The organism is Cohnella caldifontis (genome assembly GCF_029360585.1).
GTDB lineage: Bacteria > Bacillota > Bacilli > Paenibacillales > Paenibacillaceae > Cohnella > Cohnella caldifontis.
The window spans coordinates 170511-282549 of the sequence record NZ_JAQZSJ010000001.1; the positions used below are offsets into that span (position 1 = coordinate 170511).

Genomic DNA, 112039 nt, shown 5'->3' on the forward strand with positions numbered 1-112039 from the left:
GTCCGCCCGGTGCGGCCTGTCGTGGCCGATCCCGAAAGACGACGCGAGGGACGACAGCTGATAGGACGGCAGGGAAGGATACGCGATTCGCGCGAGCTTCGCGGTGTCCAGCAAGCGTCCGGTGTAGGGCAAATAGCCGCAACGGTCCAGAGCGGCCTGCAGGAACCCGGCGTCGAAGCCGACGTTGTGGCCGACCAGCACCGCGTCTTGAAGCAGCGGCACCATTCGGGCGAGCACGTCCTCGAGTTCCGGGGCTTCGCGCACGTCCTCGTCCGTAATGCCGGTCAGGGCGGAAATCTCTTCCGGGATCGGTTTTTCCGGACGCACGAAGCTGGCGAACGTGGAACAGACGGCACCCGCTTCGTCGATGACCGCGAGTCCCGCCTGAATGATTTCGTCTTTCGTCTCGGACAATCCCGTCGTCTCGAAATCGAGCACGGCGAATTTCATGAAAACGGACTTCCTTTCTACGCGGAGGCTTTCTTATACCGTGGCATGCAGCTCCGCGCTTCCGAACTGCAATTCCAGATCCCCGCCGCCGCTGCGGCAGCGGTCCAGGTTGCGCCGGGCTTCGCCGAACGTCGGGTCGGCTTCGATCGCTTGCCGGAACAGCTGCCGCGCTTGGTCGAGCTGCGCGAACACGGCCTGGATGCAGCCGAGCGCATTCAAGGCGATCGCCTTCAGCTTCGGCTCGTCGGCCAATGCGGCGATCAGTCGAAAATGCCGCTGGGCTTCGTTCCACTCCTTCAGATGCATGCGTGACATCGCCAAATACAGCCTGGCGGAAAGCAGGTCGGGGTAAGTCCGCACGGTTTCCTCCAAATGCCGCGCCGCCTGGTCGAACATGTGAAGCTTGAAATAGCCCTGCCCTTTTTGAAACGTGCCGAGCAGCAGTTCCGCCGGCGGCGGGGCGGCGCCTTCTTCCTGCAGCTCCCGGAACAGGGATAGTTTATCCTCCAGCTGCAGCCATTGCTCCACCAGATCGTCGCTCATCGCTTTGAGCGCGGTCCACTGTTCCAACATGCGGCCGCGTTCCGCCTCGTCGGCCCCGGGATAACGGAGAATCAGTTCGTCGAGCGATTCGTGAAGAGCGGAGAACCATTGCCGGATGACAGACATGCGCGTACCCCCTTCTCGCAGGCTGTACTGCTCATTCTGCGTCGCGGGGGATGCTTTCATACGCCTTGCCAAACGGTCGAATGCGGTTCTTGCGCCATCAATTCGACAGGCCGGTTTTTGTCGTCCATGAAGGCGACTTTCGGCTGATGCCGCCGGCATTCTTCCTCGGACATCAAGGCATAGCTGATGATGATGACCTTATCTCCCGGGTGGACCAATCGGGCCGCCGCCCCGTTGAGGCAGATCACGCCGGAGCCGCGCGGACCCGGAATGGCGTACGTTTCGAAACGGGCGCCGTTATTGTTGTCGACGATTTGGACCTTCTCGTTGGGCAGGATGTCCACCAGATCCATCAGGTCCTCGTCGATCGTGACGCTGCCCATGTATTCCAGGTTGGCTTCGGTTACGGTCGCGCGATGGATTTTGGACTTCATCATTTGCCGGAACATGTTCATTTCACCTCCGAAGGGAATAGGAGCACGTTGTCGATGAGCCGCGTTTTCCCGAAACGGACGGCCAATGCGACGAGCAGCGGTTCCCGCGATTCTCTGAGCGGACGATCCGCGGGCGGGTGGCCCAACTCCGGATACGTCGCGACTTCCACGTACTCGATGTCCGCCAGCGGCTGGGAACGGATCCGTCCGCGTATGCGGACCGTCAGCTCGGCTTCGGACATCCCGTCTTCGATCCAGCCCGCCACCTGCGACAAAGTCTGGGACAAAATCAAGGCTTGCCGGCGTTCCTCCGGGTTGAGATAGACATTGCGCGAGCTCAGGGCGAGCCCGTCTTGTTCCCGCACGATCGGGCAAGGGACGATATCGACCGGAAAGTTGAGATCCTCGGTCATGCGGGCGATCACGGACACCTGCTGGGCGTCTTTCAAACCGAAGTAAGCCCGGTCCGGCTGCACGATATGGAACAGTTTGGAAACGACCGTCGCGACGCCGTCGAAATGTCCCGGCCGGCTCGCGCCGCATAGGCGTTCGGTCACGCCGGACACGCTCACGGTCGTGCGGGGCTTATCCGGATACATTTCGGTCACCGACGGCAGGAACACCAGGTTCGCCCCGGCCTCCGCCGCGACCTTCAAATCCCGCTCTTCGTCGCGCGGATAGCGGTCGAAATCCTCGTTGGGGCCGAATTGGATCGGATTCACGAATATGCTGAGCACCGTCAAGCCGTTCTCTTCCGCCGAACGGCGGATCAGGCTGGCGTGCCCTTCGTGCAGGTAACCCATCGTCGGAACGAGCCCGACTTGGGCGCTTGCCGCGTGCGCGCGGCGGTAAGCCGCGATTTCTTCCCTCAGTTCGGCGATTTGCCGAACGACTTTGGGGGTCATGTCGGATCTCCTCCGTATAGCCGGGAAGACAGGGCCCAATCCTTGGCGGAGGCGTCATCCAGCGGAAACCCGTGCTTCTCTTCCGGAAATTGGCGCGATTTCACGTCGCCGACGTAATTCCCGATCGCTTGCCTTATCGTTTCGCCGACATCGGCGTAAGTTTTCACGAATCGTTTGTCCCTTATCCCGGAGCCGTACCGGATGATGTCGTGGAAGACGAGCACCTGCCCGTCGCAGCCCCGCCCGGCCCCGATGCCGACGGTCGGCACCTGCAGGGATTTCGATACGGCGGCGGCGAGCGGTTCGGTCACGAGTTCCAGCACGATGCCGAACACGCCGGCTCGCTCAAGCGCATGGGCGTCATCCAGCAGCTTTTCCGCTTCCTGCCGGTCTTTGCCTTGCACCTTGTAACCGCCGATCGTATGGACGGATTGCGGCGTCAAACCGAGATGGCCGATCACCGGGATTCCGGCTGCGGTCAGCCGGCGAATCTCGTCCGCCAGATCGGCTCCGCCTTCCATCTTCACGGCATGGGCTCCGCCCTCCCGCATGAGACGGGCGGCGTTCCGGAGCGTTTCCTCCGGTCCCAAGCGGTACGTGGCGAACGGCATGTCGGAGATGATCATCGTCCCGGGCGCTCCCCGGACGACGGCCCGGGTATGGTAAATCATGTCCTCCAGCGTGACGGGAACGGTCGTGTCGTAGCCGAGCACGACGTTGCCCAGCGAATCGCCGACCAGGATCGCGTCGACGCCGGCTTCTTCCGCCAAGCGGGCGGACGGATAATCGTAGGCCGTCAGCACCGCGATCGGTTGGCCGGAAGCTTTCATGGCTTTGAATTTCGGTACGGTCAATGCTTGCTTCATGGGATGGTCCTCCTTGGATTCGGATGGTCCTCCTTAATTTCTCCCCCAAAAGTGACGGGAAGCTCTGCCGCTTATTCCGATAGTTGGGGTCCCCACAAAGTAATCGGAATGCGCTTCGAAGGCTATCTTCACTTTTTGGGGAAAGACGGGGGTGGGCCCAACTTCGTCCTACACGGCAAAAAAACCCATCTGCCCGAGGCAAAAGGGTTTCCAACACATCGAACGTCAGTCACGTCCTTCTGTCTCGGTCCCTTCGGCTCTGAGCAGAATCCGCCGTGCTTCTTGGACGGTATTCCATTGTAGATCGGTCTAGCGCAAGCTTCGGCAAGTGCGGTTCGCACGGGGCGATACCACCTTGCGCAAAACCAGTATAACACGGCTCCCCGCGGCCGTCCAATAGGCCGCTCCCGAAAGAGCCGCGTCTCAGGAGTTCGGGGTTTCCGCCGAATAAACCGTGCGCAAGCTTCCGTCCTTCAGACGGACTTTCAGCCCTCCAGAATCGTCCAACGCTTCCGGCACGCCCTCCACGACGCCCTGCGGAGTGAGCAGGGCCGCGGGCCGATGGAGCGTGACCGAATGCGCCTCCCACAGCATGCGGATCGGAGCGAACCCTTCCTGCTGGTACAAGGCGTATAGGTTCTCGAACTCCTCCATCGCCGCCGCGATGAGCGAAGCCCGGTCGACGGGACGGCCGGACGCCGTTTTGAGGGAAACCGCCTTCGTCCGAAGCTCTTCCGGATAGTCTTCCTCGTCCAGGTTCGCCGAAATCCCGATGCCGACCGCTACGTATTTCAGCCTTTCGTCTTCTGCCGCGGACTCGAGCAGAATGCCGCTGATTTTCCTCCCGTTCACCAGCAGGTCGTTCGGCCATTTGATTCCGATGTCCAGCGGAACGACCCGGACAATGGCCCGGCTGAGCGCCACGGCGGCCAGCAGCGTAAGCTGAGGGGTAAACACCAGCGGAACCTGCGGCCTTAAGAGCAGGCTCATCCAGACCCCTTTGCCGGGCGGAGACAGCCAGGAACGGCCCATCCGGCCGCGGCCTTGCGTCTGGCTTTCGGCGATGACCAGCGTTCCTTCGGGCGCGCCTTCCGCCGCCAGCTTCCGCAATTCGTCCTGCGTGGACCCGACTTCTTCATACAGCTTCAAGTTGCGTCCGAAGGAGCGGGTCGTCAGTTTCGGCAGCAGGTCGTGCAGGGAAAGGCGGGAAGGGCGGCCGGACAGCCGGTACCCCAGCCTCGGAACGGCGTCGATGACGTATCCTTCCGCTTCCAGCTTGCGGATTTGCTTCCAGACCGCGGTCCGGCTCACGTTCAGCTTGCGGCTGATGTCCTCCCCCGAAACGTAAGCGCCCGAAGCCTCCTCCAGCAGCGCCAGCAGGGTTGTCGAATGGCTCAACTTATGACTCATCTCCTGTATCCGCGTTTGCGGGTTTCGGCGTCGGACCGTCCGCCTGCCGAGCAGCGGCTTCCAGCAGCGTCTCTTTCTCGTTCGCCAACCGCCCGAAAGCGACGTCATGCAAAAGTCGCCGCAGCGCGGCCGCGATCCACGGCCCCGGTTGCCGGTTCAGCCTCCGCGCCAACTCGTCGCCTCGAACGGCCAACTGGCCCGCGGAATGAATCGGAAGCTCGTCCAGCCAGCCGCGGTACAGGCCCGCCTGCTCCCTCGTCTCCGTCCAATCCGAGGCAACGGAGTGTCCGAGGTCCAACACGGCTTCGATAAAGGCTTGCCGATTTCCGAATCCGTTCGCCATCCGTTCTTCGAATCGCAGCATGGCGGCGATTCTCGTCACCCGCTTCGCGCTGTACCGCAGCGTCCGGCAAAGCGTCTCGGCTTCGTACGCCGCCGCGCCGGCCCGGATCAGCCACGACGCCCAGCGGATTTCCGGATCCCGGATGGCGGACAATTCGCGCATCCCCGAGCGGATAGGCATCGCGGTCATGGCCGTGACGCATGCGGGCAGCGGTTCCTTGACCGCCTTCAGCAGGCCGGAGCGCAGCAGCAGCCGGCAAGCGCGCTCCGGATCGGCTCCCGCCATCATTTTCTCCCATTCCGAGCCGATCCGCTCCATCGCGACGAGGCGCAGCCTCGGCGCTTGCAAACGAATCCCCCGCCAGACGGAGAGCGGCAGTCCGAAGCCGAAGGCGGCCGCGAAGCGGATCGCGCGGAGCATCCGAAGCGCATCCTCCCCGAACCGTTCCGCGGCGTCCCCGACGCAGCGGATCATCCGGCGCCCGAGATCTTCCCGGCCGCCGAACGGATCCACGACGCTGCCGTCCAGCCCTACGGCCATCGCATTGATCGTAAAATCCCTCCGCGCCAAATCCCGGCGGAGCTCGCGGACGAATTCGACCCGATCCGGCCTTCTCGCGTCCGCGTAGCCGAACTCCGTCCGGAACGTCGTCACTTCGAACGTTCGTCCCTTATGAAGCACCGTCACGGTGCCATGCCGCAGGCCGGTCGGAATCGTGCGGTCGAACGCCGCGGAAACTTCCTCCGGCCAGGCCGACGTGGCGATGTCGACATCGTGCAACGGCCGCCCGAGCAGGCGGTCCCGAACGCACCCGCCGACCAGGTAAGCCTCATGCCCGCAGGCGGCCAGCTTCCGGACTACGTCCAGCCCCGCGCCCCAGAGGGCTTCGTCTTCCTGCCGTCCTACGCTTGGCATGCCGTCATCGGGACTTCCGCCGGCAACCCCAGCACGCGATAATAGATTCGCTCGTATTGGGCGCTGATTTTTTCGTCGCAAAATTCCTCATGGGCCCGCTTCAAGCAAGCTTCCCGGAAATCCGCGTACTTTTTCCGGTCCTCCAGCAATTCCAGCGCATACGCCGCCATGGCGTCGGTATCCCCGATCGGGGCCAAATACCCCGTCACGCCGTGCTGAACCAGCTCCGGAATGCCGCCGGCCATGGAGCCGATCGTCGGCACGCCGCAGGCCATCGCTTCCAAAGCGACCAGCCCGAAGCTTTCCTTCTCGGAAGGCAGCAGCATCAAATCCGCGATCGACACGACCTGCGCGACGTCGTCCTGCTTGCCGAGCAGGATTACCCGTTCCCGCAGGCCCATGCACTCGATTTTATGCTGCAGTCTCGGCAGCTCGGGACCTTCCCCGACGAGAATGAGCTTGGCCGGCATCCGCTGGCTGACTTTGGCGAAAATGTCCACGACGTCGGACGTCCGCTTCACCGGGCGGAAATTGGAAATGTGCATGAGCACCTTCTCCCCCGGCTCCGCGTATTCGCGCCGAAGGTCGCTGCATTCCCGGGGGTAGTAGATACGCTTATCCACGAAATTATAGGTGAGATCGATCGGTTCGGAGATGTCGAGCAGCTCCCGGGTTTCCTTGATCAAGTCCTGGCTGACCGCGGTCACGGCGTCGCTCTTGCGGATGCCGAGGCGAATGATGTCCTTGAGCGTCTCGTCCTGCGCCAACACGGTGATGTCCGTGCCGTGCAGCGTCGTGACCACTTTCAGCCCGTCCCCGGACATTTCCTTGGCCAAATAGGCGCAGATCGCATGAGGGACGGCGTAATGCACGTGCAAAATGTCGAGACCGACGCGCTGCGCGACCTGGTTCATTTTGCTGGCCAGCGACAAGTCGTAAGGAGGATAACGGAAGACGTAATAATCCGTTACTTCGACTTCGTGATAGTAAATGTTGCGCTGGAACTTCCCGAGTCGGAACGGCATGCTGTGCGCGATAAAATGGATTTCGTGGCCTTTTTCGGCCAAAATTTTGCCGAGTTCGGTCGCCACGACGCCGGATCCGCCCAAAGACGGATAACACGTTATGCCGATTTTCAGCCGTTTCATGGAGTTCCTCCTTTAATGGAGTCTCTGATCGATTGTATTCCGCTACGGCTTGCTCTCTTGCCGCACCGGACGATGATTCTGCTCCGGTTAGAACAATCCGACCCTCAGCGGCCCTTTCGCGATGAAACCTTCGGCGTAAAGCAGCCGGTGCGGCTGGCCGAACAGGCGGTCTCTCGCTTCCACGTTGTCGAGATATCCCCGGGTCAGAGGCGTTTCCACCCAGTCCGCCAAATCCCCGGCCGGCTCGAATTGGGATCGGTACGCCCGGAGGGCGGCCATTTTGCGAGGCTGCTCCTCCGTGATATCGACGACGAGTCCCGGCGCATGGACGTCGTTGATGAAGTAAAATAACAGCATGTCCGCCGTCCAAGCCGGTTCTTCCGGCCGATAACGGCGCAATTTGGCGTTAAAGACGGCCTCCTCGGCCATTCGGCCGCAGGCGGCATGGTCCGGATGCCGATCGATCGGATAAGGCGCGAAGACGAACCGGGGGCGATGGCGCCGGATGGCGGATACCATCAGGTCCAGCTGCGCGGCAACCGGGGTGAGCCCCCGGTCCGGCAGCCCGAGATTTTCCCGGACGGACAGCCCCAGCTCGCGGCTGGCCGCGGCCGCTTCTCGCTGCCGAGTCTCGACGTCTCCGTTGGAGGACAACTCGGCATAGGTAAGATCGATGATGCCGACTTTGCGGCCGGCCGCCGTATGCTTCACGATCGTTCCGCCCATGCCGATCTCCGCGTCGTCGGGATGCGCGGCGAAGATCAGCAGATCGAGCCGGCGATCGTCCGCTCCGCTCATTCGTCGATCCCCGGCTTGTATTTATGTACCAGCTCCCGCCAGGCGAAATCACCGCGGTCCAGCGCCCGAACCAGCAATTCCGCCGTGGCGATGTTCGTCGCGACCGGAATGCCCTGCACGTCGCATAATCGCAGGAGGGCCGATATATCCGGCTCGTGAGGCTGCGCCATCAGCGGATCCCGCAGGAAAATGATGAAGTCCATGACGTTCTCCGCCACCAAGGCTCCGATCTGCTGGTCCCCGCCAAGCGGTCCCGACGCGAAGCGATGGACGGACAGCGACGTGGCGTCCATGATCCGCTGTCCCGTCGTTCCGGTGGCGTAAAGCTTGTGAGGTTTGAAGACATGCTCATAAGCGGTGACGAAATTGACCATTTCGTCCTTCTTGCGGTCGTGCGCGATCAGCGCGATTTCCAGCATGACCCGGTTTCCCCTCTCTTCAGTCCATCAAATGCTCGAATCCGTAAATCATGCCGGTGACCGACATGATTTTCTTCACCGCGACGCTCACGCCCGGCATGTAGCCGGCCCGTTCGTACGAATCGTGCCGGATTTTGAGCGTCTGCCCGAACGCGCCGAACACGACCTCCTGCTGCGCGAACACGCCGGGTAGCCGCACGCTGTGAATGCGGAACCCGTTATAGTATCCGCCGCGCGCGCCTTCGATCAGTTCCTCTTCGTGCGGGTTGCCCTGACGAAGCTCCCGGCGCGTCTCCGAAATCCATTCGGCCGTGCGGATCGACGTGCCCGATGGCGCGTCCAGTTTCTGATCCCCGTGGTATTCGATGATTTCCACATGGGGAAAATATTTGGCAGCCATCGCCGAAAATTTCATCATCAGAATGGCGCCGATCGAGAAAGAGGGCGCGATCAAGCCGCCGATTCCGCGATCGCGGCACTGCTTGTCCAACTCGGAAATTTGCTCCGGCGTGAATCCGGTCGTTCCGATGACCGGTCGAACGCCGTGGGCAATGGCCGTCTCCGTGTTCGGCATGGCGGATTTGGGGTTCGTGAAATCGACGAGCACGTCGGGTTTGGCCCTTTCCAACGCGGACGCCAAATCGTTCGCGACGAGCACGCCGGTATCCGGCTTGCCCGCCAGGCTGCCGGCATCGACCGGCCCCGAAGTGCGGGCGACGGCCGCTACGAGCGTAAGCTCGGGGTCCTCCAGGATCATCCGGACCGTCTCGCGGCCCATCCGGCCGGTCGCGCCGGCCACGGCTACGGTAATGGGTTTCGACATGCGGCTCACCTTTTTCTGTAGGGTTTGGGAGAGGATAATTGCGATTGGACGAGACGCCGCCTTTCTTTCCGCCACTCGCGGAGCAGACGGCCCGCCTCTTCATGCTGCGGCTCCAGGTTCAGCGCTTCGCGCAAGTTGGCGATGGCCGAACGCAGGTCTCCTTGCATATGGTTGGCCATCCCCAGCAGCAGCTTCGCTTCCGCCGACAGCGGATCGAGCGACTCCGCTTCCCGGAGCAGCCTTGCCGCCAGGTCCGGTTCCGGGACCGGAAGCTCCAGCAGACCGCGGGCTTCGGAAACGAGCCTTTTGGCTTCCAAAGCGTCCACGTTCATGGCGTATACCGGGTCTTCCGGATCGAGTTCCGCCGCTTTCCGGGCGTATCGTTCCGCGGCAGCCGTTTTCCCGCTTCTCGCAAGCGTAATGGAAGCTTTATAATAATAAGACGCATTGTCCGGTTCCAGCCCGATCGCCCGGTCGAACCAAGCCGCCGCGGATTCGAAATCTCCGTGGAAAATGGCGTCGTAGGCTTGCCGGAGACAGGTTTCCCCGTCCATGCCGTCCTTGTTTTCCAGGTTCGACCGGTCCTTGTCCGTCATGCCGTCCATCCTCCTTTTCCGTAAATTCGGGGATGGTACAGCATATGAAGGCTACGGGGACTCGGTGTGCTTTCTCGTCCAACGGCCCGCGTCGCGGGTGTTGAATTTATGCATCACGCGGTCGTGGGCTTCGGTCAAGTCGATGCCGAGGGAATTGGCGAAGCAGAGCACGATGAAGAATACGTCGCCAAGCTCCATTTCGACGGAATTTTCGGCCTCGTCCTTGCGCTTGGGCTTCTCGCCGAACCGGTGATTCACTTCCCGGGCCAGCTCCCCGACCTCCTCGGCCATGCGGGCCAGCAAGGCAAGCGGGGAAAAATAGCCTTCCTTGAACTGGGTGATGTAAGCGTCCACCTCGCGCTGGATATCCGCCAGCGTCTTCTCGGCGAGAACGCGTCCGGCGATCCCGGAGTCTCCCATGTCATCGGTTCCTTTCCCATCAGGTTTTATCCCTATGTTAGCGTAAGACGTTTCTGAAAACAAATCCATTTTTCGTTCCGTCTTTAGTCCGGAGGAGGTTACCGAACATGAAGTCCCGTTTCTGGTCCCACCTGCGCATATGGAGCCAACTTTCGCTCGGCACCGCTTTATACGCGTTCGGCCTGCAATATTTCATTTTGCCGAACCGATTAATGGAAGGCGGCGTCACCGGGATCGGCGTCATCCTCAATTACGCCGCCTCGGTGCCGGTATCGCTTTCCACCTTGGTCATCAACCTGCCGCTGTTTCTTCTCGGCTGGCGGCAGCTGGGGCGGGGCGCGATGGGCCTCACGGTCGGCGGTACGGTGCTCCTCTCCTTTTTCCTCTGGGTGATGGAACGGGCGGTTCATATCGGTTGGATCGTTCCGTTTACGACGGACCGCGATTTTATCCTGGTCGTCCTGTACGCGGGGCTGACGCTCGGAACGGGTCTCGGGCTCGTGTTCCGCGCCGGTGGCACGACCGGCGGGGTGGACATCGTGGCCCGGATACTGCAGAAGCACACGGGCTGGAGCATCGGGCAGCTGATCCTCACCTTCGACGTGCTGATTTTGGGCACTTCCTTGATATACGTCCCGAAGGAGAAAATTTTATACACGCTGGTATCCGTCTTTATCTCCTCCAAAGTCATCGACTTCATCCAGGAAGGAGCCTATGCCGCCAAAGCGTTCACGATCATCAGCGACGAACCGGAACGGCTGGCCGAGTCGATCACGAGGGAGCTGGACCGAGGCGTCACCCTGATGCCCGCGGTCGGCGCGTATTCCAAAGACGCCAAAACGGTCGTGTACTGCGTCGTCAGCCGATTCGAAATCCGCAAATTAAAAAGCCTCGTTCGTCACCATGACAAACGGGCTTTTATCGTGATCAGCGACGTTCACGACGTTCTGGGGGAAGGTTTCCGCGAGGAGTGACGGGCGTTGCGTGCTTATAGCGCTGCCAGCCGGCCCAAGACAGGATCGACACGATGAACGTTCCCATGAACGCCGGCCAGCCCCAGGACGGACCCGCCGCGGGGGCGATGAACGCGGTATCCGCGGCCTGCTGGCTCGGGAACAACCCTTCCAGCGCCTCGCGCATGGCGGGAATGAGGGTTTTCCTGAGCCTCGAATCGGTGGTTTTCGCTTTCAGCACCCTTTCGGCATAACGGAGTACCGAATCGGCTCTCTCGATCGCATAAGGTTCGGCATGAAGCATCGCTGCCGTACGGATCAAGGCGTAGTGACCCTGAATGCGTTTCAGAAGCCCCGGTTCTTCGGATCGCCTGCCGGGAACCGCCATCGCCTCCTCCAACCCGCGTAGATCGTCGGACAGGACGGTGCGGTACCGGTGCCACATCGGCTTGTCCGGGTGGACCAAGGCGTCGGCCGCCAGCCGGATTTCCGCGGAGGCGTTCCGCCATCCTTCGATGTCCGCTTTCGCCGACGCGACGGACCGCTTCAATTTCGCCACGCTGCCGGCGAGCGCCTCTACCCCTTCCGCCGAAGCGACCTGCTGCATCGGCAATCCGCGCAGCAACACGTCCGCGTCCTCGGTATATCTGCGAACGGCGGCCGCATCCCCGTCCAAAGCCGCAGCGTACAAAGCCTCCGCGGTGCGGAGAAACGTTTGCGGAGCCGACGGTTCCCCTTGCGCTGCCGCGCCCGCCGAATGAATCGACAGCATCCATACTCCCGCGGCGATGGCCGCCGCCATAAGCGACCTCCAAAACACGGACATCCCCTCCTTCCCTTAACGGTATGAGGGGATGTCCATATTTAGAACGAGCCTTCCGTTTCGGATCCATTACGAAGGGATCGGCGTTTTCGCGTCCGCCGGCAAGAAACGCGCGGCCCACGCCGCGAGGACGCTGAGCGCCGTAAGCGCCACGGTGAAAACGCAAACGGCCGTCAGATGGGGATCAAGCTCCTCCGGCAAATAAGGATAGACGCCGAACGTATAGTCCACCGCATCGTTCAGGAACGTCCAAACAGCCGCCCCAGCGAGCGCCGCAAGCCCGAAGCGGAAAAATCGGGCGTACAACAGCGCGCAAATCGCCATCGCCGTATGGCCGATCATCAGCATCCAGGAAGCCCAGTCCAGCGGCGTTCCTTGGGAATAACCGGCGAGAATGATCGCCGTCGCCCAAATGCCGTATTTGACCGAGGTGACGACGCCCAGCGCTTCGATCACGCCCCGCAGTCCTCGAATCCAGCGGTTGGCGCCTTGGCGGTAAGGACTCACCCAAAGCCAGAGCACGCCTAAAGCGAACCAGAGGGAGGCGGTCGGACTGTCCGGCACGAAAACGATTTGCCAATGCGGATGTTCGTTCCAGGTTTTGACCAATTGGTCTTGATACCAATAATACCCGTAAACCGTGCCCGGCAAATAAATGATCATCATCGGCCAGAGAATGGCCGGATGCATGAGAAAAGCCCTGGACCAATACCAGCGAAGCTCCAACCTTCATCTCTCCTTGCGGGTTCCGGCGAATGCCCGGCCGCGGACTTGGCATCGACTTCGCGTAAACGATTCCCCGCTTTCGATTGCCGCAACAACGAAATAGCGGCACCGAAGTGCCGCTATAGGTTCAAGCCTATCGATTACTGCGCGGCTTCGGCTTTTTGCTTCTCCAGCCAAGTCGCGATTTGGTCGATCTGATCGGAAGACAGCTGATCCTTGAACGCCGGCATCGCGCCGTTGTTCCGACCGTTGGTGATCGTTTCCACGAGCTGTTCCTTGTTCAAGCGGTCTCCGACGCCGCGGAGCGCAGGGGCGTTGCCGCCTTCCAGTTCGCCGCCGTGGCAGGCGATGCACTGTGCTTCCTGCATCGTCTTGAACGCCGGATCGTCGGCCGCGACCATCGCCGGGATGTTCTCTCTGCCCGGAACCGGACGGGGCAGGCCTTTCTCCACCGCTTCGCGCGCTTTCTCTTCCCGCTCGATATGCTCGGGAATGACGCCGTTGATTTTCAGCTCTTCCTGATAGTGGTTCCAGGAGAACCAAGTCAGGTAGACGATGGCGACCAGCGTCAGCCCCATCAAGGACGAAGCGATCGGCCGGCGGTAGAAGCGGCGCTCCTTGCCGGTGTCCAGGAACGGAGCCAGCAGCAAGGCAACGAACGGCAGGCCGGACATGCAGACGACGCCGAATCCCACGTAGCTGCCGGAAGTGTACGGATATTTCAGCAGCTGATACAGGAACAGGAAGTACCAGTCCGGCATCGGGATAAAGGAGCCGTTGAGCGGATCCGCCGGATAACCGAGCGGAGCCGGTTCGGCCATGACGAGAACCAGGAACCCGACGAGTACGACGACGCCGACCATCCATTCCTTGAGCAGGAAGTTCGGGATGAAGGCTTCGGATTTGCCGGGGAAAGCCGTATAATCCGGCGGAGCGACATTCGAGCGGTCCCGCTTGCGGATCCGCGAATCGCCCACGTAGACGATTTTTTCATTCGGATCGTGATGATGTGCCATCGGTTCTTTTGCCACTCCTCTCTCTTACAGCGGCCCCGAAATGCCCTGTTTGCGAATCATGAAGAAGTGAGCGGCAAGCAGCGTCAGCAGCGCGCCGGGCAGGAAGAATACGTGGATCGCGAAGAACCGCGTCAGCGTCTGCGCGCCTACGATCGTTCCGCCGTTCATCAGTATCTTGATGTATTCGCCGATCCAAGGCACGGAGCCGGCAATTTCAAGACCGACCTTCGTGGCAAAGTAGGCTTTGTTGTCCCAAGGAAGCAGGTAACCCGTGAAGCCGAGACCCAGCATCACGAAGAAAATCAGCATTCCGACAACCCAGTTCATTTCGCGCGGCGCCTTGTAGGAGCCGGTGAAGAAGACGCGAAGGGTATGTAGGAACATCATGACGATCACGAGGCTCGCGCCCCAGTGGTGCATGCCGCGCACGATCGCGCCGAACGCGACCTGATGCTGCAAGTAGTCGACGCTGTAATAAGCGTTGACGATGTCCGGAACGTAGTACATCGTCAGGAACATCCCCGACAAAATCTGGATGACCGTGATAAAGAACGTCAAACCGCCGAAGCAGTAAACGAATGCGGAGAAATGGTGCGCCGGGTTGACGTGCTCCGGCACTTCATGGTCGGCAATGTCTCTCCACATCGGCGTGATGTCCAGACGTTCGTCGATCCAGTTATACATGCCTTTCAACATGAGACGAAACGCCCTCCTTCTACTTCACGTGCTGGTTCGGTTCCAACGGTCCCAGGTACACCCAGCCGTTATCCACTTTCACCTGATACTCGTCCAGCGGCTTCGGCGCGACCTTGAGGTTCTTGCCGAGCTTGTCGTACTCGGCGCCGTGGCAAGGACATAGATAGTGATTCGGGATTTCCTTGCCGAATTTGCCGATCGTGCAGCCGAGATGCTTGCAGATCGGAGACAAGGCAAAAACTTTCCCGCTGTCGTCCTTCGCAATCCATGCTTGCATCTTCGGATCGCTCTCGTACCAGCCGTCTACCTGGTGGACTTTGAATTCCACCTGCTGCGGCTCGCCCGTTACTTTGCTTTCCTCGATGACTTTCACGAAATTACCCTTTTGTTGCGGTTGCAAAAGGGGATCGACGGCAAAGCGGATCATCGGCAGGACGGCTCCGCCGGCCATGAATGCTCCGGCTCCCCCAAGGGTGTACGACAGGAATTGTCGACGAGTCATCTCTTTCCGCTTGACCGGCTTGTGCACGGTTTCTTGCTGCTCCTTGTGGTCCATTTTCCAACCCCCTTCGCCCAAACAAACTCGCGTCCCGCGCGGACTTTTCCCTTTTGTTGACAAGGACATAACTATAATAGCCCACGCCATATGGAGCGTCAAGAACGGTTGGGTTCCGTTTCCGCCTTTGCCGCGAAAGGTCCGGCTAAAATGTTCTCAAATTGTCACAATTCACCGCATCCGCACTGCCTTTGGTTTACCCCAAACAGGCCAAACTATGCGCCGCCCGGCCTTCCGGTTATGGGGCGTCTCCCGCGCTTGCGGCCGGGCGTTTCCACAGCTCCGACACCGCTTTGAACAACGCGTCGGGATCGGGTTCTTCTCCTTCGCGTGACGGCTGCACGACGAGATCGGCCCCCGCGTCGTCCCCGACGAACCCGGGTTTGCCGCAGACGAGGATCACGTAGCGGAATCCGGCGGTTCGGCAGCGGCCGCACAGCTCTTTCAGCTTGTCCGATGCGGCGTCGTAGTGGAGGGCGGGCAGCGTCACCGTCCGTCCTTTGAAGGCTTTCTCCAGAGGAAGCAGCCAGTCCCCGGTATCCGCTGCCCGCTCCGCCATCTCCCACGGGGCTTCGAACCCCGCCAGCCCGGTGACCGGAAGCAGGCACGTGTCCATGTAGGGCTGCAGATCGGGCCAGGAAGCTTCGGTGAGTTCGCTGAATTTCATTTCGGCTGTCATCCTTTGCATGCAGGTTGGCATCTACCAATACCATCCTACTTCAAATGGCCGCCGATGGAAAGACAACCGGGGGGGCTTGGCACGGCCGGCGTCCGAAAAAACCGCCCGGATCCCATCCGGACGGTCCCCTCCTTGCGTCTTCGGTTGGATGGATTCCCCGTACGCTTACGAGCCGATCGCCTTCAGCTCGTCGGTCAGCTGCCTGAACCGCTCGGAATCCCCCTGGGCAAGCGCTACGTCAATCTCTTTGTAGATCGTTTCCGTCCGGTATTTGCGCAGCGCTTCGTCCAGGATCATCTCAGCCGCCAACCCCAACATGGTCTCATAGGCGACTTTCATGTTATCCATTGGTTGCACCTCCGAAATCCGGCTACTAAAGCATATTCACCGGGAGAATTGCCGCCCCGTACGATGGCCCTGCTGACAATCATTGTATCCCCGCCCATTTCCTGCTCGGCTCGGCGATCGGGCGGTTCAGACATGGGGAAAAACCCCGTCATCCCACCGCTGCGATTCCCGATCGGGGACATTGACGCCCGTGACGACCGCCTTGCCCTGAGGGGTCATGCGGACCACCGTTTCGCCGGTCTCCGTCTCCCCCCAGCGCAGCAGCCCCAAATGCATCATCATCCGCAAAACGCGCAGCTCCAGTACTTCCTTTTCTTGATCATAGTAATAGGGACGGACGATCGGCTGCAGCACCTCGTAAAGAGACGACACCGTCGTCCACGACCCGGCCAGCCGGGCCACCCATTGCACGAGCGCCGCCAAGTTGGCGACGGGCTTTTTGTACAGCCGCATCCAAAACCGGTACAACCGCGCCGGATCGAACGGTTCCGGGCTTTCCGCCGCCGCCAATCCCGCTTCGGTCACCGTCAGCCGGTCCGGGTTTTCGCGGATCATGCCCTCGTGAAAAGCGTAATCGTAGAGCAGCGAGAAACGGTCGGGATAATCGCGGAACCTTCTGCCATAGCCGAAACGCCATCCGGCCTTTCCCGGCACTCCTTCCCCGACCGACATCAGTTCCAGCGCCTGGCCCAATTGCCGCTTGTACATGTAGCCTTCCGAGGTCAGCGGGACGTCATGGTCCCGGACGTAACGGAGAAACGCAACCAGATCGTCCGCGAGCAGCCCCCGTTCGTCCCGGTAGGCCGGAGGCTCCTGCCGGACGTCCAGACGCTGCGAGTATCGGTTCTCCAACGCCTCGCACAATCTCCGCTTGACGTCGTCCGGCACTTGATAGAGGTACCGGGTTTGCTGGGAGAAGCCGTTGAACAGCCACCCGTACCGTTTGAACCGGCTGATCGTCTGCCTTGCGGCATCCTCGGCCGTTTCGGGCTGTTCCGCTTTCGCGGCGGCGTTTTTTTTGCGGGATCGCGATCCTTTCGCGGGTTGGGCGGGCGGAGCCGGCGGCACGTTCGGCTCCGCCGCCGCCTTCAGGACAAGCGTGCCGTCCGCCGCCATCCCCCCTGCCCGGGCTTTGAGCTCTTCCAAGCTGTATGACGCCCGGGTATCGAATAGGAGGGAGTTCAGAAAACGGAGATCGTCCGCGTTCATTTCCTCCACCCGGCTCTCGAGCGCGTCCCGGCGTTGGATGACGGTGAGGATCGACTGGATCAGCTCGTTTTTGGAGTGGCTGCCGCACCCGCAGTCGTACGTCCGGGCGATTCGGGTCAACTGATCGATATCGGCGTAGCACAGCATGTCCGCCAGGTTCATCGGCAACCCCCGCTTCCGGATGATTTACTTGCCAGTATCGGTTCATCCGGGCCGGTTTAAACGTGCTTCCCGCTGCGGTGCCGCAACGCGGGGACTAGACAAACGGCGAGCGAGAACGTGGATATAGAAAAACCTCCAATGCCGCGAATGACGCGGAACCGGAGGTCGTTTGCGAATTCCATTACCCGGCGGCGCCTTCAGCCAGGTGGGAGGTGCAATTGTGCAGCAAGGGGATCCAGCCGCCTTCGCCGGACCGTTCGAGCACGGTGAGCGAAGCGTTCTGGAGATGGTCGTCATGCAGTCCGGGGCACATCAGATGCAGCATCCGCGCCAGGAAGCTGCCGTGCGTCACGACGAGCCAAGCTTCGCCCGAATGGCGGGCCGCGAAATCCGAGAGAAAATCCGTTCCCCGTCGCAGTACGGCTTCGTCCGTTTCCTGATCCGGAACGAGGCTTCTCCAATCGTCGCCCCAACGAGACAGCCTCTCCTCCAGCGTCGTTCCTTCCGCCGAACCGAAAGCGCGTTCCCTCAACCGCGCGTCCGTACGAAGCGGGATGCCCAGATGTTCCGCGACGATCCGCGCCGTGTGGGAGGCCCGGCTCAAATCGCTGGACACGATGCCGTTCCAGCTCCCTCCGTCCCGAACCAGCCGCCGGGCAAGCAATTCCGCCTGCCGGATCCCGTCCAGGCTTAAAGGAATATCGGTCGTTCCCTGGATTTTGCCAAGATAGTTCCACTCCGTGACGCCGTGCCGAATCCATCCGATGCGGGTTTTCCGTTCACTCATGAGCGAACCCGCGAAAACCAGTTCAGAATCAGCAGCATCATGATCATGCCGAGGAGCGACAGCGCGACCCAATACTCCGGCATGACCGGGGAGACGTGCAGCGCATAAACGTCGCTGAGGCTGGCGACGGGAACGTCCACCGTCTGGAAGCCGGAAGACAGCGACCCGGTGGCATCCAGTACTTCCGGCGTATCGTTGCCGGCGGTCATGTGTTTCCACGCGGTATAAAGGAACGAACCGCAAAATACCGCCAGCAAGGCGGCCAGCACCGCGGCCACCTTCTTCCGGAACCCGCTGGAGAAGGCATAGGTCCGGCGCGCCGCCGGCATATACCACGCCTGTTCGGAATAAATCCGGTCCATGACCTGGCGGTTCAGGCTGTCGGAGACCCAGGTCCTCTCCAGCTCGTCATCATCGAGCGGCAAACCGCGGATCAGCTCCGCGCTCTCCTCCCACAGCCGGAATTGCTCCGCGCAATCCGCGCAGCCCGCCACGTGCAGATCGACGGCGAGGCGCTCGGGCGAATCTTCCGGCAAATCCCGGTATATGCCGAGCCATTCCGTGACCTGTTCACAGTTCATCGCAGTTTCATCTCCTCGTACTCCTTCATCATGACCGGCTCGTTGAAGTACGATTCCAATTGCGATTTCACGCTCGCTCTGGCCCGAAACAACAACGATTTGACGGAACTCACCGTCTGATCCAGGATGTTGGCGATTTCCTGATAATCCAAACCTTCGTACTCCCTAAGAATAAGAGCGGAACGCTGTTTTTCCGGGAGGCTGTTGATCGCTTCCCGGACTTTCAGCGTTTTCTCGCTGCGCAGCAAGCTTTGTTCCGGGCCCGATTCCGCAGGCGCGGCCGGTATGTAGGCGGTATCGTCCAGGGACACGTGCGCGGTCTTCTGTTTGCGGAGCTCGCTGAGCACCGTATTCCGCGCGATCGTATACAGCCAAGTCGAGAACGAAGCGTCGAGCTCGCGGAAAGAGTGCAAGCTTCTGTAGGCTTTATAGAAAGCTTCGGAGCAGAGGTCCTCGGCCATGGCCTCCAGCTTGGCGCTTCTGAGCATATGGTAAACGAACGCCAATATCTTCTTTTGATATCGGCTCATCAACATGGAATATAATTCCACGTTGCCGTCTTTGATTTCCCGAATGAGCTGGGAATCGGTCATCATGATCCGCGACCCTCCCCCTTTCAGGGTGACGTTCGCAGCCGGTTCCAACCATTATACCGGCCAAAAACGAAAAAGTTGCGCCTTCGTCAGCGAAGTCGCTGGAGCTACCCATATTTTTACAAAAGATATCTTCATTCTAACACATAAAAGCGCCGCATGAATTTAAATATTTCTCAAAATCCTCATCATTACAGGAGATATTGCCTTATTTTACAGGGAAAACCGAGAGAAACCTAGCGGAAAATTTTCCAACGGCTCGTTGTCCCGAAACCTGAAAACGGGGCATCCTCGTGTTATGTCCGCGAATGAGCGTTAGGCTGCCTGTTGTCGTGAATGCGCCACCGGTCATCGGCAAGTTGCTCCTAGGGAGCTTGATTTAGGACGTTCCCAGTGGCTTGACAGAACTCCTCGGCACGGGACAGTAGGCGTTAAGACGTTCTCGGCGACTTAACGGGACTTCCCGGCACGGGACAGCGGGCGTTAAGTCGTTCTCGGCGACTGAACGGAACTTCCCGGCACGGGACAGTAGGCGTTAAGACGTTCTCGGCGACTTAACGGGACTTCCCGGCACGGGACAGCGGGCGTTAAGTCGTTCTCGGCGACTGAACGGAACTTCCCGGCACGGGACAGTAGGCGTTAAGCCGTTCTCGTCGACTTAACGGGACTACCCGGCACGGGACAGCAGGCGTTGAGCCGTTCTCGGCGACTTAACGGAACTTCCCGGCATGGGACAGTAGGCGTTAAGTCGTTCTCGGCGACTTAACGGAACTTCCCGGCACGGGACAGTAGGCGTTAAGTCGTTCTCGGCGACTTAACGGAACTTCCCGGCACGGGACAGTAGGCGTTAAGTCGTTCTCGGCGACTTAACGGAACTTCCCGGCACGGGACAGTAGGCGTTAAGTCGTTCTCGGCGACTTAACGGAACTTCCCGGCACGGGACAGTAGGCGTTAAGTCGTTCTCGGCGACTTAACGGAACTTCCCGGCACGGGACAGTAGGCGTTAAGTCGTTCTCGGCGACTTAACGGAACTTCTCGGCGCGGGACAGCGGGCGTTAAGTCGGTCTCGGCGACTTAACGGACCTTACCGGCATGGGACAGCAGGCGTTAAGTCGTTCTCGGCGACTTAACGGAACTTCTCGGCGCGGGACAGCGGGCGTTAAGTCGGTCTCGGCGACTTAACGGACCTTACCGGCATGGGACAGCAGGCGTTAAGTCGTTCTCGGCGACTTAACGGAACTTCCCGGCACGGGACAGTAGGCGTTAAGTCGTTCTCGGCGACTTAACGGAACTTCTCGGCGCGGGACAGCGGGCGTTAAGTCGTTCTCGGCGACTTAACGGAACTTACCGGCATGGGACAGCAGGCGTTAAGTCGTTCTCGGCGACTTAACGGAACTTCCCGTCATGGGACAGTAGGCGTTAAGTCGTTCTCGGCGACTAAACGGAACTTCCCGGCACGGGACAGTAGGCGTTACGTCGTTCTCGGCGACTTAACAGTCGTTTCCCCCGGAGCGAGACAGAATCAGCCGGCCCTAAGACCTAAGCGACCGTTCGGCGGGATCGATTTGCGGTTCCACCGGACAAGCCGCGCCGGGACAAAAAAAATCCACCCTCTGGAGGGTGGCTGCACAGAGTGCCAGTATTGGATAGGAGTGGAGAGAAACCATACTGTACTTTTATTATATGTATCCGTTTTCATTTTGTCAATAAGCGTTTTCATAAAGGAATATCCGTGCCGATTTCGTCACTTTTCTCGACTTTGCCATTAGCGTCACTCTCCTCCAATAGCCTCCGCATGTAGCACCACACACTCGATTTTGCAGTTCTTGCCATTCAAATGTTAAAATAACGTACCTCATACGCTATTTCGCCGACCCTGCCGGTTCAACCGCTGAATTAACGTACCTCATACGCTATTTCGCCGACCCTGCCGGTTCAACCGCTGAATTAACGTACCTCATACGCTATTTCGCCAACCCTGCCGTTCAACCGCTGAATTAACGTACCTCATACGCTATTTCGCCGACTCTGCCGTTCAACCGCTGAATTCACGTATCTCATACGCTATTTCGCCGACCCTGCCGTTCAACCGCTGAATTAACGTACCTCATACGCTATTTCGCCGACCCTGCCGGTTCAACCGCTGAATTAACGTACCTCATACGCTCTTTCGCCGACCCTGCCGTTCAACCGCTGAATTCACGTACCTCATACGCTATTTCGCCAACCCTGCCGTTCAACCGCTGAATTCACGTACCTCATACGCTATTTCGCCGACCCTGCCGCCTAGTCGCCGAAACGATGCACCAAGCGCGAAATTGCAGGTCTTCCCCCATCCTCCGCAGTCGTCAATTTCTTGTTGCGATCCGTCCGAACGACTTCGATTTAGAAATAGGCTGCACTGAGATGACCTAATTATTGGTTTTGATGAAGGCTGAAACCAAAAAATAGCTTGCGGACAGCGCATTCGCCATTCGTCCGCAAGCTTTTTCTTCTCAATAATGCACGGAGTACTGAAGGGACTTCAGCAGTTCCACGGCGCGCTGCAGGTCCCCTTCCTCGCGGAACGACAGCCGCAGCACCCCGGGTACGTCCTCCCGGCTTTCGATGATGTGCAGGTTGCTCAAGTTGATGCGGGCTTGTCCGAGCTCCGTCGCGATTTTGCCGATGATGCCCGGGTGGTCCGGCACGTCCACGTAACATTCGTAAAGGGAAGTGATCACGCCTTTGCGCCGTTCGGGCAGACGGCCGCGAAACTCGCCGGCCCGGCGGAACGCTTCCGCCACCCCGTCCCCGTCTGCGTTCTCGAGCATGGCGCGGAAACCGTCCATTTCGTCCCGCCAGTCGTCGAGCAGCTTGAGCAGCACTTTCCGGTTGCGGATCAGGATGTCCCGCCACAGCAGCGGATCGCCGCTGGCGATCCGGGTGATGTCGCGGAAGCCGCCCGCCGCCAAGCTGGCATACAGATCGTTCGAATCGTTGTACCCGGCGACCTGGTTGACCAAGCCGACCGCGATGATATGCGGCAAATGGCTGATCGCGGCGACGACGTCGTCGTGAAGTTCCGCGTCCATCTTCACGATGTGCGCTTTCGTCCAGCGGAGCAGCGCTTCCAGGCGCGACAGCGCTTCGCCCGGCGTGTCCTCCGTCGGCGTCAGCACGTAAAACGCGTTCTCGAACAAATACGAGCTGGCGGCTTCCACGCCCGTCCGCTCGGAGCCGGCCATCGGATGGCCGCCGATGAACGCGGCTCCGCTCTCCCGAAGCTTCTCCCCGTGCCGGACGACCGACGCTTTCGTACTGCCGACGTCGGTCACGACGCAGCCGGGCTTCAAGGGCAGGCGGGCCAACTCGTCCACGTAATCCTCCAGCCGCCCCACCGGGACGCAGAGGAAGAGGAAATCGGCGTCCTTCGCCGCTTCCTCGACGGAAACGGTCGCTTCGTCGACCACGCCCCGCTCCACGTATTTCCGCACCGAGGAGGGATTCACCGAATGGCCGACGACCGTGACTCCCGGCTTGTCTTTGAAGCACAGCGCCAGCGATCCGCCGATCAAGCCGACGCCGAAAATCGCGATCCGGATCGGATCGCCCTGCCGAAAACCGCCCTCACTCATGCGCGCGGCACCTGGTCTTCCCGCAGGACCGCCTCCAAGGCCGCGATCAGCTTGCCGTTCTGGTCCGGACTGCCTACCGTGATGCGGATATGGTTCGGGTAGCCTTTATGGCCGGGGCGAACGATCACGCCTTTGCGCAAGAGGGCGTCGAACACTTCGGTCGAGGGCCGGCGAACGTCCACCAATACGAAATTGCCGTGCGCGGGGAATGAATCCAGCCCCAGCCGATCGAACGCCTGCTTCAGAACTTGCCGTCCCTCATGGTTCTTCCGGCGGCATTCCCCCACGAACGCCTGGTCCTCCAGCGCCGCCAGCGCGGCAGCTTGAGCGAAACGCGTGGTGTTGAACGGCAGCCGCACGGGATTGATCGAGCGGATGACCGAAGCTTCTCCGATCCCGTACCCCACGCGAAGGGAAGCGAGCCCGTAAATTTTGGAGAAAGTCCGCAGCACGACCAAATTCGGGAACCGCTTGAGCAGCTCCAAGCCGTTCGGGTACGCGGGATCGGTCACGTATTCGGCATAAGCTTCGTCCAGCACGACCATGACGGAAGACGGAACGCCGGTCAGGAACGATTCCAGCTCGTCCCGGGTCACGATCGTGCCCGTCGGGTTGTTCGGATTGCAAATCCAGACGATTCTCGTGCGCTCCGTCACTTGGGCGAGCATGGCGGGCAGGTCGTGTTTGCCGTCCTTCATCGGCACTTCGATCGTTACGGCGTTCTCGATCTCCGCGTGGTGCCGGTATTGCGAGAACGTCGAAGCGGCCATGACCGTCTCGTCCCCGGGCCTCAGATAAGCGCGGGCGATCATCATGATGACCTCGTCCGCACCCGCTCCGAAAATGACTTGATCGGGATTGACGCCGTAATGCCGGGCGACCGCCTCGGTCAGCTTGATCGACGCTCCATCCGGATAAACCGATATATTCGCGGCTTCGCGGGCGATCGCTTCCTTCGCCTTCGGCGAGGAGCCGTACGGATTTTCGTTGGACGCCAGCTTGATGACTTCGGCGAGTCCGAGCTCGCGCTGGACGTCTTCGACGGGTTTGCCCGGCTGGTATGCCGGCAGATGGACGATGTTCGGTTTCGGTTGCATGGCGGTGGCCTCCTGTTCCCTTTCATGAAAAACGGAGCGTTGAACGCTCCGCATGGACATTCGATGATTTTATTGTGACACATGAGCTGATCCCTGTACAGACGAAAAATGCGGCACGGGTGCGGGACGCTGCGGCTATACCGTACGTTGCGGCTTCAGCCCGGCGATGAAATTCCGGACGGCCGCGATGCCCGCTTCCTTCTCGGAAGCCTCCGCGGACTCCAGCTGCGGCAGCGTTTCTTCGACCTTGCGCACGATGGCGCTGCCGACGATGACGCCGTCGCAGACGCCGGAAAACCGTTCCGCCTGCTCGCGGGACGAGATCCCGAAGCCGACGCAGATCGGCACGCGGGAAGCTTTGCGGACCGCGGCCAGGAACGAATCGATTCCTTCATGGAAGGTGGTCCGGACCCCGGTGACGCCAAGAGACGACACGCAGTACACGAAGCCGGTCGCCCGGGAGGCGATCCGCTCCACCCTCGCTTCCGACGTCGGGGCGACGAGCGGGATCAGGTGGATGCCTGCCCGTTCGGCCAGCCTCCTCGGCTCTTCGTCTTCTTCCATCGGCAGGTCGGGGATGATGGCGCCGCTGAAGCCGTTCTCCTTGAGCAAGCCGAAAAAGCGCTCCAGTCCGAGCTGCAAAGCAGGATTATAATACGTGAAAATGATGAAAGGCATCTTGACGCCCCGGCTGCGGGCTTTGGAAGCCACTTCGATGCAATCGGTCAAGGAGATACGGCTGCGCAGAGCCCGCTCGGACGCCCGCTGGATGACCGGACCGTCCGCGAGCGGGTCGGAGTAGGGAACGCCGAGCTCGATCATGTGCGCTCCGGCTTCCTCGGCCGCCTGCACGAGCGCGACGGACGTTTCCAGATCGGGATCTCCCATCGTCAGGAAGGGGATGAGCGCCGTCTCACCCGTACGTTTGAGCTTTTCGAACACTTCGTCGATGGCGTTTGGCGTGATGACCGCGCTCATGCGTGAGGCCCTCCTTCCGCTTCGTATTTCATGATGGACTCGACGTCCTTGTCTCCCCGGCCGGACAGGTTGATGATCAGGATTTCGTCCGGTTTCATCGTCCGGCCCGTTTTCAAAGCCTGGGCAACGGCGTGCGCCGATTCCAGCGCCGGGATGATGCCTTCCGTCCGGGACAGCAGCTTCAGCGCTTCGAGCGCCTCCAGGTCGGTGATCGGCACGTATTGGGCGCGTTTGATGTCTTTGAGATACGAATGCTCCGGTCCGATGCCCGGATAGTCCAGCCCCGCGGAAATCGAATGGGCCGGCAGCACTTGGCCTCCTTCGTCCTGAAGAACGTAGCTCATGGAGCCTTGGAAAACGCCGGGGCGCCCCTTCGTCATCGTGGCCGCGTGGAATTCGGTATCGACGCCGCGTCCGGCCGCTTCCACGCCGATCAAGCGGACGCTTTCGTCGCCCACGAACGGATGGAACATGCCGATCGCGTTGCTGCCGCCGCCCACCGCCGCGATGATCGCGTCCGGCAGCCGGCCCTCGGCTTCGAGAATCTGGTCCCGCGTCTCCAGCCCGATCACCCGTTGGAAATCGCGGACCATCATCGGGTACGGATGCGGTCCGGTCGCGGAGCCCAGGATGTAATACGTGTCGTTCACGTTGCTGACCCAGTACCGCAGCGTTTCGTTGCAGGCGTCCTTCAGCGTGCGGGTGCCGGACATCACGGGAACGACTTCGGCTCCGAGCAGCTTCATCCGGAACACGTTGAGCTGCTGGCGGATCGTGTCTTCCTCGCCCATGAACACTTTGCACTCCAGGCCGAGCAGCGCCGCGACGGTCGCGGAGGCGACCCCATGCTGGCCGGCTCCGGTCTCGGCGATCACCTTCGTTTTGCCCATCCGTTTGGCGAGCACGGCTTGACCGATCGCGTTGTTGATTTTATGGGCGCCCGTGTGGTTGAGATCTTCGCGCTTCAGGTAGATTTTCGCGCCGCCGACGTGGCGGGTCAGCCTCTCGGCGTAATAAAGCGGCGTCGGCCGCCCGGAATACTGCTTGAGCAAATAGCGGATCTCCGCGAGAAAATCCGGATCGTCCTTGTACCGGTTGTATGCTTCTTCGAGCTCGATGAGCGCGTTCATCAGCGTCTCCGGCACGTATTTGCCGCCGAACGGGCCGAAACGCCCGTGCAGATCGGGAACGACTTGTTGACTCATGCTAGGTTCACCCTTTCCGCGAATGCGGCGATTTTGCCGCTGTCTTTCGTCCCGTCCGTCTCCACTCCACTCGATACGTCCACGCCGTCCGGCCTATAGGAGGAGATCAACTCGCCGACGTTGTCCGGCGACAGCCCTCCGGCCACGAACAAGCGCAGGCCGTGGCGGCGGGCTTGTGCCGCGTAAGCGGGGATCAGCTCCCAGCGGAACGTCCGCCCCGTGCCTCCTCCGGCCGTATCGATCAACACCGCGGAAACGGCACCTTCGTACTCGGCCAGGCGTTCCGGCCCTGCCGGGACGCCTTCCTCCTCCGCCGCCATCGCGCGCCACACCTCGACGCCGAACCGCCGCCCGATTTCGCGGCAGTATGCCGGCGTCTCCCGGCCGTGCAGCTGGACGACGTCAAGCGGCACGGCCGCCAGCGTGCGCTCCAGCTCTTCCGGCGTCGGATCCGCGAACACGCCGACCGTCCACGGCGGATTGCCGTCCCTCATGGACGTCCGCATCGCGGCGGCGCGCAGCCTGCCCGCCTGCTCCGGCGTCACGCGGCGCTTGCTCGGCGCGAATACGAAGCCGACGTAATCGACGGGAAGCCCGTCCATATCCCGAACCGTCGCTTCCTCCCGCAGCCCGCAGATTTTCACCAGCGGCCGCGCTTTGCTCTCCGTCATCGGGACGCGCCTTCTTCCCTCGGCGCCGCCGGCCCGAGCAGCCGATTCACCGCTTCGCCGGGATCCGGCTGGCGCATGAAGTGTTCGCCGATCAGGACGGCCGACGCGCCGGCTTTGCGAACGAAAGCGATATCGTCCGGCGTGGAAATCGCGCTTTCGCTCACCGCGACGGCGGACGAAGGCATCAGCCCGATCAGCTCTTCCGTCACCCGGAGATCCGTCTCGAACGTATGGAGATTCCGGTTGTTGACTCCGATCAACGTCGCCTCCCCAAACTCCAGAACGGTCTCGAGCTCCTCCCGGTTGTGCACCTCGACCAATACGTCCAAGCCGAGGTCCCGGGCCAGTCGATGGTACGAGGCCAGCTGCTCCGGGGTCAGGATCGCGGCGATGAGCAGCACCGCGTCCGCCCCGATTAGCCGGGCTTCGTAAATTTGCAGCCCGTCGATCGTGAAATCCTTGCGGAGCAGCGGAACCGGGACGGCCTCGCGGACTACATTCAAATATTCGTTGCGTCCTTGGAAATAATCCGTATCCGTAAGTACGGAAATGCAATCCGTCCCCGCGTCCGCATACGAACGGGCTAACGCCGCGGGATCGAAATCCGGCCGGATCAAGCCTTTGGACGGACTTGCCTTCTTTACCTCCGCGATCAGGCCGACCGGACGGCGCCTCCGCCGCAGGGCGTTCTCGAAGCCCCGGCAAGCCGGCAGCGCCGCGACTTCTTTCTCCGCCCGGGCGATCGGCAGCGATTCCCGAAGGACTTCCACTTCGCGCCGTTTCGTGGCGACGATGCGATCAAGAAACATGGCTCAGTTCTCCCGTCACGGCGATCCATTGCCGCAGTTTTTGTTCGGCTTTGCCGGAATCGATCATCTCGGCGGCCAACCGCACGCCATCCCCCAGCGTCGGGGCCAGATCCGACACGTAGATGCAGGCGCCCGCATTGAGCAGTACCACGTCGCGGTACGGGCTTTTCTCCCCGCCCAGCACCCGGCAGATAATCTGCGCGTTCGCCAGCGCGTCGCCGCCTTTCACCGCGCCCAGCGGCACCGTCGACAAGCCGAGTTCCTCCGGCGTGATGTCATACGTCCTCACGGCACCTTCCTTCAGCTCCGATACCTGCGTCGGCGCGGACAGGCTGATTTCGTCCAGCCCGTCGTGGCTGCCGACGACCATCGCCCGCTTAAGGCCCAGCCGGCCTAACACGGAAGCGACGGCTTCCGTGCGCGAACGGTCATACAGACCGATCAGCTGGCGATCGGCGCCCGCCGGATTGGCGAGCGGTCCGAGCATGTTGAAAATCGATCGAACGCCGATTTCCTTCCGCGGAGCCGATGCATGTTTCAGCGCGGGATGATAGAGCTGCGCGAACATGAAGCAGATGTTCTCGCGCGCCAGGCATTCGGCGGCTTGCTCGGGCGTCAGCTCGATGTTGACGCCGAGCGCTTCGAGCACGTCCGCGCTGCCGGCTTTGCCCGACATCGCCCGGTTGCCGTGCTTGGCGACGCGGGCCCCCGCGGCCGCCGCGATGACGGCCGAGGTGGTGGAGATGTTGAATTTATGGATGCCGGATCCCCCGGTTCCGCACGTGTCGAGCAGGTTAACGTTCTCCGTCCGAACGCGGTTGGAGAAGGAGCGCATCGCTTCGGCGAAACCGGTGATTTCGTCCACCGTCTCTCCCTTCATGCGCAGGGCGACCATGATCGCGCCGATTTGGGCCGGCGTCGCTTCGCCCTTCATGATTACCGTCATGATATGGAAAGCTTCGTCCCTCGTCAAGTCGCGGCCCGACGTAATCGCGGCCAGCCCCTGCGGCAGCGTGAAAGCTTCCGCTTTGTTTGCAACCGTTGCGTCCATGTGAATCTCCTCCCGTTCCCCGATTAATCGTAATCCAGGTTCGTCCGGCGGTCTCCGGCCGTTGCCAGCGGCGGGAACGCCGCTTCCGCCGCGCGGATCGCTTTCAACAAAGCTTTCGCCTTATTGACCGTTTCCTCGTATTCCTTCTCCGGCACGGAATCCCATACGATGCCGGCTCCGGCTTGCACGTAAGCTTTCCCGTTCTTGAAAATGATCGTCCGGATCGTAATGCACGTATTGAGGCTGCCCGAAAAGCCCAGATAGCCGATCGCGCCGGCGTAGGCGCCTCTCGCTTCGTTTTCCAGCTCCGCGATGATTTCCATCGCCCGCAGCTTCGGCGCGCCCGATACCGTTCCGGCGGGCAGGCAGGACAGGAAGGCGTCGAAGAAATCTTTGTCCTTCCGCAGCCTCCCGATCACGTTGGACACGATGTGCATGACGTGGGAATACCGTTCGATCTGCATGTAGCTGTCGCATTTCACGCTGCCGAATTCCGACACCCGTCCCAAATCGTTGCGCCCGAGGTCGACCAGCATAACGTGCTCGGCACGCTCTTTCTCGTCGGCCAGGAGCTCCCGCTCGAGCGCTTCGTCCTCCTCCGGCGTGCGGCCACGGGGCCGCGTTCCGGCGATCGGCCGCGTCTCCAGCTTGCCGTCGTCCACCTTGACCAGCGCCTCGGGCGAAGTCCCGACGATCATTTCGTCGTCCAGCTTGAGGCAGTACATGTAGGGCGAAGGGTTCATCGTGCGCAGCACGCGGTACACTTGCAACGGATCGACGTCCGTCTCGATGTGGAAGCGCTGGGAGAGCACGACTTGGAAAATGTCGCCGGCCCGGATGTATGCTTTGGCCTGCTCGACGTTCGCGATGTACTGCTCCTTCGTCAGGTTGGACTCCACTTGACCCAAGTCCGGATCGTTCGGCGGAGCGCCGCGGGACGGTGCTTGCGGAACGGGCTGCCGCAGCCGCCGGATCACGGATTCGATGCCCTTCTCCGTCTCCAGGCAGGCAGCCTCGATCTCCCGGTCGGTCGCCCCGTCCTTGACGTGGACGTTCCCGATCACCTGCACCTGCTGCTTGAAATGGTCGAACACGATGATTTTGTCGCAAAACAGGAAGTGCATGTCGTCCATGTTCAAATCGTCCTTGCGGTGCGCCGGCAGCTTCTTCTCGTAATATTGAAGCAAATCGTAGCCGAAAAAGCCGATCGCGCCGCCGGTGAACGGGGGCAGCTCCGGCAGCGCCGGACTCCGGTACGCTCTCAGCTTTTCCCGGATGAGCTGCAGCGGATCGCCGGTTTCCCGTCTCTCGACCGTTCCGCCCTGCTCCAGCGTGACTTCCCCGCGCTTCAGCCGGATGACGAGGAACGGGTCCGTCCCGATGAACGAATAGCGGGCCCACTTTTCTCCGCCCTCCACGCTTTCCAGCAAGAAAGCCCGTTTGTCCCGCCTGAACTGCTGAAACACCCGGATCGGGGTTTCCGTGTCCGCCATGAGCGTTCTTGCGATCGGAATGACGTTATACGCGCCTGCCAAAGCGATGACTTGCTGCAGCTCCTTCGGATCCATTCCATCCACTCCTTTCTTTTTCCCCCAAAAGTGACGTTAAGCTTTGCAGCCTATTCCGATTACTTTTGGGGGAGCCCCCTGTTTTAAAACAAAAAAGCATCTCTGCGTCGCAGAGATGCCGCGGATTCATGCATGTGCCATGCCGGTTGCCAAGGACAACCCGGAAAAACGCCGCTATCCGGTACGCCGTTGGCGCATTCGGACCGGTGTTTCTGCTCAGCTCGGCTCCACTCCGCTAAACTCTGCTCCGCCTCTCGCGTAAGTGATCGTCCCTCCGGCCGACCGTTCCGCGCAGCGTATTGGTTTCAATATAGCATGACGCTTCTGCCCCGTCAACCGCGGGAATCCGCGTTACGCTCCGGACAAGTCCGGCCGAAGCACGCGCGCTCCGCCCAGGTAGACATGGCGGATCTCCGACTGCGATGCCTCGGTGTTCACCAGCACCATCAGGCGGATGCAGCGCTCCAGGCCCCCCTTGACGGGAATTTCCATGGAGCACATCAGCGGCACGAGCTCCCAACCTTCCATTTGCCGAATGGCCCTGGCCGGAAACGTCGCGTCCAAGTCCTGCGTCACCGTAACCCAGACGCAGGCGATATCCTCCGGCTGGAACCTGTTCGCCGCTACGATCTCGTTCAACAGGACGATGGTGGCGTCCAAAATCGGCAACTCTTCGTTCGCGTCCACCGTAATGGCGCCGCGGATTCCCCTCGTGTACATCGTTCCCTAGTTCCCCTCCCGAAGTTGCTCCACGATCTCCCGCACCCAAACGGCCGGCACGTCATTGCGGATTTCCACCGTTCCGACGGCGGTCGGCACGACGAACACCATGTTGCCCTCGCTGAATTTTTTGTCATGCCTCATCGCTTTCATCACCGCATCCGGGTCGATGCCGGACGGAATCCTCACCGGCAGGCCGACTTTCCGCAGCAGCCGCTCGGTCGCGTCCTCGATCTCCGGCGAATATCCGAAGCGCGCCGCCAACCTTGCGGCGCCGACCATGCCGATGGAGATGGCTTCTCCGTGCAGCAGCTGGCCGTAGCCCGCCACCGCCTCCAGCGCGTGCCCGATCGTATGGCCCAAGTTCAAGATCGCCCGCAGGTCGTTCTCCCTCTCGTCCCGAGACACGACGGCGGCCTTCACCTTGCAGCCTTCGTACAGGGCGTAGCCTAACGCGTCCGGTTCGAGCGCGAGCAGCGCGTCCGCATGCTCTTCGCACCAGCGCGCGAACTCCGCGTTCCAGATCAAGCCGTGTTTGACCACCTCGGCCAGCCCGGACCGGACTTCGCGGGGGGGCAGGCTGCTCAGCGTATCCAGATCATACAGCACGAACTCCGGTTGGTAGAACGCTCCGATGATGTTTTTGGCCAGCGGGTGGTTCACCGCGACTTTGCCGCCGACGCTGCTGTCATGGGCGAGAATCGTCGTCGGCATCTGCACGAACCGGACGCCCCGCATGTAGCTGGCCGCGGCAAAGCCGGCCAAATCCCCGACGACTCCGCCGCCCAGGGCGATGATCGTCGATTTCCGGTCCAGTCCCGCTTCCAGGGCGGCCGTGATCAATTCTTCGAAAACGGCCAGCGATTTCGACGTTTCCCCCGATGGGACGACTTTCCGCGAAACGGCATACCCGGCATCGCGCAAAGACTTTTCGACGGTCGGCGCGTACCGGTCCGCCACGGATGCGTCGGTGACGAGCAGGATGGGGGATTTGAGCGGAAAGCCCCGTTCCGCGAACAGGCTTCCCGTCGTCTCCAATAGTCCGGTTCCGATGATAATGGGATAAGAGCGTTCCCCCAGGTCGACGGTCAGTTCCCTTCGGCCGCCAGTCTTCGCTTCCGCCATCAATATTCCGCCACCTGACGCAGATAGTTGTCCAGGTTCGCCCGGATTTCTTCCATCGAATCGCCGCCGAACTTCTCCAGGAACGCCTTGGCGACTTCCCATGCCACGACGTGCTCGAGCACGACGCTCGCCGCCGGAACCGCGCAGGCGTCGGAACGTTCCACCTGCGCGGTGAACGGTTCCTTCGTGTCGATGTCTACGCTCGGCAACGGCTTGTAGAGCGTCGGGATCGGCTTCATGACGCCGCGGACGACGATCGGCTCCCCGTTCGTCATCCCGCCTTCGAAACCTCCCGCGTTGTTGGACGCGCGATGGTAGCCTTTCTCCTCGCTGTACAGGATCGGGTCGTGCACCTGGGAGCCGGGCCGGCGCGCGGCTTCGAAGCCGATGCCGATCTCCACGCCCTTGAAGGCGTTGATCGACACGACCGCTTGCGCGATGCGCCCGTCCAGCTTACGGTCCCACTGGACGTGACTGCCGAGGCCGACCGGAACGCCGGTTACGATGCACTCGACGACCCCGCCGATCGAATCGCCTTCCTCTTTGGTTTTGTCGATCAGCTCGATCATGCGCTGTTCCGCCGCCTTGTCGGCGACGCGCACCGGCGATTCTTCCGTGACGCGGATCAGCTCGTCGATCGGCAGATTCGGGGCTTCCGCCTCGACGTTTCCGATCGAAACGACGTGCCCGGCCACCTGGATGCCGAATTTCTCGAGCAGCTGGCGGGCCACCGCCCCGACCGCCACGCGGGCGGCCGTCTCGCGGGCGCTGGAACGCTCCAGCACGTTGCGCAGGTCTTTCAGGTTGTATTTCAAGCCGCCGTTCAAGTCGGCATGCCCGGGCCTCGGCCGGTGTACGCGCCGCTTGGCTTCGTCCCCGCCCTCGATCGGCTCCACGTTCATGACGCTCGTCCAGTGCTTCCAGTCTTTGTTTTCGACGACCAGCGCGACTGGCGCCCCCGTCGTGCGCCCGTGCCGCACGCCGCCGACGATCTGGGCCGTATCCGTCTCGATCTGCATGCGCCGGCCGCGGCCGTGGCCTTTCTGCCGCCGCTGCAGCTGGAAGCTCAAAGCCTCGAAATCCAGCTCGAGGTTGCTCGGCAGCCCTTCGATGATGGCCGTCAGCTGCGGGCCGTGCGTTTCCCCGGCGGTCAAATACCGTAAACTCAAATCCGGTTCCTCCCTTGTCGAACCAAGCCGTCTAGGTTCATCTTTCATTGTTGTTTATTATAGTACAGCGTTAAAGCGTTTGACAAGAAAACAGTCCGTCACGAACGGACGGACTGCTTGGGTTTCGCGATTCGTTTGGCCGAGCCGGTTTCCCGCATCAAACCGATCAAATGAACGTTGTCGATCCCCAGGATCTGCGCGCATTCCTGCACGGAGATCAGGCCGCTGCGATAGGCGGCGATGACTTTGCGCTTGTCCATGATTCCCTCCGGATGGATGGCTGTCCATAGTATCGCAAGGGAATGTCCGGCTCATACGCCGGCGTCCGCGCGGCGGTAAAAAAACGTATCGGCGGCTTCCAATCCGTACTGGCCCGGACTGAAAATCTGTTCCGTGCTTCCGACGAACAGGATCCCGCCCGGCTTCAAGGCTTGGGCGAATTTGCGGTAGAGACCGGATTTCGCTTCCTCTGTGAAATAGATCATCACGTTGCGGCAGACGATCAGGTCGTACCGATCCGGAAACGGATCCAGCAACAGGTTTTGGCGCTGGAATCGGACGGCTTGCTTCAGTTTGTCGGTCACGCGGTACATGCCGTTCTCCTGTCGGAAATACCGCAGCAGGTATTCCTGCGGCACATCCCGCATGGAACGGTCGGCGTAGGCGCCTTCCTTCGCTTTGGCAAGCACCGTTTCGTCGATGTCGGTGGCCAGCAGGGTCGTGCGCTCCAGCGCCCCGAGGGAATCGAGCAGCATGGCGAGCGTATACGGCTCCTCCCCCGTCGAACAGGCGGCGCTCCACACCAGCAGCCGTCCCGGCCGTTGCGCCATCGGCTCCAAAAACCGTTCCTTCAACATTTGCCAGCGATTCGGATTCCGCCAAAACTCCGACACGTTGATCGTCATGCGGTCGAGAAACTCGCCAAGCAGCTTGGGGTCGCGGGCTAAAGCCTCATAGTACGCCGAAAACGCGGAAAAACCGTGTTTCAGGCGCAAAGTCGTCAGCCGCCTGCGCATCTGGTTTTCTTTGTACAACGACAAATCGATGGAAGTCAGCTTGCGGATATCCTCGACGAACCGCGCGAAATCCGCGTCGTCTTCCGCAAAGCCAACCTGCGGATTCGTTCCGGCCTCTCCCATGAATCCCGCTCTCCTCGCTTCAGATCCAGTTCTGTATCGCTTTCTCGTACGAGACCAGCTCGTCTTCCCGGAAAAAGATCGAGATTTCCCGTTCGGCGTTCTCGCGGGAATCCGAGCCGTGAATGAGGTTGTACCGCGTATGTATCGCGAAATCGCTTCGAATCGTGCCGGGCGCGGCCTCGAGGGCGTTCGTCTTGCCGATCAGCTGACGGCAGAGCGCGACGGCTTCGTCCCCTTCCCAGACCATCGCGAACACGGGGCCCGACGTGATGAAATCGAGCAGCGGCTGGTAGAAGTCTTTGCCCTTATGCTCGGCGTAATGCTTCTCGGCTGTCTCCAGCGGGACCTGCATCAGCTTGGCCGCGGTCAGCTTAAGCCCTTTCCGTTCGAACCTCGCGACGATTTCGCCGATCAGCCCGCGCTGAACGCCGTCCGGCTTCACCATCAAATAGGTACGTTCCATGCTCTCTCTCTCCTTTGCAAGGACAAATGGGGACGGGATTTCCGACTGACCCGCTTCACGCCATTTTACCATAATCCAACGTTTAGTAGCTGCGCTCCGTCGAGAACTTCGCGATATCCGCCAAGCTTTTTCGGGCCGGGATGTCCGGCAGCTCGTCCAGCGCGGCCAGCGCCTTGGCGATGTACCGGTCGGCCAATCGTTCCGCGGACGCCACGCCGCGGCTGGAACGGACGAGCCGAACCGCTTTCGCGGAATCCGGAATTTCGCTGCGCTGGATCGCGGAGATTTCCGCCAGCAGCTCGCCGCGGACATCGGGATCCTCCAGCGCGAACAAGACAGGAAGCGTGATGTTCCCTTGGCGCAAATCGCTGCCCGGCGGCTTGCCGATCGCTTTCTCCGCCCCGCATACGTCGAGCAGGTCGTCCGCGATCTGGTACGCCATTCCGACGTTATAACCGAACCGGTACAGGGTCGAGCTCACCATGGGCGGCGCTTCGGCCGCGAGCGCGCCCAGCTGGCAGCTGACGGCGATCAGCAGGGCGGTTTTGCGTCGGATGCGAAGCAGGTAACGCCTGATGTTCTGGTCTACGTTGAAGAAATCGCGGATTTGCTCCATTTCTCCGATGCACATTTGGACGATCGCGCCCGACAGAATCCGGTGGATCTTCGGATTGGGCAGCTGCGTGATGACCGTCAGCGCCTTGGCGTAGATGTAATCGCCCGTGTACATCGCGATCCGGTTGTCCCATTTGGACTTGACGGTCAGTTGTCCCCGCCGGGTCGAAGCGTCGTCGATCACGTCGTCGTGCACGAGCGTTGCCATATGGATCAGTTCCAGGGCCGCGGCGACTTTCTTCAGCGTATCGAGCGAATAGGCGCCGAATTGGCCGGACAACAGCACGAACAACGGACGGATGCGCTTGCCGCCCGCCTTGAGCAGGTGCTGCGACGTTTCGCTGAGCAAGGGAAGATCGGAGGCGACCGTTCGGGTCATTTCCTCTTCGATCGCCTGCAGGTCCGATTTCAAAGCCGAATAGATCTGGAGAATGTTCATAGCTTCACCTGCGGTTGGGTTGGGTTGCCGGTCGAGCTGGCGTACGGCCATTCGTTCAAGGAGACATCGCCGTTGATCAGGCCGAGCTCGCGGGCGTACCGGAAATACTGCATCAAGCCGGCCTGCTGGCCGGGACCGAAATCGTGGCGCAGCGTGCGGAAATATCCCCGCCAGTAATCCGGAGTGCCGCCGATTTGGCGGACCCCTTTATGGACAAGGGATTCGACGTCCGAAGCGGTGCGGCGTTTGCTCTCCAGCAACCCTTCATAGACGCTCATCACCTCTTCGGGCCGGGCGTCGGCGGTTTCTTTGCGAACGGCCCAGAGCGCGAACGTCATCCAATGGCCCGTCCATAAATGCCATACGTCGCCGAGATCCAGCACGCGGTACCCGGGGTTGCTCCAGGACGCGCGAATGGCGTGGTCGCCGATCAGGAGCGCCGCGTCGGCGCTCTCGAGCATGCGCTCCAAGGAAGGTTCGGCGTCCTCGTAGACGGGATCGCCGCCGTAAAACTTTTTCATGATGATTTTCAACAGATTGACGGAGGTCGCCGACGTCGTCGTCAGGGCGATCCGCCCGCGGACGACTTTCTCGAGCGGGGATTTCATGAACAGCAGGATCGATTGAACCGGCCCCAGCGCGCTGACCGACAAGTTCGGCAGCAGATAGTACGCATCCGAAGAAACGCCGTAGGCGAACGAAGAGATCGTGGCGAGGTCGATGTCCCCTTCCCTCAGCTTGCGGTTGAGCACGGCGGGCATCGCGGGCACTAGCTCTGCCGGATAACGGAGGCTCGAAGGATCGAAATGGTGGAATACGGGCCACACGTTCGCATAATCGATCCGGCCGATGCGAAGCGGCCGTTTTGGGCCGACGTTCATATTATTCTCCCCATCTGTTGTACAAGTTGTTGTCAATGCCCATGTTGTCCATCACTTTGCCGACCAGGAACGCGACCATGTCTTCGATCGTCCGAGGGCCGTTGTAGAAGGCCGGCATGGCGGGAATGATTCTCGCCCCGAGACGGGCCAGCGCCAGCATGTTCTCCAAATGGACGGCGTGCAGCGGCGTCTCTCTCGGCACGACCACGAGCGGCCGTCCTTCCTTGAGCGTCACGTCCGCCGCCCGCGTCAGCAAATTGGTCGATGCGCCGTGGGCGATAGCCGACAGCGAACCCATCGAACAAGGGATGACGACCATGCCTTCGCAGCGGAACGAGCCGCTGGCGATGGACGCTCCGATGTCGCCGAAGGGATGGTATACGAGCCGTCCTTTCCGAACGTCTTCTCCGTACGCCGCTTCCAGCGCCTCCGCACGTCTCGCCGCGTCCCAGGCGAGCTCTTCTTTCAGCACGCGCCAGCCGGCATCGCTGACGACGAGATGAACCTGTATGCCGGCTTCCAGCAGCCGGCGGCACAGCGTAACGCCGTAAACCGCGCCGCTGGCGCCCGTGATGCCGACGACCCAGCGCCTGGCGGCAGACGGCGTCGCCTGACGTTCCGCGCTCGTCACCAAGTTCTCACCACCACGAGATCGATGAAGGTGAAGACGAACACGACGGTGCTCAGCACCCCGTTCATCGTGAAAAAGGCGGCGTTCAGCTTGCTGAGGTCGTTCGGCTTGACGAGTCGGTGCTCATAGAACAGCAGGACGGCGGCCGCCGCGATGCCGATCAAGTACCACCAGCTCAGGTCCGTCAGCACGAGCAGCAAGACGAAGCCGACCGCGGTCAGCGCGTGGAAGGTACGGGCGATCCTGAGGCCCGCGGCGATGCCGAAGCGGGACGGGATCGAAAACAGCTTGTGCTCGCGGTCGAAATCGACGTCCTGGCAGGCGTAAATGATATCGAAGCCGGCCGACCACAAAGCCACGGTGACGAACAGAATCAAAGCGGGCAGCGTGATTTCGCCGGTCACGGCGATCCAGCCGCCCAGCGGGGCGAGCCCGAGCGTCAGTCCGAGCACGACGTGGCACAGCCAGGTGAACCTCTTCGTGTAAGAATAAATAACGGTCATGAAGACGGCGATCGGCAGCAGCTTCACCGAGAGGGAATTCAGCTGCGAGGCTGCCCAGAACAGCAGCGCGAACGACACGATGATGAACAGCAGCACTTCGCCGGATTTCAGCAGCCCCGCCGGCAATGCTCGGCCGGCGGTCCGGGGATTCCGGGCGTCGATCGCCTTGTCGATCAGCCGATTAAGGCCCATCGCGGCGCTCCGCGCGCCGACCATCGCCAGCAGGATCCAGCCGACTTCGCTCCACTCCGGCAGCCGATGCTGCTCCGTCACCGCGCCCAGAATCGCGCCGACGAACGCGAACGGCAGCGCGAACAGCGTGTGCTCGAACTTGATCATTTCCAGAAAAATGCGGATTTTGCGGATCATGCCCCGTCAGTCCCTTTCGTTCCGATATGCAGCGCGGCCACCCCGCCCGTCAGCGGATAGGCCCGGACGTTGCGCAAGCCCGCCGCCCGGAATCGCTCCGCCAGTTCCTGCAAATCAGGAAACTGGGCGAGCGACTCGGGAAGCCAACGGTATTGGTCGTATCGTTTCACCAGCCACTTTCCGAGCAGAGGCAGCAATTTCTCGAAGTAAAAATAATAAATGCCCTTAAAGGGCTGCCAATCCGGCTTGGAAAGCTCCAGGCAGACGACTTTGCCGCCCGGCTTCGCGACCCGGCGCATCTCCCGCAGCACCTGGTCGATGTCCGGCACGTTGCGAAGACCGAAACCGATCGTCACGTAGTCGAACGCGTTATCCGGAAACGGAAGCGACATGGCGTTGCCTTCGACGAGGCGGATCCGGTCCGACAGCCCGACCTTGTCGACTTTGGCTTGTCCGACGTCCAGCATGCTGCGGCTGAAATCGAGCCCGACCGTCTCCACCCCGCTGGCCCGGGCCAGCGCGATCGTCCAGTCGGCGGTGCCGCAGCACAAGTCAAGCGCCTTCTGCCCGGGTTTGATGTCCATCTTGCGCATCGTGAATTTCCGCCACGCCTTATGCCGGCGGAAGCTGAGGATATCGTTCATCATGTCGTATTTGGGGGCGATGCTCTCAAATACGGCATGGACGTGTTCCTTGGTCTCGAGCTTTCTGTCCAAGCCCCGATTCACCCCAATTCCTTGAGCGCGGCCGCCGGTTTCGGCGCCGCGGCCGCGAAGAACGGCTCGATGAGCGGCTGCAGTTCGCGGATCAGCTTGTCCGAAGGGAGCCGACCCGCCCACTCGCGAAGCTGTACCGCCGATTGGCGCAGCATGGATGACAATTTCTCGACGACGCCGTACTGATCCATCAGGTGACGGATCAATCCGCTGTCGTCCCTCCGTTCGGCGAGCGCACGGCGGTCTTCGTCGGTGCCGACCTGCATGACATGCCAGAAGCCCCACCCGTACGCCGCGGAGGGCTCCGACCGTTCGGCGGCCTTCAGTTCCTGAAGCAGCAGCTCGCAGCGCGAAAACCGCTTGACCATTTCGGGCCAAAGCTTCTCGTACAAACCGTGCATGAATCCCGTAAACGACAGGAACAGGCCGGATTTGATCTCCGCCCCGTATTGGATATAGTCCTCGGCGTTCAGCTTCAACTGCTTCATGCTCGCGTAGACGTTCATTTTGATCCGGTTCAGGTCGCACACGGCCTGGCTCAGCCGATTCACGGCTTCGATTTGCCCGGCCTGCGACAGCAAGTGGTAGAAGCGGCTGCTGAAATAGTCGCCGGCGAGCACCTTGAGCTGCCGGGCCCGCATGACCGGCGTGCCTTCCTTCCCGCCCAGGATCCCGTTCTCGACCATCTCGTGGGTGTCGAGCCCCATCTGGACCAGCGAAGTGACGACGGAGAACAATTCCCGGCTCGCGGAAACCGCCGGCTGCTGGCTCAGGACGGCGTACAGAAGACGGATTCGGCCGTCGGGAAACGCGGGCAGCTCCGTATGGAGCGAGATCATGTCATGTTTCATATATTGATGGGCCAACTGCTCCACCCGATAGCTTGTCATTCTCCATCCTCCGAGCTGCCGCCGTCCGAAACTCCCGTCCGGTGTCGGAACGGCTCTAGATTTAATCTATTATAACATAACCCCGGCGGAGTCGCATAAGACGCATCTCTTGTTCATCATTTTGCAAAATTTCGCAGCCATCTTTCCCCCGCCGGGGTCGCCGCGAGCGAAAGCCGTTCCGCAGCCTCGCCGCCAGCCCAGGATGAGAGGCTGCGAAGCTTCTCCAGCCGGTCGGCCGGCCATTCCGCCTTGCCGGGATCCCCGTAGAACAGAAGCGTGCGGCGGCTTTCCGCCCCGCCGTACACGCGAATCAAAACGCGGCTTACGTTGCCTGCGTCCGCGAAGGAGAACCGGATAATCGCGGCCGCGTCCGCCCAGAGCGCCTCGGGTCCGGCCGCCTTTTCCCGGACCTGCAGGTCCACGGAAAGCATGGCATGGTCCCAGCCCACCCTCGTCAAGCGATGATGCAGCGGGATCCCCCCTAAGGCGTCGGCGAGGTTGTCTTCGGCGAGCGTCCACTGCCGGTAAGCGGCAGTGACGGCGGCGGCATGCCGCGCCCGTACCTGCGGTTCCAGCGCCGAGAGCGCGCCCAGCGCGAAAATCGCGGCGAGTCCGAATATGGCCGAGAAAGCGAAGATTCGGGTATGGGGCATGGCGGGTCCCTCCTTGACGGCTGCGATGTCCATACCCCATTGTACAAAGAAAAAAAGCAGGCTATGCCTGCGCTTGCGGACGCGAGCCTCAGGCGTCCGTCTCGATCGTGCCGAACTTGGTCATTACGACGGCTTTCCCGCGGATTTTAATGGCCGAGGTATGCTCGGTGAACTGCGCGATCAGCACTTCGCCCCGGTCGAGCTTCTCGGTATGGTGGAACTTGGTGTCCAGGCCTCGCGTCAGCCCGATCACCTGGACGCCGCCTTCTTTGGCTTTCACGACGACGTAATCCGACTGATTCCCCTCCATCGGTACCAGGCCTCCTTTTTCTCCCATCATGACCGAACGGCGGGATGCCTGTCAATCCGCGCCGCCCGTTCCGCTCCCGCTCCCCGGATAGAAAGAAGACGATCGCGGCATACGATCGTCTTCGAGGGCGATATGTAATGGTCGAGACGACAGGATTTGAACCTGCAACCTCACCCACCCCAAGGGTGCGCGCTACCAGATTGCGCTACGTCTCGTCGGGTCCGAAAAACGGGCACCGATTGAGTATAGCACAGGCCATTCCTTCGGCGCAACCCCTAAACCACCACAAAATCAAGCCGAAATTCCTTTATTTAATGCCTTCTTTCAGCGCCTTGCCCGGTTTGAACGCGGGAATTTTCCCGGCCGGGATCTCGATTTCTTCGCCCGTCTGCGGATTGCGGCCTTTGCGGGCGGAACGCTCGCGCACTTCGAAATTGCCGAAGCCGACGAGCTGTACTTTATCGCCGTTTTGCAGCGCTTCGGAAATGACGTCGAATACGGCGTCTACCGCCTGCGTCGCATCCTTCTTGGACAGATCGGTCAGCTCGGAAACTTTGGCAATCAGTTCGGTTTTGTTCATGTCCTTCACCTCCCGGAACGGAACGTGGCTTAATATCTGTTTATCCGTTTCCAGAGAAATTATACACGCGCAAAACCCGAAGTTTCAAGCGTGGCGCGAGATTCACGTCTTTTTGCGGCTCATGTGGATGAACGTGACGGCCAGCGCGAGCACCAAGACGGCCCCTTTGATGATGTCGTTCGTGTAATATTGCACGTTCATCATCGTGAGTCCGTTGACCAGCACGCCCATGAGAACCGCCCCGAAAAAGGTGCCGACGATATTCGGACGCCCGGCCGCGAACACGGAATAACCGACGAAAACGGCCGCGACGGAGTCCATCAGGTACGGCGCGCCCGCGTCGATTTGCCCGGAGCCGATCCGCGCCGCGAACAGCATGCCGCCGATGGCGGCCAGCACGCCCGACGCGATGTAGGCGGCCACGCGGACCCGTTTGACGCGAAGGCCCGACAGGCGCGCGGCTTCCTCGTTGCCGCCGGTCATGATCATTTGGCGTCCCCATCGGGTGTATTTGAAAAAGACGTGGGCGCAAACGACCGCGACGATCATCAGAATGACGGGAAAAGGCACGCCCAGCAGTTTGCCTTGGCCGATCCAGAGGAACGATTTGAGCATTTCCCCGGGCGCCGTCGTGCCGTCTTGCAGCGGCATGTGGTTGTAGACGGAATATCCCTTCGTATATGTCTTATGAATGCCATTGACGATATACATGACCGCCAGCGTGGCCAGCAAGTCGGGGATGCGGATTTTCACGATCAGGAAGGCGTTGAGCAAGCCGACGGCGGCCCCGATCAGCAACGGCACGATCAGGACGACGATCAGCGGCATCTGGTACCAGACCATGAGGGCGGCGGTCACGACCGTGGACAGCGACATCGTCGCCCCGACCGACAGGTCGAAGCCGTCCACCATGAGCGAGATCGTCACGCCGATGGCGACGAAGGTCACGATCGAGATGGAGCGCAAGATATCGGTCAAATTGCTGTACGTGAAGAAATGCTCGTTGTACAGCGAGAAAAACAGCACCACGAGGGCGATGAAGGCCAAGGCGCCGAACTGGAACGTGTAATGCAGGATTCGGTTTTTCACGACGGTTCCTCTCTCCCCGCACTGGCATAGTAAAGCAGGTCTTCCTGCGTGGCTTCCCCGCGTTTGAATTGTTTGACGATCCGGCCGTCGCACATGACGAGAATCCGGTCGGCGAGCCCGAGCGCTTCCGCGAACTCGCACGTCAGGTACACGACGGCTTTTCCCTGCTGGGCCAACTGCCCGATGATCCGGAAAATGTCGCTTTTGGCGCCGATGTCGACGCCTTTGGTCGGTTCGTCGAACAGGAACACTTTCGCGTCCGTGGCCGTCCATTTGCCGATCGCGACCTTCTGCTGGTTTCCTCCGCTAAGATAGGCGGTCAGTTGGCCAAGGCCCGCCGTCTTGATGCCCAGGGAGGTTACCGTATCGTTGCCGTGCCTTCGTTCCGCCGCGCCCGACAGAAAGCCCGAGCGGCTGATCGTTCTTAGGATCGGCAAGCTGAGGTTATGCAGCACCGACTCGCGGACCAGGATGCCCTCCTTGCGGCGCTCCTCCGGCACCAAAGCGATGCCCGACGCGATCGCGCCGGCGGGCGAACCCAAGTCGGCTTGCCTCCCGGCGACCGTCACGGTGCCGCGTTCCGCCGGATCGGCCCCGAACATCAGCCGCGACAGCTCCGTCTTGCCCGCGCCGACCAGCCCGACGACGGCCGCGATTTCTCCCGCCCGGACGTCGAAGTCCACGCCCCGGACCTTCGTGCCGGCGGCCAGGCCGCGAACGGACAACAGCGTATCGCCGATCGGGGCTTCCATTTTCGGGTATTCTTCCTCGAAGCTGCGGCCCAGCATGGCGCGCACGACTTCCAGCATGTCCGTCTCCCCGCGGCTCTTCGTCCATACCCGCTGCCCGTCCCGCATGACCGTGATTTCGCCCGAGACGCGGAACACTTCGGGAAGCCGGTGCGAAATGAAGACGACGCCGATACCGTCACGCTTCAGCCCCTCCATGATGCGGAACAGCGTCTCCGCTTCCTCGAGGCTGAGCGGCGCCGTCGGCTCGTCCAGGATGACGAACTTCGCTTTCTCCGCCAGCAGCCGGGCGATCAGCACGAGCTGCTTCTCGGACAAAGTCAAATCGCGGACCCGCCGGCGCGTGGACAGTGGAAGCCCGATCCGCTCCAGCACGCGCGCGGCTTCCTCATGAAGCGCGCCCCAGCGGATCCACCGATCGCCCGAAGGCGAGGCCAGCTTGTCCAGCATGATATTCTCGCCTACGGTCAAATGCGGCACGAGCGACGTGTCCACTTCCTGGTACACGCAGTGGATGCCCGCGCGTTTGGCGTCCGCCGGCGATCGCAGGACGATCGGCTTCCCGTCGATTTCCAGCGTCCCTTCGTCGGTTTCGTACGCGCCCGACAATATTTTCATCAGCGTGCTCTTGCCCGCTCCGTTCGCGCCCAGCAACGCGTGAACCTCGCCGCCGCGCAAGGTGAAATCGACGCCTTTCAGCGCCGGCACGCCCGCGAACGACTTGGCGATTCCGCGCATGCGAAGCACGCTTGCGCTTCCGTCCGGTTTCATCTGAACCTCACTCCCTCCTCATAGAGTAACAGAAAACGGCGCGGTTGTTTACCGCGCCGCGCCGTTTTTTTCGCCGCCGTTATTTGCCAACGGACGCCTCGAGTGCTTTCAGGTAATCCGTGTTGCCGGCGTCGCTCTGACCCCAGCCCGGCACGTATTGCGCCAGGTCGGCCGTCGTGACGGCTTTATCTTTCGGCAGCATGTCGCGTTGCACGAAGATCGGCTCCAGCTCCACCGTCGCTTCCGTTTGGTCGCCGTGCAGCTTTTGGTAGAGGTAGCGGACCTGGACGGTGCCGATCGAGGAAGGATCGACCGCGGCGGAAGCGACCCACGGGCTGGTCGGATCCTGGATCATTTTCAGGTCTTCGTCGCTGAGGTCGATGCCGTAAATCTTGATTTCGTCGCGTCCGGCCTGCTTGATCGCGTTGGCCGCGCCTTTCGCGAACTCGTCCCATGCCGCGAAGACGGCCGAGATGTCGCCTTTGTTCGGATATTGCTTCAGAACGGCTTCCATCCGGTTCTGGGTGTCGAGCTGCGGGTTGCTGGCATCGCCGAACGCCGCGATTTCCTTGAGGTCCGGATATTTCTCCTGGAATTTCTTATAGGAAATCTGACGGCTTTCCATCGGAGGGAACCCGGCCACCCATACTTTGACGATATTGCCTTTGCCCCCGGTGTCTTTCGCCAATTGCTCCAGCGTCATTTCCGCCAGCTTCTGGTCGTTCTGCGCCAGGTTCGTCACGCCTTGGACGCCGTTCAGGGCCGAGTCGAACGCCACGACCGGGATTTTCGCTTCCAGCGCTTTGTTCACGCCGGCCGTCAGCGCGCCGGGATCGCCGTGGTCCAGCAGGATCCCGTCGAAATGCTGGTTGACCGCGGAATCCAGGTTCGCAGCCATTTTCGCCAGGTCGTTATCGGCAGTCATGACGGTCACTTCCCCGCCGTATTTGGCGACTTGCTTTTTCACGCCGTCCACGTACTGGGCGGAGAACGTACCCGTGTTCAAACGCATGATCAGGGCGATCTTTTTGCCTTTCAGCGCATCGACTTCCGGCGTGCCGACCAACGCCTGTATTTCGGCGGGCAGTTCGGACGCCGCCGCGGAAGGGCTCGCGGGCCCTGCGGATGGCGAGCTGACGGTCTTTTCGCTGTTTTTGCCGCACGCCGAAAGCGCCAGCGCGAACGCCAGGATCAGCGAGAGCCATACGGCCGTTTGTTTCGTCTTTTTCATCTTTGTTTCTTCCTCCCCACAAACTTGTCCCTACCAAAACTAGATTTACATTATCACGTTAAATCCGAGTGCGTCAATCGGGTTTATGAAAAAATTTGTCGAATCTTCGGTAGAATGTCCTTTGCTTAATTGGTGCGTAGGTCGGGGCTTGGTGCGTTGTTAGGAGGCGTTGGTTCGTGGCGTTGGTTCGTGGCGTTGGTTCGTGGCGTTGGTTCGTGGCGTCGGTTCGTGGCGTCGGTTCGTGGCGTTGGTTGGTTGGCCGGGTGCGTGGGTTGGGGGCGTCGGTCCGTACGGCTGCTCGCCCCCTCGTTCCCGGGTATGCGTTCCCCATCTTTGGAGGATGAGTCTAACGGACAGGAATGCCCCTATTTCGCGACGAATCGCTCCCTATTAGATCTAACGGACATACAGGACCTTATTTGCCCCAAAATCACCGCCGAAATAACGATTATTGCCAAATAAGTGCATCCGTGTCCGTTAGAAATTCAAAATGACGATTCTCCCATCCATAACGTCCTGTGTGTCCGTTACAACTTTCGCCAAACGATAGAATTCCCGCAGCGGGAACCTGCTTCGCCGGCGAATGGGGAGAGCGACGGCAGTTTCTCTCCCTGAAGGCCCGATCCCCGGTGTCTCCCTTCCTTCCTTCTTTCCGTTCTTCCGTCGTTCCGTCCTCCTGTCAGTCGTCATTCCTTCCTTCAGGCCCTTCCATCCTCCCGTCCGCCGTCAATCCTTCCTTCCGCCCTTCCGTCGTTCCGTCCTCCCGTCTGCCGTCATTCCTTCCTTCCGCCCTTCCGTCCTTCCATCCTCCCGTCTGCCGGTCATCCCTGCTTTCCGTCCTTCCGTCGTTCCGTCCTCCCGCCTGCCGTCATCCCTTCCTTCCGCCCTTCCATCCTTCCGAATGCCGTCATCCGTTCCTTCCGCCCTTCCATCCTCCCGTCTGCCGTCCTCACACCTGCCGTCCTCACACCTCCCGTCCTCCCGTCCTCCCTTTCTCCCTTCCCAAGCGCGCCTCCTAGCGTAAAAACAGCCCAAAGAAAAAACACCCTTCGCGAAAAAGGGTGTCTTCCGGTTTAGAGGATGATCGCGATCAGTCCGCCCGAGCCTTCGTTGATGATGCGGCCCAGCGTTTCCTGCAGTTTGTACCGCGCGTTGTCCGGCATCATCGCGATTTTGCCTTGGATGCCTTCGCGCACGATGGAGTGCAGCGAGCGGCCGAAAATATCCGATTCCCAAATCTTGATCGGATCCTTCTCGAAATCCTGCATCAAATAGCGGACGAGCTCCTCGCTCTGCTTCTCGGTGCCGATGATCGGCGCGAATTCGGATTCCACGTCCACCCGGATCATATGGATCGAAGGAGCGGTCGCCTTGAGGCGGACGCCGAACCGGGAACCTTGACGGATCAGCTCCGGCTCGTCGAGCACCATTTCCTTGAGCGTCGGGGCGGCGATGCCGTAGCCGGTCGTTTTCACCATCTCGAGCGCTTCCGCGAAGCGGTCGTATTCGCGTTTGGCATGGGCGAACTCCTGCATCAGCTGCAGCAGGTGATCCTTGCCGCGGATCTCGGTGCCGACGACCTCCATCAGGATGCGGTCGTAAAGTTCGTCGGGCGCATACAAGTCGATTTCGGCGACGCCCTGGCCCATGTTCATGCCGCTGAGGCCGGCGCGGGCGACGAAATCGTATTCCATGAACTGCGCCACGACGCGGTCGACGTCGCGCAGCCGGCGGATATCCTTCACCGTCTCCCGGACGGAATTTTCGTAGCTCGAGCGCAGCCAGTGGCCTTCGTTCAGCACCATGACCCAGCTCGGGAGATTGACGTTGACTTCGTGCACCGGGAATTCGTAGAGCACTTCCCGCAGCACGCCCATCACTTCGTCTTCGCCCATCGTCGCCGCGGAGAGGGTCATCACCGGAATGTCGTATTTGGCGGCCAGCTCGCCGCGAAGCGATTGCGCTTCTTCGCTGCGGGGCCGGGTGGAGTTGATGATCAGCACGAAAGGCTTGCCGACTTCCTTGAGCTCGTTCACGACGCGCTCTTCGGCTTCGACGTACGCGCTTCGCGGGATTTCCGCGATCGTGCCGTCGGTCGTGACGACCACGCCCAGGGTGGAGTGCTCCTGGATGACTTTGCGGGTCCCGATCTCTGCCGCTTCCTGGAACGGGATCGGCTCCTCGAACCACGGGGTCGAAATCATCCGGGGACCGCTTTCGTCCTCGAAGCCTTTGGCGCCTTCTACGGTATAACCGACGCAGTCCACGAGCCGGACGTTGACTTCGAGTCCTTCGGCCACCCGGATCTGCACCGCGTTGTTCGGCACGAACTTGGGTTCGGTCGTCATGATCGTGCGCCCTGCCGCGCTCTGCGGCAATTCGTCCACGGCCCTGACGCGGTCGGCCTCGTGCGTGATGTTGGGCAGCACGACGGTCTCCATGAAGCGTTTGATGAAGGTCGATTTGCCCGTCCGTACGGCGCCGACGACCCCGAGGTAGATGTCGCCGCCGGTCCGCTCGGCGATATCTTTGAAAATGTCCACTTTTTCCACTTGAGATTCCCCTCCCATCGTAATCGCGAAACCACGCGTGCCGCCAGCGCGACGGAACTCGTACACGAAATTGGACTGGTAACATTGTATGAGCGCGCGGCCCGATTATGACCCCTCCGCCCAAAATGTTTCCCATGCCGACGTACGCCCGCCGGCGCTCCTGTTGGATTTCCTCAAAAATCATATGAGAGGGTACAAGATTCTATGTCAGACCCGCTTCCGAAATCGCGAAGAATAGAAAAAAAACGGACGCCGGTTACGAAACCGGACGTCCGTTCTCCATTTGCAGCGTCTCCTTTTTGCTTTTTTCCGCCGCGAGACCGACCAGATACAAGGCGAGGAACACGATCATGATGCCCCCGGAAATGCGGTACATGCCCGCGTATCCGACCGCGGACGCCACGGCGCCGAGCAGCATCGCCCCGGCCGCGACCCCCAGGTCGATCGTATTGTAGTACAAGCTGTTCGCGGCGGCATGATGTCTCCGGTCCGCCAATTTCAGCATCCATGCCTGCGTGGTAAGTTGGATGGCGCCGAATCCGGCGCCGAAAATCAAGGCGGCGGCCAGCACAGCGCCCAAGGAACGGGCGTAGGACAGCGCGACCATCCCGGCCAGGACCGCGACGGCGCCCGGAATCAGCACGACCTGATGCCCGACGCGGTCGAACAGCCGGCCGGAGATCGGCCGGACCGCCACGACCGTGACGACCGATACGAGAAAGAAGACGCCGATCTGGTCGATGCCGAGCTGCTTGCCGTACAGGCTGAGAAAACCGAGCAATCCTCCGTAAACGACGGACAGCAGCGTATTGAGGGCGGCGGGCAGCAGCGTTTTCGTGTTCATGCGGTCTTTCGCGCCGGGCGCGCGGACGGTTTCCTTGCGCTCCGGCTGCTTCGGAATGCTTCGTCCGGCGAACAGCAACGGCAGAATCGCCGCCGCCAAGACGGCGCCCGTCCAGGCCAGCGCGTGAATCCCGGCAACGTCCAGCAGCTGGAGCCCCGCCGCCGGTCCGACCGCCATGGCTACGCTGGTGGAGTACCCGAAATAGCCGATCCCTTCCCCGATCCTTTTGCCGGGAATGATTTGCGAGACCAACGTGGGAATGACGGTGCTGGCCCAGCCGAAGCCGAACCCGTGGACCGCCCGCATCAGCAGCAGCGCTTCGACGGAAGACGCGTAGGGGTAAACCGCGATTGCCGCCGTGGCGGCCGCAAGTCCGACGATCAGCACGGCGTTGCGGTGCATCCGCTTCATCGCCCAGGCGGCAAGGAACCGCGAAGCGATCGCGAACACCGCGAACGTGCTGGTAAGCAGGCTGATCGTGACGTCATCCGAGCGGTAACGTTGCTGAACGTACGTCGGCAAAGGCGACAACATGAGGTGCAAACTCAAAAACAGCAAAAAATAACCGATCGTCAGCACGATGAACGATCGGGTCCAAAGGCGTTTATCCGATTCCATCCTTTTCACTCCGTTTCTGGCTGTAAAATCCGATCGACGTTGGAGTTGATGGCGTCAAGCCATTTCATCATCGTCCGGTACTGTTCCGCCGTAAAGCCGGCGCACGCTTCCCGGATCGTATCCCGCTCGACGGGAGCCGCAAGCTCCGCGGCGTTCCTTCCCTGCTCCGTGAGACTCACTTCGAAACTCCGGCGGTCCGACGGTCCGATTTTGCGCGTAATGAAACCTTTCGCCTCGAGGCCGTCCAGGATCCGCGTCGTCGTCGGCTTGTCCTTTCCGGCCCGCTCCGCGATCTCTTTCTGGATCTGGCCGTCTTTCTCCGAAATCCGGGCCAGGACGGACCACTGCTCCGGCGTCAAGCCGATCGGCCGAAGGCGCGAGGCGAGGAGCGCGGAGATCTTGCGGTAGCTGACGCCGAGCGCGAAGCCCAGCGAATGGTCCAGTCCCAGCGGGTGTTCGCGGTTATCCAAGCGCGTTCCCCTCTTTCCACCCTGCGCAATTAGTTGTTACAACAATTATTTCATAGACAACCGGTTATGTCAACCCGGATCTCGCCGGCGCAGCCTATCGATCGAACTGCCCGCCGAAATTTCCTTTTTTCCGGGAACGGACGCGCAACCTTTTTCCCCGCGGCGGCGTCATTAGTTGGGAAAAGTTGTTAGCCAAATAAAGGAGAGGATACGTTCGTGAAACATCCGCACCGACTAGGCACTCATCCCAAACGGAAGCTGCTCGTTCTCCCGCTCGCCGCGGCGCTGGCCGCTTCGATGCCGGCGGCGGCTTTCGCGGAATCGGCCGTCCCGTCGTCGTCCGGCCCGGTCAGCATTCCGGCCGACAAGGACGGCGTTGCGAAAGAAGCCCCGGTAAACGCCGCGATCGCGAAATCGAAAGCGGAATCGCTGGCCCGCGGGTACGTCAACGTCCCCGACGACTACAAGCTGCAGAACGTGAACCTGTACACGCAGTTCGATTTGGCGAACAAACGCAACGTATGGAGCTTGTCTTACGCGAAGAGCGCAAACGGCAAAACGAAAGGCAGCATCAACGTCAGCATAAACGCGGACACCGGCGAGCTGCTCTCCTACGACGCATACGTCGACAATCCGAACGCCAAACCGGCATATCCGCTCAAGGTCGACCGGGAAGCGGCGAAAGACGTCGCGACGGCGTTCATCGCCAAAGTTTCGCCGAACCGCAAGGACCAAGTCCGTTACGACGCGGATTTCGGCGCGGACGCGAAACCGCCGCTCAACGGGCAAGTTCGGCACCACCTGCGCTTCAACCGCGTCGTTGGCGACATTCCGTTCATGGAGAACTATATCGACGTGGAAGTCGACAGCGAAGGGCAAATCTGGCGATACTCCGTTCAATGGAACGATTCGATCGAAATCAAAGCGCTCAAACCCGCTCTTACGGAGGAAGAAGCGGCCAAGAAACTGCGCGCGGCGGCCCGTCTCGAACCGGCCTACGTCGTCCCCTATCAAATGAAACCCCCGGCCCGGCCGGTACTCGTCTACAACTTCGATCCGGTAATCCTTGACGCCGTCTCCGGCGAACCGGTCGCCCGGCAGGACGAATGGACGCCTGCCGCTTCCCCGCTCGCGGAGAAGCCGCTCGCCGGCAAACCGGAAACGGGCCGCAGCCTGACCCGGGAACAAGCGATCGAGGCGGTGAAGAAGGCGTTTCCGATCCCGGACGGCGCTTCGTTCTCAAGTGCCAATTACAACGAGTATCAGGGCGACGGCGCCGCGAAAGGAACCGCTTCTTGGGACCTGAGTTGGCAGCTGAAGGACGGCGACAAGGAAATCGGCAGCGTCTACGCGACCGTCGACAGCGATACGGGCGTGATTCGGCGCTACAGCCAATACGTTTACCGGACGGCCGACGATCGGAAGGATTCGGGGCGGATCTCCTATGCAGACGCCAAACGCAAGGCGACGGACTTGATGAAGGAGCGTCTCCCGTGGCTTGCGGACCAGTGGTACCTGACGGAGCCGAGCGCGGATCAAATCGAGGAAATGGAGAAGAACCCCGACGTGTCCCAGTATTCGTTCCGGTTCATCCGCAAAGCCGGCGAGGCCCGGGTCGCGGCCGACAACGCAAGCGTGGACATCGACGCGGTGACGGGAGAAGTCCGCAACTTCTGGTCCGACCTCTCCGCATACGATTATCCGGCGCAAACGCCGGAGCTGATCGGCCGAGACCAAGCGCTCGACGCCTGGATGACCGCTTACCGGACGGAATTGACGTACGTGACGGATATGACGTTCCAATATGACGGCAAGCCGATTCCCGTCGAGAAATTCAAGGTGCTGATCGCCGCTGGAGAAATTTCCGCCGACGAGGTCAAGGCGAACCCAACCGTCAAGCTGGTCTACCGCCTCGTGCCGAAGCCGGCCGACGAGCCGGTCATGCTCGACGCCCAAACCGGCCAATGGAGAAACGGCGAGACCGGCGAAGAGACGTTGCTGGTCAAGCCGAAAGCGACGGACATCGAGGGACATTGGGCGCAGCGCGAGCTCGAGCTGATGGTCGCTTACCGCGCGCTGGACGTCGCGGACGGCAAAGTGCGTCCGAACCAGGGGATCACGCGCGGCGAACTGATCAAAATGCTCGTGCTGGCGATCAACAGCGGACGGCCGCCGATCGTTTATTCTTCGGACGCAACCGCCAAGTTCGCGGACGTCACGGCGGAATCCGGTTATTTCCCGTACGTCCAGAACGCGCTGGAGCAAAATTGGATCGACGTCGGAGACGGCTCGTTCCACCCGGAGGGCCAAGTCGACCGCGAAGAGATGGCGGAGTTGATCGTCCGCGCCCTCGGCTACAATTCCCTCGCCGAGCATGACGGACTGTTCAACGCGACGTTCCGCGACGCCGCCGATACGAAGCAGAGAGGCCAAGCGGCCATCGCCGTCGGCTTGGGCATCATGAGCTTGACGGACGGCAAGTTCCAGCCCGCGCGCATCGTGACCCGCGCCGAAGCGGCTTCCGCGTTCTTCCGGTTCCTGACCGTCCGGGCGGAACTGCAGGAAGCGCCGCTCCGCGCGGAATAACGGGTTTCGGCTCTCCTAGATCGCAAAAAAGAGAACCTCGCGGTTCTCTTTTTTGCTTCCGTTCTCATGAATCCGAAGACGGCGCGACGGCTTGCGGGCCGTCGCCAGCCCAGCGGTAGATCGGCGATTTAACCGGCACGAAGTCCGACAAGGACGCCAGCCGGCCGCGAAGGTCTTCGTCCGCCCCGGGAGGCAGTTCGTCCTTCTTCAACGCTTCCGCGATATCGATCCCGTAATCGGCGTACACGGTTCCCTGCTCGTCCGCCATCAGCTCCAGCGGCCGTTTCGAATACATGCTGAGAAGCTCCGGGCGGTCGATGCCGAGCTTCTTGAAATCCAGGTAACGGAAGCCGGGATACGCTTCCTCTCCGACCGGCAAGCCGCCCCCGTGCCCGTTGCGGTATTCGTCCACTTTCTTCTGCACGTCGGCGATCCCCTGGTAGACGGGCAAATCCAGCAGTTTGACGCGGGGGTTCGTCTCTTCGTCGATGATGAGGAACACGTACTCGCCCCCGTTCTCGAACGCGAGCTTCGGAATGCTTTCGACGTACCCCATCCGCTTCATTTTGCCGAAATCGATCTTATACTTCTCATAGACGGGGACCGAAGCGTCCGCGTTCTGGATCGGCAGCAGCCCCGTCGCCTCCTGGTACCGCTTAACCGCGTCCTGCGCCGTCTGGACGCTCGCGTGCGCCGAGAAGTTGTTGCCGGGCGTGTTGTCCTTCGGGTACAAGCAGCCGGACAGCAGCACGAGCATCATCACCCCCGCCGCGGGCAGCCACCTGTGAACCTTCCTCTTCACCACAGTTCGTCTCTCTCCCTTTGCTGTTCTTCCAGCTTTTTGCGGATCGCCGCTTTGAGCGGGTCCTCCGGAATCTCGACGGTCACGTCCGCCTTCACCCGCGCCTGGCAGGATAAGCGGATGCCGTCTTGCAGCAGGGGCCCGATCATCCGGCTCTCGGCGGGACCGGGATCCTGCAGCGACGAGGCTTGTCCGGGCGGGACGACGACCTTGCACATGAGGCAAGAGGCCATTCCTCCGCATCGGGTGCGGATATGGACGCGGGCCCTTCGGGAGGCTTCGAGCAGCGTGATGCCCGGACGGACGTCTACGGTTCGTCCATCCGGCAGGAACGTCACTTTCGGCAACGCACTCCCCTCCCATCGTCCGTGTCTATTCCGACTCGCCTGCATACCGGAAGACCGAATCCGCGTCCTCCTTCGACAGCTCGCTCAGCGCAAGGAGCCGGCGCAGCGCCGGCAAATGCCGGTCCGGTTCCAGCCGGATCAAGGCTCCTGCCGCTCGGCAGCGGTCCGGCCGTCCCCTGAGCACGTTGAAGATGAGCTCGTGCCCAAGCGGCGCGAGGCGGACCGGGCGTCCGCCCGCCGTCCGCGTTTCGCCCAGCGGATGAAGCGCCTCGCGGACTTCGGTCGAGTAGCGGGAGCTGCCCGTGTCGATCCGGAAATGCCCGACGAGTTCGACCGCGGCGTCCCCGATCCGGTAATGCGAGAGAATCGAGCGATAGATGCCGGTCACGCTTTCTTCCGGCTCGTCTACCGCGTAATCGGCCAAATCGGCATGGATCCGGGCGGCGTCTTCCTCGTCCGCGTACAGATCCACATCGCGGGGCGGACGTCCGAGATCCGCTCCCCGCATGGCAAGTCCCGTGCTGCCCCCAACCACCCACAAGGCGCCGCATCCGTCCAACGTGCGGGACAGCAGCGCGAGCGCTTTATCGGGAAACGTCCGTTCCGGGATGGGGATCACCCCCCGCAGAATTGAAATGCGATTTCGCGTTAAAAATAAGTCCGGTTCACCGCCGAAATGTCGCCCGGCTTCTTCACGACCGCCTGGCACCCCAGCCGATAGCCTTCGTCCAGCTCGTCCGGTCCGAGACGGTCCCACTCGGCGTCCGTCGGTTCCTCTAACAGATCGGCGCCCTCTTGCACGAAGCAGCGGCACCTGGCGCACGTTCCTCGGGAGCAGTTGAACGACCAATCGACTCCCGCCGCCAGCGCCTGCTCCAGAAGCGTGGAGCCCAGCCTCTCCTCCACCGAGCGGGCGACGGTTCTTCCTTTCAAATTCAGCAAACCGGCAAACCTCCTACACGATGGCCGCTAAGCCGCAAATCATGCCCGCGATCAGCAAGGCGAACGCGATCAGCGATAGAACGAAACGGATCCACCCTTTCGTCTTCAGCCGGGCGAACGTGATCACGACCGCAGCCAACACCATCAGCCCCATGCCGATGAACGATACCCACATTTTGGTCATCGGATCCATTCCGGCCCGCCCCCCATGGTCCCAGCCTCTCAAAACGCTGTATATTATACCATTCGACAAGGCGGTTGACAAAAACCGGAGCCGCTAGCGTCACCGATCCTGCCGTGCCGTCCGAGGAACGAAAAAGGCCGCCGGATCGGCGGCCCCGCAACGCGGAAGGTCGGTCATTTTTTCATCATCATTTTCATGAGTCCTTCGAGATGGTTCATGTCCAGCCCGCTCTGCTTGACGGCCGCCACGATGTCCTTGATCGTTTTCTCCGATACGGGAACGTTGGCCATCTGGGAAACCTGCTTGATGAGCGCGCGCAGCTGGTCTTCGTCTTGGAGCGTGTTGGCGGATACGCCGCTGGCGATCTTTTTGATCGAGTTTTCCGTGATGTTTTTGCCCGTTTTCTTATTGACGGTGCTTAAAATGTCATGAGCCAGTTTTTTGTCCATGTCTGCCCTCCTCCAACCCCGTAGTCGTACATCGATAGGGTATGTCTGGGGAGGACAAATGGTGTGGGCGGACATCCGTCGGTTACTTCAACCACTTCTCCCTCGAAGCCGTGGCGATCTCTTCGATCTCGTGGGTGCGTACCCGTCCCATCAAATCCCCGACCGCTTGCGCGGGCGATTTGCCTTCGAACAATACGGCGTGCATCTGCACGGTAATCGGCATTTCCACGCCGTAACGCGCGGCGAGCTCGTACGCGAACTTCGTCGTTCGGACGCCTTCGACGACCATGCCCATTCGGTCCAGCACTTCTTGAAGCGGCAAGCCTTGCGCCAGCATCGAGCCCGCCCGCCAATTGCGGCTGTGCTTGCTCGTGCAGGTCGCGATCAAGTCGCCGACTCCCGCGAGGCCCGCGTAGGTCAGCGGATTCGCGCCCATGGCGGCGCCCAGCCGGGCGATCTCCGCCAGTCCGCGGGTGATCAGGGCGGCTTTGGCGTTGTCCCCGAACCCGAGGCCGTCGGAAAGCCCCGCTCCGAGCGCGATGACGTTCTTGACCGCGCCGGAAATTTCGACCCCGACCAAATCGGGATTCGTGTAGACCCGGAAATAGGATTGGTTCATGAAATAATCTTGCGCCTCTTCCGCGCACGCCGAGTCGAGAGACGCCACGACGACCGTCGTCGGAAGGCTGAAGATCACTTCTTCGGCGTGGCTGGGGCCGGACAAGCAGACGATGCCTTTCTCGTCCCTGCCCAATTCTTCCGCCAGCACGGTGGACATCCGTTTCAGCGACTCGGCTTCGAACCCCTTCGTCGCGTGAACGACCAGCGTATCTTTCCCCAAATGAGGGGCCGCCTGCCGGGCCACCTCGCGCATGGCCGCGGAAGGAGCGACGAACAAGGCCAGCTGCGCGCCCTTCAACGCCTCCGCCATATCGGCCGTCGCCCGAATGGCATCGGGCAGTTCCGCGTCCGGCAGAAATTTGGCGTTGCGCCGGCGGACGTTGATGTCTTCGGCCTGCTCCGGATGCCGGGTCCAGATTCGGACCTCATGGCCGTTGTCGGCCAGCACCCTGGCCAAAGCCGTGCCCCAGCTTCCGGCGACGAGAACGGCCGTCCGTTTACGCTCCATGTTGCTCACCCTTTTTGTTCCCGCCAAGCTTGTTCTCGGTTCCTTGAATCAGCTTGGCGATATTGCGGCGATGGCGGTACACCGCGAGCACGGCGATGACCGCGGAGCCCCAGAGGTACGAGGAATCGAAGCCGAACGCGGCGAGCAGGAACGGCAGGAGCACGACGAAAACGATCGAGCCCAGAGAGACGTAACGGGTAAGCGCGATCACCAAGATCGCGGCAGCTCCGGCGATCGCCGCCGGCCCGATCGCCAAGACGGCCAGCGCCCCGATCGTCGTGGCGATGCCTTTGCCGCCTTTGAAATGGAAAAAGATCGGCCAATTGTGCCCGACGATCGCCGCCAGCCCGCAGACGACCGGTACCCAGGCTTCCCCGTCTCCCAGCCATAGCCCGAGCAGTACCGCAACGACGCCTTTGGCGATGTCGAGCAGGAATACCGCGAGCGCCGGCCCTTTGCCCAGCACGCGGAGCGTGTTCGTCGCCCCGGCGTTCCCGCTGCCGTGCTGGCGGATATCGATTTTTTTCAGCCATTTGGCCATCAGAATGCTGAAGGATACCGAACCGAGCAAATAGCTGGCCGCGATCCCCACGATCGATAATAGCAATCCGGTCTCCCCTATTCCTGATCCGCTTTGCGGCGCGCGTACAGGCGCAGCGGCGTGCCTTCGAACTCGAAGGCCGCCCGGATTTTGTTCTCCAAGTACCGCTCGTAGGAAAAATGCATCATTTCCGGTTCATTGACGAAAATGAGGATCGTCGGCGGTTTGACCGCCACTTGGGTGGCGTAATTGACTCTCAGCCGGCGGCCTTTGTCCGTCGGCGGCGGGGTCACCGCGACGGCGTCCGCGATGACTTCGTTCAGGAGATGCGTCGGTACACGCATCGCGTGCTGCTCGGCTACCCGGTTCACGACCGGCAGCAGCCGGTTCAGGCGGCTTTTCGTTTTGGCCGACAGGAACACGACGGGCGCATAGGTCATGAACAGGAACTGCTCCCGGATCTCGTTCGTGAAGTGCTGCATCGTCTTGTCGTCTTTCTCCACGACGTCCCACTTGTTCACGACGAATACCGCCGCTTTCCCGTTCTCGTGCGCGTAACCGGCGATATGCTTGTCCTGTTCGATGATCCCTTCCTCGCCGTTCAGGACGATGAGCGCCACGTCCGCCCGCTCGATCGCTTTCATGGCGCGCATGACGCTGTACTTTTCCGTCGACTCGTAAACCTTGCCCCGCTTGCGCATGCCGGCCGTATCGATCAGCACGTACCGCTGGCCGTCATGCTCGAACGGAGTGTCGATCGCGTCCCGCGTCGTGCCCGCGACGTCGCTGACGATCACCCGGTCTTCGCCCAGAATGGCATTGACGAGGGACGACTTGCCCACGTTGGGTCGTCCGATCAGCGCCACCTTGATGACGTCTTCGTCATATTCCTCCTCCGTCAGTTCCGGAAGTTTGGATACGACGGCGTCCAGCAGGTCGCCGATCCCCGTCCCGTGCGCGCCGGAAATGCCGACCGGATCCCCGAATCCAAGCGCGTAGAATTCGTAAATGTCGTCCAGCCGCTGCAGATTGTCCACTTTGTTGACGGCCAGCACCACGGGTTTGCCCGACCGGTAAAGCATCTGCGACACTTCTTCGTCCGCGTTCGTGATCCCGGCTTTGGCATCCACCATGAAAATGATCGTATCCGCTTCCTCTATCGCAAGCTCGGCCTGCATGCGGATAAGGCGAAGCATCGTGTCTTCTTCGCCCGATTCGATGCCGCCCGTGTCGATGACGCTGAATTTGCGTCCGTTCCATTCGCCCGTGCCGTAAATCCGGTCCCTGGTCACCCCGGGCTTGTCTTCCACGATCGCCAGCCGGTCGCCGATGATCCGGTTGAAAATGGTCGACTTGCCGACATTGGGCCGACCGACGATGGCGATGACGGGTCTTGCCATAATTTCACTCCTTTAGTTTGACGGAGTCAAACTCCCACTGCGTCCAGGGCGTTAAACGTAGACATACTCTGTCCGTGTCGCCCGACATTTGCCAAATCTCATCATAACAAAAAATACCCGGGATGGCTAACCGTTTTGCGCCCTGTGATCGACGATGACGAACAACGTCTCGTTCACTTGATGCGCGGCGCAATCTAGCGTTTTTTCCAGCAGTAAAGCCGTTTTCTCCAATTCTTCGCGATTGGCGGCAACGAAGATCGGGGCCCCGCCCGACACGTCATCCTTGCTCAGCGTTACGACGGCTGCGATTTTCGCCATGGCTTCCTCCATTCAGTTGCTTCCGGTTGGCCGGAACCGGCAGGCGGACCGCCGACTCCAGAAGCGGAACGTTCCGAACGGCTTCTACGGCAAGCTCCGGCTCGCGTTCTCTCGGCAGCGCCAGCACGGCCAGTTGGCCGGTTTCCAGCGATAATTTCGCGAGCGGAATGAGGGTGGGTTCCCCATCGTCCCGGTAAACGCCGAAGCGGGTCGAGAGGTCGTACAGAATCGCCTGCCGCTGTCCCAGGTTGGCCAGGGTAACCCGCGAATTTCCGTTTTTCGGCGTGATCAGCAAGCCGACGCCGCGTTCGGCGATCGTTTCCCGGTCCGGCGCCAGCCCGACGTTCATCATGTAAATCCCGCCGACGTACACATTCGGCCCGTCCAGGCGGATCGGGGCTTGTTCCACCTCGGCGACACGCCCGATGTTTTTGCCTCGCATGAAGAAGAGCGCGCAGCCCAAAGCGAACGCCCCGACGATGACGCCAATCCACCATACGGCCGCCATCGCCGCAAGCGAAGTGACCAGCGCGGTGAAGATGGCCAAATAGTTGCGGCCCTCGAACACAACCGCCATGCCCTCTATATAAGCGGCTCCCCTTGGGACGAGCTCCTGCTTGTCGATCGCGGTTAACGTGTTCCGCTCCATATTGCGGACTTCGCGGAACTGCTGCGCGGCCAGCGAGAGGAACGTGATGGCGGTATAGTTGTTATGGTACAAGGCCGGCACCGCGACGGAACCGAGCGCGCCCGCGATCATCCCGAGCGCCAGGTTTACGATCAATCCATGCGGATGGGCGGGATATTGACGGTAATCGGACCGCAGCATCAGCAATCTCGCGGCCAGGCCGAAGAACGTGCCCAGCAGGACGCAAGTCAAGTCCCGGTGCGACTGGATCCAATGTCCGATCAAGTGCGTTCCCCTCCCTTTCTCCACGCGAATCGGAATGATACGCTCCGTACGGCCGCATAAGCGATCGATAAGCAGCGGGCGGCGAATACCGCGGTCCACCAGCCGTCCATCCAACCGGACGAGCCTGCGGAACCCGAGATGCCGGCGGGATGCCATGCCGCGGCCAACAGCTCGGGAACGGCTAACGACAGCGTGACGGCCGCGATCTGCCCGTCCGCTCCGCCGACGAGGAGAAAGACCGCTGCTCCCGCGGCCGCCGGCCCCCAGCCGCCGGACATCCATTCCGGAAAAAAGGCGTTCCCGGCGGCGGCAGCGGTCCGCCCCATGGCCAACGAGCTGACCAGAAGCCCCGCGGACAACGCCATCCAACGTTTCGTTTCCCTCATTCTCCATAACAGCGCGGCCGCGGCCAAGAGCGTCCATACGAAAGCTCCGTTCAACGCGCCTAACCGGCCGAGAGGCCATTCGAGCCAGGCCGCGAAAGGCCAGCCCGCCAGGAATACGGCAACGGCGGCATGCGGAATCCCCTTCGCGGACTCTTCCCGCCAGCCGCTCCACCAGAGGATCGAAGCCGCCAGCCACAGGAAGCCGGCCGTATATTCGGACGGCATGGGCACCCACCTCCTGGCTCCTAGTATGCACAGGCAAAAGAAAACACCCCTTTTTCCGGGATTGGAAAAAGGAGTGTTCGGGCCGGCGCAACGCCGTGGCTTGACAAGTTGCGGCAGACGGTTAAGAGAGCCAGCCGCCTACCGTCTGGACGAGCAAATAAATATTGAGTCCCGCGATGACGACGGCCACCGTCCAGGCCAGTGCTTTCAGCCAGGCCGGATTCGCGAAGGCGCCCATTTTCCGCTTGTCGCTCGTGAATTTCACCAGCGGAATGACGGCGAAGCTGAGCTGCAGCGACAGGATGACCTGGCTCAAGATCAGCAGCTGGGCCGTGCCGCTTTCCCCGGCGATCGCCGTCACGATGACGGCCGGTATGATCGCGATGAGTCGGGTGATCAGCCTGCGGAGCCAAGCCGGCAGCCGGATGTTGAGGAAGCCTTCCATCACGATCTGGCCGGCCATCGTGCCGGTCAGCGTGGAGTTCTGGCCCGCAGCCAGCAGCGCGACGCCGAACAGAACGCTGGCCATCGTGGAGCCCAGGATCGGCGCGAGCAAATGGTACGCGTCGCCGATTTCCGCCACGTCGAGCATGCCGGAGGCGTGGAAAGCCGCGGCCGAGACGATCAGGATCGCCGCGTTGATGAACAGGGCGAAGAACAAGGCGATCGTGGAGTCGGCCGTCGCGAAGCGGATCGCCTGGCGTTTGCCCAGCTCGGTCTGCTCGAAGCGCCGGGTCTGCACGATGGAGGAATGCAAATACAGATTATGGGGCATGACGGTCGCCCCCAGAATGCCGATGGCGATATAGAGCATCTCCGGGTTGCTTACGATTTCCGCGCTCGGCACGAAACCGTTCAGGATGCCCGACATCGAAGGACGGGCGAGGATCATTTCCGCCAGGAAGCACAGTCCGACCGTTCCGATGAGCGTGATGACCAGCGCTTCGATATAACGGAACCCTTTGTTCTGCAGCAGCAAAATCAGGAGCACGTCGGCCACGGTGATCAGGATGCCGTACATGAGCGGAAGACCGAACAACAAGTTCAGCGCGATCGCGGTTCCGATGACTTCCGCCAAATCGCAGGCGGCGATCGCCAGCTCGCACAGCACCCATAACCCTACCGTCACCGGCTTGCTGTAATGGTCCCGGCATGCCTGCGCCAAGTCCCGGCCGGTCACGATGCCGAGCTTGCCCGCCAGCGCCTGCAGCAGAATGGCCATCAAATTCGACAGCAGGATGACGGAGAGCAGCGTATAGCCGAACATCGAGCCGCCCGCCAAATCCGTCGCCCAGTTGCCGGGGTCCATGTAGCCGACGGCCACCAAATAGCCGGGCCCGGCGAACGCGAGGAATTTGCGGAACCACGAGACGTTTTTCGGGATCTTCAGGCTTCGATAAACCTCGGGCATGGTAGGTTGGGGCCGCGCGTTCCTCCAGCCGCGTTCGGGCGCCAGCGGCGTCGTGTTGTCCGACATGGTCGTTCACCTCTTCTTCGTGCGCCGAATCTGGCGCTTATCTCACATTTTTGCGCAAGGGCAACTTTTTCGGTAAAAAAAAGGGATGGTTCAATCTATGCGCATTTCAATGACTTGTTGCTTACTTTCATTGTACTGCACCAAAAATGTTTGTCAAAGGAAACTTTTCGCCTAACGTCGCGTTTGCGCGCCCATTCGCTTCGCAAGAGGTAAAATTTCGCGTGATTTCACCCTCTAGCTGCGTCTCCGTCTTCCTTTCCCTCTTCGCCGAACCGCAAACGGCCGGCGATCCGGACGTACTCCTCCATGGTATCCGCGTCCTCGAACAAACGGGAATCGGCAAAATGGACTGCCTCGACCGTGGAACCGCCGTCCCGAATCCATCTCCGCGCTCCCTCGTCGCCGCTCAGTCCCGCGATCCGGTCGAAACGTTCCTTCCCGATAATGACAGGCGGCCGTAAGAGACCCGAATAAGAGGAAGCCGCGCAAGCCGCCCCGCTGCCGTCGTATGCGCGCAGCAGCCGGTTCAGCATCGCCGACGTGACGCCCGGTTGATCCGCGAGCAGAATCATGACGGCGTCCGGATCGTGCTTCGCGGCCGCCTGCAGCCCGCAGCGCAACGACAACGCCTGGCCTTGGCCTGCGTTCCCGCACGCGGCGAGCCGCCACCTTCGGCGCGCCGGTTCCTCGAAGAACAGCGGATGCATCCAAGAGGGATAAACCGGGGCTTCTTCTCCATCTTCACCTTGCTTGCCGGTCACCACGATCACCAGCTCCAGCCGAGAACGGATCGCCGCCAGCAGCGCGAAGCTGCCGAGCTGCGCACCCCCCGCCGGCAGACTCAGCTTGTCGGTCCCCATCCGGCTGCTACGGCCGGCAGCCAAATACAAACCGATCACGCGCTTCATTGCCCCTCCGCAGCCGGCCGCCCGCGAAACGTCCGTATCAATTCGCCGACGATGCTGACGGCGATTTCCTCCGGCCCTTCCGCTCCGATCGGCAGCCCCGCGGGAGAACGAACCGACTCGGGCACCGGCTTGCCGTCCAGCAGCCGGACCGTCCGATGGCGCGGACCCAGTATGCCTACGTATTTCAGTTCATGCCGAAGCAGGTATCGAAGCATCTCCCGGTCCCGATCGAAGTGGTGGGACATCAGGACGGCGGAATCTTGCCGGCCCAATCGAAGCTGGCGCTGGATCTCCGTCGGGGATCCGACCAGCAGCCGGTCCGCGTCGGGAAAAAAAGTTTCGGCGCAGTAAGCGGGCCGCCAGTCCGCCACCGTGACCGAGTAGCCTGCCTTCGCCGCCAAGGCGGCAACCGGCCTCGCGTCTTCACCGGCCCCGAACAGGATCAGACGGGGTTTCGGCCATAAGGTCTGGGCGAATACTTCCGCTGGCTCTCGTTGGAGGATGAACATGTCCCCCGTTAGCCCTTCTCCGGCCTGCCGCATGCGGAGCGAGTCGGGGACGTCCCCTGTCCAGTCTCCGAACGCCGACTGACCGTCATGAGGGGCAAAATAATAACCGGTAACGGACCTCTCACGGTCCAGCCGGCGCAAGCAGGTTACGGGTATTCCCCGGTCCAAACAAACCTTCGCCATGCGAAGATGCGCTTTCAGCCGGGGATGAACCGGCTCCAGCAATACCTCGACGAGCCCGTTGCAGCCGGAGTCGATTCCCCAAATCCGCGTATCGTCGGATCTCATGTCGTATACGACCGTATGGCTTCTCTCCGATCCCACCAGCTCGTTCGCCCGGGTCGCCAGATCCTCTTCCAGGCAGCCCCCGCTGAGCATCCCGAGCCGGACGCCATCCCTTCCGAACAGCATGGCTGCACCCGCTTTGCGGTATGCGGAGCCGTAGGTGCGGATAATCGTCGCCAGCACGAACGGTCCGTCCGATCGTCCGATCGCGTCCAACAGGCCGTAAAGGCTCGTCATGTCCGTAATCCCCCAGGGTACAGGCTTTCAACGCCACCATCGTTGTTGATCACTATGACGGGGAGATCCCGGTTATAACCGTGCTCTCCTGGAAGTTAAAGTATAAGACATGGAACGGCCTTCATAAATTGGTTACATCTCGGTAAAGTCATGCAGCAGCTGCAGCGAATCGTTATGCAAGGCATAAGCGAACCGGGCGTCCCCGGCCGATCGCGAGGTCGAATCGGGCGGTTTTTCCAGGATGGACGCGTCGACGCCCGGGATGAAATACGCGCCTTTCCCTTGTTCGACCATCTGCATTTTCCTCTTCCATTCCCGGATCAAGGATGCGGCGGCCGACATGCGCTCCGCCCACGATTTGCGGTCTTCCTCCGACATATTCCCGCTCTGCGACCACTCCGCCAAAGTCCGCAGCATGCCGGTCAAATGGGCGTATCCCTGTTTGAGATGGATCGACTGTTCGTCAAATTGCTGCAGGATGGTTCGGCTCTTGCGAACGAACGGATGATACCGCAGGCTTCGATCGGCGTTGCCGAATTCGTCGGCCGTTTTCTTCAGCTCGTCGAACAGCTTGCGCCCCTCTTTCTGGAGCATGCTCCCCAGATCAGCGGGACAGCCGCGCTCCAGCCGCTCGGCGGCGTTGTCGAAGCGGGCGGATAATTGATCCGTGAAAGCATATAAAGCTTGGACCGCTTTTTTCGTAAAGTCGGGCGGGTAGACGAAAACATGAAAGATAAGGACGATGGCGCATCCGACGGCGGTATCCCGAACGCGGTCAAGGCCGTAGCTTGGAAATCGGGTTTGGAAATAGAGCACCAGCAAAATGCTGAAAGCGACCTGGTCCATTGCCGACTTCTTGAACCCCATCCCGTACGCGGCGGCATTGGCGGCCAGGATCATGAGACCCAAACTCCACGCGTTCATGCCGACGTACCGAACGACGGAAACGGCGGCCAATACGCCGGCGATCGTCCCCAGCACGCGCTGGATGCCGAATCGGACCGTTTGCTCCACGGTAGGCCGCAAACAGAGAATGACCGACAACGGAGCCAGATAGGGATGGTGGGAGCCGGCGGCTCGCGCAGCTTCCCATGCGACGGACGAGGCCAGCGCCATTTTCCATACGAGGTTGGTGCGGGATAACAGCAGGTGGAACTTCTTCATCATGAAGGGCATGGTCTTTCCTTTCGCGAGGTTTTGGGACGATACGAACAAAGGAGGCGCTCATGTGCACGCCGTAGGGCAAAGCGTTTACCGCAAAGACGGCTGGGATAAGGTGACGGGGACGGCCGTTTATACGGACGATATGCGGATGGCGGGCATGCTGCATGCGGCATTGCGGATCAGTCCTTACGCGCATGCCAGGATCAAAACGGTCGATTGGGAAGAAGCGGGAAACATGACGGGGGTCCGTGCCGTTCTCTTGGGCGAGTCCGCGCCGCTGATCGGCGAAGAAATCCGCGATCGCCCCCCGATCGCGTACGGCAAAGTGCGTTATCACGGAGAACCGGTCGCCGTCGTGGTGGCCGATACGCCGATGTTAGCCCGGGATGCGGCCGACCGTATCCGCGTCGAATACGAACCGCTGCCGGTGCTGGGTTCTCCGTCGGCCGTCATCCAACCCGGCGCTCCCTTGGTTCATGAAAGGCTGGGGCAGTATGAAGTCAGCCCCAAGATCTATCCGGTCGCGAATACGAACATCGCCAACCGGACGAAGATCCGCAAAGGGGATGCGGAAAAAGCCTTTACGGAATGCGAGGTCACGGCGGAAAACGAAATCTCCTTTTCCCCCTCCCATCATGCCGCGATCGAAACGAAATGCTGCATCGTGAAAATCGCCGCGGACGGCACTGTCTTCATTATTACCTCCTCTCAAGCACCCTATATGGTCAAAAAATTGCTCAGCTCCGCATTCGGTATCGAGGTGGGGAAAATCGAAGTCCATACGCCGCTTGTCGGCGGCGCATACGGAGGCAAAGCCACGATCCAATGGGAGATCCTTGCTTACCTCGCTTCTCGGGCAGTCGGCGGAAAGCCGGTCAAGCTTTACTACACGCGGGAGGAGGATATTTTAACGGCGCCTTGCCACGTTGGACTGGACGCGAGAGTGAAGCTGGGGTGCACCGCGGACGGCAAACTCCTCGCGGCCGAAATGGTCTATTTATTCGACGGCGGAGCCTATGCGGACAAATCCCCGGACTTGAGCCGGGCGGGGGGCGTCGACTGTACGGGACCTTACCGGATCGAAAACGTCTCCTGCGATTCTTACAGCGTCTACACCAATCACCCTTATCCGGGGCCGTTTCGGGGATTCGCGCATTCCGAGGTGTTATTCGCTTTCGAGAGGACGATGGATTTGCTGGCCCATAAGCTGGGCATGGATCCGCTCGAACTGCGGCGGATCAACGCGATCGTTCCCGGAGATCGGACGCCAACGCAAGTATTGCTGAACCCTAGCAACGTCGGCAATCTTCCCCGGTGTCTGGAGCGGCTGGAAGCGCTGATGAACTGGCGGGAAGGCCGGTTGACCCGACTGTCTGCCCGTAAGGTACGCGCGAAAGGAATCAGCGGCATATGGAAAAACTCGACCATCGATCCCTTCGCTTCTTCCGGCGTCCTCTTGTTATTCAACCCGGACGGCAGCTTGAATCTGCTCTCCGGCGTCGTGGAAATCGGCACCGGGACCAAAACCGCGCTCGCCCAAATGGTCGCGGAAAAGCTGAAAATGGATGTCGGACGCATTCACGTCAAGATGGAGGTCGATACGCGGACGATTCCGGAGCATTGGAAAACGGTGGCCAGCCGCGGCACGTTCATGGCGGGAAGAGCCGCGCTTGCGGCAGCCGACGATTTGATCCGGCAGTTGAAGGACATCGCTTCCTGCGTGCTGAGATGCGTCCCCGACGATCTGGAGGTAGGGGGAGAACGGGTGTATTTGCGGGACGATCCCCGAACGGGCCTCCCCTTCCCTCAAATCGTATACGGCTATACGTATCCGAACGGGAATGCGATCGGCGGACAGATCGTCGGACGCGGACATTACATCCTTCGGCATTTGACGTATCTCGATCCGGAGACGGGCGCGGGCCGAACGGGGCCGGAGTGGACGGTAGGCGCCCAAGGGGTGGAGGTGGAATACGACGAGCGCGATCATACGTACGTGATTACGAAAGCCGTCTCCGTCATCGACATCGGCCGGGTGTTGAATCCGAAAGCGGCGAAAGGACAGGTCATGGGGGCGATGAGCATGGGCCTTTCGTTCGCCGGCAGGGAAACGTTCGAATTCACCCCGGGCGGCATCGTGCAAAATCCGCAATTTCGCACCTATCGGCCGCTTCGGTTCGGGGAGCATCCCGAATATATCGTCGATTTCGTGGAAACCCCGCAATTGGATGCCCCGTTCGGGGCGCGGGGGATCGGAGAGCACGGATTGATCGGCATGCCTGCTGCGCTGGCGAACGCGCTGTCCCTCGCTTCCGGGACGAACCTGAACCGGTTGCCGCTCGTGCCCGAAACGATCTGGCGCCGAAAGAGGGCTTCGCATGATTCCTTATGATTTCGAATATTATCGGCCGACGACCGCGATGGAAGCCGTCCGCATGTTTTCGGCTTTGGACGGACAAGGGAAATCCCCGCATTATTACGCCGGCGGAACGGAAATCATCACCCTCGGCCGGCTGAATATCGTCCGAACGGGCGCCGTCATCGACATCAAGGGGATCCGGGAATGCCAAGCCCTCGAATTCGCGCAAGACGAGCTTGTGCTTGGAGCCGGCTTAACCCTTACGAAGCTGGAAGATGCGAATCCGTTCCCGTTGTTAAGCAAAACGGCTAGCGAGGTTGCCGATCGTACGGCTCGCAACCAGATTACGCTCGGCGGAAATCTATGCGGGCAAATTTTTTACCGGGAAGCGACGCTGCCATTCCTGCTGACGGACAGCCGCGTGGCGATAGCCGGAACGAACGGAACGAGACAGCTGTCGATTCACGACGTATTCAATGGACCCCCGCGATTAAGCAAAGGGGAAATTTTACTCAACCTGACGACCTCTCGCGCTTCCCTCGCCCTCCCCCATGTGAGCGTTAAAATCCGCAAGCAATGGAAAACGGGCTATCCCCTGATTACGGCGGCCGCCGTGCGTATGGAGGACCGTATTCGCGTCGCGTTCAGCGGCCTATGCCCCTTTCCTTTTCGTTCGTTTGCGATGGAGGAAGCGTTGAACGAACGAACGTTTCTGGCGGAGACCCGAATCGAACGGGCGATCCTTCGACTGCCCGCCCCGATTCTGAACGACTCGGAAGGATCCCCGGAGTACCGGCTGTTCGTTTTACGGAACTTGCTTGCGGATATCCTATCGGAAATGGAGGGGGACTGAATGGGCCCGTTTCCGTTCTTCAAAAACGACGTGCGTTTGAATATTAACGATGAGGAAAGAATCGTAAATATGAGGGCGGCGGATACGCTGCTGTACGTATTGCGCGAGCATATGGGGCTGACCGGCTCCAAACCGGGGTGTTTGAACGGAGACTGCGGCGCTTGCACGGTGATCGTCGACGGTCTCCCGATGAAATCGTGTATGATGCTGGCGATCGAAGCTGCGGATAAAAGGGTGGTCACGATCGAAGGCCTGAAAGGAACGCCCGTGCAAAAAGCGTTCGTGGAAGCATTCGCGTTCCAATGCGGCTACTGCACGCCCGGCTTTATCATGAACGTGCATGCGCTGCTCGCCAGACACCCTAACGCCGACGAAACGCGGATGGCCGAGTGGTTGAAGTCGAACATCTGCCGATGCACCGGTTATCGGGAAATCGCGGAGGCAGTCAAGTCTTGTTTGGACGGAAGGGGCGGAAGCGCTTGAACCTGATGTTCGTATGGGAATCGACCGTGGTTTTGTCGGCGGGCTTCATCCTGATGCGATGGATCGGGAAGAAATCCGTGGGCGAAATGACGGGACTCGAAATCATTACGCTGCTGGCCATGGCATCGATGATCGGACATGCCGTCGCCGACGAAGGGTTATGGAGAACGGTCGCGATCTTGTGCATTTTTTCCGTCCTGCTGATCACGGTTCAGTATTTATCGCTCAAGTTCGATTGGATGGAGCGATGGTTGATGGGGAAAGCCACGCCCGTGGTTCAAAACGGGGAAATCATGGAAGCGGGCTTGAAGAAGCTGCGATTGACCGTCGATCAGTTGGAAGCAAAGCTGCGGGAAAAAGGGATCGAATCCTTCCGCGATCTCAAGACCGCTACCGTCGAGCTGAACGGACAAATCGGCTATGAGTACATGAAGCATGCCAAACCGGTCACGATAGGGGAACTGGAACGTTTTTTCTCCGAACGTTTTCCCGCGCACTGGCCGCACGCCTCGCCGAAGCCGCAGGACCAGGCGCAAAACCTGTTTCAGGAAGTGAACCTGGAGGAGCATGCCCATCCGGTTTCGCCGAAATTGAACTGAATCTCAAAGCGGAAAAGCCGCTCCCCCGCGGCGGACCGTCGGGTCCGCGCGAGGAAACGGCTTATTTCGATTGCTCGTTCTTCGTTGCGATTACTTGAATTTGCTCAGCTTGTCGCCGAACTTCTCGCCCAGCGTGAAGCTCATGCTTTCCGGCTCGGGCAGGTTCGAGGATTCCTTCTGTCCGCGCGGCGCGCGCTCCGGACGGGCCGGCGCCTCTTCCGTCTCTTTGATCGAGAGGGAAACGCGTTTCTCGGCCGGGTTGAAGTCGAGGATTTTGGCCTTTACTTCCTGGCCTTCCTTCAGCACTTCATGCGGCGTGGCGATGTGGCGATGGGCGATCTGGGAAATATGAACGAGCCCTTCGACGCCCGGCGCGATTTCCACGAAAGCTCCGAAGCTGACCAGGCGCTTCACGGTACCCGTCACGACGTCGCCGGTGCGGAACTGGCCGGAAGCCGTTTCCCAAGGACCCGGTTGGGCCGCTTTGATGCTAAGGGAAATTTTGCCCGCGGCAGGATCCACTTTCAGCACCTTCACTTTCACCGTCTGGCCTTCGGAGACGACGTCTGCGGGATGCGCGACGTGCTGCCATGCCATCTCGGAAACGTGTACCAATCCGTCCACGCCGCCGATGTCGACGAACGCGCCGAACGGCGTCAGGCGCTGAACCGTGCCTTCCAGCACTTGGCCCGGCTGGAGCGATTCCATGATCTTGTTTTTCTGAGCTTCGTACTCTTCTTCCAGCACGTCCTTGGCCGACAGGATGACCTTGTTGTTCTCGCGGTCCAGTTCCTTCACTTTGACCCGGAGCGTGCGGCCTTTATAGCTGCTGAAATCTTCCACGAAATGACGTTCGACCATCGAGGCCGGAATGAATCCGCGCACGCCGACGTCCGCGACCAGGCCGCCTTTAACGACGTCGGCTACGACCACTTCGAACGTTTCGCCCTTATCGAATTTTTCCTGGAGGCTGTCCCAGGCTTTCGGGGTTTCCGCTTGGCGCTTGGAGAGCGTCAGCGTCTCCTTGGCGTCGTCGATGCTGAGCACCTTCGCTTCGACCTCTTGGCCGATTTGGACGGCTTCCGCCGCGTTCTCGAGCGGCACGTTGGACAGCTCGCGGAGCGAGATGGTTCCCTCGTATTTATATCCAAGGCTCACGAACGCTTGGTTGTCCTCGATTTTGACGATCGTCCCTTTGACGATGTCGCCCTTTTTCAAGGTCACGAGATTGTCCATCGCATCCTGAGCGGACGTTTCGGCGGCTGCCTCCGCGGCATTGCCCGCGGTTTCCGCGTTCTCGTTCACGGATGCTGCGGATTCGGTTTCTTGGATCTTCGTTTCTTCAGACATGAAAATACCTCCTCAATTCTGCGACAACTTTATTTAAACCCGCGATGCGGCGTCTAAATCTGATTACCATTACCCGATTTCGGGATGAGTCAACCAAATAATGCCTGGGATTTCGAAATTAGTATGAGAGATCTTTCCATGAATCATGCACGACGTCAGGAAGACGGCACGCCGGTGTCCAGCATCTCGCGGATTTTGGACATGATCAGCTCCGTGGCTTGCTCCATCGCTTCCGGGGTGCCCGTTTCGGCATACGGCTTCAAGTCGACCGGCGCGCCGTAAACCGCGTACATTTTCCGGAAAAGCCGGTATTTGCCGATGATCGCCACGGGGACGACCGTCGCCCCGGACCTCAGCGCGATCGCCACGGTCCCGCGCTTGCCCTGGCCGAGCGTCTCGTTCCGATGTCCTTCCGGGAAGATTCCCATGACGTTGCCTTGCTGCAGCAGCGTGATCGCGGTTCGGATCGCTTCTTTGCTGACGCCTCCCCGTTTCACCGGAAAAGCGCCCCAAGTCCGGATGACGGGGGCCACGACCGGGATGCGGAACAGCTCGGCTTTGGCCATGTAATGCACCTTGCGGGGCACCCAAGCGCCCAACGTGAAAGGATCCTGCGCGCTCAGGTGATTGCTGGCGAGAATGACCGGGCCTTCGGCCGGAATGTTCTCGATGCCTGCGGCTTCGAGCCGGAACAGCAACCGGTAGATGCCCCGGACGATCACCCTGCTCAATCGGTATAACATAGTTTACTTCTCCTCCGCCGAAATGGTTCTCGCGATCGCCATTCCCCATTCGGTGATGACGCCGGCGACCTCTTCCGCAGGGCGTCCGGTCGAATCGAAGAACCGGGCGTCGTCCGCCTGGACGAGCGGCGCGATTTCCCGCTCCCGGTCGGTCCGGTCCCTCTCGGCGATTTCGCGCTCGAGCTGATCCAGCGAAATCCCGGGGTTGTCCCCGAGCTCGCGGTATCGGCGCAGCGCGCGCTCGCGCGGAGAAGCGGTCAGGAACACCTTGAGCTCTGCGTCCGGCAGGACATGCGTCCCGATATCCCGGCCGTCCATGACGACGCCTTTCTCCAGCGCCATCTTGCGCTGAAGGGCAGCCATCCGCTTGCGAACCCCTTCGATCTTGGCGAAGGCGGACACGCTGCGGTTCACTTCCAGAGAGCGGATCCGCGAAGAGACGTCTTCCCCGTCCGCCAGCACCTTCTGGCCCTCCGGACCGGGAAGAAGCCGGATATCGAGGCGTTCGGCAAGCGCCGTCGCCCGATCCTCCTCTTCCGGGGAAATCCCCGCCTCGAGAGCTTTCAGCGCAACCGTCCGATACATCGCGCCCGTGTCGATATAAATATAATGCATGTCCCGGGCAACCATTCGGGCAACGGTGCTTTTGCCGGCGCCGGCAGGCCCGTCGATGGCGATGTTGATGCGCGGCAAAGGGTGCGAATTCATGGGGTACAGGGATCGTCCTTCCTTGACGGCGGATACATTGCAAAAAACAGGCAGGCTTCGCCTGCTTTCGATGCCAGAATTATAGCATAACCGGGAGGGGAGATGCAAAAAAGATCCCGGCTACCGGCCGGGATCTTGGGCATACGGGATTCCTTCCAAGCGGTCGGCGGACGACCAGAACGATCGGATCGCCGGCGACTGCAAAGCGCTCTGGAACAGCAGAAGCAACACGGCAAGGATCCAGACCGCGGTCCGCAGCCCCCGGTCGACCCGCTTCCACCACGTTTCGAAGGAATCCGCGCGCGGATTCGTCTGCCGATTCAATTTCGCAGCCTCCATCGCTTTCGGCGCCCGGTCGGCTCAGCCCTTGTGCTTGTCCAGCTGGCGCTCGAAGCAGTAACGGATGATTTTTTGCTGTTCGGCGTCCTGGATGTCCTGAAAACGCATCATGACCAGGTGCTTGTCGGGCTCCACCGGCATGACGCGCACGACTTCGCCATCGAATTTGGCGTGGGCCAGGTTGCCGTTCTTATAATTAAGCAGCAGCCAGCAAGAAAGCGCGGCTCCGGGCACCATCGGCCATTTGCGGTCGGTGCGGAAAGACAGTCCTCCGCCTCCGACGTCGTCGGTGATCGCGGTGAAGCGGACTTTGTCCCCCATCCGCACGGCCAGCTCCAACTGCGCTTCCACCCGGAGAAAGCTCCGTCTTTGCTCCCGCTGGATGTCTTCCGGCACGGGCTTCCGCACGGAAAAAATCGTCACCGTGTCCTTCTTCACGCCCGTGACCGTGGTGTTGAACAGGTGTTTGACGCCTTCCTGCGTGAAATAAAACAATCGGAACTGCTCGCCGACCTGGGGGCGGTGGTACCGCCGGGTTTTCTCGTCCAGCGGGATTTCGAGCCAGATCGATTTGTCGTCCAAATCCGCTACTCGGGAGCGGAGCGTAGAAGCCGTTTCCGGATCCTGATCCGGCAACGGCTGCAAAAAGGTCGTTTGGTTGATTTTCGGAAGCACCGGGTAACCTCCATGTCGGCATCAAACAGGAGACTCGTCCTGCATTGCTCCCATTATAGCACGACAGGGAAGCTTTGGAATGGGCCCTTTGAAAAATACGTTACGTCTGGTAAATCGGCTTGACCGAATCCGGCACTTTCTCGATCGATTCTTCTTCTCCGGTGTCGGCGTTCAGGTAGATCCGGTACGTGCCGCCGTTGATTTTCCCGACGAACTCATGGACGAGCACCGGCTTGCGCGCGTCGTTCTCCACGACGGCGAGGCTGTAATCCTGGACGCGGAATTCGGGATTGAGCCGTTTAACCGCCGCCTCCCGGGACATTTTCGGCTTGCCCGGCGTCAGCACCTGGTCGGCGAACACGTGGTCCGTCGCTTGAAGGCCGACGATTTCCCCGTTGTCCAAGGCGACCCTGACCGTCACTTTATCGTTGTACATGCGGACGCCGTTCTTGACGCCGGCGTACGAGAACACCGCCACGTGGTCGTATTCGTCGTAGCTGACCGGCGCCATGTTCCGGTATTGGCTGCGGACGAGGAAATTGCTGGCCTTGTTGCGCGCGGTGTCGAAGTTCAGCTTCCGGGAATGCACCGCCCGCGTGTTCATGTACCACAACAGGTGCCCGCCCTTCTGGGTGTATTCCAATTGCACGCGGTGGCCGGCGGAAGTCGGGATGGTCACGGTATAGGCTTTGAACGAAGTTTTGCCGCCGGTTTCCGATACGGTCATCTGGCCGGCCCCGAGCTCCCGGTACCCGAGGAACGATTCGGCCTTCGCCCGGATTTCCGCCGGCGACATCGTTTTGCCGCTCAGCGACGCCGCCGTATACTTGCGCGGTTGGTTCATCGCGGAGGGACCCCAGTCTATCTCCGGGTATTCCCCGATTTTCTTGTTCATCGTGCGGAAACCGTCGATGATCGTGTTGTCGTGCGGATTGTGCTCGCTGGCCAGCGCGGTCTCCACGTCCATCCAGCGAAGCCGGTTCTGGATGACGGCGTCCTGGATTTTGCCGAGCTCTTTATTGATATCGCCGGAACTCGCGAACAGCGACTTGAGCGTCTTCATTTCGCCGTCGGACAGCGGCTGCTTGTTCAAATCCCGGATCGAAGCCTTATAGGCGAAATCGTTGATGCGGGACAGGAACGATTCGGCGTGGTTGAAAGGAAGCATGGTCAGCGGAAGTTGGTTGATTTCGTTCTGCGCCTGGCTCGTGAGCCGCCAGACGTTGGCGAGACCTTTGCGCTGGGCGCCGTGCGAGGCGGAGGACACGGCCAGCGTCTGCCCCAGCTCGTCCTGCAGCCGGTTCATGTGGTGGCTGAGGTCGTGGAACGCCCGCTGGTATTGGTTTTCGGCCTTGATCAAAATCGAGTTCTTCTCCTGATGCTCCTGATATCCCCAGAAAATGGCCCCGAGAAAGAGAAGCGCCGCGACGGGAAACAGTACGGAGCTTAGACGCGCATACATGGAAAGCCGACCCCTTTCATTCCCAAACTGCGGTTAGTTTGGAACAAAGGAATCGGCTTTATTCGCGGCTGCCGGCTACGATTCTTCCTCGATTTCGAAATCGGCGGCATTGTTGCACAGGCACTGCTTGAAGCCGGTATCGACCCGGCCTCTCTCCTTCCGTCCGCGAAGCGTGAATTTCTCGCCGCAGCGGTTGCAGCGGATGGTCACCTTGACCCGGGTGTTGGACATATGCTCCCTCCGGCACGAAAGCCACGAAGATCTCTTCTTCCATTATGGACGGGAGGGTCAAGATTTAATCTCTTCTTCGCGTTTCAGCCACCGGAACGGGGATACGGCGTTGGCCCGGTTTACCCGGCGGATACCGCGGTACCACAGCAGGAGCATGAACGGAGCGGCGATCCAAATCCAGTCCGAGGAAACCTTGAGCATCATGTAATCGTAAGCGCCGTGCCATAGGAGCGGCAGCAGGAGCGCCATGCCCAGGTGGAACCGGACCTGCCGGCCGGAAGCGAATTTGGCTTTGCCGAGCGAATAGCCCATGAACACGCCGAATAAGGCATGCCCCGAAACCGGGAGCAGCGCGCGGACCATCAGCGTGCCGAAGGTGGAAGGCTCCAAGAAGGCGTACAGCACGTTCTCCATCGTGGCGAAGCCGAGCGAAACCGACGTGGCGTACACGATCCCGTCGTAAGGCTCGTCGAACTCCGTATGGTTGAAAATCATATGATACAGGACGAAAAACTTCAGCAGCTCTTCCACGCCTGCCGAAATCACGAAGGAAAACGCCAGCGGGCTGTCTCCGATCCATTGGGTCAGCGCGCGCTGCACGACCATGGCGGGCAGGACGATCAGCACGCCGGCGAGGAACAGCCGGATCACCATGGACAGCGGCTCGGCGTCGTATCGGTCTTTCCAATAAAAGTAGGCGAGCAGCGCAAGCCCCGGCGCGATAGCGGCGGCCAGCACGGACAGGAGCATGATCGTCCCTCCTTTCACGGGGAGTTTGCTCCGCGTATTGGATCCGTCTTTCATTATACTATGGCACGGCGTCTGCTACATGATGTTCGCTTTGCCGCCGCAAACAAAAAGGACATGCTGCGGCAGGTTGTCCCGCTCCCGCAGCATGTCCTTGCGTATGCGGCATCCGAACCGGACGACGGCGTTCAGCCGAAATGCTCGGCCAGCACCTTCACGGCCTGGGCGGGAATGACCGTCTGCCCGTATTCCTCCAGGACGGCCGGAGTCACCGAGGTGGCTTCCCCGTATTCGGCGAGCACCGCGATCAGCGCATGGTACCCTGCGCTTTCCAAGCCCGCCGGATCGAAGCAGAGAATCCATTGGTCCTGGTAACGGTACATTCTTCCTTCTTCGGTCAGCCGTCCGGCCAGCGTCTTCGCCGCGCCGATCGCGTCCTCGATGTCCCGGAATCGATATATGATGGCTTCGCTTTGCTCAAGCGTCACTTCCATGTCGTAAACTTCTTCGTCCATTTCTTCCAGGTTGGCGTCGGATCCCCGGTCTTGCTTACCGCGGGTCACGATCACGACCATGCCTTGCGCCGGCATCGCGAATACTTCGACGGCCAGCGGGCCGGAGGCGTCGAACCCAAGCTCGTTGTACGCCTGATCCATCATTTCGCTGAACAGCTCATGCACCTTGGGAATCTCGCGCCACATGTCTTCCTTCTGGATCCCGCGTTCCGTTAAATCGTCGAACGTGAGGAAAATGCGAATTTTATCTTGTCCAAGCCGTTCCATCCTCATGACAGGACCCTCCTTTGTCGGACGCATACCCGAGCAGTCGACGAAGTCGACGACCAGGGCGCACGATGGGTGATAACAGCGTATGAAAGCTCATATAATGTGTGATTGAAATCTGCTTTGACAACATGTTATCATTTCTCCCCCGGAAATGCACTAGGGAAAACCATCGTGCCGCAAAAAAACGGCGCCGATTTCCCTATGCCGGGAAATCGGCGCCGTTTTTCGAAAGGCCGCTTTTTCAGATATGGTGCTGGTGTTGTCCGCTCTCATGTAAAATTTCGTTGACTTCCCGTTTGACTTCGGAATCTTTGGAGGCAAGGCGGCTGACTTCCTCCAAACCGCCGGTATGCGAGCCCGCTGCGGATTGGGAAGCGTTGCCCTTCATTTGAAACATGTCCTGCATGGCGCCGCTCCCGAATTTCACGTTCATGCCCTTTTCGAGGACGTTTTCCTTCATGTCGTTCATGCGTTGCTTCCACATTTGCCCCATGCCGTTGCTCATCGCCGTCATCGACTGGCTGCGCATGATCATGACCACGGCGGCACCGGCCAGACCGCCCAGCAGGAAAGTACCGAGTTTCATGCATCACACCTCCTTTTGCGTTGCTTATAGTGTGACCCTCATGTCCGGCGTCATGCGCCATCAAAATAAGGAAACAGACCCGTGCCGTCCCGCCTCCGCGTATGTTACAATCGGGACATTACGACAGGATCCGATCCCGGAGGTATTACGATCATGCCCAAAAGGAAATCTTCCCTTGCACTCGCCGCCGCATGTTCTTCCGCCTTGTTGTTGGGCTTGACCGCCTGCGGGGATGCCAGTCCCGCCGCTACGGCACCATCGTCCGCCATAGCTTCGGCCGCGCCGTCGTCCGCCGTGCCGACCGCATCCGCCGCTCCGGCGTCGCCTTCCGCCAGCGCTTCCGCAGCGCCTTCCGCGGCCCCGGGGTCCTCTCCGGCCGCCCCGCAGGCGTCGCCCGAGCCGACCGAGAAGGCACCGCCCGCCCCGGCCTACAAGATGAACAAAGCTTATTTCATCGTTCCGATCGACAAACAAAAAACCGCGAATAAAGTCGTGCTGCTCACCTTCGACGACGGTCCGAAAGAACAAGAGATGCTCGGCAAGCTTTTGGATACGTTGGACAAGCACCATGCCAAAGCGATCTTTTTCGTGAACGGCTATCGGATCAAAGCTCATCCCGAGCTGCTCAAGGAAATCGACGAGCGCGGCCAGACGATCGGCAACCATTCCTATGACCATATCATGCTGGGCAAGGAGAAAGAGGACAAAATCCGGGAACAGATCGAAAGCGTGCAGAAAATGGTGTTGGACATTACCGGCAAAACGCCCGTATTTTTCCGCCCGCCTTTCGCGTCGGCGAATGACGCCGTCCATCGGGTCGCCAAGGAGAACGGCCTGATGTTCATGACCTGGTCGAACGGCTCGCTCGACTGGGATTTGGGCAAAAACGTGAAGGATAAGCCGCAAGCGGTCATCGACAACGTCATGAAGCAGCTGAACCCGGGCAGCAACATTTTGATGCACGAGCTCCCTTGGACGGCGGACGCGCTCGACCGCTTGCTGACTCAGCTGGAGGATAAAGGGTACTCCTTCGTGGATCCCGCCCAGATCGAGCTTAAGACCGAGTAAGGCAGCATGCGCGCCCTCCTGGTGGCGTAAGCGTGCGTTGCGAAATAAGGTTGCGGATGCGAAAAACTCCCCTTTATCGTCCGGATAGGACGAATACAGGGGAGTTTGTTCGTTCTGTCGTTATTTTGGCCTACTCAACGCATCGTTGTCCGATTTTTCCGTACATCGCCCTCAACTTTTCGCTAAACCGCCACCGTTGTCCGATTTTTCCGTACATCGCCCCTATCTTTTCGCTAAACCGACTACTCCTGTATCCACTATAACGTTCAGCGAATCAATACCGTAACTCGAATGAAATCGGGTTACAGAAGCTCTGCCGCGGGCACATGCCGCGTTACGACCCGTACTTCTGCCGCCCCCACCACACGAGGCCGCCGACCAGTACCGCGAACAGGATGAGCAGCACCCGGTAAAACCAGCGGGACAGCTGCCGCTTCTGCGAAGGATGCACCACCGCGCGGGGAGGCAGCCCCGTCTCGGGCAGCCCCGAAGAGGCGGCCGCCTCGGCGATCGCCGCCTCGAGTTCCTCCAGCGACAGCTTCATATCCGGATCCCGTTCCTCTTCCGAAGCCAGCGCCTGCTCCTTCGCTTGCCGGAATTTGGCCCAAACAGACGAGGGTTCTTTCTCGTTCATTCTTTGTCACTCCGAAAACGGATAATGAGTCCCATGGTCAAATCGACGAGGAAATGCGCGGCGATCGGCGCCCATATCGTCCCGCTCCACGCCTGGATCCAGCCGAGGCCGTAGCTGATCGAGAACACGAGGCCGGTCGGGATCCAGTGCCGCAAATACCGGACGTGGATAGACGCGAAGACGATGCTGGTCCAATAGGGACCGATCGCGTATTGGATCGCCCCGCGGAACAGCAGCTCCTCGCAAACGGCCACGACCAGCGCGATCGACGCGATGTGCCAGACCGGCCGCGAGCGGAAAATCCGCTCGTTCACCCCGCCGTCGTCCGAAGCTTCATCCGGCACCCATCGGGAGATCGCCAGATCCACGGCCAATACCGCGGCGGCCAGTCCCGCTCCCCACAAGGCGAATTTCCAATCCCCGGGGATGTCCAGCAGTCGGAGCGGATTCCGGCCCTGAAAAAATATCCATGCGATTCCGATAATGAAAGTAAGTGCCTGGGTGAGATACAAATTGGCCAGCAGCATCCGGTCGTCCAGATCATCGACCGTCACTTTGCGGAGCTTTAAATTCCGGATGTCGAATTTTCTCATAATCCCTCATCATTTTGCGAAATTTGTATGTTCAAACAACCGGAATTTTTCTATACTTAAAGCTAGAAAATCCGACCACTTCTAAAAGGAGCATTTATGGAGAAGCGTTTGAACCGAACCGACCTGGGCTTTTCGCTGGCGTTCCTGCTCATGCTCGTCATCGCCATCGGAGCCTTTTTTTACGGAGTGAAAGTAGGGACCGACCGGGCGGGCGGGGATTCCGCCGAAACCGCGCAGGCCGCCAAGCCTTCCGAACCGTCCGCGCCGAACGCCTATCAGCAGCAAGACTTGGTTTCCTTTTATCATACCGTATTTTTGCCTTATCGTGAATTTCAGACGAGCTTGTTCGAAGCGGAAGACAAATGGTCGGATCCGTCCAGCGATCTGGCCGCTTCCCTCAAAGAACTCGCGAAAACGGCCGACGCCCGGTACGAGAAAATCCGCGTCGCGTTCGTACCGGCTTCTTCCCCGCTGCTCAAGCAGGCGCAGACCGATTATCTCAAAAGCCTGAAGCTGTTTTCGGAGAGCTTCTCGGCCTTGTCCTCCACCGCCAATCAAGCCACGGGGGACCAGCTGCTCAAGGCGATGGGCGAACAGGCGTTTTTCAAAGAAGGCCGCAAGTTCGCGCTGACCGCCCAGAACGAGTACTATTCGTCCATGCTCAAATGGGCCTCTACGGTCAACATGGAAATCCCCGGCGATTACAAGACGCCGGCCGTTCTCGAGCTATCCAAGTGGAAAACGCTGCCTCTCGTCGTCAAGAACAAGGCGATCGCCGATTATTTGTCGGCTAATTCCTTGTTCGCGGGTTTTCTGCCCCATGACCTGACGGCTAGAATCGACGAATTCATCCGTTCCGGCCAAGCGGACAAAATGAAGCAAACGACCGTCGGCTCCATCGCGGAACTGCTGACGGGCACCGACGCGGTGCGCAGCGGCGACTTCTTGGCGAGCAAGTCGGCGCTTTATCCGAACGAGCAACTGCCGCAGCTCCCCTTCTTCATTCCCGACAAATAAGGATACGCGCCAAAATCGGTTTTTGTCGCAGATTGGACATTGCAACAAGCACCCCGTTGCTTTAAAATAGTAAAATCCGATGTAAAGCAGTCCACCCCGGACAGCCATCCTCCATGTGCCGTCACCCGCTCGGAAGGGGGACGCCGCGGAGGATTTTTTTGGAACTTTCCCGTTCTGGAGAACGGCCGTATCGGGGGAACTAAAGGGGGATCACTCGTATGTTTAAAGTTTTGGTGTCGGATCCGATCAGCGATTTGGGGATCTCGCTCTTGGCCGAAGCTTCCGACGTGGCCATCGACAAGAAAACCGGTCTTTCCGAAGACGAGCTCGTTGCCATTATCGGCGAATACGACGCCCTGCTCGTCCGGAGCCAAACCCGGGTCACCGAGCGGATCATGACCGCCGGCAAGCAGCTCAAAGTCATCGGGCGCGCCGGCGTCGGCGTGGACAACATCGACCTGGACGCGGCAACGCGCCGGGGGATCATCGTCATCAACGCGCCGGACGGCAACACGATCACGACCTGCGAGCATACTTTCGCCATGATGATGGCGCTCGCCCGCCATATTCCCCAAGCGTATCTGAAAACGGTCGGCGGCGTCTGGGACCGCAAATCGTTCGTCGGCGTGGAGCTGCGCAATAAAGTGCTGGGCGTGCTCGGCATGGGACGTATCGGCAGCGAAGTAGCGGCGAGAGCCAAGGCGTTCGGCATGACGGTCTACGGTTACGATCCTTTCTTGACCGAAGAACGCGCCGAGAAGCTTGGCGTGCGCCTGGCGACCGTGGACGAAGTGATCCGCGACGCCGATTTCATTACGGTCCATACCCCGCTGACGCCGGAAACCCGACATATGATCGGCAAAGAGCAGTTCGCCCGCGCGAAGAAAGGCGTGCGCCTCATCAACTGCGCGCGCGGCGGCATCATCGACGAGAACGCGCTCGTGGAAGCGATCGATGCAGGCATCGTCGCCGGCGCCGCGTTCGACGTATTCGAGGAAGAACCGCCGGCACCCGATCATCCGTTCCTTAAGCATCCGAAGATCATCGTGACCCCCCACCTCGGCGCTTCGACCGTGGAAGCGCAGGAGAACGTGGCCATCGACGTTTCGGAGCAGCTGCTGCACATCCTCCGCGGCGAGCCGTTCAAGAACGCGGTCAACATGCCGCCGGTGCCGGGAGAAGTAATGTCTAAGCTGGAGCCGTACTTCGCGCTCGGCAAGAAGCTCGGCAGCTTCGCGGCGCAAATCGCCGAAGGTCCGGTCAAGGAGATTTCCGTCAGCTATGCCGGAGACCTGGCCGACGTGGACACCGCTCCCCTGACCCGTTACGTCGTGCAAGGCGTGCTGGCTCACCATCTCGGTTCCGACGTGGTCAACGTCGTCAACGCCTTCCACCTCGCCAAAACGCGGGGCGTCAACGTCGTCGTCTCCACGACGCAAGCGACCAAAGGCTTCACGAACCTCGTCAGCGTTACTTTGAAAACGAACAAAGAAGAACGCGTCGTCGCCGGCGCCCTGCTCAACGGATTCGGCCCGCGCATCACGCAGATCGATAAATTCCCGGTGGACGTCGAGCCGCAAGGCCACCTGCTGCTCATCTCCCACCACGACAAACCCGGCATCATCGGCCGCGTGGGCACCCTGCTCGGTAATAGCGGCATCAACATCGCCACCATGCAGGTCGGACGCAAAGTGATCGGCGGCGCCGCCATCATGGTGCTCGGCGTGGACAAAGCCGTGCCGAAGGAAGTGCAGACGCAAGTCACTGCCCTGCCCGACCTCAACAGCGCCAAAGAAATCCAATTGTTCTAATTCGGTCCCCCAAAAGTGGCGTTTAGCTTTGCAGCCTACTCCGATTACTTTTGGGGGAGCCCCCGTACAAACGAAGAAAAAGCCTCCGGACCTATTACAGGCCGGAGGCTTTTTCTTCGTTTCGGACGGCACGGAATGCCGTCTTCCGCCGTTCCACCAGCGCGATCATGCCGAATTGCAGCAAAGACGCGATGGCCAGGACAACCGGCAATGTCGGAGAAGCGGGGTTGTCGACGAACACGATCAGGAATAGAATGGACAGCACCCTGCCCGCATTCAGGAAAAACTCCCGGAGCACGATCGCTTCGATGCGGAAGTGCCCCTTGAGCGGCAGAAAATCCATCCGCCGATAATAGTAAGTCGTCAGCGTATTGATCGTCAGCGGGTTAAAGAAGGAGAACACGATCATGAAAGGAACCACGGTCCAGGCCGATACTTGGAAAAGCAGCAACCAGGCTCCCGCGCAGACGCATAAAGAGGACAGGAGCAGTTCGCCCCGCACGCGCGACCGGTCTTTCTGCCTGGAGACCACGAAGCCCATCGTGATCGTGAACGCCGAGAACAGTACCGTCAGGAGGCCGACCCAATCCTCTCTTCCCACCGATTGGTATAAGAGGATGTTGGGCAGGAACAGCATGATCCCCTGAAACAATCCGAGGAACAGGAACGCGAACAACGCCCGCAGCCACGCCCGATCTTGCTTCATGATCGGCAATGCGTATTTGAAGTAGAACGCGCGATGCGCGGACGTCCTTTGGCGGATTTTCGTGCTGGACAAAGCGGCGGTCAGGAACATCACGCTCGCGGCGGCAAACGTGACGATGTACCCCTTGAGCCCCTCGAAAAGTCCGATGATGTAGCCCGACAAGGCCGGGCCGATCAGCCCCGCGGTATTGAACACGATCATGTTCACGCCCATGTACCTTCCCCGGCTGTCCGCATCGGTTACGTCGTACTGCAGGATGATATAACCGATCCAATAAAGACCTAATGCCGTGCCATAGAACAAGCCGAACCAAGCATAGTAGGCGGCCACCTGTTCCTTCAAGGCGATGACCGCCAGGAAAAACAGCGCGATCGAGCCGATCCCGAACCGGTAGGTGACCATGCGGTCCTTTTTCTTCGCGATCCAGCCTCCCAAAGCGAAGGAGAACGGCGTGACGCCGTACACGATGATGTTGAACATTCCATTGATCCAGAGGTCCCCGGTCAATCTCCAAAGGTACAAATTCAGGAACAGCGCCGACATGGACGCGCCGACCTGAAAGCACCCATGGATGAACAGGGCGATCAACGCTTCCTTGGACAAATTGCCGTTTCCCCCGGAGAATACCCGAAGCCATCTTTCCCGCAAGCCCACGCGAGATCCCTCCAGCGGTTGACGTTGCCCTTCCATGCCCTGCGATGGCGACCGCTAAGCTTTAAAGGAAGCTTTCGCGCCGCTTCCCCGTTTCGCGGACATCGGCAAGTCGATCGTAAAGACCGTTCCTTTGCCCGCCTCGCTTTCGGCGCGGATTTTGCCTTGATGCGCCTGCACGATGTTCTTCACGATCGCGAGCCCCAGCCCGGTTCCCCCGGAACCGTTCGACTCGCGTTTGCGGGCTTTGTCCGCCTTGTAAAACCGTTCGAAAATGTACGGAAGGTCCTCCGCCGGGATTCCCGCCCCTTCGTCGGAAACGGCCAGCTCCAGCACGTCTCCGCCGCGGGGCGCTTCTTTGCGGCGGGCTTCCATGCGGATCCGCGCGCCTGCGGGCGTATGCCGGAACGCGTTGTCGAGCAGGTTGGTCAGTACCTGCTCCAGCCGATCCGGATCGGCGGCTTGGAGCACCAAAGCTTCTTGCGGCTCGGACTTCGCGAGGGCGATGCCCCGGTCTTTGGCCAAGGCGGAAAATTTACGGTATACCCGCCCCATCAGCGCGTCTACGTCCACTTGCTGGAAGTTCATCTCCATATGGCCGGCTTCCATGCGGGCCAGATCGAGCAAATCTTTCACCAGGCGTCCCATGCGGAGGGACTCGTCATGGATGACTTGCACCAGCTCCCGGCGCTCTTCCGGCGACGCCGCGATGTCGTCCAGCAGCGCCTCGCTGTATCCTTGCACCATCGAGAGCGGCGTGCGGATTTCGTGCGAGACGTTGGCAACGAAATCTTTGCGCAATTTGTCGACCCGGAACTCTTCCGTCACGTCCCGCAGCACGGCTACTGCCCCCCGCACCGCATCCGTACCGGCCAGCGGCGTCATCGCCACGGACCAAACTTCGTTTTGGACGTGCACCTTGTCCGACAGCTCTTTGCCGGAAGACAGCACGTTGCGGAACGTCTCCCGGAGCGGTCCCGGCACTTGCCCGTATCCTTCGGAGCCGCTTTCGTCCTCCCAATCGACGGAGCTCCAAGCCTCGACCAGGTGCTCGCCTTGGGGATTCGTCAGAATGACCTCCCCTTCCGCGTCGAACGAAATGACGGCGTCGGTCATGCTCCGCAGCACGCTGCTCAGGTGGTCCCGCTCATGCTGGAGGTCTCGGATCAGCGTATCCAGCTCGGAAGCCATCTGGTTGAACGTGTTCGCGAGCTCCCCGATCTCGTCCGAAGACCGGATGGCCACGCGGGTTCCATATTCTCCCTGCGCCACCCGATCCGCTGCTTCTTTCATTTCGCGAAGCGGCTGGGTGATTTTCGTCAGCAGGAAGAAAGCGAAAAACGTCGTCAGCAGGAAGCCCACGACGCCCGTATAAATGAACAGATGCTTGATTTTGTTCGGATCCGCGAACTGCAGATCGATGTATTGCAGCAGAAACAGCCCGACCGTCGTGATGACTACCGCGACAAGCGCGATGATCGTCAGCCAGAGCTTGCCGACGACCGTCCTCCAGATCGCCATGGTTTACTTCGCCGCCTCCAGCTTGTATCCGACGCCCCACACGGTGGTGATCATCGAGGCCGCCTCCGCCGACACGCGGTTCAGCTTCTCGCGCAGCCGTTTCACGTGGGTGTCGACCGTCCGCAAATCCCCGAAGAAGTCGTAATTCCACACGTCCTTGAGCAGCTCTTCCCGGGAGAACACCTTATCCGGCGAGCTGGCCAAGTAATGCAGCAACTCGTATTCTTTCGGCGTCAGGTTCACCTCTTGGCCGCCGGCCGTCACGCGATGCGCGTCGTGCTCGATCACGAGATGCGGGAACACGATATTGTTGCTCGTATTGAGGTCCTTCGACAAATAGGCGGTCGCGGACGAACGGCGCAAAATCGCCTTGATCCGGAAGATCACTTCGCGGGGGCTGAACGGTTTGACCACGTAATCGTCGGCGCCGACTTCGAAGCCCTGCACGCGGTTCACTTCCTCGCCCTTGGCCGTCAGCATGAGCACCGGGGTCGACTTCTGCTGCCGCAGCCGGGTGCATACCTCCACGCCGTCGATGCCGGGAAGCATGAGGTCGAGCACGATCAAGTCGTAATCGTTCTGCAGCGCCAATTGCAGCGCCTGCTCCCCTTCCTCCGCCTCTTCGATCGCGTATCCTTCTTTTTCCAGGTACATGCGAAGCAGACGGCGAATCCGTTCCTCGTCGTCCACTACCAGAATCCGATTGCCCAAGCTCATCGAAAATGCTCCTCTCAGCGGTTTAAGAAACTCCGGCGTAGGAATGCAGGCCGGCGATGACGAGATTGACGCCGATCAAGGTGAACAGCACGACGAGAAAACCGATGACCGCGAGCCAAGCGGATTTGGCGCCGTGCCACCCCCGCGACAACCGAAGATGCAAGTATGCCGTATAGAACAGCCAGGTGATCAGCGCCCATACTTCTTTCGGGTCCCAGCCCCAGAACCGGGACCAGGCGATCTGGGCCCAAATCATGGCGAAAATCAAACCGCCGAGCGTAAAAATAGGATACCCGATCGCGATGGATCGATAGCTGATCTCGTCGAGGTCGTCCGGGTCGATGTCGGACAGGTGAGGATGGATGACCGCGCCCAGCTGTTTGCGTGCGATCAGCCTCAGCAAGCCGTATAGGATCAAACCGGAGATGATCGACCAGAGGATCGTGTTCAGCTTGCGTTCCGCATTGACTCCCTTCAACCAAGGAGGCGCGGCGAACAACGGTTTTTTCATTCCCAGGAAGGAGTCGATCTCCACGGTGTCGCTGCTATAAGGCTTCACGATGGGAGGCAGGCCATAGACCACCTGGCGTTCGGTCGTCTGCTGCTGTCCCAGGTCGTCTTCCTTCGTGATCACTTGATGGAATTCGGCCTGATAGCCGGCAGCCCGGAAGGAGAAGACCGACAGAAGGAAGCCGATGACCATCAGGATCACGAGCAGAAACACTTCCATCCAGCGGCGGGCGCGCTTTCCCGCCTTATCCGTCCTCTTGTAATCGATGACTCGGAGCAGCTGCACGAGCGCGGCCGCGAAGCCGACGGCGAAGAACGCTTCCCCTAGCGCGGCGGTCGTGACGTGCACGCGCAGCCAGTTCGAGTTCAGCGACGGGATGAGCGGCTGAATCTCGGACGGAAACACGGAGGCATAAGCGATGATGATGACCGTCAGAGGAAGCGTAAACGCTCCGAGCAGCGCGTTCTTGTAAATCAGGTAAATGACGATGAAAGCAAGCATGATCGCCATGGCCAGCATCGTCATGAACTCGTACATGTTGCTGGTCGGGATATGGCCGCCGGCGACCCAACGCGTGACGAAGAAGGTCACGTGCGCGGCCCAGCCCGCGGCGGCGAAACCGAAGCCGGTCCATCCCCATCTTCGGGAATGGGCGGCCGGCTCGCGGTTGCTCCATTTTTTGCCGCCGACCGCGATCATGAAAAAGATGAAGGATGCGCTGTAGATCAGCAGCGCGGCCAACAGCGCCTTCTGGCTGAAATCGAGCAAGCTCAAGGGGATTTCCTCCTGTTGTCGAGCGATTTGTCGGAAACCGGGAGGCCGGCCTTGGTCATGGCCGCCGCCACCTCCATGCGCAGTCCGTAGTTGTTTTTGTTCGTATGGGCGCCCAGGGACAACACGCCGTCATCGAAACGGAGCCAGATGCGGCGATGGTGCCAGTACAGGCCCATGGCGACCCCGATCATGAATATCGCGGCGCCCGTCCAAATGAACGGCATCGCGCGGTCCACCCTGACGTTCAGGGTCGACGTATTCTCGGAGAGAACCACCCCGCTCATGGAGGGGACCCGTATGTCCAGCTTGTCCGCGATCGCCTTGTTCAGCACGTCCTGCCGGAATTTGACCTTGTCGATCTGCTGCGGGAAATAGATGTAAGTCTCTCCGGTTTCGGGCAGGTCCGGGCCTTGGATGATGAACACGAAGGCCGGCGCGTTCGGTTCCCGCGACTTGGTCATCGGGCGACCCTGGTCGTCCAGGCCGAAATCCATGAATTTGTCTTTTAATGTCAGAGTATAAGGACCGGCGCGATAAGTCAATGCGGGGTTCCGCATCGACAGCGTGAACGGCCCGTATTGCTCTCCCGTCTTCTTGTCGACGAGCATAGGAGAGACGGATACGAGCTTGGGTTTCGGCGTGTAATCGTACTGGTACAGCTTGAGTCCCTTGTAGGATAACGGGTGGTTCACCCGGATGTCGTGGGTTTTCACGGGACTCAGCACCGGATCCTTGGACGGGTCGTCGCAACTCTCCGTGCAGACGTACAGCGTCGCTTTCGTCTCGAAAAGCTTCGGCCTCTCGGTGCCCTTCAGCGTAGGCGGCAGCTCGGCGTCCGTATAATATTCGACGGTAAATTTCTCGTTTTTGACGAAATAATTCGTGCCCGGAATCTGTTCGGTTTCCCCTTCGTCCAGGCTGACGTACTGGTCCATGTTCCAAGCCGGCACGTTGCGTCCGAGCACGGCGAGCAGGAAAATGATCAGGCCGATATGGTTGATGTAAGGCCCCCAGCGGCTGAAACGGTTTTTCTCCGCCATCAGCGCGTCGCCGTCCCGCCATACTTTATAGCGCTTCCGTTTCAGCTCCTTGCCGAACGAATCGAGCCACGCTTCCTTGTTTACCGGCTCGGGACCGGAATAGGTCACCTGCTGCCGCGAAATGAACTGCATATGCTTGCGGATCTGCTGTTTGGACAGCGCGCGATACAGCGGCAGCACCCGGTCCAGGCTGCAGATCACGAGCGAGGTCCCGATCATGACGAGCAGGCCGATAAACCACCAGGACGAATACACCCTGGACAATCCGAGCGCATGGTAGACGACCCCGGCCGTTCCGTAATGCTCTTTGTAATAATCGTGGAATTCCTGATACGTCTGCAGGTTCAGAAACGTGTTTTCCTGCGGATATATCGTGCCGAGCGACGCCCCGATAAGCGTCAGGACGATCAGCCAAACGGCGACTTTGACCGAAGAGAAAAAATTCCAGACTCGGTCAAGCAGGTCCGGATTCGCTTTCTGCGAACGGCGGGCGACGCCGTCGTAGCGCATTTCGAGGGGCGTTTCCGGATTCCCGGCCCATTCTTCGGTCAGCGGCTTGCCGCAGCTTTCGCACAGCACGGTGCCCGCATGGTTCTGATGCCCGCATTCACACTTGGTGTTCGAGAACAAAGATGCTGCCTCCCTGCCTTTCGGTTCGACGCGGTTTTCGCCGCGGGGTTACGATCGTCCGGCCACGAGCTTCTCGATATGGGCTTCGATCTGCTCTTCGGTGAGCGGTCCTCCGATCAGAATGGCTTCGATTTTGCCGTTCGGGTACACGAAGAACGTCGTCGGATACTGCTTGAGCCCGAAACGTTTCTCCGTCTGCCGGTTCCGGTCGAGCAAAATCGGAAAATGGGCCCCGACCTGGCGCGCGAAGCTTTCGACGCTCAGCTTGTCCTCGCTCAGGTTGATCCCGACCAATTGGACGCCCTTGTCTTGCCACCGTTCGTAGACGTTTTGCAAGGCCGGCATTTCATCCCGGCAAGGCGGACAGAACGTCCCCCAGAAATTGATGATCAGAGGTTTGCCCGCGTATTCGGCCGAATCGTGCACGGACCCGTCCAGGCTGAGCAGCTTGAATGCAGGCGGCTCGTCGCCGGTTTTGAGGACGGCCGTCGAAGCGAACAGCGTATGTCCGACCGCATATCCGCCGATCAACAGCACGAGGAACAAGACGATATATTGAATCGGTTTCCGATACCGCTTCACGAGACGTTCACCTCCTGGCTCCATTCTCTTCATTATAACGAAAATACCGGGGGCACGGGCAATGGAACCCGGCCTCCGGTTTTGAACATTGTGTGACCAAGCGAACGCCCAGGGCAGCGCCGCTTGGTCCTATGCCGAAGCTTATTCCGCTTCGTCGTGGCTGTCTTCCGCGGATGCGTCATCGACGATGCCCTCGGCCGCATCCCGCAGCTTGCGGATTTCTTCCGCGTTCAGCTTGCGGTATTTGCCCCGCTGCAGGCCGCCCAGCGTAATGCCTCCGAACGAGATCCGTTTGAGCCGGGTGACGGGATGATGGATCGCGTCGAACATCCGGCGGACCTGGCGGTTGCGGCCTTCGCGGATCGTGATCGAAATCGTGGCGAATTTGCCGTCCGGATCGACGTCGTGGTACTCCGCTTCGGCCGGGGCCGTCATGCCGTCCTCCAGCTTGATCCCCTTTTTCAGCTTCTCCAGGTCGTTGCCGTGCGGAACCCGCTCGACGGTCGCCAGGTACGTTTTCGGGACGTGGTGCTTCGGATGGGTCAGCTTGTGGGCCAGATCCCCGTCGTTCGTCAGCAGCAGCAGCCCTTCGGAATCGTAGTCGAGCCTGCCCACGGGATATACCCGTTCCTTGATTCCCTTCAAGTAATCGCGGACGGTGGACCTTCCTTTCGGGTCGTCCATCGTCGTAATGACGCCTTTCGGCTTGTGGAACAGCAAATACAGCTTCTGCTCGCGCCGGATCGGCCGCCCGGATACCGTAATGACGTCTTGGTAAGGGTCGGCTTTGGCTCCTAGCTCCGTCACGACCTTATCGTTGACGGCGACTTTGCCTTCGCGGATCAGTTCCTCGCATTTGCGGCGGGACGCCACGCCGGCATTCGCCAATATTTTCTGCAGTCGTTCCAAAGGGACGTTCACCTCATCCCCATCATACCCTCTTTTCCAGGGATTGTACAATCAGGGCCGTACCTTCGGTTCACATCGCGCCGAACATCAGCCAGCATGCCGCCACCGCCGCGAAAAACCCGACAAGGTCGGAAAACAGCCCGACCTTGAGCGCATAGCGGGCGTTGCGGATGCCGACCGCCCCGAAGTATACCGTGAGCACGTACAGCGTCGTATCCGTGCTTCCTTGGATGGTTGCCGCGACCTTCGCGGCGAACGTATCCGGCCCCTGGGTTTTGATCAGATCGGAGACGAACGCCAGAGACCCCGCGCCGGTAATCGGCCGAAGCAAGGCCAGCGGAAGCACTTCGGAGGGTACGCCGATCGCCTCCAGCAGCGGCCGTGCCAGGCCGATCAGCGCGTCGAGCGCGCCCGATGCGCGGAACATGCCGATGGCGGTCATCATGCCGACCAGGTGCGGGATGATGGCTACCGCGGTCTGGAAGCCGTCTTTCGCCCCGTCGATGAACGTCTCGTAGACGGGTACTTTCTTTAATGCGGCATACAGCGGAATAAACGCGATCAGCATCGGGATCGTCCATGCGGAAATTCTCTCGATCCAGATCGTCATAGCGCCGCGCTTCCTTCTCCGCCGGCAGGATCTGCGGGCGCGATACCTTTTCTCTTGGCGGAAGGCAGGGCCGGAGGCGGATCGCTCGGCCGACTGCGGCTTCGGTACCAGCGGTCGGCCAACAGCGCCGCCGCCGTCGCGACCGCCGTGGCGAGCAGCGTCGTGCCGACGATGTCCGCCGGATGGGCCGAACCGAAATTCATCCGAATGGCGATCATCGTCGTCGGAACTAGCGTAATGCTCGCCGTATTCAGCGCCAGCAGCGTGCACATGGCCGGCGTGGCGACGTGCGGCTCCGGATTCAATTTCTGCAGCTCCTGCATGGCCCGGATGCCCATCGGCGTGGCGGCGTTGCCGAGCCCGAGCAGGTTGGCGCTCATGTTGGACAGGATATAACCCATCGCGGGATGGTCCGAAGGTACGTCCGGAAACATCCGGCGGACGACCGGCGCCAGCAAGCGGGACAAGAAGGAGACGAGACCCGCGTTTTCCGCGATTTTCATGAGCCCCATCCAGAATACGAGGATGCTGATCAGTCCGAGGCAGACCGTCACGCCGGTCTGCGCGCCGCCGAAGGCCGCTTCGGCCACTTGCTCGAGCCTGCCGTTGGCGGCGCCGCAAATGACGCTGACCACGATCATGCCGAGCCAGATCCAGTTCACCATCCCGGTCCCCCCTCTCCCCTGATTCGTTTGACCGAGTATCCGATTTTCTCAACCGAACAGCAAAGCGCGAAGCGATTTGCGGAAGGCATCCGGGAAAGACGTTGCGGCGGATCGGCGAGAGGTTCCCGCCTCGGCATCGCTTTGAGCATCCGATGACGTTCCCTGCTTGCCGTTATCCATACGAGGCATAAACCGATCGACAAGCGGCACGCTTCCGATGACCTGGTCGTCCAGGATAAACCGCAGCTGCCCGCGGCTGCCGAACGAATAAGCCGGCGATTCGGTCCGCAGAGGGACGAGCTTGATCCGCAGCCGATCGCGTTCCCCGTCGCTGAACGGATACGAGAAGGAGGCGGATGCCGCGTACGGATAACCGGCGATCGGTTCTCCTTTCCGCACGACCTCCTGCAGACGGAAATACCGGAAGCCGTAATCGAGCAGGCTGCGGTGATCCGCCCAGTCGTCGCCGTCGTTCAGCGTCACCGCGGCCAACTGCTGGCCGTTCCGGGTGGCGGAAGTGACGAGGGTGCGGAGCGCCTGCTTCGTGTAGCCCGTCTTTACGCCGTCCGCGCCCTCGTACATCGTCAGCATTTTGTTTTTGTTCACCCATTTGTAATCCCACGGTTCGTTCGGGTTCGGGGCCGTTCGGACGCGTGTCTTCACGATTTTGGCGAACACCGGGTTCCGCAGCGCATACGCGCTCAGCTTGGCCAAGTCGTTGGCCGACATGTAGTGCCCTTCTTGGTCCAGCCCGTGCGGATTGGCGAAATGGCTGCGGCTTAAGCCGAGCTCCTCCGCTTTCTTGTTCATCAGATAAACGAATCCGCCCAGGGATCCGCCCACATGCTCGGCGACCGCCACCGCGGCGTCGTTGCCGGAACGCAGCATCAAGCCGTAAAGCAAATCGAGCAGGGAAATTTTCTGCCCGGCCTTCAAATACAGAGAGGAGCCTTCCACGCCGGCGGCGCGCGAACTGACGGTTACCGTATCGTTCAAGTTGCCGTGCTCGATCGCGACGATCGCCGTCATGATCTTGGTCAGGCTCGCGATTTTCATGGGCTCGTCCCCCCGTTGGGAAAAGAGGATTCTCCCCGAGGTTACGTCGATCAGCGAGGCCGCTTTGGCGTGATTGCCCGGCGGAGGCGGCAGCTTCGTCCGTCCAGCCGAATCGGCGGCTCCGGCAGCCGAAAACCATATCGCCAACGCGGCCAAAACGGCCGTCCAGCGTCGCAGTATTGCCAATTCCGCAGTATTCAAGCTTGATCCTCCTTGTCCAAAACCCGCGGCTTTCGATTCAATATATGTAGGCGTGTCCTAAAGTATGAAAGATCACCGGGTATACCGCTGATCGGAAACGGGAAAAAACCGGCGATTCGCCGGTTTTTTCCATTGCTCCAATGCGGTTTTCAGTTCAAATCTTTGTGGTCCGTCGGTTTGGGCGCGACCGGTACGGTGTTCGTCGAGGCCCCCGCCGCCGTGCCGCCTTTGGCCGGGCTTGCCATGCCGCCCGCCGCCGTGCCGCCATGGGCTTGGCTTGCCATGCCGCCCGCCGGGATGCTGCTCTGCGCCATGGAGCTGCCGGACATCGTCCCGCCGGTCATCGTCCCGCCGGTCATCCCGGCGCTCGACATTCCGGACAAAGCCCCTCCGGACATGCCCATTTGCGCTCCTCCGCCTTGGAACATCATGCGGACTTTATCGACCCATTGCGGAGCGGATTCGATCAGACGCTCGAAAATATGCGTCTGGTTGTCGAGCGGCACCACCTTGACACCTTGGGTGCCGACCACGAGGAAGGCGATCGGCGTAATCGACACGCCGCCGCCGCTGCCGCCGCCGAAAGGCAGCTGCACCGAAGCGTTATGCGGGGTCGAAGCGCCGCCGTTCTTTTGAGCCTCTTCCGCCGAAAATTCGGATCCTCCTGCCGCGAAACCGAAGCCGACCCGGCTGATCGGGATAATGACGCTGCCGTCCGGCGTTTCGACCGGTTCTCCGACGATCGTGTTGACGTCGACCATTTCCTTGATGTTTTCCATGGCCGTTTGCATAAGGCCGTTGATCGGATGCTCGGACATCTCCGTATTTCCTCCTTTAATAGGGAGTTTGACGAAGTCAAACCCTCTCCGCTTGTGTATTGTTGTCGGAAGTAGAATGCCCGAAAGGGGGCGAAGTTAAGCAGGAAAACAAAAAGAACACCCCGTGCCTCCGCAGGCCCGAAATGTTCCTTTTGGTCATGTCTCGTCAGGTTGCTCCGGCGCTCTTCGGGTTTGCCAGCCAACGCTTCCAGCTGCGGATGGCCGGGCGGAGCCGGACGACCCGCGTGCCGAGTCCGATCATCGACCAGATCACCGTTCCGAGACGGACGCGGAAGTCGGCCTCCCAGACGACCGAAAACTCGCTGCGGTTATAAACCGGCTCTACCGCGCCATGCGGCCTCGTTCTGAGCGTGAACGTCCGGCCCGCGAAAGCGATCGCGGCGCCGTATAAGGACCAAAGCAGTCCGCTGATAATGGCGGTGGATGGGGCATCGCCCGTACCGATCCGCAAGTCGAGGCGGAACCGGGTGCATTCGACCTTCTTCAGCGTGCGGCCCATCCATTCGCGGAAACCGCGCGTCGCTTCAAGGACGCCCCGGTATCCTTGCCACTTGTTCCGCAGCGCTTCGATGCCGAGCGGAATATCCGCGGCGCCGCGATTGGGCTGTCCCGCGACTTGCATCGTCGTTTCTCGCCGGATCAGCACCTTCTGGCCTCGGATCAAAATCGCCGGAACGACCGCCCGGAACCGGACCAACCCGTACAACGCTTTGACGATGACGATCAGTTGATCCAGCTTCCCGCTTTTGGAATAACGCACCCGGATCCGCACCGGAGACGCGATCGCGGCGATGACCGCAACCGCCGCGGCGCAAAGTGCTGCCCACCACCAAAAGGCCATACCTTCCCCGCCTTTCCCTGGGAATAGTATGGCCTTTTGGTGCGGCTTCATTCGATTGACCGTTCTTCAAACGTCTTCCAATTCCCTCTGCATGTCTTCCAGGGACAGCTGCCGTCCTTCGATCCGCTCGAACAGCATTTTCGTCCGTTCTTCCAGGTCTTCGTCGTCTTCGGACGCGACCGGATCCGGCAGCTGATCCAGGCTGGATAGACCGAAATAATCGAGGAACGCCTTCGTCGTTCCGTACAGGATCGGACGGCCGAGGGCGTCCGCCCGGCCGACTTCCTCGATCAGATCTTTGGCGACCAGGGTGTGGAGAGCCCGATCGGCTTTCACCCCGCGGATTTCCTCGATCTCGATGCGGGTGATCGGCTGCCGGTAGGCGATGATGGACAGCGTCTCGATCGCCGCTTGGGACAGCGCCGCGCGCGCGGGCGAGTACGCCAGCTTCTCGAAGTACGGCGCGTGTTCAGGCGCGGTCGTCAGCCGGTAGCCTCCGGCCGTCTCGGCGATCCGCAGCCCGCGCCCGTCCCGGACGAAATCCTGTTTCAGGTCGCTCAGCACGGCGAGCACGACTTCGGGATCCATCTCCACGACTTCCGCGATCGCCTTGACGCTGAGCCCCTCTTCTCCCGAAACGAACAGCAGCCCCTCAAGTACCGACTTCAACGTCGAATAGTCCATCGTCACCCTCCTTCCCGGTCCACGTCACCACGATTTCGTCGAACAGGCGGTCCTGGTGGCACGTTACCCAACCCTTCCTCATCAGTTCAAGGAGCGCCAGGAACGTCACCACGATTTCCTGCCGGTCGAGCCCGTCGCCGATCATTTGGGAGAACAGGATCCGACCCTCCGGCCGGGTTTTCAGCGTGAGGAGAATATCGTTGATGCGGTCCTTCACCGAGATTTCGTCCCGCCGGATCGCCGTCACGCGGTTGCGGCCCGCCATCCGCCGCATCGCCTTCCGGAACGCGCGGATCAAATCGTCCACGTGAAGCCCCTCAACGGGATTTTCCAGCTTGACCTGCGCGAATTCCGACAGGTCCGCGGCTTCCCGGGTAAACACCTGGCTCCGCTCCCATTCTTTGTCCCGGAGCTGGGTTGCGGCGGACTTGTATTTCCGGTATTCGATCAGCTTGCGGATCAATTCCTCGCGGGGATCCAGTCCCTCGTCCTCGTCCGCGGTCAGCCAAGGCTCCTCCGTCACCGGCGGTTTCGGCAGCAGCAAACGGCTTTTCATGGCTAGCAGCGTGGCGGCCATGACGAGGAACTCGCTGGTGATATCCAGTTCAAGCTCCTGCATGGCGTCCAGATATTCCAAGTACTGGTCGGTGATCTCGCTAATCGAGATATCCTGGATATCGATTTCGGCTTTATCGATCAGATGGAGCAGCAGGTCAAGCGGACCTTCGAACTGCTCCAGCTTGTACAACACCGTCACGCCGGCGTCTCACCCTCTCAAGCTTCCGCGGGGCAAACCGCCGGCAGAACCGGTCAGCCCTTCAGCGCCCGCGTCAAATTCGCCATTTCGATGGCGGAGGCCGCAGCCTCCCAACCTTTGTTGCCCGCCTTCGTGCCCGCGCGCTCCACGGCCTGCTCGATGCTGTCGGTCGTCAGGATGCCGAAAATGACGGGAATGCCCGTTTTCAGCCCGATCGCCGCCACGCCTTTGGCCGCTTCGTTGCACACGTAATCGAAGTGCGGCGTAGAGCCGCGGATCACGGCGCCAAGCGTAATGACGGCGTCGTATTTGCCGCTTTCGGCCATTTTCTGCGCGATCAGCGGAATTTCGAAAGCGCCCGGCACGTAGGCGATTTCGACTTCGTCCTCCCCGGCTCCGTGGCGTTTCAGCGCGTCCAGCGCGCCGCCCAGCAGCTTCGAGGTAATGAATTCGTTGAATCTCCCCACTACGATACCATATTTTAAACCTTTTGAGACCAAATGTCCTTCGTAAATTACGCTCATGTCCTTCATCCTCTCTTTGGTTTCGAGCCCACGGGCTCGTTTTGTTCCAGCGATTCCAATTCCGGAAGCTTCTCGGCGTCTTCGCTGAACGTCAGTAAATGGCCGAGTTTATCCCGCTTGGTGTGCAGGTACCGGGTATTGTCTTCGTTCTCGGGCAGCTGGATCGGCACCCGTTCGACGACTTCCAGTCCATAGCCGTCCAACCCTTTGATTTTGCGCGGGTTGTTCGTCATGAGGCGCATTTTCCGCACGCCGAGGTCTTTCAGGATTTGCGCGCCGATGCCGTACTCCCGGAGGTCCGGCGCGAAGCCCAGTTTGACGTTCGCCTCGACGGTGTCCAATCCCTGCTCTTGCAGCTGATACGCCCGCAATTTATTCAGGAGGCCGATGCCGCGCCCTTCCTGCCGCATGTACAGCAGGACCCCGGAGCCCGCTTCCTCGATTTGACGCATCGCCGCTTCGAGCTGGGGGCCGCAATCGCAGCGGTGCGAGTGGAACACGTCGCCGGTCAGGCATTCCGAATGGACGCGCACGAGCACCGGCCGGTTGCCGTCGATCGTTCCTTTCACGAACGCGATGTGCTCTTTGGAATCGACCGCGTTCGTGTAGGCGATCGCGCGGAACACGCCGAAATCGGTCGGCATGCGGACGTCCGCTTCGCGTTTGACGAGCTTCTCCTTCTCGTTGCGGTAACGGATCAGGTCCCGGATCGAGATCAGCTTCAGCCCGTGCCGCTCCTTGAACTCCACCAAGTCCGGCAGCCGGGCCATCGCCCCGTCTTCCTTGATGACCTCGCAGATGACCGCCGCCGGCGTCGAGCCGCACATCCGGGCCAGATCGACGGCGGCTTCCGTATGGCCCGCCCGGCGGAGCACCCCGCCCTTCTTGGCGATGAGCGGGAAAATGTGCCCCGGCCGCCGGAAGTCGGACGGCTTCGCCTTCGGATCGATCAGCGCCCGGACCGAATCGGCCCGTTCTTTCGCGGAGATTCCCGTCGACGTCGAGACGTGGTCGACCGACACGGTAAACGCCGTTCCGTGGTAATCCGTGTTGTGGTTGACCATTGGCGGCAGGTCCAGTTCCGCCGCGCGTTCCTGGAGAATCGGGACGCAGACGAGCCCGCGGGCTTCCTTGATCATGAAATTGATCACGTCCGGCGTCGCTTTCTCCGCGAGGGCGACGAGATCGCCTTCGTTTTCCCGGTCTTCGTCGTCGACCACCACGACGATTTTGCCCCTCATGAGCTCATAGATCGCTTCTTCAATGGGATCGAAAGGCGCTTTCGTTTCCATTTCCGTTTACCCCCTTCTGGGATCAGATCATAAATCCGTTTTCGCGAAGCACGGCTTCCGTCAATCCGCCGCTCCCGCGGTCCGTTTCCCGGTCCCGCAGGCTGAGCAGGTGATCCACGTATTTGCCTAAAATGTCGTTTTCGATGTTCACCGAGTCTCCCGCGCGTTTGAATTGCAGCGCGGTTTCCTTGAGCGTGTGCGGAATGATCGAGACGGTGAACTTCCCGGCGGCACGGTCCACGTCGACGACGGTAAGGCTGATGCCGTCCAGCGTCACCGAGCCTTGCGGTACCACGGTCCGCAGCAACCGCTCCTCCCGGGGCTCGACGGCGAACACGACGGCGTTCGCTTCCGGCGTCCGCGATCGGATGACGCCGACGCCGTCCACGTGTCCCTGCACGAGATGCCCGCCGAACCGGCCGCCGGCCATCATCGCCCGCTCCAGATTCACCGGGCTGCCGGGCGCGAGCTCGCTCAAATTCGTGAGCCGGTACGTTTCGGGCATGACGTCCACGCTGAATAGGCTCCGATCGTATTCGATCACGGTCAGGCACACGCCGTTGACGGCGATGCTGTCTCCCAGCTTCGCGTCTTCCAGGATCCGATCCGCCGCGATCGTCAGCACCATCGCTTCCCCTTGCCGGCGAACGGAGCGGAGCGTTCCGATTTCTTCGATCAATCCGGTAAACATTTTCATTCCCGCCTTTCCTCGCCGCCGGCTGCCGCCGGTTCGGGATAACCGGCGACGCACCAATCGTCTCCATAGCGCTCGATCGAGATCCGGGACAGCCGGATCGCGTCCGACATCCGTTTAGGTCCAAGAAAATCGAAGGCGGAAACGGCACCGTGCGACCCGACGATCTTCCCCGCGTAAAACAGCATCACCTTGTCGACCAACCCGGCCTGCAGCATCGCGCCGTTCAGCGCGCCGCCGCCTTCCAGCAGGACGGAACCGATCTCGCGCTTGCCCAGCTCCTTCATGGCGGCCTTCAGGTCGACGCGCTTCCGCTTGCCGCAGCGGATGATTTCCGCCCCCGTTTTGCGCAGCCGTTCTTCGGCCTCGGCGCTGGCCTGCTCGGACGCCAAAATCCACGTCGGCGCTTCGCCGTTAAAGATGCGGAGCTCCTCCGGAAGCTGCAGGAAGGAATCGACCACGATCCGGACCGGATTCAAACCGGGCACGGAAAGACGGGTCGTCAGTTCGGGATCGTCCTGCAGCGCCGTTTCCTTGCCGACCATGATCGCCTGATGGCGATGGCGCAACGTGTGCACCGCCTCCCTCGCTTCCGGCCCGGTCACCCAGCGGCTGTGGCCGGTATGCGTCGCGATCCGCCCATCCAGCGTCAGCGCCGTCTTGAGCGTAACGAACGGGAGGCCGGCGGTGATGTACTTCAGGAAAGGCTCGTTGACGGCTTTCGCGCGTTCTTCCAACACTCCGACCGTTGTCTCGATGCCGTGCTCCCGCAGCTTTTTCAGACCGGTGCCCGCGACGAGCGGATTCGGATCCGACATCGCGACGACGACGCGTTTCACGTTCTCCGCGATTAAACGGTCGCTGCAGGGCGGCGTGCGGCCATGGTGGCTGCAGGGCTCGAGGGTGACGTATACCGTGGATCCCGCCGCTTCCGAACCGGCCATGTTCAGCGCATGCACCTCGGCGTGCGCTTCCCCCCGGCGAAGGTGGGCGCCCAAGCCGACGATCCTTCCACGCTTGACGACGACGCAGCCGACGGCGGGATTGATTCCGGTCTGGCCGGCAGCCCCTTCCGCCAATTCCAGCGCCAGCCGCATGTAGAATTCATCGTTCAGCAGCTCCAATCTCGTTCCTCCCCTATCCCCGGCGTGACCGCACCGGAACATGCAAAAAGCCCCCTGTCGCTGTCAGGGGGCGAAAGTCGCAGCCATCATGGAATCGAACCGTGAACCGCACGGCGCGCACGCCAAATCAGAGCATCCGCCGCGTCGTTTCGAAACGTCCTGGACGGTCTCTTGAAAGTCGGGCCGATCTGCCGCGGCGAGAATTGTGAAAAAAAAGAACAAATAAAGCCGCCGTTTATGTCCAGCAGACCGGGAACCTCCCATTGGTCATGCACCGTGCGCGGTTGTCCGCGCTGCGCTTCCTTCTCCCATCCAGACTGTTACTGTCGGTCCCGGAGTTGCACCGGGTCCACCGTCATCCCTGCGCCGTAAAGCGCGATTGCCGGATGCCGGGTCACGGACTGACGGCATGGGCTCGGATGTCGTCATCGCGGGGCCCGTCGCCGATCACCGCCGGTGGGGAATTGCACCCCGCCCCGAAGGCAAGCGATCTTCATCAAAAATACCGTATCGTAAACGGTAATTTTGAAGGAAATCTTACCACTGCCTCGGCGAAAATGCAAGCGGCATGACGAAGGGTTGACGGTTTCTCCCCCTGCAATCCGGCTGCCCGGCGGGTACGGATCCGTACGGAAGCGCACAATAGGAGCGATGGAAGACCGATCATGGAGGTGTTATCGAATGACCGACAGCCAGCCTCGAAAACAGGTCCCTCCCTCCGCGACTTCAGTCAAGCTTGTCGCGGCCATGCCGGATCAAGACCTTACGCCGGAAGAAATTCGGGAGATGGCGGAGCACGACGGCTACGCCGGTTCTTGCGGCATTCCGGCCGCGGCGAAGGAGGACAAAGAGTCGTGAAGAGAAAAGGCAATCGACGGAACGAACCGACTTTGGCGCCGGGCATGGATACCCATCGATCGCTCGAGGAGGAGCCGACGCCCGCGGAGCGCAGCCGCGGCGACGTGACGGAGGTTACCCGGCTTTATCTGGACCGCACTCCGGAAGATTAAACGGAGGCGGACGGTTCTTCCGAGCGAAAAAAATCGCCCGATCCCGGCAATCCGCCTGGGACGGGCGATTTTTCCATTCAGCTGACCCGGATCTGCGCCATTTTGTCGCGGCCGCGGAACTCGTCTACGTGCTCCATGCCCGACACGACTTTGCCGAACACGGTGTGCACGCCGTCCAGATGCGGCTGCGGGGCATAGCAGATGTAGAACTGGCTGCCGCCCGTGTTCGGGCCGCGGTGCGCCATCGCCAACGATCCGCGCTCGTGCTTGTTGGGGTTGATTTCGCAATCGATCTCGTAGCCCGGACCGCCCGTGCCATTGCCGTTCGGGCAGCCGCCTTGGGCGACGAATCCCGGGATGACGCGGTGGAACGTGAGGCCGTCATAGAAACCCGAGTTGGCGAGTTTCTCGAAGTTGGCCACCGTATTCGGCGCATCCTGGTCGAACAGCTCCAATTTGATTTCCTGACCGTTCTCCAACGTGATCACGGCTTGTTTGCTCATGGAATCGACTCTCCTTTACGTGACGAAAGCGGGCGCATAACGCCCGCTCGTCTGCTGTTTGCATTTTACCGCGAAACGGCCTGCTTGCGCAAACGCTCCGGAATCAGATCGTTGCGTACGATATCTTCATGGGATTCGCGCGCCACGACGAGATCGGCTTTGCCGTCCTTCACGAACACGACGGCCGGCCGGCGGATCCGGTTGTAATTGCTGGCCATGGCGTAGTTGTACGCGCCCGTGCAGAACACGGCCAGCAGGTCGCCGCTTTGCGCGGCGGGAAGCTTCAGGTCCCAAATGAGCATGTCGCCGCTCTCGCAGGCTTTGCCGGCTACCGAAACGAGCTCGGTCGGCTCCTCGTTCGCCCGGTTCGCGAGAATCGCTTCGTATTTGGATTCGTACAGCGCCGGACGCGGGTTGTCCGTCATGCCGCCGTTGACGGCGATATACTTGCGGACGCCCGGAATGTCCTTGCTTGTCCCGATCGTGTACAGCGTCGTGCCGGCGTCGCCGACGATGCTGCGGCCCGGCTCGATCCAGATTTCCGGCAGCGGGTAATCGGCGGCCTTGCAGCTGGAAAGGATCGCGCCTGCAATCGCCTGAACGTATTGCCCGACCGGCAGCGGCTTGTCGCCTTCCACGTAGCGGATGCCGAAGCCGCCGCCCAGGTTGATGACCGAGAACGTCACGCCCAGCTTGTTCCGCGCCTCGATCGCGAACGCGGCCACCTTTTCGACCGCCATGCGGAAGCCTTCGACTTCGAAAATTTGCGAGCCGATGTGCGAATGGACGCCCAGCAGCTTCAGGTTCGGCTGCGCCATCGCCTGCTCGACCGCGCGGAACGCGGTGCCGTTGCCGAGGTCGAAGCCGAATTTGGAGTCTTGCTGGCCGGTGGAGATATAGTCGTGCGTGTGGGCTTCGACGCCCGGGGTGATGCGGAGCAGCACTTTAACCTGCTTGCCCTTCTCCCCCGCGAGCGCGTTCAGCAGCTGCATTTCGACGAAATTGTCGACGACGAAGCAGCCGATGTTCGCGTCGAGCGCCAACTGAATTTCCTCCGGCGTTTTGTTGTTGCCGTGGAAGTGGATCCGGTCGGCCGGGAATCCGGCTTGCAGCGCGGTATGAAGCTCCCCGTCGGACACGACGTCCAGGCTCATGCCCTCTTCTTCGGCGAGCCGGCACATCGCCATGACGCAGAACGCTTTGGACGCGTACGCGACCTGAAAGCGAAGTCCGGTTTTGCGGAACGCGTCCATGAATTCCCGGGCGCGCTGACGGATGAGCGTCTCATCCATGATGTAGAGCGGCGTGCCGAATTCGGCCGCCAAATCGGTGACGTCGCAGCCCCCGATTTCCAAATGTCCCCGATCGTTGATTCGGCTGGTTCCATGCAAAAACATCGTCTTTTCCCCTTATCCATGGATTCGGATTCTCGTCCCCCATGAGCGAGCGATCCGTGGCTGTCGCATTTTATCCTAGTATAGCGGAAAAGGCGGGCATGGCAAAATGGAGAATTTACCGGGAAATTTGCATTTGTCCAATGGTGTTCATGCCGGCTGTTTCCTGGTTTTTTTCGGGCGGTTGAGCGAAGGACGCGTCTTGTTGGCCCACAGCGGGCGCCGGATCAGGATGGACATGAGCGCCGTTCCGTTAAACGGGATCAACGGCCAGAGGTAGGGCCGGTTGAATGACCTTGCGCAAGCGAGAAAGATGAACGTGGCCGCCGTCCCGATCACGAACCCCGGCGTCTTGAACAGGAAGACGACCAGCAGCAGCGCCAGCCGGATGACGCGGTTGGCGAGCCCGAGTTCATAGCTTGGCGTGACGAACATTCCGATGGCGGACACCGCCGTGTACAGGATGACTTCGTTCACGAACAGCCCCGTTTTCACCGCGATGTCCCCGATCATGATCGCGGAGAGCAGCGTCATGGCGGTCACCAGGGGCGCAGGCGTATGGATGGCGGCCAACCGGATGAGGTCGATGCCGAGTTCGGCGATGACGAATTGCAGGACGAGAGGCAGCTCGGCGGCCTGGCTGACGCCTACGAACCACAGCCAATCCGGTCGGATATACGGATTCGCGGCGTACAAATACCAGATCGGCAGCATGAAGATCGACATGAAAATGCCGATGAAACGAACCCACCTCATGTAAGTGCCCATAAACGGGTTTTGCCGGTTCTCCTCCGCGTGCTGAACCAAATCGAACAGGGTGGTGGGCAGGAGGATGGCGCTGGGCGACGTATCCGTCATGATGACGACCGACCCGTCCAGCATTTGGGCCGCCACGACGTCGGGCCGCTCCGTGTACCGTACCATCGGGAATGGGCTCCAGCCTTTGTCCAAGGCCATTTCCTCGAGCTGCTTGTCGGCCAGCGGAATGCCGTCGATTTTGATTTTTTTGATTTTATCGCGGACGGACTCCACCAGACGGGGATCCGCGATGTCCCGGATGTAGCCGATGCAAACGTCGGTTTGGCTCCGCATGCCGACTTTCATCATTTCGAAAACGGTTTTGTGATCCCTCAGCCGCCGCCGGACGAGCCCCACGTTCATGATCAGCGTCTCGGTAAATCCGTCGTTGCTGCCGCGGACGACTTTCTCCAGCACCGGCTGCTCCGGGCTGCGGGCCGGATATTGCTTCGCGTCGATCAGCAGTACGCGGGGCTGGCCTTCGATGTAGAACGCCGTATTGCCCATCATCACCTGATCGACCATTTGCGAGAACGAGTCCGACTTTTGTACCTGCGTTGCGGGAACGTACCGGCTGAGACAGGATTCCACCGCTTCGTGGGTGAACTCATCCGGTTCCAGATAGGACAGCCGCGTCATCACGTCCGCCATCGTTCGTTCATGCATGAATACGGTCAAAAACAGGAATGCGAGGCGGCGTTCCCCGAAAGGCATTTCGCGGAGTTTGACCTCGAAGCTTCTGTCCAGTCCGATCTCGTCCTGCAGCTTCTTTTTGAGGCCGCTCAACGTGACGGGAATTCGGTCCTCGTCGGGCTTGTCATCGCTTCCGGACCGGTGGGTCTGTCTTTCGCGCCCAGGACCCTCATCACGCCGCCTTTCCCCATCATCCGTCCGATCCTTCGGCCAATCCATTCCGACCGGCAGCTCCATGTTGCCGTGCAAGCTCGTTTCCGTCTCCATTCTCAATCCCTCCTGTCATAATCGGAACCACAGCCAATCCACCAGCGATCCGGCCACTTTCCCCAACACCATCGCCAGCAGCAGCGAGAACAGATACGGCTTCAATCCCAGCCTTTCGGACACGATCGGTATCACGTTAAGTACCTCAGTCAAAGCCGCGGCGAACATGCCGACGAACACCCCTTGGAATACGGCGGGCAACAGCAGGAACCCGGCGGGCCACCCCAGCTCCCAGTCGTACAAATCCGCGCACATCCAGAAGATCGCCCCGAATACGATCGCGGACTCGAAAATCCCGGAGCGCCGATGGGCGCGCGTCAGTTGGACGAGCCTCGGAATGAGGTCGAGCACGATGAGCAAAGCGACGAAGGCGCTGCCGACGGAAAACCCGCCCGCCAGCCCGACGACCGCCAGCAGGAGATGGGATAGACCGTCAGCCACCTCGATCCCTCGCTTCCTCCTCTTCGTGCTTTTTCCGGTACTCCTCCGTGATGATGTAGTGGTTGACGTTCTCCTGGTAAGTAAACATCTCGACCTCGAGGGGGTTCGGGTCATCGCTTCTCCGTTTCCGGAACAACCGGTTGAAAAAGAGCAGCATCCCGAGTCCTACGCCCAGCGAATACGGGATTTGGAACAGCCACGGGTGCCGCTCCGATCGGCCGGTGATGAGCTCGGTGATCCGGGATTGGACGTGCGGCATATTCACGTCGGCGTGGAAGTTCATGAGCGCCATGCCAGACCCGAAAAAGAGCAGCAGCCACGCCAGCACGAGCAGGATGAGACGCGGCTGGCGCGATGACGCGGGCGCGATCTCGACGAGGACGTGCGGTTCGCCGAACGTTTCGACCGTGAGCCCGGGCAGCGTTTCGTGCACCGCTTTGACGATCTGCAGCATGTCGATCACCACCATGCTGCCGTCCTCCGGGCGGACGCTGTGCAACGGCAATTCCCTCAGCCGGCGCTCCCGGTCGCGCTCCGTGACCAGCCTCGCCACTTGGCCCAGCGTGATGACGGCCCCCGGCGGCACCACGACGCGGCGGCGCAGCCGGACGTAGACGACGGACGGTTTCTCCATGCGCACCCTCCCCCGGATGGACTTTCCGGTTAGTATGGAACATCCGCCCTCGGGATAAACAGGCCATATCTCCGAGCGGTGTCTAACCCCCTTTGCTGCGTGCCGTTAAGAAACTTTCTTTCTCAACGCCTCCTCTTCCCCCCTGTGCTGCGTGCCGTTAAGAAACTTTCTTTCTCACCGCCTCCTCTTACCCCCTTTGCTGCGTACCGTTAAGAAACTTTCTTTCTCAACGCCTCCTCTTCCCCCCTGTGCTGCGTGCCGTTAAGAAACTTTCTTTCTCAACGCCTCCTCTTCCCCCCTTTGCTGCGTGCCGTTAAGAAACTTTCTTTCTCAACGCCTCTTCTACCCCCCTTTGCTGCGTGCCGTTAAGAAACTTTCTTTCTCAACTCCTCCTCTTACCCCCTTTGCTTCGTGCCGTTAAGAAACTTTCTTTCTCAACGCCTCCTCTTACCCCCTTTGCTGCGTACCGTTAAGAAACTTGCTTTCTCAACGCCTCCTCTTACTCCCTTTGCTGCGTGCCGTTAAGAAACTTTCTTTCTCAACGCCTCCTTTTACCCCCTTTGCTGCGTGCCGTTAAGAAACTTTCTTTCTCAACGCCTCCTTTTACCCCCTTTGCTGCGTGCCGTTAAGAAACTTTCTTTCTCAACGCCTCCTTTTACCCCCTTTGCTGCGTGCCGTTAAGAAACTTTCTTTCTCAACGCCTCCTCTTACTCCCTTTGCTGCGTGCCGTTAAGAAACTTTCTTTCTCATCCATCCTCCTCTCCCCCGCTGAGCTCGCCGTTTGGAAACGATTGTCAAAGCAATTTGATCGCTGTTTCCGTAACTCGGAATTGATAGGCTCTCTGGGGACCACCGCCGACCGGCTCAATCCATTCTTTCCCTACAAGACTCCTCAAAGTTCTCCGTGCCGGGGGTGGCGTCATGTGCAGCCAACCGCACACATCTGATAAGGAAAATGGGCGGACATGCGCTGCGGCGCAACGAATGATTTCTCGCTCATTTACCGGCAAATCCATCCACCCGTTGCTGGTGGGATTGCCATATCTGCCCAGAAACTCATAAATCGAGCGAACACAAAGCTCCGGCTTTTGATCCAATTCATCCCAGCTGAACGGCATGAACTTGAGTCCTAGCTTCATAAAGCTTCGGATTCTCATCTGCTCGAAAGAGTGTCGTTGCCGAGTAATTTTTTCGGCATGAACGACGTAGCCTAACGCTTCAAAAATGATACGCAAAACGGGGTGATATACATCCGCATAAATCTTGACGCCCATTTCGCTCACCCACTCTTGCTCCAAAACAAACTCATCTATTGTTCCGAAAGCCTGCCAAAGTATCTCGCAAAGTTTCTTCGTTCCCGTCATGTCCTTCTCCAGCATCTCGCGCCGCATTCCCGTTGCTTCCCGTTTTTGCCGATCCAGCAATCGAGTGAAAGCCTGCTCAAATGTTTCCAAGCCATTTCCCCCTTAAACGCGAAAACGCCGCCTGCCCCAGGAGACCTGGAACAAACGGCGTGTGCTTCACGCGCGAATGATATGTAACTTAACGTTAGCAGATGGGGACAAGTTTGTCTATCGGTACGTCTATTGATGCGTTCGTTGGTACGTTCGTTGGTGCGTCTGTTGGTGCGTCTGTTGGTGCGTCTGTTGGTGCGTTCGTTGGTGCGTCTATTGGTGCGTCTGTCGGTGCGTCTGTTTGTACGTCTGTTGGTGCGTTCGTTGATGTGTCTGTTGGTGCGTTCGTTGGTATCTTCGTTGGTGCGTTCGTTGGTGCGTTCGTTGGTGCGTTCGTTGGTGCGTTCGTTGGTGCGTTCGTTGGTGCGTTCGTTGGTGCGTTCGTTGGTGCGTTCGTTGGTGCGTTCGTTGGTGCGTTCGTTGGTGCGTTCGTTGGTGCGTTCGTTGGTGCGTTCGTTGGTGCGTTCGTTGGTGCGTTCGTTGGTGCGTTCGTTGGTGCGTTCGTTGGTGCGTTCGTTGGTGCGTTCGTTGGTGCGTTCGTTGGTGCGTTCGTTGGTGCGTTCGTTGGTGCGTTCGTTGGTGCGTTCGTTGGTGCGTTCGTTGGTGCGTTCGTTGGTGCGTTCGTTGGTGCGTTCGTTGGTGCGTTCGTTGGTGCGTTCGTTGGTGCGTTCGTTGGTGCGTTCGTTGGTGCGTTCGTTGGTGCGTTCGTTGGTGCGTTCGTTGGTGCGTTCGTTGGTGCGTTCGTTGGTGCGTTCGTTGGTGCGTTCGTTGGTGCGTTCGTTGGTGCGTTCGTTGGTGCGTTCGTTGGTGCGTTCGTTGGTGCGTTCGTTGGTGCGTTCGTTGGTGCGTTCGTTGGTGCGTTCGTTGGTGCGTTCGTTGGTGCGTTCGTTGGTGCGTTCGTTGGTGCGTTCGTTGGTGCGTTCGTTGGTGCGTTCGTTGGTGCGTTCGTTGGTGCGTTCGTTGGTGCGTTCGTTGGTGCGTTCGTTGGTGCGTTCGTTGGTGCGTTCGTTGGTGCGTTCGTTGGTGCGTTCGTTGGTGCGTTCGTTGGTGCGTTCGTTGGTGCGTTCGTTGGTGCGTTCGTTGGTGCGTTCGTCGGTGCGTTTGTTGGTGCGTTTGTCGAGCGAGTCGCGAAGCCCTCTCGGCTCTCGTCTGGGCCCCAGGTCCCCCGCCCCGCTACTGCGCGATCTGATCCTTGATGCTCTGAAGGATCTTCTTCTCCAGCCGACTGACCTGCACCTGCGAGATGCCGAGCCGGCTGGCCACCTCGGACTGCGTCTGGTCGCGGAAATAGCGCAGAAACACGATCAGCCGCTCCCGCTCGGAAAGCGATTGGATCGCCTCCGTCAGCGCGAGCTTGTCGAACCAGCGCTCCTGCGAGTCGTCGGCGATCTGGTCCATCAGCGTGATCGGGTCGCCGTCGTTCTCGAACACCGTCTCGTGGATCGACGCCGGCGGCTTGTTGGCCTCCTGGGCGAACACGATGTCCTCGGGCGAGACGCCGAGCTCCTCGGCGATTTCGCCGACGGTGGCGGCGCGGCCGAGCCGTTTGGCAAGCTCGTCCTTGACCTTGCGGACGCGGTTCGCCATTTCCTTGAGCGAGCGGCTCACCTTAAGCGTGCCGTCGTCGCGCAGGAATCTCTGAATCTCTCCGATGATCATCGGCACCGCGTAAGTGGAAAACTTCACGTCATACGACAGATCGAATTTATCGACCGACTTGAGCAGCCCGATGCAGCCGATCTGGAACAGATCGTCGCTGTCGTAGCCGCGGTTCGAGAACCGCTGCACGACGGACCATACGAGCCGGATATTCCCGTTCACCAACGTATCGCGCGCCGTCGTGTCGCCGGCCTGGCTGAGCGCGATGAGGCGCTTGACCTCCGTGTCATCCAAAAATGCCGGCGGGGACGACGATCGTTTCGATTCCCATTCCATGCCTCCAACCCCTGCCGCGCGCTTAATTGAACAACGCTTTTTTGGATTCGATCCGTTTCTTCATTTTCAGGCGGGTGCCGCCTCCGGGCACGCTCTCCGCCTCGAAAGCATCCATGAAATTCTCCATGATCGTAAACCCCATGCCGGAACGCTCCAGCTCCGGCCGCGAAGTGAACAAGGGCTGGCGAGCCAGCTCCAAATCTTCGATTCCGCTGCCTTCGTCGCTGACGGATAGAGAGAACGTATCCCCTTCGATGGCCGCTTCCAGCGTGACGACGCCGTCGGGCCGCCCGTCGTACCCGTGGATGATCGCGTTGGTCACGGCTTCCGAGACGACCGTCTTGATCTCGTCGATCTGCTCCAAAGTAGGGTCAAGCTGCGAGACGAACGCGGCGACCGCGACTCTAGCGAACGCCTCATTCTCGGAACGTGCGGCAAACGACAGTTTCATGAAATTGTTTCCGCTCATGATACGACCTCCAGACTGGCCAGCGCCGAGCGCTCGGACTCGTGCAGCGACAGGATTTTGAATAAGCCCGAAAGCTCGAACAGCCGCATCACGCTTGGCTGGGCATCGCAAACGACCATTTTCCCGCCCCGGCTTTTGACCAGTTTGTAACGGCCCAGGATCACGCCCAATCCGGAGCTGTCCATGAACTGAAGCTCTTTCAGGCTGAGCACGACGTGCTCGCAACGGCCTCTCAGGATCGCATCCTCCATTTTGAAACGGACGACGTCCGCGGTGTGATGGTCCAATTCCCCTTTCAAGCGAACGATCAGCACGTTGCGGTGCTGTTCCAGTTCGACTTGCAAACTCATGCCGGCCTACCTCCCCAAGTAAAAGCTTAATCTCCCATTTCTACGAGTCTCGGAACGATTCCTGCCCTCCGACAAAACTAGAAGCGAGGTTCGTTTCTCCGACAAAATACGCCAAAGGGGCGGTGACGTCTTCTCCGTCTTCCCGCCCTGCGCTTTCGTCATTTCGCGAAAAACAATTGACCCGTCGCCCGTTTGAACAGCGTCCACCAGCCGGCCCGGTCGACCGACATCGGCGCTTCCACCGGGAACTCCTTGAGCACCTGTTCGCCGCGGTATACGACCAGCTTTCCTATCGGTTCGCCCGATTTGACCGGAGCTTTCACGGAGGGGTTCAGCACCAGCTCGTGCCGGAGCCCTTTGCCCGCGTCGCCTTTCTTGAGCAGCACGCTGTAGGAGCGCTTGGCCGTCAGCGGCAGCTGGGCCACTTTTCCTTTCTCGATCTTCAGCGTGCCGATCGGATCGCCTTTCTTATAGATCTGCACGTTCGTGTATTGCGCGAACGCGTAATCGAACAGATGCGAGACCTCGGCGTTGCGCGTCTTCGTATTCGGCTCGCCCATCACGACCGCGATCAGGCGGAGATTGTCCCGGCGGGCGGTCGCCGACAAGCAGAACTTCGCTTCGCTCGTGAAGCCGGTCTTGAGCCCGTCGGCCCCGTGGTAGAAACGGACGAGCTTGTTCGTGTTCACGAGCCAGAACGGCTTGTCGCTGTCTTTGCGGAGATAGTCTTGGTAAAGACCGGTGAATTTCGTGATCTGCTCGTACTTCAACAGCTCCCGCGACATGATCGCGATGTCGTGCGCGGAAGAGACATGCCCGGCGGCCGGAAGACCGTTGCAATTGACGAAAGTCGTCTCGGTCATGCCCAGCTCCTTGGCCCGGTCGTTCATCATGCGGACGAATTCCGTTTCGCTGCCCGCCAGCTTCTCCGCGAGCGCGACGGAAGCGTCGTTGCCCGACGCCAGAGCGACGCCTTTGAGCATTTCCTCGACCGTCATTTCTTCCCCCGGCTCGAGGAATATTTGAGAGCCGCCCATCGAAGCGGCGTACTCGCTCGTCCGCACCTTGTCCGTCATTTTGAGGCGGCCTTGGTCGATCGCCTCCATGACGAGCAGCATCGTCATGATTTTCGTGATGCTGGCAGGCGGCAGCGCCGTGTGGCTGTTTTTCTCGAACACGACGGTCCCGCTGTCGGCATCCATCAAAATCGCGGACCGGGCGTTCGGGGCGAGGTCCGTGGCGGGTTTGGCGGGTACGTTCTCCTTTGCCATGGCGGCCGGCGCAATCGCGAACGAGGCGAATAACGCCATCGAACAAAGGAACAGAGACAATCGGTATCGTCGTACGTTCAAAACGGACTTCCCCCTCCGGATGGCCTGATGTCGGCTATGGTTTCTTCTTCCATCCAGTCTGCCCGGGGGAGCGGCAAATTATTCGGCGGGTTACAGCGGCAGATCGCGTCTGCGGAACAGCATGACCGCCAATCCGAACGCGATCAAGCCCACGGCGGCGAGAATGGGCAGGTTGACCGCCAGATTCGCGGAACCTCCGATGATTTCGTCCGGCCGATACAGCGAGAAAAGCGAGAAGTCGCGCAGCCAATCCGTTTTATCGCTGATTTTGCCGATCAAATCCAAGCTGAAGAACAGGAAAACGATCGTGCCGGAAATGCCCGCCGCCCTCTTCTCGTCGTTGCAAAGCGACGACACCAAGAAGGTGATGCCCGCCGCCGCGAAGAACAAGAGGAACGCGGAAGCGTTGAGCTGGAGGAACTTGCCGGTATGGAAAACGTAGTCTCCCCGCAATAACCATCCGTTGCCGGCAATCCCCGCGAGCGTGGTAACGCCCATGATGAGGAACAACCCGGTGACCAGAACCGCGGCCTGCGTCAACGCGACTTTCGCCCGGGTTGTCGGAGTCGACAGCAAATACGCCATGGATCCTTGATCCACCAGCTTCGCCATGAGCTGCGTCGACAGCTGCACGCACACGATCGCGAGAAGGAGAACGAGTATGAGCCCATAGTATTCTCCCGAGATAAAGGCTTCGGCGCTGCCATTGAAGTTTGCCAGGCCGAACGCCTTGCCCACGCTCTCCGGCATCGATCGAACCAATTCGTCGATCGACTTCGCGTTGCGGGCAATGCCGGGATAAAGCCAGAACATCAGCAGGATATAAAACGCGGACCCGAACGCGAAATTCAGGAAGCCTTTCAGCTTCACCTTCAACATCTGCTTGTACAAGGCGGCGTTCATCGCGCACCCTCCTTCCGGTCATAGAAATTCATGAACACGTCCTCCAGGTTCTGCGTGAAAACGTCGAGGTTGCGCACCTGATACTTGGCGGTTTCTTCCAAAAATTTCCCGTAATCGCCCTGGACGGCCACGCGCACCCGGGCCCCTTCGCGCGAATCGATCGCCAAGCCGGACTTCGCGAATGCGTCGGCTTCGGCTTCGCTCGCGAAGAGGACCTCGAACAGCTTCCGCTGCATGGATTGCAGTTCGTGAATGTCTTTCACCGCGACGATGACGCCGTCTTTGATGATCGCCGCGCGGTCGCACGTCCGTTCGATCTCCGGGAAGCTGTGCGACGACATCAGGAACGTCGTGCCTCTCGCCTTTTCCTCCAGCACGATTTCGATGAAAACTTTCTGCATCAGCGGATCGAGACCGGACGTCGGTTCATCCAAGATGATCAATTCGGGGTCATGCATGAAAGCGGCCACGATGCCCACTTTTTGTTTCATGCCTTTGGACATTTTGCGGATCGGCGTGTTGACGTCGAATTGGAGGCGGTCGATCAGGCGGGCGCGTTTGGACGGATCCCGGAGTCCCTGCATGGCGGCCATGAAATCGAGGAACGCCTTGCCCGTCATCCCTTCGATAAAGGCGATTTCCCCGGGCAAATACCCGACGAAAGCCTGCACCTTGCCCTGCTCTTTCCACGTATCGAACCCGTTCACCTTCACGGTTCCTTGATCCGGCTTCATGAAGCCCATGATGTGGCGGATCGTTGTCGATTTCCCCGCGCCGTTCGGTCCGAGGAAACCGAAAACTTCGCCTTTGCCCAC

General features: G+C 60.3%; 122 protein-coding genes, 1 tRNA gene, 1 pseudogene and 1 riboswitch (2 of these 125 only partly in view). Of the genes and pseudogenes, 12 read left to right on the plus strand and 112 right to left on the minus strand.

Annotated features, from left to right (window positions below; genetic code table 11):
- From dinG to PTZ19_RS00860, 13 genes are all read right to left on the minus strand, one after another.
- Positions 1-450, minus strand: the beginning of a protein-coding gene (dinG, locus tag PTZ19_RS00800; RefSeq protein WP_276351548.1) for an ATP-dependent DNA helicase DinG. Its footprint begins 2433 nt before the window's first position; 450 of the gene's 2883 nt are visible here — the first part of the coding sequence; its start codon is at positions 448-450; its stop codon lies off the left edge, out of view.
- A gap of 33 nt (positions 451-483) precedes the next feature.
- Positions 484-1119, minus strand: coding sequence for a tetratricopeptide repeat protein (locus PTZ19_RS00805; protein ID WP_276351549.1), 636 nt, complete (start codon positions 1117-1119; stop codon positions 484-486).
- A 56-nt stretch (positions 1120-1175) separates the two neighbouring features.
- Entirely contained in the window at positions 1176-1568 is a 393-nt protein-coding gene (gene panD, locus PTZ19_RS00810) for an aspartate 1-decarboxylase (RefSeq protein WP_276351550.1), read from the minus strand.
- A gap of 2 nt (positions 1569-1570) precedes the next feature.
- On the minus strand, positions 1571-2458 hold the full coding sequence (panC, locus tag PTZ19_RS00815) for a pantoate--beta-alanine ligase (protein ID WP_276351551.1): 888 nt from the start codon (positions 2456-2458) through the stop codon (positions 1571-1573).
- Positions 2455-3324: a 3-methyl-2-oxobutanoate hydroxymethyltransferase gene (panB, locus tag PTZ19_RS00820; RefSeq protein WP_276351552.1), complete on the minus strand. Its 870-nt coding sequence runs from the start codon at positions 3322-3324 to the stop codon at positions 2455-2457. The genes panC and panB overlap by 4 nt, the downstream gene beginning before the upstream one ends.
- Positions 3325-3747: 423 nt before the next feature.
- A complete protein-coding gene (locus PTZ19_RS00825) occupies positions 3748-4722 on the minus strand; it encodes a biotin--[acetyl-CoA-carboxylase] ligase (protein ID WP_276351553.1) in 975 nt (324 codons plus the stop codon).
- Position 4723: 1 nt separating this feature from the next.
- The gene (locus tag PTZ19_RS00830) at positions 4724-5992 is read right to left on the minus strand and encodes a CCA tRNA nucleotidyltransferase (RefSeq protein ID WP_276351554.1); all 1269 of its coding nucleotides are present in this window, start codon (positions 5990-5992) and stop codon (positions 4724-4726) included.
- Positions 5980-7140 carry an N-acetyl-alpha-D-glucosaminyl L-malate synthase BshA gene (bshA, locus tag PTZ19_RS00835; RefSeq protein ID WP_276351556.1) on the minus strand — a complete coding sequence of 387 codons (1161 nt, stop codon included), beginning with the start codon at positions 7138-7140 and terminating at the stop codon, positions 5980-5982. Before bshA ends, PTZ19_RS00830 begins: the two co-directional genes overlap by 13 nt.
- A gap of 87 nt (positions 7141-7227) precedes the next feature.
- Positions 7228-7938 carry a bacillithiol biosynthesis deacetylase BshB1 gene (gene bshB1 / locus PTZ19_RS00840; protein WP_276351558.1) on the minus strand — a complete coding sequence of 237 codons (711 nt, stop codon included), beginning with the start codon at positions 7936-7938 and terminating at the stop codon, positions 7228-7230.
- Entirely contained in the window at positions 7935-8357 is a 423-nt protein-coding gene (gene mgsA, locus PTZ19_RS00845) for a methylglyoxal synthase (protein ID WP_276351559.1), read from the minus strand. Before mgsA ends, bshB1 begins: the two co-directional genes overlap by 4 nt.
- 19 nt (positions 8358-8376) lie before the next feature.
- The gene (dapB, locus tag PTZ19_RS00850) at positions 8377-9180 is read right to left on the minus strand and encodes a 4-hydroxy-tetrahydrodipicolinate reductase (protein WP_276351560.1); all 804 of its coding nucleotides are present in this window, start codon (positions 9178-9180) and stop codon (positions 8377-8379) included.
- Positions 9181-9185: 5 nt separating this feature from the next.
- Positions 9186-9776 carry a tetratricopeptide repeat protein gene (locus PTZ19_RS00855; protein ID WP_276351562.1) on the minus strand — a complete coding sequence of 197 codons (591 nt, stop codon included), beginning with the start codon at positions 9774-9776 and terminating at the stop codon, positions 9186-9188.
- A gap of 51 nt (positions 9777-9827) precedes the next feature.
- Complete coding sequence (locus PTZ19_RS00860; protein ID WP_276351565.1) at positions 9828-10196, minus strand: nucleotide pyrophosphohydrolase; 369 nt, start codon at positions 10194-10196, stop codon at positions 9828-9830.
- Between the two features lie 107 nt (positions 10197-10303).
- Here PTZ19_RS00860 and PTZ19_RS00865 point away from each other — a divergent pair, with 107 nt between their 5' ends.
- Complete coding sequence (locus PTZ19_RS00865; RefSeq protein WP_276351567.1) at positions 10304-11170, plus strand: YitT family protein; 867 nt, start codon at positions 10304-10306, stop codon at positions 11168-11170.
- On the opposite strand, the gene PTZ19_RS00870 is transcribed toward PTZ19_RS00865, so the two are convergent.
- From PTZ19_RS00870 to PTZ19_RS01070, 41 genes are all read right to left on the minus strand, one after another.
- Positions 11124-11969, minus strand: coding sequence for a sporulation protein YpjB (locus PTZ19_RS00870; RefSeq protein WP_276351569.1), 846 nt, complete (start codon positions 11967-11969; stop codon positions 11124-11126). The genes PTZ19_RS00865 and PTZ19_RS00870 overlap by 47 nt on opposite strands.
- Before the next feature lie 72 nt (positions 11970-12041).
- Positions 12042-12698, minus strand: coding sequence for a DUF1405 domain-containing protein (locus PTZ19_RS00875; protein ID WP_276351571.1), 657 nt, complete (start codon positions 12696-12698; stop codon positions 12042-12044).
- Positions 12699-12838: 140 nt separating this feature from the next.
- On the minus strand, positions 12839-13714 hold the full coding sequence (locus PTZ19_RS00880; protein WP_276351573.1) for a c-type cytochrome: 876 nt from the start codon (positions 13712-13714) through the stop codon (positions 12839-12841).
- A gap of 24 nt (positions 13715-13738) precedes the next feature.
- Positions 13739-14410, minus strand: coding sequence for a menaquinol-cytochrome c reductase cytochrome b subunit (gene qcrB, locus PTZ19_RS00885; protein ID WP_276351576.1), 672 nt, complete (start codon positions 14408-14410; stop codon positions 13739-13741).
- Between the two features lie 19 nt (positions 14411-14429).
- Positions 14430-14966: a QcrA and Rieske domain-containing protein gene (locus PTZ19_RS00890; RefSeq protein WP_276351578.1), complete on the minus strand. Its 537-nt coding sequence runs from the start codon at positions 14964-14966 to the stop codon at positions 14430-14432.
- A gap of 238 nt (positions 14967-15204) precedes the next feature.
- Positions 15205-15633, minus strand: coding sequence for a DUF2487 domain-containing protein (locus PTZ19_RS00895; RefSeq protein ID WP_276351580.1), 429 nt, complete (start codon positions 15631-15633; stop codon positions 15205-15207).
- 177 nt (positions 15634-15810) lie between these two features.
- Complete coding sequence (locus tag PTZ19_RS00900) at positions 15811-15993, minus strand: IDEAL domain-containing protein (RefSeq protein ID WP_276351583.1); 183 nt, start codon at positions 15991-15993, stop codon at positions 15811-15813.
- Between the two features lie 126 nt (positions 15994-16119).
- Positions 16120-17364 (minus strand): hypothetical protein, encoded by a 1245-nt coding sequence (locus tag PTZ19_RS00905; protein ID WP_276351585.1) that lies wholly within the window; start codon positions 17362-17364, stop codon positions 16120-16122.
- Positions 17365-17545: 181 nt separating this feature from the next.
- A complete protein-coding gene (locus tag PTZ19_RS00910; RefSeq protein WP_276351587.1) occupies positions 17546-18151 on the minus strand; it encodes a histidine phosphatase family protein in 606 nt (201 codons plus the stop codon).
- Positions 18148-18732: an anti-sigma factor family protein gene (locus PTZ19_RS00915; RefSeq protein WP_276351589.1), complete on the minus strand. Its 585-nt coding sequence runs from the start codon at positions 18730-18732 to the stop codon at positions 18148-18150. The genes PTZ19_RS00910 and PTZ19_RS00915 overlap by 4 nt, the downstream gene beginning before the upstream one ends.
- A complete protein-coding gene (locus PTZ19_RS00920; RefSeq protein WP_276352275.1) occupies positions 18729-19325 on the minus strand; it encodes an RNA polymerase sigma factor in 597 nt (198 codons plus the stop codon). Before PTZ19_RS00920 ends, PTZ19_RS00915 begins: the two co-directional genes overlap by 4 nt.
- Positions 19326-21820: 2495 nt before the next feature.
- On the minus strand, positions 21821-22942 hold the full coding sequence (locus PTZ19_RS00925; protein WP_276351591.1) for a prephenate dehydrogenase: 1122 nt from the start codon (positions 22940-22942) through the stop codon (positions 21821-21823).
- Positions 22939-24039, minus strand: a complete 1101-nt coding sequence (gene hisC / locus PTZ19_RS00930; protein WP_276351593.1) for a histidinol-phosphate transaminase — start codon at positions 24037-24039, stop codon at positions 22939-22941. Before hisC ends, PTZ19_RS00925 begins: the two co-directional genes overlap by 4 nt.
- Before the next feature lie 135 nt (positions 24040-24174).
- Positions 24175-25017 carry a tryptophan synthase subunit alpha gene (gene trpA, locus PTZ19_RS00935; protein ID WP_276351595.1) on the minus strand — a complete coding sequence of 281 codons (843 nt, stop codon included), beginning with the start codon at positions 25015-25017 and terminating at the stop codon, positions 24175-24177.
- Entirely contained in the window at positions 25014-26222 is a 1209-nt protein-coding gene (gene trpB, locus PTZ19_RS00940; protein WP_276351597.1) for a tryptophan synthase subunit beta, read from the minus strand. Before trpB ends, trpA begins: the two co-directional genes overlap by 4 nt.
- On the minus strand, positions 26219-26893 hold the full coding sequence (locus tag PTZ19_RS00945; RefSeq protein ID WP_276351599.1) for a phosphoribosylanthranilate isomerase: 675 nt from the start codon (positions 26891-26893) through the stop codon (positions 26219-26221). The genes trpB and PTZ19_RS00945 overlap by 4 nt, the downstream gene beginning before the upstream one ends.
- Positions 26890-27702 (minus strand): indole-3-glycerol phosphate synthase TrpC, encoded by an 813-nt coding sequence (gene trpC / locus PTZ19_RS00950; protein WP_276351601.1) that lies wholly within the window; start codon positions 27700-27702, stop codon positions 26890-26892. Before trpC ends, PTZ19_RS00945 begins: the two co-directional genes overlap by 4 nt.
- On the minus strand, positions 27692-28753 hold the full coding sequence (trpD, locus tag PTZ19_RS00955) for an anthranilate phosphoribosyltransferase (protein ID WP_276351603.1): 1062 nt from the start codon (positions 28751-28753) through the stop codon (positions 27692-27694). Before trpD ends, trpC begins: the two co-directional genes overlap by 11 nt.
- A gap of 23 nt (positions 28754-28776) precedes the next feature.
- A complete protein-coding gene (trpE, locus tag PTZ19_RS00960; RefSeq protein ID WP_276351605.1) occupies positions 28777-30321 on the minus strand; it encodes an anthranilate synthase component I in 1545 nt (514 codons plus the stop codon).
- A gap of 351 nt (positions 30322-30672) precedes the next feature.
- Positions 30673-31041 carry a chorismate mutase gene (gene aroH, locus PTZ19_RS00965; protein WP_276351607.1) on the minus strand — a complete coding sequence of 123 codons (369 nt, stop codon included), beginning with the start codon at positions 31039-31041 and terminating at the stop codon, positions 30673-30675.
- 6 nt (positions 31042-31047) lie between these two features.
- Positions 31048-32166, minus strand: coding sequence for a 3-dehydroquinate synthase (gene aroB / locus PTZ19_RS00970; protein ID WP_276351609.1), 1119 nt, complete (start codon positions 32164-32166; stop codon positions 31048-31050).
- A complete protein-coding gene (aroC, locus tag PTZ19_RS00975; protein ID WP_276351611.1) occupies positions 32166-33335 on the minus strand; it encodes a chorismate synthase in 1170 nt (389 codons plus the stop codon). The genes aroB and aroC overlap by 1 nt, the downstream gene beginning before the upstream one ends.
- Positions 33336-33433: 98 nt before the next feature.
- The gene (locus tag PTZ19_RS00980) at positions 33434-33595 is read right to left on the minus strand and encodes a hypothetical protein (protein ID WP_276351613.1); all 162 of its coding nucleotides are present in this window, start codon (positions 33593-33595) and stop codon (positions 33434-33436) included.
- Between the two features lie 51 nt (positions 33596-33646).
- Positions 33647-34474 (minus strand): CheR family methyltransferase, encoded by an 828-nt coding sequence (locus tag PTZ19_RS00985; protein WP_276351615.1) that lies wholly within the window; start codon positions 34472-34474, stop codon positions 33647-33649.
- A 19-nt stretch (positions 34475-34493) separates the two neighbouring features.
- Positions 34494-34937 carry a nucleoside-diphosphate kinase gene (gene ndk / locus PTZ19_RS00990; protein ID WP_276351617.1) on the minus strand — a complete coding sequence of 148 codons (444 nt, stop codon included), beginning with the start codon at positions 34935-34937 and terminating at the stop codon, positions 34494-34496.
- A gap of 82 nt (positions 34938-35019) precedes the next feature.
- The gene (locus PTZ19_RS00995; protein ID WP_276351619.1) at positions 35020-35991 is read right to left on the minus strand and encodes a polyprenyl synthetase family protein; all 972 of its coding nucleotides are present in this window, start codon (positions 35989-35991) and stop codon (positions 35020-35022) included.
- A complete protein-coding gene (locus PTZ19_RS01000; protein WP_276351621.1) occupies positions 35988-36872 on the minus strand; it encodes a menaquinone biosynthetic enzyme MqnA/MqnD family protein in 885 nt (294 codons plus the stop codon). Before PTZ19_RS01000 ends, PTZ19_RS00995 begins: the two co-directional genes overlap by 4 nt.
- A gap of 1 nt (position 36873) precedes the next feature.
- Positions 36874-37506 carry a UbiX family flavin prenyltransferase gene (locus PTZ19_RS01005; RefSeq protein ID WP_276351623.1) on the minus strand — a complete coding sequence of 211 codons (633 nt, stop codon included), beginning with the start codon at positions 37504-37506 and terminating at the stop codon, positions 36874-36876.
- Positions 37500-38375, minus strand: coding sequence for a UbiA-like polyprenyltransferase (locus PTZ19_RS01010; RefSeq protein ID WP_276351624.1), 876 nt, complete (start codon positions 38373-38375; stop codon positions 37500-37502). The genes PTZ19_RS01005 and PTZ19_RS01010 overlap by 7 nt, the downstream gene beginning before the upstream one ends.
- The gene (locus tag PTZ19_RS01015) at positions 38372-39091 is read right to left on the minus strand and encodes a demethylmenaquinone methyltransferase (RefSeq protein WP_276351626.1); all 720 of its coding nucleotides are present in this window, start codon (positions 39089-39091) and stop codon (positions 38372-38374) included. Before PTZ19_RS01015 ends, PTZ19_RS01010 begins: the two co-directional genes overlap by 4 nt.
- An 8-nt stretch (positions 39092-39099) precedes the next feature.
- On the minus strand, positions 39100-39981 hold the full coding sequence (locus PTZ19_RS01020) for a heptaprenyl diphosphate synthase component 1 (protein WP_276351628.1): 882 nt from the start codon (positions 39979-39981) through the stop codon (positions 39100-39102).
- A gap of 116 nt (positions 39982-40097) precedes the next feature.
- Positions 40098-40634, minus strand: coding sequence for a hypothetical protein (locus PTZ19_RS01025; RefSeq protein WP_276351630.1), 537 nt, complete (start codon positions 40632-40634; stop codon positions 40098-40100).
- Positions 40635-40722: 88 nt separating this feature from the next.
- A complete protein-coding gene (gene mtrB, locus PTZ19_RS01030) occupies positions 40723-40944 on the minus strand; it encodes a trp RNA-binding attenuation protein MtrB (protein WP_276351633.1) in 222 nt (73 codons plus the stop codon).
- Positions 40945-41082: 138 nt separating this feature from the next.
- A tRNA-Pro gene (locus tag PTZ19_RS01035) sits at positions 41083-41159 on the minus strand.
- A 92-nt stretch (positions 41160-41251) separates the two neighbouring features.
- Positions 41252-41560 (minus strand): HU family DNA-binding protein, encoded by a 309-nt coding sequence (locus PTZ19_RS01040; protein WP_422614960.1) that lies wholly within the window; start codon positions 41558-41560, stop codon positions 41252-41254.
- 66 nt (positions 41561-41626) lie between these two features.
- A complete protein-coding gene (locus PTZ19_RS01045) occupies positions 41627-42613 on the minus strand; it encodes an ABC transporter permease (protein WP_276351637.1) in 987 nt (328 codons plus the stop codon).
- Positions 42610-44133, minus strand: a complete 1524-nt coding sequence (locus PTZ19_RS01050) for a sugar ABC transporter ATP-binding protein (protein WP_276351640.1) — start codon at positions 44131-44133, stop codon at positions 42610-42612. Before PTZ19_RS01050 ends, PTZ19_RS01045 begins: the two co-directional genes overlap by 4 nt.
- A 79-nt stretch (positions 44134-44212) precedes the next feature.
- Positions 44213-45364, minus strand: coding sequence for a sugar ABC transporter substrate-binding protein (locus tag PTZ19_RS01055; RefSeq protein ID WP_276351642.1), 1152 nt, complete (start codon positions 45362-45364; stop codon positions 44213-44215).
- Between the two features lie 1073 nt (positions 45365-46437).
- A complete protein-coding gene (spoIVA, locus tag PTZ19_RS01060) occupies positions 46438-47916 on the minus strand; it encodes a stage IV sporulation protein A (RefSeq protein WP_276351646.1) in 1479 nt (492 codons plus the stop codon).
- A gap of 256 nt (positions 47917-48172) precedes the next feature.
- Positions 48173-49378: an MFS transporter gene (locus PTZ19_RS01065; protein WP_276351649.1), complete on the minus strand. Its 1206-nt coding sequence runs from the start codon at positions 49376-49378 to the stop codon at positions 48173-48175.
- 5 nt (positions 49379-49383) lie between these two features.
- The gene (locus PTZ19_RS01070; RefSeq protein WP_276351652.1) at positions 49384-49848 is read right to left on the minus strand and encodes a MarR family winged helix-turn-helix transcriptional regulator; all 465 of its coding nucleotides are present in this window, start codon (positions 49846-49848) and stop codon (positions 49384-49386) included.
- Between the two features lie 216 nt (positions 49849-50064).
- On the opposite strand from PTZ19_RS01070, the gene PTZ19_RS01075 reads away from it, so the two are divergent.
- On the plus strand, positions 50065-52434 hold the full coding sequence (locus PTZ19_RS01075) for an S-layer homology domain-containing protein (RefSeq protein WP_276351654.1): 2370 nt from the start codon (positions 50065-50067) through the stop codon (positions 52432-52434).
- 64 nt (positions 52435-52498) lie between these two features.
- Here PTZ19_RS01075 and PTZ19_RS01080 read toward each other — a convergent pair whose 3' ends face one another.
- The 16 genes from PTZ19_RS01080 to PTZ19_RS01155 all read right to left on the minus strand — a co-directional run bounded on the left by PTZ19_RS01080 (position 52499) and on the right by PTZ19_RS01155 (position 64653).
- A complete protein-coding gene (locus PTZ19_RS01080; protein ID WP_276351656.1) occupies positions 52499-53239 on the minus strand; it encodes a hypothetical protein in 741 nt (246 codons plus the stop codon).
- The gene (locus tag PTZ19_RS01085) at positions 53233-53583 is read right to left on the minus strand and encodes a 2Fe-2S iron-sulfur cluster-binding protein (RefSeq protein WP_276351658.1); all 351 of its coding nucleotides are present in this window, start codon (positions 53581-53583) and stop codon (positions 53233-53235) included. Before PTZ19_RS01085 ends, PTZ19_RS01080 begins: the two co-directional genes overlap by 7 nt.
- Positions 53584-53608: 25 nt before the next feature.
- Positions 53609-54202, minus strand: coding sequence for a nucleotidyltransferase family protein (locus tag PTZ19_RS01090; protein ID WP_276351660.1), 594 nt, complete (start codon positions 54200-54202; stop codon positions 53609-53611).
- Between the two features lie 29 nt (positions 54203-54231).
- A complete protein-coding gene (locus PTZ19_RS01095) occupies positions 54232-54525 on the minus strand; it encodes a 2Fe-2S iron-sulfur cluster-binding protein (protein WP_276351662.1) in 294 nt (97 codons plus the stop codon).
- A 13-nt stretch (positions 54526-54538) separates the two neighbouring features.
- Positions 54539-54718, minus strand: a complete 180-nt coding sequence (locus tag PTZ19_RS01100; protein WP_276351664.1) for a DUF2768 family protein — start codon at positions 54716-54718, stop codon at positions 54539-54541.
- A 164-nt stretch (positions 54719-54882) separates the two neighbouring features.
- The gene (locus PTZ19_RS01105; RefSeq protein WP_276351666.1) at positions 54883-55158 is read right to left on the minus strand and encodes a stage VI sporulation protein F; all 276 of its coding nucleotides are present in this window, start codon (positions 55156-55158) and stop codon (positions 54883-54885) included.
- An 82-nt stretch (positions 55159-55240) separates the two neighbouring features.
- The gene (locus tag PTZ19_RS01110; protein WP_276351668.1) at positions 55241-56287 is read right to left on the minus strand and encodes an NAD(P)H-dependent glycerol-3-phosphate dehydrogenase; all 1047 of its coding nucleotides are present in this window, start codon (positions 56285-56287) and stop codon (positions 55241-55243) included.
- On the minus strand, positions 56277-56894 hold the full coding sequence (plsY, locus tag PTZ19_RS01115) for a glycerol-3-phosphate 1-O-acyltransferase PlsY (RefSeq protein ID WP_276351671.1): 618 nt from the start codon (positions 56892-56894) through the stop codon (positions 56277-56279). Before plsY ends, PTZ19_RS01110 begins: the two co-directional genes overlap by 11 nt.
- 11 nt (positions 56895-56905) lie before the next feature.
- The gene (der, locus tag PTZ19_RS01120; protein WP_276351673.1) at positions 56906-58228 is read right to left on the minus strand and encodes a ribosome biogenesis GTPase Der; all 1323 of its coding nucleotides are present in this window, start codon (positions 58226-58228) and stop codon (positions 56906-56908) included.
- Positions 58229-58354: 126 nt separating this feature from the next.
- Positions 58355-58546, minus strand: coding sequence for a capping complex subunit for YIEGIA (locus PTZ19_RS01125; RefSeq protein ID WP_276351675.1), 192 nt, complete (start codon positions 58544-58546; stop codon positions 58355-58357).
- A complete protein-coding gene (locus tag PTZ19_RS01130; RefSeq protein ID WP_276352276.1) occupies positions 58506-59456 on the minus strand; it encodes a YIEGIA family protein in 951 nt (316 codons plus the stop codon). The genes PTZ19_RS01125 and PTZ19_RS01130 overlap by 41 nt, the downstream gene beginning before the upstream one ends.
- Positions 59456-60070 carry a hypothetical protein gene (locus PTZ19_RS01135; RefSeq protein ID WP_276351677.1) on the minus strand — a complete coding sequence of 205 codons (615 nt, stop codon included), beginning with the start codon at positions 60068-60070 and terminating at the stop codon, positions 59456-59458. Before PTZ19_RS01135 ends, PTZ19_RS01130 begins: the two co-directional genes overlap by 1 nt.
- 121 nt (positions 60071-60191) lie before the next feature.
- Positions 60192-61547: an Nramp family divalent metal transporter gene (locus PTZ19_RS01140; RefSeq protein WP_276351681.1), complete on the minus strand. Its 1356-nt coding sequence runs from the start codon at positions 61545-61547 to the stop codon at positions 60192-60194.
- 227 nt (positions 61548-61774) lie between these two features.
- Positions 61775-62455 (minus strand): nucleotidyltransferase family protein, encoded by a 681-nt coding sequence (locus tag PTZ19_RS01145; RefSeq protein WP_276351683.1) that lies wholly within the window; start codon positions 62453-62455, stop codon positions 61775-61777.
- Entirely contained in the window at positions 62452-63486 is a 1035-nt protein-coding gene (locus PTZ19_RS01150; RefSeq protein ID WP_276351686.1) for an XdhC family protein, read from the minus strand. Before PTZ19_RS01150 ends, PTZ19_RS01145 begins: the two co-directional genes overlap by 4 nt.
- A 132-nt stretch (positions 63487-63618) precedes the next feature.
- Positions 63619-64653, minus strand: coding sequence for an FUSC family protein (locus PTZ19_RS01155; protein ID WP_276351688.1), 1035 nt, complete (start codon positions 64651-64653; stop codon positions 63619-63621).
- A gap of 61 nt (positions 64654-64714) precedes the next feature.
- On the opposite strand from PTZ19_RS01155, the gene PTZ19_RS01160 reads away from it, so the two are divergent.
- The 4 genes from PTZ19_RS01160 to PTZ19_RS01175 are packed head-to-tail and all read left to right on the plus strand — an operon-like array spanning position 64715 to position 68944.
- Positions 64715-67042 carry a xanthine dehydrogenase family protein molybdopterin-binding subunit gene (locus PTZ19_RS01160; RefSeq protein WP_422614951.1) on the plus strand — a complete coding sequence of 776 codons (2328 nt, stop codon included), beginning with the start codon at positions 64715-64717 and terminating at the stop codon, positions 67040-67042.
- Complete coding sequence (locus tag PTZ19_RS01165; protein WP_276351690.1) at positions 67029-67862, plus strand: FAD binding domain-containing protein; 834 nt, start codon at positions 67029-67031, stop codon at positions 67860-67862. The genes PTZ19_RS01160 and PTZ19_RS01165 overlap by 14 nt, the downstream gene beginning before the upstream one ends.
- The gene (locus PTZ19_RS01170; RefSeq protein WP_276351691.1) at positions 67863-68345 is read left to right on the plus strand and encodes a (2Fe-2S)-binding protein; all 483 of its coding nucleotides are present in this window, start codon (positions 67863-67865) and stop codon (positions 68343-68345) included. It begins immediately after the preceding gene.
- Between the two features lie 5 nt (positions 68346-68350).
- On the plus strand, positions 68351-68944 hold the full coding sequence (locus PTZ19_RS01175; RefSeq protein WP_276352278.1) for a DUF421 domain-containing protein: 594 nt from the start codon (positions 68351-68353) through the stop codon (positions 68942-68944).
- A gap of 90 nt (positions 68945-69034) precedes the next feature.
- Here the strand turns inward: PTZ19_RS01175 and rpsA are convergent, their stop codons facing one another.
- From rpsA to PTZ19_RS01225, 10 genes are all read right to left on the minus strand, one after another.
- Entirely contained in the window at positions 69035-70294 is a 1260-nt protein-coding gene (rpsA, locus tag PTZ19_RS01180) for a 30S ribosomal protein S1 (RefSeq protein WP_422614952.1), read from the minus strand.
- Positions 70295-70449: 155 nt separating this feature from the next.
- Positions 70450-71037, minus strand: coding sequence for a lysophospholipid acyltransferase family protein (locus PTZ19_RS01185; RefSeq protein WP_276351693.1), 588 nt, complete (start codon positions 71035-71037; stop codon positions 70450-70452).
- A 3-nt stretch (positions 71038-71040) separates the two neighbouring features.
- The gene (gene cmk, locus PTZ19_RS01190; protein WP_276351695.1) at positions 71041-71745 is read right to left on the minus strand and encodes a (d)CMP kinase; all 705 of its coding nucleotides are present in this window, start codon (positions 71743-71745) and stop codon (positions 71041-71043) included.
- Between the two features lie 120 nt (positions 71746-71865).
- Positions 71866-72069, minus strand: coding sequence for a hypothetical protein (locus tag PTZ19_RS01195; protein WP_276351697.1), 204 nt, complete (start codon positions 72067-72069; stop codon positions 71866-71868).
- Positions 72070-72105: 36 nt separating this feature from the next.
- Positions 72106-72759, minus strand: coding sequence for a flagellar brake protein (locus PTZ19_RS01200; protein ID WP_276351699.1), 654 nt, complete (start codon positions 72757-72759; stop codon positions 72106-72108).
- Between the two features lie 100 nt (positions 72760-72859).
- Entirely contained in the window at positions 72860-74221 is a 1362-nt protein-coding gene (gene ypeB / locus PTZ19_RS01205; RefSeq protein WP_276351700.1) for a germination protein YpeB, read from the minus strand.
- A 75-nt stretch (positions 74222-74296) separates the two neighbouring features.
- Positions 74297-74452: a hypothetical protein gene (locus PTZ19_RS01210; protein ID WP_276351716.1), complete on the minus strand. Its 156-nt coding sequence runs from the start codon at positions 74450-74452 to the stop codon at positions 74297-74299.
- 57 nt (positions 74453-74509) lie between these two features.
- Entirely contained in the window at positions 74510-75205 is a 696-nt protein-coding gene (gene prsW / locus PTZ19_RS01215) for a glutamic-type intramembrane protease PrsW (RefSeq protein WP_276352280.1), read from the minus strand.
- Between the two features lie 182 nt (positions 75206-75387).
- Complete coding sequence (locus tag PTZ19_RS01220) at positions 75388-75987, minus strand: genetic competence negative regulator (protein WP_276351719.1); 600 nt, start codon at positions 75985-75987, stop codon at positions 75388-75390.
- Positions 75988-76225: 238 nt separating this feature from the next.
- Entirely contained in the window at positions 76226-76570 is a 345-nt protein-coding gene (locus PTZ19_RS01225) for a hypothetical protein (protein ID WP_276351721.1), read from the minus strand.
- Between the two features lie 153 nt (positions 76571-76723).
- Between PTZ19_RS01225 and PTZ19_RS01230 the strand changes: the two genes are divergently transcribed.
- Entirely contained in the window at positions 76724-77638 is a 915-nt protein-coding gene (locus tag PTZ19_RS01230; protein WP_276351723.1) for a polysaccharide deacetylase family protein, read from the plus strand.
- A 334-nt stretch (positions 77639-77972) separates the two neighbouring features.
- Here the strand turns inward: PTZ19_RS01230 and PTZ19_RS01235 are convergent, their stop codons facing one another.
- Together PTZ19_RS01235 and PTZ19_RS01240 are read right to left on the minus strand one after the other, a co-directional pair.
- Complete coding sequence (locus PTZ19_RS01235; protein WP_276351726.1) at positions 77973-78272, minus strand: hypothetical protein; 300 nt, start codon at positions 78270-78272, stop codon at positions 77973-77975.
- Entirely contained in the window at positions 78269-78865 is a 597-nt protein-coding gene (locus tag PTZ19_RS01240; protein ID WP_276351730.1) for a CPBP family intramembrane glutamic endopeptidase, read from the minus strand. The genes PTZ19_RS01235 and PTZ19_RS01240 overlap by 4 nt, the downstream gene beginning before the upstream one ends.
- A gap of 96 nt (positions 78866-78961) precedes the next feature.
- On the opposite strand from PTZ19_RS01240, the gene PTZ19_RS01245 reads away from it, so the two are divergent.
- On the plus strand, positions 78962-79882 hold the full coding sequence (locus PTZ19_RS01245; protein WP_276351733.1) for a hypothetical protein: 921 nt from the start codon (positions 78962-78964) through the stop codon (positions 79880-79882).
- Positions 79883-80100: 218 nt separating this feature from the next.
- A complete protein-coding gene (gene serA, locus PTZ19_RS01250) occupies positions 80101-81693 on the plus strand; it encodes a phosphoglycerate dehydrogenase (protein ID WP_276351735.1) in 1593 nt (530 codons plus the stop codon).
- 94 nt (positions 81694-81787) lie between these two features.
- Here the strand turns inward: serA and PTZ19_RS01255 are convergent, their stop codons facing one another.
- From PTZ19_RS01255 to ribD, 18 genes and pseudogenes are all read right to left on the minus strand, one after another.
- The gene (locus tag PTZ19_RS01255) at positions 81788-83053 is read right to left on the minus strand and encodes an MFS transporter (protein ID WP_276351739.1); all 1266 of its coding nucleotides are present in this window, start codon (positions 83051-83053) and stop codon (positions 81788-81790) included.
- A gap of 54 nt (positions 83054-83107) precedes the next feature.
- Positions 83108-84571, minus strand: a complete 1464-nt coding sequence (locus tag PTZ19_RS01260; protein WP_276351741.1) for a HAMP domain-containing sensor histidine kinase — start codon at positions 84569-84571, stop codon at positions 83108-83110.
- 3 nt (positions 84572-84574) lie between these two features.
- A complete protein-coding gene (locus PTZ19_RS01265; protein ID WP_276351743.1) occupies positions 84575-85288 on the minus strand; it encodes a response regulator transcription factor in 714 nt (237 codons plus the stop codon).
- Between the two features lie 22 nt (positions 85289-85310).
- Entirely contained in the window at positions 85311-86573 is a 1263-nt protein-coding gene (gene ccsA / locus PTZ19_RS01270; protein WP_276351746.1) for a cytochrome c biogenesis protein CcsA, read from the minus strand.
- Positions 86570-88243, minus strand: a complete 1674-nt coding sequence (gene resB / locus PTZ19_RS01275; protein ID WP_276351749.1) for a cytochrome c biogenesis protein ResB — start codon at positions 88241-88243, stop codon at positions 86570-86572. The genes ccsA and resB overlap by 4 nt, the downstream gene beginning before the upstream one ends.
- Positions 88244-88291: 48 nt before the next feature.
- Positions 88292-88825 (minus strand): redoxin domain-containing protein, encoded by a 534-nt coding sequence (locus tag PTZ19_RS01280; RefSeq protein WP_276351753.1) that lies wholly within the window; start codon positions 88823-88825, stop codon positions 88292-88294.
- A gap of 141 nt (positions 88826-88966) precedes the next feature.
- Positions 88967-89734, minus strand: coding sequence for a pseudouridine synthase (locus PTZ19_RS01285; protein ID WP_276351755.1), 768 nt, complete (start codon positions 89732-89734; stop codon positions 88967-88969).
- Positions 89735-89804: 70 nt separating this feature from the next.
- On the minus strand, positions 89805-90344 hold the full coding sequence (locus tag PTZ19_RS01290) for a spore maturation protein (RefSeq protein ID WP_276351758.1): 540 nt from the start codon (positions 90342-90344) through the stop codon (positions 89805-89807).
- On the minus strand, positions 90341-91009 hold the full coding sequence (locus PTZ19_RS01295; RefSeq protein WP_276351761.1) for a nucleoside recognition domain-containing protein: 669 nt from the start codon (positions 91007-91009) through the stop codon (positions 90341-90343). The genes PTZ19_RS01290 and PTZ19_RS01295 overlap by 4 nt, the downstream gene beginning before the upstream one ends.
- Before the next feature lie 48 nt (positions 91010-91057).
- The gene (locus PTZ19_RS01300; protein ID WP_422614953.1) at positions 91058-92266 is read right to left on the minus strand and encodes a D-alanyl-D-alanine carboxypeptidase family protein; all 1209 of its coding nucleotides are present in this window, start codon (positions 92264-92266) and stop codon (positions 91058-91060) included.
- Positions 92267-92667: 401 nt separating this feature from the next.
- Positions 92668-93084, minus strand: a pseudogene (gene ytfJ, locus PTZ19_RS01305) (GerW family sporulation protein); the annotation flags it as partial.
- 166 nt (positions 93085-93250) lie between these two features.
- Positions 93251-93946 carry a DUF2953 domain-containing protein gene (locus tag PTZ19_RS01310; protein WP_276351763.1) on the minus strand — a complete coding sequence of 232 codons (696 nt, stop codon included), beginning with the start codon at positions 93944-93946 and terminating at the stop codon, positions 93251-93253.
- 66 nt (positions 93947-94012) lie between these two features.
- Positions 94013-94630, minus strand: coding sequence for an SMC-Scp complex subunit ScpB (gene scpB / locus PTZ19_RS01315; protein ID WP_276351765.1), 618 nt, complete (start codon positions 94628-94630; stop codon positions 94013-94015).
- Positions 94599-95387, minus strand: a complete 789-nt coding sequence (locus tag PTZ19_RS01320; RefSeq protein WP_276351768.1) for a segregation and condensation protein A — start codon at positions 95385-95387, stop codon at positions 94599-94601. Before PTZ19_RS01320 ends, scpB begins: the two co-directional genes overlap by 32 nt.
- A 53-nt stretch (positions 95388-95440) precedes the next feature.
- Complete coding sequence (gene ribH / locus PTZ19_RS01325) at positions 95441-95911, minus strand: 6,7-dimethyl-8-ribityllumazine synthase (RefSeq protein WP_276351770.1); 471 nt, start codon at positions 95909-95911, stop codon at positions 95441-95443.
- Between the two features lie 5 nt (positions 95912-95916).
- Positions 95917-97203 carry a bifunctional 3,4-dihydroxy-2-butanone-4-phosphate synthase/GTP cyclohydrolase II gene (locus PTZ19_RS01330; RefSeq protein WP_276351772.1) on the minus strand — a complete coding sequence of 429 codons (1287 nt, stop codon included), beginning with the start codon at positions 97201-97203 and terminating at the stop codon, positions 95917-95919.
- 22 nt (positions 97204-97225) lie between these two features.
- Complete coding sequence (gene ribE, locus PTZ19_RS01335; protein ID WP_276352282.1) at positions 97226-97894, minus strand: riboflavin synthase; 669 nt, start codon at positions 97892-97894, stop codon at positions 97226-97228.
- Between the two features lie 2 nt (positions 97895-97896).
- On the minus strand, positions 97897-99021 hold the full coding sequence (ribD, locus tag PTZ19_RS01340) for a bifunctional diaminohydroxyphosphoribosylaminopyrimidine deaminase/5-amino-6-(5-phosphoribosylamino)uracil reductase RibD (RefSeq protein WP_276351774.1): 1125 nt from the start codon (positions 99019-99021) through the stop codon (positions 97897-97899).
- Between the two features lie 296 nt (positions 99022-99317).
- Positions 99318-99509, minus strand: a riboswitch (FMN riboswitch).
- Between the two features lie 193 nt (positions 99510-99702).
- Between ribD and PTZ19_RS01345 the strand changes: the two genes are divergently transcribed.
- The gene (locus PTZ19_RS01345; protein WP_276351777.1) at positions 99703-99879 is read left to right on the plus strand and encodes a hypothetical protein; all 177 of its coding nucleotides are present in this window, start codon (positions 99703-99705) and stop codon (positions 99877-99879) included.
- Positions 99876-100031: a hypothetical protein gene (locus PTZ19_RS01350; protein ID WP_276351779.1), complete on the plus strand. Its 156-nt coding sequence runs from the start codon at positions 99876-99878 to the stop codon at positions 100029-100031. Before PTZ19_RS01345 ends, PTZ19_RS01350 begins: the two co-directional genes overlap by 4 nt.
- A 77-nt stretch (positions 100032-100108) precedes the next feature.
- On the opposite strand, the gene PTZ19_RS01355 is transcribed toward PTZ19_RS01350, so the two are convergent.
- The 6 genes from PTZ19_RS01355 to PTZ19_RS01380 all read right to left on the minus strand — a co-directional run bounded on the left by PTZ19_RS01355 (position 100109) and on the right by PTZ19_RS01380 (position 106215).
- Positions 100109-100534 carry a peptidylprolyl isomerase gene (locus PTZ19_RS01355; RefSeq protein ID WP_276351781.1) on the minus strand — a complete coding sequence of 142 codons (426 nt, stop codon included), beginning with the start codon at positions 100532-100534 and terminating at the stop codon, positions 100109-100111.
- A gap of 65 nt (positions 100535-100599) precedes the next feature.
- Entirely contained in the window at positions 100600-101931 is a 1332-nt protein-coding gene (lysA, locus tag PTZ19_RS01360; protein ID WP_276351783.1) for a diaminopimelate decarboxylase, read from the minus strand.
- 147 nt (positions 101932-102078) lie between these two features.
- Positions 102079-103686, minus strand: coding sequence for a spore germination protein (locus PTZ19_RS01365; RefSeq protein WP_276351785.1), 1608 nt, complete (start codon positions 103684-103686; stop codon positions 102079-102081).
- Between the two features lie 15 nt (positions 103687-103701).
- Positions 103702-104127 carry a stage V sporulation protein AB gene (locus PTZ19_RS01370; RefSeq protein ID WP_276351787.1) on the minus strand — a complete coding sequence of 142 codons (426 nt, stop codon included), beginning with the start codon at positions 104125-104127 and terminating at the stop codon, positions 103702-103704.
- Positions 104120-104761, minus strand: coding sequence for a stage V sporulation protein AA (locus PTZ19_RS01375; protein WP_276351789.1), 642 nt, complete (start codon positions 104759-104761; stop codon positions 104120-104122). Before PTZ19_RS01375 ends, PTZ19_RS01370 begins: the two co-directional genes overlap by 8 nt.
- Positions 104762-105555: 794 nt before the next feature.
- Positions 105556-106215, minus strand: a complete 660-nt coding sequence (locus tag PTZ19_RS01380; protein WP_276351790.1) for a hypothetical protein — start codon at positions 106213-106215, stop codon at positions 105556-105558.
- A 113-nt stretch (positions 106216-106328) separates the two neighbouring features.
- On the opposite strand from PTZ19_RS01380, the gene PTZ19_RS01385 reads away from it, so the two are divergent.
- Positions 106329-107411 (plus strand): MFS transporter, encoded by a 1083-nt coding sequence (locus PTZ19_RS01385; RefSeq protein ID WP_276351791.1) that lies wholly within the window; start codon positions 106329-106331, stop codon positions 107409-107411.
- Here the strand turns inward: PTZ19_RS01385 and sigF are convergent.
- From sigF to PTZ19_RS01415, 6 genes are all read right to left on the minus strand, one after another.
- Positions 107389-108150, minus strand: coding sequence for an RNA polymerase sporulation sigma factor SigF (gene sigF / locus PTZ19_RS01390; protein ID WP_276351793.1), 762 nt, complete (start codon positions 108148-108150; stop codon positions 107389-107391). The genes PTZ19_RS01385 and sigF overlap by 23 nt on opposite strands.
- A gap of 22 nt (positions 108151-108172) precedes the next feature.
- The gene (spoIIAB, locus tag PTZ19_RS01395; RefSeq protein ID WP_276351796.1) at positions 108173-108619 is read right to left on the minus strand and encodes an anti-sigma F factor; all 447 of its coding nucleotides are present in this window, start codon (positions 108617-108619) and stop codon (positions 108173-108175) included.
- The gene (gene spoIIAA, locus PTZ19_RS01400; protein WP_276351798.1) at positions 108616-108969 is read right to left on the minus strand and encodes an anti-sigma F factor antagonist; all 354 of its coding nucleotides are present in this window, start codon (positions 108967-108969) and stop codon (positions 108616-108618) included. The genes spoIIAB and spoIIAA overlap by 4 nt, the downstream gene beginning before the upstream one ends.
- A 158-nt stretch (positions 108970-109127) precedes the next feature.
- A complete protein-coding gene (locus PTZ19_RS01405) occupies positions 109128-110279 on the minus strand; it encodes a D-alanyl-D-alanine carboxypeptidase family protein (RefSeq protein WP_422614961.1) in 1152 nt (383 codons plus the stop codon).
- 132 nt (positions 110280-110411) lie between these two features.
- The gene (locus PTZ19_RS01410) at positions 110412-111224 is read right to left on the minus strand and encodes an ABC transporter permease subunit (RefSeq protein ID WP_276351800.1); all 813 of its coding nucleotides are present in this window, start codon (positions 111222-111224) and stop codon (positions 110412-110414) included.
- Positions 111221-112039, minus strand: partial view of an ABC transporter ATP-binding protein gene (locus tag PTZ19_RS01415; protein WP_276351802.1) — the 3' portion only. It continues 69 nt past the right edge of the window; 819 of the gene's 888 nt are visible here — the last part of the coding sequence; its start codon lies beyond the right edge, outside the window; it ends in the stop codon at positions 111221-111223. The genes PTZ19_RS01410 and PTZ19_RS01415 overlap by 4 nt, the downstream gene beginning before the upstream one ends.

Bases quoted from the DNA above. Each gene is read 5' to 3' on its own strand.
- PTZ19_RS00805 (WP_276351549.1), bottom strand. From the start codon at position 1,119: ATGTCTGTCATCCGGCAATGGTTCTCCGCTCTTCACGAATCGCTCGAC.
- panD (WP_276351550.1), bottom strand. From the start codon at position 1,568: ATGTTCCGGCAAATGATGAAGTCCAAAATCCATCGCGCGACCGTAACC.
- panC (WP_276351551.1), bottom strand. From the start codon at position 2,458: ATGACCCCCAAAGTCGTTCGGCAAATCGCCGAACTGAGGGAAGAAATC.
- panB (WP_276351552.1), bottom strand. From the start codon at position 3,324: ATGAAGCAAGCATTGACCGTACCGAAATTCAAAGCCATGAAAGCTTCC.
- PTZ19_RS00830 (WP_276351554.1), bottom strand. From the start codon at position 5,992: ATGCCAAGCGTAGGACGGCAGGAAGACGAAGCCCTCTGGGGCGCGGGG.
- bshA (WP_276351556.1), bottom strand. From the start codon at position 7,140: ATGAAACGGCTGAAAATCGGCATAACGTGTTATCCGTCTTTGGGCGGA.
- bshB1 (WP_276351558.1), bottom strand. From the start codon at position 7,938: ATGAGCGGAGCGGACGATCGCCGGCTCGATCTGCTGATCTTCGCCGCG.
- mgsA (WP_276351559.1), bottom strand. From the start codon at position 8,357: ATGCTGGAAATCGCGCTGATCGCGCACGACCGCAAGAAGGACGAAATG.
- dapB (WP_276351560.1), bottom strand. From the start codon at position 9,180: ATGTCGAAACCCATTACCGTAGCCGTGGCCGGCGCGACCGGCCGGATG.
- PTZ19_RS00855 (WP_276351562.1), bottom strand. From the start codon at position 9,776: ATGACGGACAAGGACCGGTCGAACCTGGAAAACAAGGACGGCATGGAC.
- PTZ19_RS00860 (WP_276351565.1), bottom strand. From the start codon at position 10,196: ATGGGAGACTCCGGGATCGCCGGACGCGTTCTCGCCGAGAAGACGCTG.
- PTZ19_RS00865 (WP_276351567.1), top strand. From the start codon at position 10,304: ATGAAGTCCCGTTTCTGGTCCCACCTGCGCATATGGAGCCAACTTTCG.
- PTZ19_RS00880 (WP_276351573.1), bottom strand. From the start codon at position 13,714: ATGGCACATCATCACGATCCGAATGAAAAAATCGTCTACGTGGGCGAT.
- qcrB (WP_276351576.1), bottom strand. From the start codon at position 14,410: ATGTTGAAAGGCATGTATAACTGGATCGACGAACGTCTGGACATCACG.
- PTZ19_RS00890 (WP_276351578.1), bottom strand. From the start codon at position 14,966: ATGGACCACAAGGAGCAGCAAGAAACCGTGCACAAGCCGGTCAAGCGG.
- PTZ19_RS00895 (WP_276351580.1), bottom strand. From the start codon at position 15,633: ATGAAATTCAGCGAACTCACCGAAGCTTCCTGGCCCGATCTGCAGCCC.
- PTZ19_RS00900 (WP_276351583.1), bottom strand. From the start codon at position 15,993: ATGGATAACATGAAAGTCGCCTATGAGACCATGTTGGGGTTGGCGGCT.
- PTZ19_RS00905 (WP_276351585.1), bottom strand. From the start codon at position 17,364: ATGAACCTGGCGGACATGCTGTGCTACGCCGATATCGATCAGTTGACC.
- PTZ19_RS00910 (WP_276351587.1), bottom strand. From the start codon at position 18,151: ATGAGTGAACGGAAAACCCGCATCGGATGGATTCGGCACGGCGTCACG.
- PTZ19_RS00915 (WP_276351589.1), bottom strand. From the start codon at position 18,732: ATGAACTGTGAACAGGTCACGGAATGGCTCGGCATATACCGGGATTTG.
- PTZ19_RS00920 (WP_276352275.1), bottom strand. From the start codon at position 19,325: ATGACCGATTCCCAGCTCATTCGGGAAATCAAAGACGGCAACGTGGAA.
- PTZ19_RS00925 (WP_276351591.1), bottom strand. From the start codon at position 22,942: ATGAGTGAGGGCGGTTTTCGGCAGGGCGATCCGATCCGGATCGCGATT.
- hisC (WP_276351593.1), bottom strand. From the start codon at position 24,039: ATGCAACCGAAACCGAACATCGTCCATCTGCCGGCATACCAGCCGGGC.
- trpA (WP_276351595.1), bottom strand. From the start codon at position 25,017: ATGAGCGCGGTCATCACGCCAAACGCCATCGACGAAGTGTTCGAAAAG.
- trpB (WP_276351597.1), bottom strand. From the start codon at position 26,222: ATGAGTCAACAAGTCGTTCCCGATCTGCACGGGCGTTTCGGCCCGTTC.
- PTZ19_RS00945 (WP_276351599.1), bottom strand. From the start codon at position 26,893: ATGACGGAGAGCAAAGCGCGGCCGCTGGTGAAAATCTGCGGGCTGCGG.
- trpC (WP_276351601.1), bottom strand. From the start codon at position 27,702: ATGTTTCTTGATCGCATCGTCGCCACGAAACGGCGCGAAGTGGAAGTC.
- trpD (WP_276351603.1), bottom strand. From the start codon at position 28,753: ATGGACGCAACGGTTGCAAACAAAGCGGAAGCTTTCACGCTGCCGCAG.
- trpE (WP_276351605.1), bottom strand. From the start codon at position 30,321: ATGGATCCGAAGGAGCTGCAGCAAGTCATCGCTTTGGCAGGCGCGTAT.
- aroH (WP_276351607.1), bottom strand. From the start codon at position 31,041: ATGTACACGAGGGGAATCCGCGGCGCCATTACGGTGGACGCGAACGAA.
- aroB (WP_276351609.1), bottom strand. From the start codon at position 32,166: ATGGCGGAAGCGAAGACTGGCGGCCGAAGGGAACTGACCGTCGACCTG.
- PTZ19_RS00980 (WP_276351613.1), bottom strand. From the start codon at position 33,595: ATGGACAAGCGCAAAGTCATCGCCGCCTATCGCAGCGGCCTGATCTCC.
- PTZ19_RS00985 (WP_276351615.1), bottom strand. From the start codon at position 34,474: ATGGGAGAGGCCGGAACGAATCCGCAGGTTGGCTTTGCGGAAGACGAC.
- ndk (WP_276351617.1), bottom strand. From the start codon at position 34,937: ATGGAACGTACCTATTTGATGGTGAAGCCGGACGGCGTTCAGCGCGGG.
- PTZ19_RS00995 (WP_276351619.1), bottom strand. From the start codon at position 35,991: ATGAACATTCTCCAGATCTATTCGGCTTTGAAATCGGACCTGCAGGCG.
- PTZ19_RS01000 (WP_276351621.1), bottom strand. From the start codon at position 36,872: ATGAACGTCGGCCCAAAACGGCCGCTTCGCATCGGCCGGATCGATTAT.
- PTZ19_RS01010 (WP_276351624.1), bottom strand. From the start codon at position 38,375: ATGATCCGCAAAATCCGCATTTTTCTGGAAATGATCAAGTTCGAGCAC.
- PTZ19_RS01020 (WP_276351628.1), bottom strand. From the start codon at position 39,981: ATGACAAGCTATCGGGTGGAGCAGTTGGCCCATCAATATATGAAACAT.
- PTZ19_RS01025 (WP_276351630.1), bottom strand. From the start codon at position 40,634: ATGCCCCATACCCGAATCTTCGCTTTCTCGGCCATATTCGGACTCGCC.
- mtrB (WP_276351633.1), bottom strand. From the start codon at position 40,944: ATGGAGGGGAATCAGTCGGATTACGTCGTCGTGAAAGCCAAAGAAGGC.
- PTZ19_RS01050 (WP_276351640.1), bottom strand. From the start codon at position 44,133: ATGAAACCGGACGGAAGCGCAAGCGTGCTTCGCATGCGCGGAATCGCC.
- PTZ19_RS01055 (WP_276351642.1), bottom strand. From the start codon at position 45,364: ATGAAAAAGACGAAACAAACGGCCGTATGGCTCTCGCTGATCCTGGCG.
- PTZ19_RS01065 (WP_276351649.1), bottom strand. From the start codon at position 49,378: ATGGAATCGGATAAACGCCTTTGGACCCGATCGTTCATCGTGCTGACG.
- PTZ19_RS01100 (WP_276351664.1), bottom strand. From the start codon at position 54,718: ATGGATCCGATGACCAAAATGTGGGTATCGTTCATCGGCATGGGGCTG.
- PTZ19_RS01105 (WP_276351666.1), bottom strand. From the start codon at position 55,158: ATGGACAAAAAACTGGCTCATGACATTTTAAGCACCGTCAATAAGAAA.
- PTZ19_RS01110 (WP_276351668.1), bottom strand. From the start codon at position 56,287: ATGGAGCGTAAACGGACGGCCGTTCTCGTCGCCGGAAGCTGGGGCACG.
- der (WP_276351673.1), bottom strand. From the start codon at position 58,228: ATGGCAAGACCCGTCATCGCCATCGTCGGTCGGCCCAATGTCGGCAAG.
- PTZ19_RS01125 (WP_276351675.1), bottom strand. From the start codon at position 58,546: ATGGCGAAAATCGCAGCCGTCGTAACGCTGAGCAAGGATGACGTGTCG.
- PTZ19_RS01135 (WP_276351677.1), bottom strand. From the start codon at position 60,070: ATGCCGTCCGAATATACGGCCGGCTTCCTGTGGCTGGCGGCTTCGATC.
- PTZ19_RS01140 (WP_276351681.1), bottom strand. From the start codon at position 61,547: ATGTCGGACAACACGACGCCGCTGGCGCCCGAACGCGGCTGGAGGAAC.
- PTZ19_RS01145 (WP_276351683.1), bottom strand. From the start codon at position 62,455: ATGAAGCGCGTGATCGGTTTGTATTTGGCTGCCGGCCGTAGCAGCCGG.
- PTZ19_RS01150 (WP_276351686.1), bottom strand. From the start codon at position 63,486: ATGACGAGCCTTTACGGCCTGTTGGACGCGATCGGACGATCGGACGGA.
- PTZ19_RS01155 (WP_276351688.1), bottom strand. From the start codon at position 64,653: ATGATGAAGAAGTTCCACCTGCTGTTATCCCGCACCAACCTCGTATGG.
- PTZ19_RS01165 (WP_276351690.1), top strand. From the start codon at position 67,029: ATGATTCCTTATGATTTCGAATATTATCGGCCGACGACCGCGATGGAA.
- PTZ19_RS01170 (WP_276351691.1), top strand. From the start codon at position 67,863: ATGGGCCCGTTTCCGTTCTTCAAAAACGACGTGCGTTTGAATATTAAC.
- PTZ19_RS01175 (WP_276352278.1), top strand. From the start codon at position 68,351: ATGTTCGTATGGGAATCGACCGTGGTTTTGTCGGCGGGCTTCATCCTG.
- rpsA (WP_422614952.1), bottom strand. From the start codon at position 70,294: ATGTCTGAAGAAACGAAGATCCAAGAAACCGAATCCGCAGCATCCGTG.
- PTZ19_RS01185 (WP_276351693.1), bottom strand. From the start codon at position 71,037: ATGTTATACCGATTGAGCAGGGTGATCGTCCGGGGCATCTACCGGTTG.
- cmk (WP_276351695.1), bottom strand. From the start codon at position 71,745: ATGAATTCGCACCCTTTGCCGCGCATCAACATCGCCATCGACGGGCCT.
- ypeB (WP_276351700.1), bottom strand. From the start codon at position 74,221: ATGTATGCGCGTCTAAGCTCCGTACTGTTTCCCGTCGCGGCGCTTCTC.
- PTZ19_RS01210 (WP_276351716.1), bottom strand. From the start codon at position 74,452: ATGTCCAACACCCGGGTCAAGGTGACCATCCGCTGCAACCGCTGCGGC.
- PTZ19_RS01220 (WP_276351719.1), bottom strand. From the start codon at position 75,987: ATGAGGATGGAACGGCTTGGACAAGATAAAATTCGCATTTTCCTCACG.
- PTZ19_RS01225 (WP_276351721.1), bottom strand. From the start codon at position 76,570: ATGAAACTCGGTACTTTCCTGCTGGGCGGTCTGGCCGGTGCCGCCGTG.
- PTZ19_RS01230 (WP_276351723.1), top strand. From the start codon at position 76,724: ATGCCCAAAAGGAAATCTTCCCTTGCACTCGCCGCCGCATGTTCTTCC.
- PTZ19_RS01235 (WP_276351726.1), bottom strand. From the start codon at position 78,272: ATGAACGAGAAAGAACCCTCGTCTGTTTGGGCCAAATTCCGGCAAGCG.
- PTZ19_RS01240 (WP_276351730.1), bottom strand. From the start codon at position 78,865: ATGAGAAAATTCGACATCCGGAATTTAAAGCTCCGCAAAGTGACGGTC.
- PTZ19_RS01245 (WP_276351733.1), top strand. From the start codon at position 78,962: ATGGAGAAGCGTTTGAACCGAACCGACCTGGGCTTTTCGCTGGCGTTC.
- serA (WP_276351735.1), top strand. From the start codon at position 80,101: ATGTTTAAAGTTTTGGTGTCGGATCCGATCAGCGATTTGGGGATCTCG.
- PTZ19_RS01260 (WP_276351741.1), bottom strand. From the start codon at position 84,571: ATGGCGATCTGGAGGACGGTCGTCGGCAAGCTCTGGCTGACGATCATC.
- PTZ19_RS01265 (WP_276351743.1), bottom strand. From the start codon at position 85,288: ATGAGCTTGGGCAATCGGATTCTGGTAGTGGACGACGAGGAACGGATT.
- PTZ19_RS01290 (WP_276351758.1), bottom strand. From the start codon at position 90,344: ATGACGATCTGGATCGAGAGAATTTCCGCATGGACGATCCCGATGCTG.
- PTZ19_RS01295 (WP_276351761.1), bottom strand. From the start codon at position 91,009: ATGGTGAACTGGATCTGGCTCGGCATGATCGTGGTCAGCGTCATTTGC.
- PTZ19_RS01310 (WP_276351763.1), bottom strand. From the start codon at position 93,946: ATGGCCTTTTGGTGGTGGGCAGCACTTTGCGCCGCGGCGGTTGCGGTC.
- scpB (WP_276351765.1), bottom strand. From the start codon at position 94,630: ATGGACTATTCGACGTTGAAGTCGGTACTTGAGGGGCTGCTGTTCGTT.
- ribH (WP_276351770.1), bottom strand. From the start codon at position 95,911: ATGAGCGTAATTTACGAAGGACATTTGGTCTCAAAAGGTTTAAAATAT.
- PTZ19_RS01330 (WP_276351772.1), bottom strand. From the start codon at position 97,203: ATGGAAACGAAAGCGCCTTTCGATCCCATTGAAGAAGCGATCTATGAG.
- ribE (WP_276352282.1), bottom strand. From the start codon at position 97,894: ATGTTTACCGGATTGATCGAAGAAATCGGAACGCTCCGCTCCGTTCGC.
- PTZ19_RS01345 (WP_276351777.1), top strand. From the start codon at position 99,703: ATGACCGACAGCCAGCCTCGAAAACAGGTCCCTCCCTCCGCGACTTCA.
- PTZ19_RS01355 (WP_276351781.1), bottom strand. From the start codon at position 100,534: ATGAGCAAACAAGCCGTGATCACGTTGGAGAACGGTCAGGAAATCAAA.
- lysA (WP_276351783.1), bottom strand. From the start codon at position 101,931: ATGTTTTTGCATGGAACCAGCCGAATCAACGATCGGGGACATTTGGAA.
- PTZ19_RS01365 (WP_276351785.1), bottom strand. From the start codon at position 103,686: ATGGAGACGGAAACGAGCTTGCACGGCAACATGGAGCTGCCGGTCGGA.
- PTZ19_RS01375 (WP_276351789.1), bottom strand. From the start codon at position 104,761: ATGGAGAAACCGTCCGTCGTCTACGTCCGGCTGCGCCGCCGCGTCGTG.
- sigF (WP_276351793.1), bottom strand. From the start codon at position 108,150: ATGGAATGGGAATCGAAACGATCGTCGTCCCCGCCGGCATTTTTGGAT.
- spoIIAB (WP_276351796.1), bottom strand. From the start codon at position 108,619: ATGAGCGGAAACAATTTCATGAAACTGTCGTTTGCCGCACGTTCCGAG.
- spoIIAA (WP_276351798.1), bottom strand. From the start codon at position 108,969: ATGAGTTTGCAAGTCGAACTGGAACAGCACCGCAACGTGCTGATCGTT.
- PTZ19_RS01405 (WP_422614961.1), bottom strand. From the start codon at position 110,279: ATGGCGTTATTCGCCTCGTTCGCGATTGCGCCGGCCGCCATGGCAAAG.
- PTZ19_RS01410 (WP_276351800.1), bottom strand. From the start codon at position 111,224: ATGAACGCCGCCTTGTACAAGCAGATGTTGAAGGTGAAGCTGAAAGGC.